Consider the following 104,744-nt stretch of genomic DNA (forward strand, 5'->3'; position numbering starts at 1 on the left):
GAGCGGGGAGATATCTGGCCGTACGTGGGGAAACCCTTGGCCATCAGTGGGGCGGTAAATGGCCGCCTATGGGGAGCTTGTCATGGCCGCCGTCAGACGTGAATGCTGGTCGACCCCATCTCGTCGTCCGTTATGTGCTTGGCCATGTCTCCCGCTTGCCACCTGTGCTGTCGATGCGTTTCACGCTTCCGCGCTTCCTCCCAGCCGCTGAGCGTCCCCACGGCGTTGAGCGGCTGTTTCGCTGACCTGCCATCGCCCTGCCCTGCGGAGCTGTTCAGAGTTTCTTTACTGGATCAAGGCGGCCCGCCTACGGCGGGCCGCGCGCGCTGGCGGCCCGTGGCCGCCGCCGCTCCTTGTCTCCGCCACCGCTCCGGCGGCCCCCGGCCGCTCAGCGCGCACAACCGCCAGGGCGGACAACCAGACCAGGAAGCAACCCCGCCCACTCCGAGCACCAGGACCAGGCCGGGACGCGTCAAGCTCGACCGCGCCACCAGACCGCCCCCAGCTCACATCCGTGCGGCCGGTGGAGTCGCAGGGCATGTCGGCAACGCTCGTGCAAGATCGAGGGCCAGGCCGTGACGTTTGGAAGAAGCGTGGTTGAGGCCGGCGAGTGGTTGCTGGAGACACACGTGGCAGGTGCTCGTTCGGCTCGCCCGCCGTCATGGCTGACTTTCGGTGGCTCAGGTCAAGGCCCTTCCTCGTTGGACAACAGGAAGCCGAGGGCCCGCACCCGCATCCGAGCACGCCAACTGCCCCGGCTACCATCGGCACCGGGGTCCTGATCAGGGATTCCGTGACCGGACCACCCGGAGTGCTGTCCAGGCTGAGGGGTGGTCCGGTCTCTTGTTGTTTGTCTGGCTATGCGAGCGCCGCCCGGCGAATCAGGCTCTAGAGGCAGCTCAGGGCCTTACCCACCTCGTAGATGGTCGGCCGGTCTTCGGGAGCATGGCTGAGCATGGCCTCGATCAACTCGCCCAGCTCACCGGGCGCCTTGACGGGGCGGCGTCTGCCGTTGGCCACGGCCTCTCTCTGGACGGGACGCGGAGCGTCGTCCGGGTACTCGACGGCACGCCAACCGGTGGCCGAGATGAGCAGGGAGGCGCCGAGGGCGTAGATGTCGGCTTCCGGCGTGGGCTCGGCTTCACCCGTGGCGAGCACGCTGCGCGCGATCTCTGGTGCTTCGTAGTGGACGAGGCAGCCGCGGAAAGGGAAGTCGTACCTCTCGGGGACGTGTCCGCCTCGGGCTAGTGCCAGGTCGATCAGATGCGTTTGCTCCGGCCCGATGATGAAGTGGGCGGGCTGTACGTCGCCGTGGGACCAGCCCTTGGCGTGCACTTCGGCCAGGGCCTCGACACAACCCAGCGCCACGCTGGTGTGCGGTGCGACGAACGAGCCTTTGCTGCGGCAGGGCTCCCACACTCGGTACAAGTCCGGCCCTTCATGCCACGGCTGGAAGTTCCACGTTCCGCCCTCCCACTCTCCGTACGCGAAGTCGTCGAAGCCGAGGCGATGCAGTACGACACCCTCGCGTGCGGGCGCGAGGGCGGTCCAGGGCTGGGCGGGCCAGTCGGCCGTAGCCTCGATCGGATAGCCCAGTTTGACGGCGTAGTGACCTCGATGGCTCTGCACCTCCCAGACCATGGAGCCCCGGCGGTTCAGGACCAGGCGCTGAGACGTGGGCATGAGGGCGTCGAGCACCACGATCGGCAGTTCAGAGGGTGAGCCGGACAACGTCTGTTCTCCTTCCGGGCGAACGCGGCCGACCACGAGGCGAGGCCGGCCGCGCCGCTGCTGTCTTGTGCTACGCCTGGCCGTACGGGCGGCCGCAGTCGGAGTCGCACTGGGCCAGGTTCGTGCCGTCCACGGTCCACAGGTCGTCGAAGACCATGAACCCGGCGGTCTTCATGGCGCGTGCCGAAGCGGCGACCTGCTTTGGGTCACGGGCACCACCACCGGGCTTCGGGTTGTGGTGCAGGAAGCGGCCCGCGTGCCGCTCGCACAGCTCGGCGTACTCCTTCGTGTGCAGGATGAGCGCATGCAGGCCCAGGTCCACGTCGTCCGAGGGGACCATGGGGACGATGGCGGTGGCTGCGGTGACCACGAAGGCGACCGCCTGGTCCGCGATCCGCTCGGCACGCTCGGGTGACTGCCCGTTGTGGACGACCACGAAGTGGGCGAGGCTCTGGAACAGCTCCTCGCCCGCCACCGCGCGGCCGGTCCTCTGGTCGTTCGCCGTTGCCGTCATGCGAGTACTCCCTTTTGGGTAGTGGAGCGTGGCACTTGCAGGGTTGGAGGGCCGCCCCGAACGGGCGTGGGGGAATCAGGGGATGAGCACCCGCCCGGGGCGGCCGGTCTACTGGCCGACAGCGAGAGCCATGCCGATCGCCAGGCCGCATGACCCGCTGATCATGATGATGAAGAGGACTCCCGCGTATCGGCCGATGGCGCGCATCACAGACCCTCCCTGCTGTTGCCGTTCTTGACGGCCAGGCGAGCGCTCAATTCCTCCCGAGCGCTCGGCTGCACCACCTTGTCCGGCATGGCATCCCACTCCCGGCCGCCGCCGATGGGCCGTATCTGCACACGGCCGCCGAGCTCACCCATGACGATGCCGATACGTCCCTTGGCGGTGTCCTTCGCCAGTTCACCGATGCCTGGTCTGGTCTGCTGGTTGCTCGCCATGCAAGGGAGCATCGCGATAGGAGGGCCGTCGCTAAAAGGTCAGGCTGATTACCCAACTTGGGTAATATCGCGGGAAGTAGAGAACCAGCGACGTTGCGTAGCCCTCGCAGTGTGGGAGCTTGCCGATGCCCGACCCGGACCGGCCGCAGGAACTGCCGGCCAGACTGCTCACCGATCCCGAGATGATCGATGCATGTCGGGTCCGGGACTTCGCCAGAGTCTTCCGGTTGGTGAAGGTCAGGGCGGGGATCTACCCGTCGATGATCGCCCGGCGTTGTGACCTGACGCCCAGCCGGGTGGGCGAAGTCATCGCAGGCCGCAGGCACTTGCTGCACATGGATGTCATCGAGCGAATCTCAGACGGTTTGCGCATCCCAGGGGACATGCTCGGCTTGGCCCGCCGAGCATGGGAGACGCCCCAGGCCCTGGTGGCCGACGAGCGTGAGGCGCCCCAGATACCGGAAGCCGAGCAGCGTGCCCCCGCGTCTCTGCCAGGTCCCGATGTGGACAGCATCTTGGCACTGGCCACTCGGACGAGCTTGAACGCGGCGACGCTTGAAGCCTTCCGCTCCTCCATCGAGGACTACTGGCGACGAGACGACCAGCACGGTGGTGAAGCACTGCGGCCCGCCATCGTCGGCCAGCTCCGCTATGTCGTCGGACTCTTGAAGGAGAGCCGACCGCCGTCGATCCAGAACGGCCTGTACGGCATCGCGGCCGAGCTGGCACGCCTGACAGGTTGGACCTACTTCGACGCCCGCCAGTACAACCAGGCCCGCGCGTACTTCACCGAGGCCCTGCAACTGGCGAAGGAGATCGACGACCGGCAGTTCATGGCCAACGTCCTCGCCTGCATGAGCTTGCAGGCGACCTACCAGGACAAGCCCGCGGACTCATTGGCGCTCGTGACCGCCGCCCAGGACCAGGCTCGGTCAGCATTCGGCAGCACGCCGCGCGTTATGTCGATGCTGGCCATGCGGGAAGCCTTCGCTCACGCCACGCTCGGCAACCGTGATGACACGCACCGAGCGATCGGGGAAGCACACAGCCAATTCGAGCAGATCGGGGCGAGCGATCCGGACCCCTCGTGGGTGACCTACTTCGATGAGCCGAAGCTCATTGTGGACACGGGCATCGCCCATGGCCGACTGGGCGAAGCGGCGACTGCCGAACCCTTGATCGCCGATGCCCTGCGGCGTGAGCACCACACGAACCAGCGAGGCCGCGCGTTTCACTCGTTCTGGCTGGCTCGTACGCAGCTTGACCAGGGCAAGCTTGACCAGGCGTGCCACACCGCCACGCAAGCCCTTGAGCCAGCGTCGGCGGTAGCCTCGGAGCGCGTGTCAGGGCATCTCAGGGAGTTCTACGACCAGTTGGCCCCACACAGGCAGGAGCCCGTAGCCCTTGCCTTCGAGGCACGGCTACGGGAGCTCCTCCCGCCGGTCAGCGGATCGCTTCATCCATGAGCAGGTAGAGCAGGCCGACGAGCGATCCACTACTCACGACCTCGCGGCGGTCTATCATCCCGCGCACCTCTGAGAGAGGAATCCACTCGATACGGTCGGACTCGTTCTTCTCCGTGGGCGGACCAGCGTAGGTGGCGCCGTCGATGCGGAAGACGTGGTGCTGCGAGTCGGTGATCCCGTTGGCCGGCTCGGCGTAGATCAGGGGTTTGATGGGGCCAGGGCTCCAGCCGGTCTCTTCCAGGACTTCGCGGGCCGCCGCCTCTTCCGGGGTCTCGCCGTCCTCGACCAGGCCCATGGGCAGTTCCCAGGCCCATGAGTCCGTGATGAAGCGGTGCCGCCACATCATCAGAACCTCTTGGCGGTCATTGACTACGGCGGCAACGGCCAAGTGCCGAAGGCGGACGACGTGGTACTCCCACCTACGTCCGTCAGGTTGTTGGACGTCGACCAGACACAGATTCACCCAAGGGTTGGTGTAGACCTGACGCTCACCGTGGGTCTTCCACTCCATACCTGCGGCCCCTCTCACGCGGTACACCCAGCATCGCAGACCATGATGCGGCTAAGGACAAGATTCGCGTCAAGGTGACGAAATGCATCCCGGTCAGGCTTCATTGCGCGGGAGCCTCGCTTGTGGCCAGTCTGCACCGAGGAGCGAGTCGAGCCTGTGGGCGTACTCGAACAGCAGCTGTGCATCATCCTCAAGGTCTTCGAAGGTACAGGCGATGTTGGTGCCGTCCTGCTTCCGGAAGAACCGGGACCTGATCACGCCCACACCATCCCAGTGCCACCAGGATGCATGAACAACATCGTCCCGGCGCCGCTTGAGCTCGTGTTCTTCGCCCCACGCAAGGACCGTTGCCAGAGCAGAGGCTTGCGGGATGCTCCGTCGTGACTGCGTCAACAGCATCTTGTGTAGGTCTGTCCAGGTCTTGTCGACGACCGAGAAGCCGCCTTGATCGCCTTTGAGTAGAAGGATGAGACGCTTCATGCTGGCCTCTACATGGCCACCGGCGACCACGATCGCTCCGATCAGGCGGTAGAGACGCTCCCGGAAGGCGATGTCTGCCTCATCTGGACCTCCGTGGCGATCCAACCGGAACGTCGAGATGTCCACTTCTGATCGAGCACTCGGTAGTGCGACGTCCATGCTGAAAGCAGGAACACCATCGAAGTGGGCATCCAGGCGGTAGTGATAGGTATGCCCAGGCGGGGGCCAGTCATCTGACATAGGTGTAGGTTGCCGGTTCACTCTGCCTTCAGTCATCACCTTTTACTGACAGCTGAGCACAAATCCGTGCTCTGCTGCGTCCAAGAACCGCAAGCACTCGCAGGTACAGCGTGATCAGAAAGCTCTGTGATGACGTTTGCCGCTGCCGTTGGAGAGGCAAGCAGCCTCACTACTGGCGGCCAGCGACCGATGGAACGTGGCGTGGCCACGGTGCCATCTCTCAGGTGTCACCAGTGGGGTGCTGTTTTCTGACATCCGTCCCAATGCTAAGTGTCTGCATCATAGTTGCCACCTCATCGGCGACCTTCCATTCGGCCCGCCGTGCGTGCTCTGGATAATCTTCAAACAAGGAAGGCGCTGGTTCAGGAGGTTGCTCCCGATCATACTCATCGAGGCGGGCAAGTGCCTTTTCGTATTCGTTAGGCGGCGTGTTGCTGGACGAATAGAAGGCGACTATATCTCTAATCTCGGATTCGGGGTAGATTGATTCTTGTCCGTTTTCTCCCCAGTCTTCGAGTGCATCTTCAGCGTATTCACGTCGTGTCGATGAAAGTCGTCCTTGGGCATCCTGAGTCTCAAAGCCAGGGTATACGGCTTCCAGCAGTTCTATCAGCTCGCCAGCGTACTCAATATCGATCCAGTTGTGCAGTTCATCGAATAGACGCTCTAGCTCGAAGCCGACGACTTTGGCGAGGGCTCGTTGGGCTTCCGGCGTCTCGTCATCGCTCAAAAATTGCAGCAGGATCGAGAGGTCATCTCGGTGGGGCGATATGGTTCCAGTAAGATGTTTTTCGATCTCGCCAAACGCAAGGTTGCGCATGATTTTGGAATCGAGAAGTTCGGCCATCTCCAAGAGAAAGAAGGCCCGTCGAGCTGGGCCACTTACTCTACTAACGCTCTCATCTAGCGCCATTGGTACAGCCTGGGTGGCTATTGTGGCGGCCTTCTCTAGCTGACTCAAGTGCTCACGATATCTGGAAAGCAGGGCCCCTCCGGCGCGCACCGGAATGCCAATCCAAAGCGTCTCTAGTTGCTCGAAATAGCGCACGAGCCCAAAGAGAGATTCTAGCTCATCAGCATTGGATGAAAAATAATCCATCAGATAGTCTCGGACGGATGGATTGTGAAACTCTACGTGTACATTCCCTTCCCTGTCGAACAAAGTATCCATCTTTTCAAAGCTGCGCAGCATCGTGCCGTCGAGGACGGCGAGAGATTTACGTAGATCGCGTACCCGGTGGCCGTAATCGCGCCACAATGCTTCAAGAATGTTGAGTGGGGTACTCCCCAGGTGCAGAAATACGACCTTTAGGGTCAGCATGTCGAGATCGTTTAGCTGGTTGTCGACGATGTGGCCCCACAACCTGCTGGGGTTTTCCAAGTTCGCCAGAATTTCGCTTGCAGCTGCCCCTGGCTCGTCTGACAAGTAGTGTGCTTCTGTCAGCGTAGAGGCAATGATGCGTGGATTGAAATTCCTGTGCCTCAGAATCTGGCGATACGTGGCAGGGCTGGCGAAAGTTGCTTTCACGCTCTCGGGCAGCTGCGATGCATAAACGTGGTTGTAAAGAATCTCTGCTCGCGATTTCCAAGAATAGTCACCGAGGTCTACGACGCAAGTCTGCAGACTGAACGGGTGTTGGTCGAGCCGCTCGTATCGCTGCCTTGCTCGGACTAGGATGTACTCTCGCGTGGTGAGAATAAACCGCTTATTGGGGGAATTTGCTGTCCGCCGCATTAGAGAGAGTAGGCGACCATCTTCGTTTTTCCCTAGCTTCTCGTCCAGCGAGGTTAGTCCCAGGAAGTCGTCGTAGTAGAAGACTTGGCGCTTGGCGTCATCCCACAGCTCATTCGCTTCATCGACGTCCTCTGAGATTTCAATCAACTCGTAGTCGCGAGCTAGATAGTGTGCACAAAGGACGTGACTGAGAGTAGTCTTTCCGATCCCTGGAATTCCGGCAATAATGCACACTCTGCGCTGTTCCAGAATAGTTAAGGCGCGCGAGTAGCTAGGGTTGACTGAGTACTTGAGCAGAGTATCGTCAATTTCTCGCGCCAATGCTTGGGATCGAGTAAGGAGACGTTTGGACAGGAGAGCGCTAAGGACGGTTGCGCTGGTTAGCCATAGCCTCAAATGTCTGCGAACGACATGTTCGTGCTTGCGTAGCAGAGCGTCTAGTTCCTGTCTACCGTAGATGTCTCCAGGTGTTCTGGCGTGCGGTTTCAGAGCCTGAAAGAGCTTGTCCTTCGCGTCCCTAGTCAGATCGACCGAGGTAGCCAATATGTATCGGCGCGGCTGCAGGCGCTGCACCTTCTGCGCTTCTGACTTCCGTACGTAATCAATGAGCTTGGCTCTAGGGGACCTATGCCAGTGTTTGCACTGGATGACCACTTCATTTTCACTGCTGCCGAAGTGTCGAAGGTCCACTCCTCCATCTGGCCCTGCTGAGAATATCTCTAGAGAGACACCCAACTCCTCTTCAAATAGGTCCTTACAGACCGCTTCGAAATCGAAGTCCGTCAGCCTGCTTAGGTCGAAGGTCTCCAAGGAGCCCCCTTCTGTCGTCTGTATCACTACCCCTGTGCTTGTCTGATGACTCTCTTGCTTGAACGGCGGAGAGGAGCCGAAGGATGCGAGCGGGACGAGACTCGCAGGGCTGCAGCCGACGGCGTCAATCCCAGCATGACGCAATGCAGGGGCCAGCGGAGGTGGTGAGGACGAGACGTGCGCTCCTGGTGCTGCGGGAGGTCGACAGCCAACGGGAGCGGGCTGACGGCAACCGTGACGGCAACGACGGCACACTGAGGCCGTTGGTCACGACTATCAGCGATCAGCCAGGAGGAAGGCGAAGCCTCTGCACTGCGGCCTGCCCGATCCTACGGATCAGAAGGTTGCAGGTTCGAATCCTGCCGAGTGCACGCAGACAAGCAGCCCCGGAGAGATCCGGGGCTTCTTGCGTTACGGGACGGCTTGGAAGCTGATCGGTGCCGAGTACGGGACGGTGAGGCCGTCGAAGTGGACTACTCGCTCGCCGTGGCCGCGCGGTAGGTCCGAAGGGCGGGGCGTGGGGCTCGCGAAGACGAAGAGGCGCAGGACCAGGAAGCGGCCGATTCCGGCGAGTGCGGCGGCGGTGAGGTAGACCGTCTGCTCCCACAGCAGCGTGGGAGACGGTTCCACCAGGTGCAGGACCAGGATCGCCGCGGACGTCACCGCGTACGCCACCGCCGCGGACCCGGCCGACTGCAGATGCCGGCGCAGGCCCGGCCGGCTGCCCGTGCCGAAGGTGAACAGGGCGTGCAGCTCGGTGCAGAGCAGCGTGGAGGCCACGGTGATCAGCGCGTTGGCCAGCGCCCAGGGCATCGAGTGCGCCAGCAGCGGCACCGTGGCCCCGGAGACCAGGCCGACGCCGCCCCCGCACACCACGAACCGGGCGAAGGACGCGAGCGGTGACGGCGACGTCATGGAACGTCCTTCCGGGAAAGGGTCGTTGAGCCGGAGCGGCTGTCGTACGGCTGTCTTGTTCTGCCGTGTCCAACGATCCCGTGATCCCGCTTCCCGGACGAGGAGGTGAGCTCCCCAGTTGGGGGTGTGGCCAGCCCTACCAAGGCAGTTGGGCCCGCTCCAGGTCCGGCGTCCTGTGCACGTCTCAGCCGTCGCCCTGCCGGAGTTCGTCGATGTACTGCTGGGCGAGTCCCGTGGTCCGGGTGAACCAGTCGGTCAGTACGGTGATCTCGTCGGGTGAGTAGTCGGCGAACAGGGCGTTGAGGCGGCCGTAGTAGGGCCCGTACAGCGACTCCACGCGTGTGACGGCGTCCGGTACCGCGGCCACCCGGACCCGGCGCCGGTCGGCCGATCGGGGACGCGGGTGATGTAGCCGGCGCGCTCGAGTCGGTTGAGGATGCCGGTCATCGCGCCGGTGGTGACGTGGGCGTGCTCGGCGAGGTCGCCCGCGGTGAGCAGGTTCTCGCCCGCCTTCAGGACGCAGCCGAAACAGAGCAGGTCGGTGATGTTCAGGCCCAGCCGCTGGGCCATCTCCTGCTGGCCGAGCAGGTGGGCCGCGATGAGGGAGTCCATCGCCTCCAGCGCCTGGGCGGGGGTGGCGGTGGGGCGCGGCGTGGCGCACATCAGTATGACCACGGACATACGGTCGCGGGCTGGACCGGTTTCGGCGTAGCCGGCGTCGGAGCGGCGGTACTGGGCTTCGGCGTCTGCACGGTGTCCGGCGCCTGGCCGGCCCTCGGCCTCGGGATCGTGACCGTGGCCCTGCCGGTCACCTGGGCGCTGCATCTCGCGGGTTGGGGGAAGCCGTCGGAGCGGCGACCGCGGGAGGAGTGGCCGATGCGGGCGCGCGACTCGCAGGCGCGTCAGGGGCATGCCGGGTGCCTGGGGTGCCGACTGGCCGGGCGGGGGCGCCGGGAGGTGGTGCCCGAGGTGGTGACGGTGGCCGGGAGTGAGCCGGCACTCTTGGCGTCCGCCGAGTGAACTAGCCTGCCCTGTACCGCCCTCCCGGGCCGTTGTCAGTCCCCCCGCCTACTCTCGATGGCGATGGAACAGGCGTCGTGGAGGTGCTCGGGGCTGCGTTGGTCGTCCGCGCAGGGGCCCGTGCTGGAGTGGGACGGTGGGCGGCGCAGTGCGCTGGTCCGGGGGAAGCGCGTCGCCTTCGGGGTGGCGGGGGTGGCGGAAGGGGGTGTGCGGACGTGTATCGGTGCCAGGGGGTATGCGTGTCCCGTGCGGGCCGCCGTGCCGGGGCGCAGTACCGGCGCGCGGTGCGAGGAGTGTGCCCGGCTGGACCGTGCGCACTCCGTGGCCGCGGACACGCTCGCCGACGATCCCCGGCCGTACCGGGTCTATCTGGCCTGGTTCGGGACCAGCATGGTCAAGGTCGGGATCACCGCCGAAGAGCGGGGCTCCGCGCGCCTTCTTGAGCAGGGTGCCGTCTGTTTCAGCTGGCTCGGCACCGGCCCGCTGATGGCCGCCCGGCGGACCGAGGAACTGCTGCGGGCCGCGCTGGGAGTGCCGGACCGGATTCCCTACGGCGACAAGCGGGCCGTACGCTCCACCCTCCCCGGCACCGAGGGCGAGCGGGCCGCGGAGCTGGAGCGACTGCATGCGCGGGCCCTCGCCCTCCCCGCCTGGCCGGACTCCCTCACCCCGGCGCCCTGCGATCCCGTCGATCACGTGGCCGCCTTCGGCCTCACGGGCCTCCCGCCGGCCGCCGGTGAAGTCACCGAACTGGTCGCCGGTGCGGCCCTCCACGGCCGACTCCTCGCCGCGGCGGGCCCCGACCTCCATCTGGACACGCCCGCCGGAGTCGTCATCCTCGACACCCGCCTGCTCCGCGGCTGGCCCCTGATCCCCGCGACGAACAACGCCCCACCGCTCCCCCTGCGAGAACCGAAGCCCACCATCCCGCCCCAGGAGGGCCTGTTCTGACCCGAGCCCGAAAGGGTCCGGCCGGCCACGGTGACCGCCAAGCCGTACAGCCACCCCGCCCCGCGGATCGCGGACCGTGACCCCACCCGCCCCGCGGATCGCGGACCGTGACCCCACCCACCCCGCGGATCGCGGACCGTGACCCCACCCGCCCCCTCCCCAAGAACCCCCTGTGCGCTTCTCAGGAAAATCACAGGTTGCCGCAAGCCCGTTCTCAGAGGGGACCGACAGTGTGGCGAGCATGACCACGACCTCGCCCCAGGGGCGCACCGAACTGCTGAGGCCGGACGGGAGCCCCGTTCGCGTGCTGGTGGTGGACGACGAGTTGTCGATCACCGAGCTGCTGTCCATGGCGCTGCGCTACGAAGGCTGGCAGATCCGCACCGCGGGAGACGGCACCGGTGCCGTCCAGACCGCGCGCGAGTTCCGGCCCGACGCCGTCGTCCTCGACATGATGCTGCCCGACATGGACGGCCTCACGGTCCTGGGGCGCCTGCGGCGCGAGTCGCCCGACGTGCCCGTCCTCTTCCTCACCGCGAAGGACGCCGTCGAGGACCGGATCGCCGGGCTCACCGCCGGCGGCGACGACTACGTCACCAAGCCGTTCAGCCTCGAAGAGGTCGTCGCCCGGCTGCGCGGACTGATCCGCCGCTCCGGCGCCGCCGACCGCCGCTCCGAATCCGTGCTGGTCGTCGGCGACCTCACCCTCGACGAGGACAGCCACGAGGTCAGCCGGGGCGGAGACTCCATCCACCTCACCGCCACCGAGTTCGAACTGCTCCGCTTCCTGATGCGCAACCCCCGGCGCGTGCTGAGCAAGGCGCAGATACTCGACCGGGTCTGGTCCTACGACTTCGGCGGCCAGGCCAACGTCGTCGAGCTCTACATCTCCTACCTGCGGCGGAAGATCGACGCGGGCCGCGAGCCGATGATCCACACCCGGCGCGGAGCCGGATACCTGATCAAGCCCGCCGCCTCGTGAGCGGGCGACGACGGACGCGTCCGCAGAAGACGCGAGCGGGACAGCCGCGCACCCTGCGGACGCGGCTCGTCGTCGCCTCCGTGGTGCTGATCGCCGTGGTCTGCGCGGTGATCGGCACGGTGACCACGCTGGCGCTGCGCTCCCACCTGTACGACCAGCTCGACGGACGGCTGACCGAGGTCGCCGGCCGCGTCGCAGGCTTCGGCGGACCCCCCGGCGACGGCAACCCCGACAACGCCAACACCAACGCGAACGGCAACGACAACGGCAACGGAAACGCCGACGACAGCGCCAACGACAACGCGGTCGAGCCCTCACCATCCCTCAGCCTCGACGAGATCGTCACCCACGGCCCCCAGCCCCAGGGCACGGTCGTCGCCGACGTCACGAACGGCTCCATCACCGCCGCCAAGGTCGGCGTGAAGGACGAGAACAGCACCGACTTCAGCGGGCTGGAGTCCGAGAACCTCACCGAGAGCCAGATCCGGGCGCTCGACTCCGTGCCCCGGGACAGCCGCAAGCACACCGTGGACCTCGGCGACCTCGGTGACTACCGGGTCGAGTACGCGTCCGGCGACAACGGCAGCTACTACGTCGCCGTCCCCACCGAGGAAGCCGACAACACCCTCAACACCCTGATCCTCATCGAGATCAGCGTCACCGCGGCGGGCCTGATCGCCGCATCCCTCGCCGGAACGGTCATCGTCGGCGTCGCCACCCGCCCCCTGCGCAAGGTCGCCGCCACCGCCACCCGCGTCTCCGAACTCCCCCTGCACACCGGCGAGGTGAACCTCGAAGAACGGGTCCCGGAGTCCGAGTGCGACCCGCACACCGAGGTCGGCCGGGTCGGCGCCGCCCTGAACCGCATGCTGGACCACGTCCACGGCGCCCTGCACTCCCGCCAGCAGAGCGAGACCCGGGTACGGCAGTTCGTCGCGGACGCCAGCCATGAGCTGAGAACCCCGCTCGCCTCCATCCGCGGGTACGCCGAGCTGACCCGGCGCGGCAGAGAGGACGTCGGCCCCGACACCCGGCACGCCCTCGGCCGTATCGAGTCCGAGGCGGGCCGGATGACCCTGCTGGTGGAGGATCTGCTGCTGCTGGCCCGGCTGGACGCCGGCCGGCCGCTCCAGTTCGAGCAGACCGACCTCGTCCCCCTCGTCGTCGACACCATCAGCGACGCCCGGGCGGCCGGCCGCGACCACAACTGGCGCCTCGACCTGCCCGACGAACCCGCGCTGATCAGCGCCGACGCGGCCCGGCTGCAGCAGGTCCTGGTCAACCTGCTGGCCAACGCCCGCACCCACACCCCACCCGGCACGACGGTCACCGCGCGCGTGCAGCGGCGCGGTCCCTGGATGTGCGTGGACGTCGAGGACGACGGCCAGGGCATCCCGCCCGAGTTGCTGCCGCACGTCTTCGAACGGTTCGCGCGCGGCGACACCTCGCGCTCCCGCGCCTCCGGCTCGACCGGTCTCGGCCTCGCCATCGTGCAGGCCGTCGCCACCGCGCACGGCGGTGCCGTCACCGTCGACAGCGTGCCCGGCCGGACCGTCTTCACGGTCCATCTGCCCCCGCTCACCGCGCGGCCGACGACCGGGACGTGGGGGCAACCGCACTCACAGGCACAGCACAGCGCCACCACACGGGCGCGACAGGGCGGTTGAGAAGAGTCGGTTCCATGCGAACCGACTCTTCTCCCGGCACCCTGCCGGCGCGGGAGCACCTCCCGGCCGGAGACGCCGGTACGCCTGTCCTGGACGTAGTGATCCCCGTCTACAACGAGGAGAAGGACCTCCAGCCGTGTGTGCTGAGACTGCACGAGCACCTGCGGCGCACCTTCCCGTACGCGTTCCGCGTCACGATCGCGGACAACGCGTCCACGGACACCACTGCCCAGGTGTCCCGGCGGCTGGCGGCGCAGATCCCGGAGGTCCGGGCCGTCCGCCTGGAGCAGAAGGGCCGCGGCCGTGCCCTGCGTACCGTGTGGTCCGCCTCGGACGCCCCGGTCCTCGCCTACATGGACGTGGATCTGTCCACCGACCTCAACGCCCTGCTGCCGCTGGTGGCCCCGCTGATCTCGGGCCACTCGGACCTGGCGATCGGCTCCCGTCTGGCCCGCTCCTCCCGGGTCGTGCGCGGCCCGAAGCGGGAGTTCATCAGCCGCTCGTACAACCTCATCCTGCGCGGTTCGCTCCAGGCCCGCTTCTCGGACGCGCAGTGCGGGTTCAAGGCGATCCGGCGTGAGGTGGCCCAGGCGCTGCTGCCGCTGGTGGAGGACACCGGCTGGTTCTTCGACACCGAGCTGCTGGTGCTCGCCGAGCGCGCGGGCCTGCGTATCCACGAGGTGCCCGTCGACTGGGTCGACGACCCGGACTCGACCGTCCACCTCGTCCGGACGGCCACCGACGACCTGAAGGGCGTGTGGCGGGTCGGCAAGGCCCTGGCCACCGGATCACTGCCGCTGGACCGCCTCGCCCGTCCCTTCGGCGACGATCCGCGCGACCGCGAGATCCAGGACGTACCGAAGGGGCTGGCCCGCCAGCTGGTCGGATTCTGCGTGGTCGGCGCGCTGTCCACGCTGTTCTATCTGCTGCTCTACAGCGGCTTCCGCCAGTTCACCGGTGCGCAGGTGGCCAACGCGCTGGCCCTGCTGGTCTCGGCGGTCGCCAACACGGCCGCCAACCGGCGCCTCACCTTCGGGGTGCGCGGCCCCGGCGGGGCGGTGCGGCACCAGGCGCAGGGCCTGGTGGTCTTCGCCATCGGCCTCACCCTGACCAGCGGCTCGCTGGCCGCCCTGAACGCGGCGACCGGGAACCCCGCGCACTCCACCGAACTGGCGGTCCTGATCGCCGCCAACCTCGCGGCGACCGTGCTGCGGTTCCTGCTCTTCCGGGTGTGGGTCTTCCCGGACCGCCACGAGGAGCCGCCGGCCGTGCGCGAGGACGCGGAGGGCGGCCCGGTGGCCGCCCAGCACATCCCGACGTACGCCCTGTCGCAGCCGCCGCTCCCGCAGCGCCCGCTGCCTCCCGTCCGCGCCGGTGCCGCCGCGGACCCCAGCTGGAGGGACGACACCATGCGGCTGCAGCCCGTGCGGTCCTCCGACCACGAACCGGGGGAGCCCCGATGACCAGCACTTACCGTACGGCCGTGCAGGAGCCGCCGGCTCCTACGGCCCCCGAGCCCGGCCGGCCGTTCCCGCGCGGACTGTGGCGCGGCCGGCCCGAGGACCCGCGCTGGGCGCGCCCGGCCTTCCTCAGCCTGCTGCTCGCCACCGCGGTCCTCTACCTCTGCAACCTCAGCGCCTCCGGCTACGCCAACTCCTTCTACTCCGCGGCCGTCCAGGCCGGCAGCCAGTCCTGGAAGGCGTTCTTCTTCGGCTCGCTGGACGCGGCCAACGCGATCACCGTCGACAAGCCGCCGGCCGCGCTGTGGCCGATGGCCCTGTCGGTCCGGATCTTCGGCCTGAGCTCGTGGACGATCCTCGTCCCCGAGGTGCTGATGGGCGTCGGCACGGTCGCCGTGGTGTACGCGGCCGTCCGCCGCCGGTTCAGCCCGGCCGCCGGTCTGATCGCGGGCGCGGTGCTCGCGCTCACCCCGGTCGCGGCGCTGATGTTCCGGTTCAACAACCCGGACGCGATGCTGGCCCTGCTGATGGCGCTGGCCTGCTACTTCGTCATCCGCGGCCTGGAGGACGGCCGTACGAGGTGGCTGCTGTGGGCCGGGGCCGCGATCGGCTTCGCGTTCCTCGCCAAGACCCTCCAGGCCTTCCTGATCCTGCCCGCACTCGCCTTCGTCTACGGCGTCTGCGCCCCGGTACCGGTGAGGAAGCGGATCGGACAGCTGGCGGCGGGCCTGGCCGCGATCGTCGTCTCGGGCGGCTGGTGGGTGGCGGTCGTCGAGCTGTGGCCGGCGTCCTCCCGCCCCTACATCGGCGGCTCCCAGAACAACTCCTTCCTCGAACTGACCTTCGGCTACAACGGTCTCGGCCGGCTGAACGGCGAGGAGACCGGCAGCGTCGGTGGCGGTGGCGGTGGCGGTGGCGGCGGAGGCGGCACCGGGCAGTGGGGCGAGACCGGCTGGGACCGGCTGTTCGGCGCCGGTATCGGCGGCCAGATCTCCTGGCTGATCCCGGCCGCGCTGATCCTGCTCATCGCGGGCCTGGTGGCCACGCGCAAGGCCGAGCGCACCTCGGTGACCCGTGGTTCGTTCCTCGTCTGGGGCGGCGCGCTGCTGATCACCATGGTGGTCTTCAGCTATATGCAGGGCATCTTCCACGAGTACTACACGGTGGCGCTCGCGCCCTACCTCGCTCCCCTGGTCGGCATGGGCTCGGCGCTGCTGTGGGAGAAGCGGGAGCGGGCGTGGGCGTCGGGAACCCTGGCGGCGGCCATGGCGGCCACCGCGGCCTGGGGGTACGTCCTGCTCAACCGGTCCGCCGACTATCTGCCCTGGCTGAAGTGGCTGGTGCTGGTGGGCGGCCTGGTGGCCGCGCTCGGGCTGATCTTCCTGAGCAGGCTGGGCCGCCGGGCGGCCCTGGCGGTGGCCGGACTCGGGCTGGTGGCGGCGCTGGCCGGGCCCACGGCGTACACCCTCACCACGGTGAGCGAGGGTCACACCGGTTCGATCGTGACCGCGGGCCCGTCGGTGCAGGGCAGCCGAGGCGGCGGCCCGGGCGGCGGCGGTGGCTTCCCGGGCGGCGGGGGCATGCCGGGGCAGCAGAACCAGCAGGGCGGCGGCATGGGCCAACCCCCCACCGGGGGAACCGGCGGCATGCCCGGTCAGCAGAACCAGCAGAACGGCGACGGCGGTATGGCCGGCGGCGACGGCGGCATGGGCGGTCTGCTCAACGGCGCCACGGTCGACGACGAGGCCCAGGAACTCCTGACCGAGAACGCCGGGGACTACACCTGGGCCGCCGCGGCCATCGGCGCCCAGAACGCCGCGAGCTACCAGCTCTCCACCGGCGAACCCGTGATGGCGATCGGCGGCTTCAACGGCACCGACCCGTCCCCGACCCTGGCCCAGTTCAAGGAGTACGTGGCGGACGGCAGGATCCACTACTTCATCTCCAGCGGCTCCGGCGGCGGCATGGGCGGCTCCGACAGCGGTACGTCCGCACAGATCACGGAGTGGGTGGAGGCCAACTTCAAGCAGGTCACGGCCGGTTCGGCCACCTTCTACGACCTGACGCGGAAGGCGAGCGGCTGAGCGCCACAGCTGGCGGAAGAACGTGCTGTACACCGTATGAGAGCTGTTCTACGGTGTACAGCATGTCCGTTCCTGCACCCGTCACCGTCTCCCAGGGCCACCCCCGGCGCTGGCTCATCCTCGGCGTCATCTGCCTGGCCCAGCTCACCGTCGTCCTCGACAACACCGTCCTGAACGTCGCCATCCCCTCGCTGACCAGCGAGCTGGGCGCGGCCACCTCGGACATCCAGTGGATGATCAACGCGTACTCGCTGGTGCAGTCCGGACTGCTGCTCACCGCGGGCAGCGCCGCCGACCGCTACGGCCGCAAGAAGATGCTGATCACCGGGCTGGCCCTGTTCGGCGCGGGCTCGCTGACGGCCGGACTCGCCGACACCACCGGCCAGTTGATCGCCGCGCGGGCCGGGATGGGCGTGGGCGGGGCGCTGCTGCTGACCACCACGCTCGCCGTCGTGATGCAGATCTTCGCCCCCGAGGAGCACGCGAAGGCGATCGGCATCTGGGCCGCGGTCAACGCGCTCGGCTTCGCCTGCGGCCCGCTGCTCGGCGGCTTCATGCTGGACCACTTCTGGTGGGGCGCGATCTTCCTGATCAACCTGCCGGTCGTGGTGCTGGGCCTGGTCGCGGCCGTCACCCTGGTCCCCGAGTCGAAGAACCCCCGGGGCGACCGGCCCGACCTGCTCGGCGCCCTGCTGTCGACGATCGGCATGGCCTCCCTGGTCTTCGCGATCATCTCCGGGCCCGAGCACGGCTGGACGTCGGCCCGGGTCCTGGGGTCGGCGGCCGTTGCCGTCGCCGTGCTGGCGGCCTTCGCCTCCTGGGAGAGCCGCATCCCGTACCCCATGCTCGACCTGCACTTCTTCAAGAACCAGCGGTTCACCGGCGCCATCGCGGGCGCGGTGCTGATCACCTTCGGAATGGGCGGCTCGCTCTTCCTGCTCACCCAGCACATGCAGTTCGTCCTCGGCTACGGCCCGCTGGAGGCCGGGCTGCGCACGGCACCGCTCGCGCTCGCGATCGTGGCGCTGAACTTCACCGGTGTGGCGGCGAAGTGGGCGGCCCGGCTCGGCAACCCGGCCGCCATAGGGGTCGGCATGGCCCTGATGGCGTGCGGCCTGGCGTCGATCGCCCTGCTCGCCTCCAGTGGGTACGCCGGCACCCTGCTGGGCCTGCTCCTCATAGGGGCCGGTGCGGCGGTCGCCAACCCGGCGATGGCGCACGCGATCATGAGCTCGATCCCGCCGGAGAAGGCGGGCATCGGGGCGGGGATCAACGGGACCGTGGCGGAGTTCGGGCAGGGCCTGGGCGTGGCCGTGCTCGGGGCGGTGCTCACCTCCCGGTTCGCGGCACTGGTCCCGGTGGCCGCGTCCTCCTTCCCCGCGGCGATGGCGGCGGCGGACGGCGAGGCCCGTCGGGGTGAGATCAGGGACGCGTTCGCCTCCGGCCTGGAGAGCAGCCAGTTGGTGGGAGCGGTGGCCGTGCTGCTCGGCGGGTTGGTCGCGGCGGCGTTGCTGCGCAGGGCGGAGCGGGCAGACTCGGGGAACACGACCCGCACGCAGCACGTCCAGGAAGGTGCGCCATGGTGAAGGCAGCCGAGCGGGCCAGCGTCTGGCTGGAGGGCAAGGGGCGCCGCGGTGGCCGCGGCGGGGGGCAGCCCTCCGGGCTCGACCGGGACCGGATCACCGAGGTTTCCGTACGGCTGCTCGACGCGGAGGGGCTCACCAAGTTCTCCATGCGCCGGCTGGCCGCCGAGCTGAACGTCACGGCCATGTCCGTCTACTGGTACGTCGACACCAAGGACGACCTCCTCGAACTCGCCCTCGACACGGTCTACGGCGAACTCCGGCTCCCCGACCCGGAGGCCGACGAGGACTGGCGCGACCAACTGCGCACGCTGGCCCGCGAGTACCGGGCCCTGCTGGTGCGCCACCCCTGGATCTCGCCGCTGGCCGGGACCTACCTCAACATCGGGCCGAACTCCCTGGCCTTCTCCCGGGTCGTGCAGCGCGTCATCCGCCGGACGGGGCTGCCGGCCGAGGGCGTGACGGGCGCGATCTCTGCCGTCTTCCAGTTCGTGTACGGCTACGGCACGATCGAGGGCCACTTCTTCGCCCGGGTCCAGGACGCGGGCATGACCCCCGACGCCTATTTCCAGCACGCCATGACGACGGTGAGCGAGACCCCGTCGACCGCGGAGGTCGTCCACGAGGCCAAGGACATCATGGCGGCCCGGGGCGGCGACACGGTCGAGGAGATGCTGGAACGGGACTTCGTCTTCGCCCTGGACCTGCTGGTGGCGGGCATCGAGGCGATGGTGGCGGGAGCGGGCTAGGAATTGTCGGTGAGCCGCGCCGGAAAGCCCCCCGTCGCCACCGGCCCCCACCTCTGCGGCGTCACCCGGATGATCGACTTGCCCTGCTTCACCATCGCCGCCCGGTACTCGTCCCAGTCCGGATGCTCCCCGGCGATGTTCCGGTAGTACTCCACCAGCGGCTCGACGGAGTCGGGGCAGTCGACGACCTCCGCCGTGCCGTCGATCTGCACCCACGGCCCGTCCCAGTCGTCGCTCAGCACGATCAGGCTGACCCGCGGATCCCGCCGGGCGTTGCGGGTCTTGGCCCGCTCCGGGTAGGTGGAGACGACGATCCGCCCGGAGTCGTCCACCCCGCAGGTCAGCGGCGACCCCTGCGGGCTCCCGTCGGCCCGCCGCGTCAGCAGGATCGCGCGATGACGCGGCCGTACGAAGTCCAGCAACTCGGTGCGCGAAACGGCGGTGTTGGTCGCGATGTTCGGTGCCATGCGCCCAGCCTAGGCCTGCGGCAGCGTGTCCCCCTGGACCGCCTGCACGTCGAGTTCCACCCGCAGCGTCGTGCCGATGGCGGCGATCCCCGCCTGGACGACCTGGTTGTAGTGCATGGCGAAGTCCTCGCGCCGCAGCTCGGCGGTGGCCCGGAACGCGGCCCTGGTCCCGCCCCACGGATCCGACCCGGTCCCCAGATACGCCAGGTCCAGGTCCACCGGCCGTACGACACCGTGCAGTTCCAGCACCCCGTGGACCGTCCAGCGGTCCGTACCGGCCGCGGTCAGGCCCGTCGAGCGGTAGGTGATCTCCGGGAACCGCTCCACGTCCAGGAAGTCCGGCGACCGCAGGTGCCCGTCCCGCAGGGCGTTGCCCGTGTCGATGGACGACGCCCGGATCACCGCCTCCACCCGCGACCCGGTGACGTCGCCCGGGGCGATCTCGACGGTCGCGGAGAAGTCGGTGAACCGTCCGTGCACGCTGGAGATGCCCAGGTGCTGGGCGACCGCGCCCACCGACGAGTGCGCCGGGTCCACCGTCCACACCCCCGGCGGCGGCAGTTCCGCCCCGCCCTGCCGGGCCAGCGTCACCGTGCCCACCTCGGCCCGGCCGCTCGCCGTGACGAGCGCGCTCGCCGCGGCGGGCGCGTACCCGACGGCGGTGACGATGACCGTGTACGCCCCGGGGGCCAGGGGGTTCGGGTCCCGTACCGCGCCCTCCGCGTCCGCCTCGGCGCGCAGCACCTGGCTGCCGTTCCCGTCCGTCACCGTGACGACCGCGTGCGACACGGCCCAACCGTCCCGGGTACGGATCCTCGCGGTCAGTCCCATCTCAACTCCTCGCATGAAACCGGCCCGTGGAACGCACCTCCGCTCAGAGCGCGCTCCACGGGCCGGGGCCTGTCCTACTCGCCGGGGTGGGCGAGTTCGATGTCGTGGTCGTCGACGCCGGGACCGTGCACGGTCAGCGCGGACGCCACCGGCGGGTATCCCGTCGCGATGACGGTGTAGTCGCCGCCGTCCAGGTCGGTGAAGGCGTACGCCCCGTCCGCCCCGGTCGTCGCCGTGCCGACGACGTTGCCCGCCGCGTCCACGAGGGTGACCCGCGCGTCGGCCAGTGGACCGTGCGGCGCCCGTACGACGCCCTGGACCTGGGCGCCGGAGTCGAGGTCGACCTCGACCCGGGTGACCCCGGTGCCGCCGATCTCGACGGGCAGGGCACGCGGCCGGAACCCGGCGGCGTTCACCGCGACGGTCACCGTGCCCGGCACCAGCTCGCCGAGGGCGAACTCGCCCTGCTCCCCGGTGGCGGCGGTGGCCAGCAGGTCCCCGCGCACATCGGTGACGATCACCATCGCGTCCGGGACCGGCAGCGCCCCGTCGGCCGCCCGCACCACACCGCTCAGCCCACTGGTGCCGCTGAGCAGGATGTCGTACGCCAACGGCTCCTCGCCGACGACGACGGTGGACGCCTGCGGCTGGAAACCGTCGGCGGAGGCGATCAGGACGTACGAGCCGGCGCCCGGCGCGTCGACGCCGTAGGCACCGTCCGCCTGGGCCACCGAGCGGCCGAGCTGCCGTCCCGAGAGCGAGATCAGCGTGACCGCGGCCCGCGGCACGGGCGCGCTCTCGGCGCCGCGGACGAATCCGCGCACGGGGACGGACCCACCGGTGACCTGCACGGTCTCCTCCTCCACCACGTCCTCCTCCACGGCAGGGGCCGCGGGAGCCGCTTCCGGCCTCGTGGTCTCCGCCGCAGCCTGCGCCAGCGCGCCGGACGTCCGCAGCGGGACCTCCTTGATGAACAGCGTCACCACGAAGGCGAGGAAGGCGATCGGGGCGACGTACAGGAAGATGTCGGCGATGCCGTGTCCGTAGGCGCTCTCCAGCCAGGTGCGGATGTGCGCGGGGAGGGCGTCCATGTCGGGCAGCTCGCCGGAGCCCACGGCGCCGGCCGCGGCGGACTGCTCCTGCGGGCTGAGCGAGCCGATGGTGTCGGTGGCGTAGTGGCTGATCCGGGTCGACATCACCGAGCCGAGCGCCGAGACGCCCATCGCGCCGCCGAGGGACCGGAAGAAGGTGACCACCGAACTGGCGGCGCCCAGCTCGTGCGGGGCGACCTGGTTCTGCGTGGACAGCACCAGGTTCTGCATCATCATGCCGATGCCGAGGCCCATGACCGCCATGTAGACGGCGATGTGCCAGTACGGGGTGTCGTAGCGCATGGTGCCCAGCAGCCCGAGGCCCGCCGCCAGCAGCACACCGCCGATGACCAGCCACGCCTTCCACTTGCCGGTCCGGGTGATGATCGCGCCGGAGACGGTGGAGGAGACGAACAGGCCGGCGATCATCGGGATGGTCATGACGCCCGACATGGTCGGGGACTTGTCCCGCGCCAGCTGGAAGTACTGGCTGAAGAAGACCGTGCCCGCGAACATCGCGACACCGACCAGCAGGGAGGCGAGCGAGGCCAGCGTGATCGTGCGGTTCCGGAACAGGTGCAGCGGGATGATCGGCTCGGCGGCCCTGGTCTCCACGAACAGGAAGACCAGCGTGAGCGCGAGCGCGCCGCCGACCATCGCGTACGTCTGCCAGGACAGCCAGGCGTACTTGTCGTCCGCGAAGGTGACCCAGACCAGCAGCAGACTGACGGCCGCGGTGATGAAGAAGGCACCGGCCCAGTCGACCTTGACCTTGCGCCGGGTCACCGGCAGGTGCAGCGTCTTCTGCAGCACGAACAGGGCGATCAGCGCGAACGGGATCCCGACGTACAGGCACCAGCGCCAGCCCAGCCAGTCGGTGTCGGTGATGACACCGCCCACCAGCGGACCGCCGACGGTCGCGACGGCGAAGGTCGCGCCGAGGTAGCCGGAGTAACGGCCGCGCTCCCGGGGGGAGATCATCGCGGCCATGATGATCTGGGCGAGCGCGGTCAGACCACCGGCGCCGAGCCCCTGGATCACCCGGGCGCCGATCAGCATCCCGGCGTTCTGGGACAGACCGGCGACGACCGATCCGATGATGTAGACGACCAGGGCTATCTGGACCAGGGTCTTCTTGCTGACCAGGTCGGCGAGCTTGCCCCACAGGGGCGTGGACGCCGTCATCGCCAGCAGCGCGGCGGTCACGACCCAGGTGTACGCGCTCTGTCCGCCGCCGAGGTCCTGGATGATCTCGGGCAGCGCGTTGGAGACGATGGTGGAGGACAGGATCGCGGCGAACATGCCGAGCAGCAGCCCGGAGAGCGCCTCCATGATCTGCCGGTGCGTCATGGGGGCCTCGCCGGAGCCTCCTGAGTGCTTGGCATGAGCCCGCACACCGGCTGGTGTGGTCGTTGCCATGGACTTCCTTCTCTTACGTGGTGATCGCGGGTGTACGGGGGGACTGCTCGTCGAAGCAGCGCCGCAGCCGTGCCATGAGCAGCGTGAGCTGGGTGACCTCGTCGTCGCTCCAGTCGCTCAGGCGTTCGGCGAGCAGCCGGGTGGTGCACCGGGCCAGCTCCTCGACCCGGGCCCGGCCCGCGGGCGTGAGGCGCAGGATGCGGCCGCGCTTGTCGGCCGGGTCGGGGGAGCGGTCGATCCAGCCGCGCTCGGCGACATGGGCCACGTGGCGGCTGGTGACCGACATGTCCACGGCGAGCAGGTCCGCGAGCTTGCTCATGCGCATGTCGCCGTGGCGCTCCAGCAGCGTCAGCACGGCGGCGGAACCGCTCGGGCAGTCGGACGGCAGCGCCCGCCCCAGCTCCCGCTTCACGGCACCGAAGGCACTGAACTGACGGACGAGCTCCTCGTACACCGCCTGCTCGGCCATCGCACGCCTCCCGGGAGTATTTGTTGCTTAGGGCAACCATAGAAGCTGTTGGTTGCTACAGGCAAACGAAATGACGGGAGTGCGACCCAAAAGTTGGCAAAGGCAAGTATTGCGATCGTAAATGTGCGGGAAGCTGCCGGCCCACGGTCCCTCCGGCCGGACGCCGGAGCCCAGGGGCCCCTGCGGGCCCCGCACTTGGGCCGGACCCCCGCATTCGCTAGGGTTTCGGCCCATGGCTAACACCGAGGGCCCCCAGGGCAACTACGACCCCGCCGGCAGCACCCAGATGTTCCGCGCGTTCGTCGACGAGGCCCCCCAGGGGCGTCAGCCGGCGGCCGCTTCTTCCGGCCCCCGCATCGGCCTGATCGTCGGTGTCGTCGTCGCCGTCGCGGTCGTCGCGGCGGTGGCCTGGCTCGCGCTGATGTAACCCGGGCGGCTCACCTCCGCCGTACCCCCGCCCCCGGACGCACGACGGCCGCCGAGGCGCCGGTCAGGGCGCCTCCGCGGCCATGCGTCCATGTCGTCGCCCGACGCATCGGGCCGGGCGTCAGTCCGAGATCAGCCCGTCCCGCAGCTGCGCCAGCGTGCGGGTCAGCAGGCGGGAGACGTGCATCTGGGAGATGCCGACCTCCTCGCCGATCTGGGACTGGGTCATGTTGGCGAAGAAGCGGAGCATGATGATGCGGCGCTCCCGGGGCGGCAGCTTGGCCAGCAGCGGCTTCAGCGACTCGCGGTACTCGACGCCCTCCAGCGCGCTGTCCTCGTAGCCGAGGCGGTCCGCGAGGGAGCCCTCGCCGCCGTCGTCCTCGGGGGCCGGTGAGTCCAGCGAGGACGCCGTGTAGGCGTTGCCGACCGCCAGGCCGTCGACCACGTCCTCCTCGGACACGCCCAGCACCGCGGCGAGTTCGGTGACCGTGGGGGAGCGGTCCAGCTTCTGGGAGAGCTCGTCGCTGGCCTTCGTCAGGGCCAGCCGCAGCTCCTGCAGCCGGCGCGGCACCCGGACCGACCACGAGGTGTCCCGGAAGAACCGTTTGATCTCCCCGACCACCGTCGGCATCGCGAACGTCGGGAATTCCACGCCCCGTTCGCAGTCGAACCGGTCGATCGCCTTGATCAGGCCGATGGTGCCGACCTGGACGATGTCCTCCATCGGCTCGTTGCGGGAGCGGAAGCGTGCCGCCGCGTACCGGACGAGCGGGAGATTGAGCTCGATCAGCGTGTCGCGGACGTACGCACGCTCGGGGCTGTTCTCGTCCAGCGCGGCGAGCCGCAGGAACAGGGAGCGGGACAGGGTGCGGGTGTCGATGGCTCCCGACGTCGGGAGGGCCGGGGCCGGCGCGGCCTCGACAAGGGCCGTTACGTCGTCGAGCGCGGGCGCACCCTCGCTCTTCGTGAGCGTGAGCACCTTCGAGCTGCCCTGATCTGCGGACATGCCACCCCCTTTGGGTCGCGGGACGGTCGGGGCGGACGCTCCCACTGAGGAACGCAGCCTTCACCTGAATACCGGAGCCGAAGCCGCGGCAAACGCGCTTCCCGCAGAATGTCACATGTCGGCAACACGCTGTAGTGACATGTCGACATGTCAGACGTGAATCCGCCCTGGAAACAAGGGGTCTGACGGTCTATCGGCGCGAAACCGCCGGGAAGGGCCCTGGTGAGCGATTCGCTCGTCCCGGTGATGGTTCGCTCGCGCTTTCGGTCAGGCGTCGATCCGGTTCGCCGACCGCAGCCGCTGGAAGCTCCGCGCGAGCAGCCGCGACACATGCATCTGGGAGACCCCGAGTTCCGCGCTGATCTGCGACTGGGTGAGGTTGCTGTAGTAGCGCAGCAGCAGAATGCGCTGTTCCCGCTCGGGGAGCTGGACCAGCAGGTGCCGGACCAGGTCGCGGTGCTCCACGCCGTCCAGCGCGGGGTCCTCGTAGCCGAGCCGGTCCAGCAGCCCGGGCATCCCGTCGCCCTCCTGGGCGGCCTCCAGCGAGGTGGCGTGGTACGAGCGTCCCGCCTCGATGCAGGACAGCACCTCCTCCTCGCTGATGCGCAGCCGTTCGGCGATCTCGGCGGTGGTCGGGGAGCGTCCGAAGGCGGTCGTCAGGTCCTCGGTGGCGCTGTTGACCTGCACCCACAGCTCGTGCAGCCGGCGCGGGACGTGGACCGTGCGGACGTTGTCGCGGAAGTACCGCTTGATCTCGCCGACCACCGTCGGCATCGCGAAGGTCGGGAACTGCACGCCCCGGTCCGGGTCGAAGCGGTCGATGGCGTTGATCAGCCCGATGGTGCCGACCTGGATCACGTCCTCCATCGGCTCGTTGCGGGAGCGGAAGCGGGCGGCCGCGTAGCGCACGAGCGGGAGGTTGGCCTCGATCAGCGCCCCGCGCACCCGGTTGTGCTCCGGCGTGCCCGGCTGGAGCTCCTTGAGCTGGGCGAAGAGCACCTGGGTGAGCGCGCGGGTGTCGGCACCGCGGCTGCGCGGGGCGGCCGCCGCCGGTTCTTCGGGGGCCGCTTCTCGGGGAGGCGCAGTACTGGCCGGCACGGTCAACTCCACCTCGTGATCCATCAACTCATCCGTCAAAAGCGGTCATAGCATCACAAGACATGTGCACTGTGTGCAAGCACCGCATAACACCGTGTTGAGGAATAAAGAGCCCATAAGACGCAGAAATGCCCCTCACCGGTACGGCGAGGGGCAGTGCGGCGCGCGGGGTCTAGTACGCGTAGTCCGCGATCACCCAGGTGGCGAACTCCTTCCAGAGGGCCACGCCCGCCTGGTGCTCGGGGTGCTCCACGTACCGGCGCAGGGCGTCGGCGTCGTCGAAGGCGGAGTTGATCGCGAAGTCGTAGGCGATGGGGCGGTCGCTGAGGTTCCAGCCGAGTTCCCAGAAGCGGATCTCGGGGATCGTGCCCTCCAGCGACCGGAAGGCCTTCTCGCCCTCGACGACCCGCGGGTCGTCGCGCCGGACACCCTCGTTGAGCTTGAAGAGGACCAGGTGGCGGATCATTCTTCTCCTCCGTTGGCGATCCACGTCATGAAGTCGCCGATGGCCTTGGCGGCGTCCGATATGCCCTCGAACCCTATCTGCACGTAGTCGGCGGCCTTCTCCGGGTCCGTGATGATCAGGTAGAGCACGAAGACCACGAGCACATAGACGGCGATCTTCTTCGAATTCACCGCCACTGCGGCCTCCCCCTGCGCCTGTCGCCCCCGTCGGGCCCGCTGTTGCCGGCGGTGAGTGTAACCGAACAGATGAAGGGCCCCGTCTTGCGACGAGGCCCTTCCCGGAGCGGTAGCGGAGGGATTTGAACCCTCGGTGACTTGCGCCACACTCGCTTTCGAGGCGAGCTCCTTCGGCCGCTCGGACACGCTACCGAGGGAGACCTTACAGCACGGCGGGCCGTGCTCAGAAATCGATAATCGGGGACCGTCACCGGTGCCGGAAGAAGTCCGTGAGCAGCCGGGCGCACTCCTCGGCGAGCACGCCCTCGACGACCTCGGGGCGGTGGTTGAGCCGCCGGTCGCGCACGACGTCCCAGAGGGAACCCGCCGCGCCGGCCTTCTCGTCCCGGGCGCCGTAGACGACCCGGTCCACCCGCGACTGCACCAGCGCGCCGGCGCACATGGTGCACGGCTCCAGCGTGACGACGAGCGTGCAGCCGGTCAGCCGCCACTCGCCGATCTGTGCGGCGGCCCTGCGGATCGCCAGCACCTCCGCGTGCGCGGTGGGGTCGCCGACGGCCTCGCGTTCGTTGTGCCCGGCACCGAGCACGGTCGTGCCGTCCGCGGACAGCACGACGGCGCCGACGGGAACGTCCCCGCCCCGGACGGCCAGTTCGGCCTGGTCCAGGGCGAGTCGCATCGGACCCCGCCAGCGGTCGCGTACCGGGTCCGGGGGACCCGTGGGGAGGGTGGGGGTCAGCGGACGGTCTCCAGAACCTCCGCGGCGCCCAGAGCCTCGGCGATGGCGCTCAGCGCGTCGACGGCCAGGGTCTTCAGCTCCTTCTCGCTGACACCCAGGTCGTCGAGGATCTCGCTGTCGCCCACCGGGCTGTGCGGGACCGCGTCGGCGGACGGGGCGGCCGGCTCGTCGTCGGAGTCGCCGTCCGGCTCCTCCGTGCCGTCGAGGTCGAGGGTGTCCAGATCGGGGTCGCCCTCGCCGGGCTCCTTTCCGAGCAGTTCGTCGGTGAGCAGGATCTCGCCGTAGCTGCTGCGGGCAGCGGCGGCGGCGTCCGAGACGTAGATACGAGGGTCGTCCTCGCCGTCGATCCGGACGACGCCGAACCAGGCGTCCTCCTGCTCGATGAGCACGAGCACCGTGTCGTCCTCCGGCGAGGACTCACGGGCCAGGTCGGCCAGGTCCGACAAGGTCTCCACATCGTCCAGCTCTGTGTCGCTCGCTTCCCACCCGTCTTCGGTGCGCGCGAGCAGTGCGGCGAAGTACACCGTGACTCTCCCACTGGTCATAGGCGTGCCGGTTGGGGGTCCCCCCGGCGGAGGCTGTGGGCGGGGAGTGCGGTGCGCCGAGCCCCGCCCACTCGGAATCGTGGCAGAAACGGAGCGTTCAGGGGACGTCTTCGGCTCCCTGTGTCCGCCCGTTTTGATCGTCCACGAGCGGGATCGTACGCGGCGCCCGGCGTGGCGCACGCATCAGACGGGCCGTCAGCGGGCCGAGGTCACCAGCGGAAGGTGCGCATGCGCATGTGGTGGCGCAGCCGGGCGGCCTTGGCGCGCCGCGGCTGGACCCGGTCGCGCAGCTCGCGGGCCTCCGCCAGGTCGCGCAGGAACTGGGCCCGGCGCCGGCGGCGCTGCGCGTCGGTCTCCTGCTGGTCGCAGTCCTCCCGGGACTTCCTGTCAGACATGTGCACACCCCTCCGTACGTCCCTTCCGCGTTCCCGCCGGCGGGCGGTTTGATGCCAGCGCGAGGGGCGCGGTGGCCCGGTTACTGTTAGGGACATGCGTCTCCACGTCGTCGACCACCCCCTGGTCGCCCACAAGCTCACCACGCTGCGCGACCAGCGCACCGACTCCGCGACCTTCCGCCGCCTCGCCGACGAGCTGGTCACCCTGCTCGCCTACGAGGCCACCCGGGACGTGCGCACCGAACAGGTCGACATCCGGACGCCGGTCGAGCGGACCACGGGCGTCAAGCTGTCCCATCCCCGCCCCCTGGTGGTGCCGATCCTGCGGGCCGGCCTCGGCATGCTGGAAGGCATGGTGCGGCTGCTGCCGACCGCCGAGGTGGGCTTCATGGGCATGATCCGCAACGAGGAGACGCTCCAGGCGTCCACGTACGCCACTCGGATGCCGGAGGACCTCTCCGGGCGTCAGGTGTACGTCCTCGACCCGATGCTGGCCACCGGCGGCACCCTGGTCGCGGCGATCCATGAGCTGATCAAGCGCGGTGCCGACGATGTGACCGCGGTGGTGCTGCTCGCCGCGCCCGAGGGCGTCGAGGTCATGGAACGCGAGCTGGCGGGGGCGCCGGTGACGGTGGTGACGGCCTCCGTCGACGAGCGGCTCAACGAGCACGGGTACATCGTGCCGGGGCTCGGCGACGCGGGTGACCGGATGTACGGCGCGGCGGAGTAGGACGCGGGGCGCCTTTTCGCCGTAGGGGTGCGGGTTTTTTAGGGCGGCTGCGGCGCCGTCGTAGCTTGTCGCGCAGTTCCCCGCGCCCCTGGGGAGTTGTCGCTGACGCGTTGCGACGCGGGCGGCCGGATCATGGCGCCGGGCGCCTATCGCCGTAGGGGTGCGGGTCGCGGGGCGGCTGCGGCGCCGTCGTGGCTGGTCGCGCAGTTCCCCGCGCCCCTAGGCGCGTTCCCCGCCCCGCCCTAGGCGCGTTCCCCGACCCCCAGGCGCAGTTCCCCGCCCCGCCCGGGGAGTTGTCGCCGGCCGCGTGGTGTCAGCAGGTCTTGTTCGCCGTGGCCGGCTTCGGCTTCGGGTTGGTCAGGGTGGTCAGGGCCTTGTCGGCGTCAGCCTTTGCCGTCAGCTTCTTGAAGCCCGTGCCCAGGATCAGGTCCACCGCCGTGCCCTTGCGGGCCGCGTCCGTGCGGCGCTCCGCGCCGGGGAGCTGGGTGGCGAGGACCGGCAATGACGTGTCGAGGGCGGCGGAGGGGCCGAGCAGCAGCCCGGTGCCCTTGATCTTCTTGTCGTACTGCTTCGTCGCGTTGCCCACCTCGCCGATCCGGAAGCCGCGCTTCTTCAGCTCGTCCGCGGTCTTCTTGGCGAGGCCGCTGACCGGCGTGGCGTTGAGCACGTTGACGGTGATCCGGCCCGGCTCGGGCAGGGCGGCGGCCTTCGTCGAGGAGGCCGCCCGGGTGTCGCACTCCGACCGGGTGCCGGCCGCGGAGGCTTCCTTGCCGCCACCGGTGAAGACGTCGATGAGCTGGAAGGTGCCCCAGCCGAGCACACCGAGGGCGGTGACGGACGCGACGGCCAGGAGAACGAGCCTGCCGCGTCGCCGCGGTCGGCGCATCCGCGGGTACTTGTCCCCCGTGATCCGGTACTGGCCGCCCATGCCAGGGGGAGTCAGCATGCTCATGGGCGCAGCGTAGTGCGCCGGAGCGGCGATTCCTACTAAATGATCATTGGATGCCGGGCAGAGAACCCAAAAGGGTCAACCCTTTACCGGACCGTCACCCGATCCGGCGTCGGACCGGCTCCGTCAGTCCAGCTCCAGCACGCGCGCGTGCAGCACCTGGCGCTGCTGCAGCGCGGCGCGCACGGCCCGGTGCAGACCGTCCTCCAGGTACAGATCGCCCTGCCACTTCACCACGTGCGCGAACAGGTCGCCGTAGAAGGTGGAGTCCTCGGCGAGCAGGGTTTCCAGGTCGAGCTGGCCCTTGGTCGTCACGAGCTGATCGAGGCGGACCGGGCGCGGTGCGACGTCCGCCCACTGCCGGGTGCTCTCCCGGCCGTGGTCGGGGTACGGCCGGCCGTTTCCGATGCGCTTGAAGATCACACGGAAAGCCTACCGGTCCAGACGTTCCGGGCGCAGCCATGGCGACCGAGTGCGACGCTGGAAAAGCCGCTGTAAATCGGGGTGAACCTCAATTTTCGGATAGGTGCCTGAGATGAGTGACCGCGAAACCATGCCGTCGGCCACCGCCCCCGAGAAGTCCGGGAGCGCCCCCGCCCTGCCGAAGGAGGCCCTGGAGATCGCCGCCGGGTACGCCTTCACCGGCCCCGCCCTCGACCTGGGCGCCCTGCTGTGGGAGAGGAGGTGCCTGGCCGACGCGCAGATCCGGATCCCGCTGCCGATGCTCAACCGGCACGGTCTGGTCGCCGGCGCGACCGGCACCGGCAAGACCAAGACGCTCCAGCTGATCGCCGAACAGCTCTCGGCGCAGGGCGTGCCGGTGTTCCTCGCCGACATCAAGGGCGATCTGTCGGGCATCTCGGCGCCGGGGCGGCCCGGCGACCAGGTCACCGCGCGGGCGGCGGACGTCCACCAGACGTGGACGGCGACCGGCTTCCCCGCGCAGTTCTACGCGCTCGGCGGTCTGGGCCACGGCGTTCCGGTGCGGGCCACGATCACCAGCTTCGGCCCCCTCCTGCTCTCGAAGGTCCTGCGGCTGAACCGGACCCAGGAGCAGTCCCTCGGCCTGATCTTCCACTACGCCGACACCAAGGGCCTGGAGCTGGTCGACCTCAAGGACCTCAGGGCCGTCGTCGCCTTCCTGACCTCGGACGAGGGCAGGCCGGAGCTGAGGGACATCGGCGGTCTGTCCAGCGCCACGGCGGGAGTGATCCTCCGGGCGCTGACCGCCTTCGAGGCGCAGGGCATGGCCGGCTTCTTCGGAGAGCCGGAGTTCGACACGGCCGAGTTCCTGCGCACGGCCGAGGACGGGCGCGGCACGGTCTCCGTCCTGGAACTGCCCGCCGTACAGGACAAGCCGGAGCTGTTCTCCACGTTCCTGATGTGGCTGCTCGCCGATCTCTTCCACGATCTGCCCGAGGTCGGTGACACCGACAAGCCGAAGCTGGTCTTCTTCTTCGACGAGGCGCATCTGCTGTTCCACGACGCCTCCCCGGCCTTCCTGGACTCCCTCACGCGGACCGTGCGGCTCATTCGCTCGAAAGGGGTCGGCGTCTTCTTCGTCACGCAGACCCCGAAGGACGTACCCGCGGACGTCCTCGGCCAGCTCGGCAACCGGATCCAGCACGCCCTGCGCGCCTTCACCCCGGACGACGAGAAGGCGCTGCGGGCCACGGTGAAGACCTTCCCGAACTCGGCGTACGACCTGGAGGAGCTGCTCACCGGGCTCGGTACCGGCGAGGCGGTGGTCACCGTGCTCAGCGAGAAGGGCGCCCCGACGCCGGTCGCCGCGACCCGGTTGCGGGCGCCGGAGTCCCTGATGGGGCCGGTCGAGTCCGCGGCCCTGAACGAGGCGGTGACGTCGTCACCGCTGTACGGGCGGTACGCGCAGGCCGTCGACCGTGAGTCGGCGTACGAGCGGCTGCGGCGGCCGCCCGCGGGCAAGGGGCCGGACGAGATGCGGGCACGTGCCCCCCAGGCCGCCCCGCGGACCGAGGGGCAGCCGTCGGTGGTCGAGCAGGTCGTCGGCAGCGGGATGTTCAAGTCGCTGGCGCGGTCCATCGGCACCCAGATCGGGCGCGAGATCACCCGTTCGGTCTTCGGTACGGCCCGGCGGAGGCGGTAGCTCTTCGTACGGCCCGGCGGAGGCGGTAGCTCTTCGTACGGCCCGGCGGAGGCGGTAGCTCTTCGGTACGGCCCGGCGGAGGCGGTAGCCGCCACGGCCCCGCCTCCGCCGGCTGCTCAGCGGTTCTTGTCCTTCGGGGACCGTTCCTCCCGTTTCACCTGCGGCTTCGGCGCGCTGCGCGCGGCTTCCGCCCGCAGCAGGGCGCGCATGACGGCGTACGGGTCCATGGGCATGGGGTGCTCCTTGCGTCGTACTGACGGATGAACCGGGGGCGCCGGTTCTGTCAGCAGCGCAGGACCACCGAGCGGCGGGCGGGCGGGGTGTACGGGTGCGGCGGGGACAGGAGGGGCGCCGGGCGGGGCCGCGGGGCGGGACGCGGGGGGAGGGCGGCGGCGCGGTGCGCGCGGCGGGCGGTTCCCGGCCGGGGGGCGGGGTCCACGAGGTCGTACTCGATGATCTCGGTGGCCGCCGCGACGGGGGCCAGGGGCAGTCCGGCGGGTGCCGCGGGGACGCACAGGGCGAGCAGCAGGACGAAGGTCCGCAGCCAGGTCCGGCCCGGTCGGAGGCTTCGTACGGTGCTCACGGAAGGTCATCTCCCCGGCGCGGCCGCGCCGTTCTGCGCGGCGCGCCCGAGAACCGCCCGCTCGGCGTACCCGTTCACAGCTCGTGGGGGACCTGACGGGCGCGGTGACGGATGCCCAGCGCCGTGACGATCTCGACGACGCCGACGACGACCAGCCAGATCCCGCCGACCACGACGAGGACGGCGACCGACTCGAAGGGCGAGACGATCAGCACGACCCCCGCGGCGAAGGTGACCACGCCGAGGAAGATCTGCCGGCCGCGGGCGGGCATGCCCGGGTCGGAGACGGCGGCCACGGTCTGGGTGATGCCGCGGATCAGCCAGCCGATGCCGATCCACAGGGCGAGCAGCAGCAGCGACTGCATGGGGCCGCGGAAGCAGAACAGGCCCAGCAGGATCGACAGGGCGCCGCTGATGAAGCCCAGCACGCGCAGCGAGGTCGTCTTGTGCGTGCCGAACGCGGCGACGAGCTGGAAGACGCCGCTGATCAGGAGGTAGAGGCCGAACAGGACGCCGGTGGCGCGGAGCGTGGAGCCCGGCCAGATCAGCACCAGCACGCCCAGGATCAGTGAGGCGACGCCGGTGAGCAGGACGATCTGCCAGGCGGCCTGGGACAGGGCGTGCAGGGGCCCTTCGAGGGGCGGTTCGGGTTCGTGCCCGCCCCTGGTGGCGCGCTGCGCGTGGACTTTGCGGTCGTCGTACTCCGGGCCCCACGCGGGGCCGGACGGTGCCTCGGTCATGGTTCAAGCTGAGAACGGACCGGCCCGGGCCGCCACCAAGGGTGAGCCGAACGGCTTACTTCTTGGCCGCCTTGGCCGCCTTGGCCGCCGCCTTCATCTCCTGCTTGTGCGCGCGCACCTTCGCCAGTGACTCCGGCCCCGTGATGTCCGCGACGGACCGGAACGACCTGGCCTCGCCGTACGGCCCGGCCGCCTCCCGCCAGCCTTTGGGGGCCACGCCGAGCTGCTTGCCCAGCAGCGCGAGGAAGATCTGCGCCTTCTGCTTGCCGAAGCCGGGCAGTTCCTCCAGGCGGCGCAGCAGTTCCGTGCCGTCCGTGACGCCCTTCCAGACCAGCTCGGCGTTGCCGTCGTAGTGCTCGACCAGGTACTGGCACAGCTGCTGGACGCGCTTGGCCATGGACCCCGGGTAGCGGTGCACGGCCGGCTTCTCCGACAGCAGCGCCGCGAAGGACTCCGGGTCCTGGGCGGCGATGTCGTGCGCCTCCAGATCGTCCGCGCCGAGCCGGTCCGCGATCGTCCGGGGCCCCTTGAACGCCCACTCCATCGGGACCTGCTGATCGAGCAGCATCCCGACCAGCGCGGCGAGCGGACTGCGGCCGAGCAGTTCGTCGGCGTCGGGATCCTGGGCGAGGTGAAGGGTGACGTCCATGGCTCGATGATCCCGCGGACGGACCCAGGTCGCGCGCCGGTAGCCGGGCGCCTGCCCGGACTCAGGTCGCGCTCAGGTCGCGCGCCAGTACCCCAGCGCGTGCATCCGGTCCTTGGCGACGCCCAGCTCCTTGCGGACGTACGCGGACAGGCCGGGGTCGACCAGCGTGTACGCCCGCTGGTGCGGCTTGCCCCCGTCGGTGAACCAGAGCCGGACCCACATCGTCGGGTGGATGCCGGTCGCCGCGAGCATGCCGCCGTCGGTGAGGCGCAGCCGCCGGTAGTCGGGGGAGAAGCGCCTTCACCCTTCGCGTACTATTCCGCCACGAACAACTTAGGCAAGGCTTACCTAAAGCACGCCATGGACACAGGAGGGTGACAGGTGACCGCCGAGATCTACCGCGACGCCTGGGGCATCCCGCATCTGCGGGCGGACGGCGCGCGCGAACTCGCCCGCGCCCAGGGCCGCGTCACCGCCCTCGACCGGGCCTGGCAGCTGGAGGTGGAGCGCCGTCGCGCAGAGGGCACCTCCGCCGCCCTGCTCGGCCCGGACTCCCTGCCCTGGGACCGCTTCGTGCGGCGGGCGAGGCTGGACGACACCGCCCGCCGCTGCTGGGCCGCACTGGCCGACGGCGACCCGGAGACCGCCGACTGGATCCAGGCGTACGTCGACGGCGTCAACGAAGGTCTCGCCGGGGCCGCCCTCCCGGTCGGCGCCCCCGGCCGCTGGGAGCCCTGGACCCCGCTCGGCGTCTGGCTCGGCATCCACATCCTCTTCGCGGGCTTCCCCGCCAAGCTCTGGCGCGAAGAGGCCGTCCGGCACCTCGGCGAGGAGGCCGTCGGCCTGTTCGCCATCGACGGGCCCGGCACCTCCGGCAGCAACGGCTGGCTGGTCAGCGGCGAGCGCACGGTCTCCGGGCAGCCCATCATCGCGGGCGACCCGCACCGGTTCATCGAGGAAGCCGGCGTCTACCAGCAGATCCACCTGTCCTGCCCCGAGTTCGACGTCGTCGGCCTCGCCGTCCCCGGCGTCCCCGGCATCGCCCACTTCGGGCACACCGGCACGGTCGCCTGGGCCATCACCAACGCCATGGCCGACTACCAGGACCTGTACCGGGAACGGCTGCGGCGGACGGGCGCGGGCATCGAGGCCCTCGGTCCGGACGGCACCTGGGCCCGCGCCGCGCGGCACACCGAGACCATCGAGGTGGCGGGCGAGGACCCGGTCGAGGTCGAGGTCATCGAGACCGACCGCGGCCCGGTCGTCATCGGCGGCCCCGAGGGCCTCGACGACGGCACCGACCGCGCCGTCAGCCTCCGCTACCCGCCCCGCGTCACCGGCGACCTCGGCTTCGGCGCCCTCCTCCCCCTGCTGCGGGCCCGCCGGGTCGCCGACGTCGACCGGGCCTTCGACCGGTGGACCGAGCCGGTCAACGTCGTCCAGGCCGCCGACACCGAGGGCGGCCTGCTCCACCGCGTCGCCGGAAAGGTCCCGCTGCGCGCCCCCGCCAACCGCACCCGGCTGGTCCCCGCCTGGGAGCCCGGCCACGCCTGGCAGGGCTGGCACGAGACGCCGTACGGCGAACTCGCCGACGGAGTCGCGGTGATGGCCAACCAGCGCGGCCCGGCCGCGCCCCTCGGCGTGGAGTTCGCCCCGCCGCACCGCGCCGACCGCATCGCCGCCCTGCTGAGCGAGCGGAAGCGGTGGGCGCCCGGCGACATGCCCGCCATCCACACCGACACCCATCTCGCCTCCGCCGCCGCCCTGCTGGACCGCCTGGCCGCCCTCGACGGCCTCTCCCCCGAGGCGGCCCGCCTCCGCGAGACGCTGCTGGCCTGGGACCGCCGCATGGACGCGGACAGCCGGCCCGCGGCCCTCTACGCGGCGCTGCGCAGTGCGGTCGTACGCCGGATCGCCGCGCACCCCGCCTTCGCCGCCCTGACCACCCCGCCCGCCTACCCCGAGGTCCTGCTCCCCTGGCTCGCCCTCGTCCCGCGCATCGGCTTCGCCCTCGAACACCTGCTGCGCGCCGAGGAGTTGTACGGCATCGACCGGCCGGAAGCCGTGCGCGCGGCCGTGGAGGAGGTGGCCGCCCGGCCGCCCGAGGGAGCCTGGGGCGACACCCACCGCCTCGCCCCCTGGCGGGCACTGCCCGCCGAGTACGACGAGCCCGCCCTCTCCGGCGACCACGACTGCGTGCTGTGCACCTCCGCCGTGCCCGGCATCACCGACCTCGCGGCCCGCGGCCCCGCCGCCCGGTACGTCTGGGACCTGGACCGCCGCGAACACAGCCTGTGGGTGGTGCCGTTCGGCGCCTCCGGGGTGCCCGGCACCCCCCACCACCGCGACCAACTGCCCCTGTGGACACGGGGAGAGCTCGTCCCCGTCGTCACGGACTTCGACCGATTGGAGAAGGAGACCGATGTCTGACCCCCGCGAGACGGTGTACGAGGAGCGGGTCGACGGCTTCGGCACCGTGCGCTTCCAGCGCCTCGACCCGCAGGCCGACGCCGAGGCCGTGCACTCCTGGGTGAGCGAGGAACGCGCCTCCTTCTGGGGCATGAACGGCCTCACCCGCGACCAGGTCGCCGAGGTCTACGCCCACCTGGACACCCTCGACACCCACCACGCCTACCTCGTCCGGCGCGACGGCGTCCCGGCCGCGCTGCTGCAGACCTACGAGCCCGAGGCCGACCGGGTCAGCGAGTGCTACGACGTGGAACCCGGCGACATCGGCCTCCACCTGCTGCTCGCGCCCGCCGCGGCGGAGGGCGGCCGCCGCGGCTGGACGGCCGCGCTGCTCGGGGCCATCACCTCCTACGTCCTCATCGGCCTGGACCGGCGGCGGGTCGTCGTCGACCCCGACGTGGCGAACGAGAAGGCCGTCGCCCGCTTCCTGCGCCAGGGCTTCGAGGCGGGACCGCTCGTCACCCTCCCCGAGATCGACCTCCCGGACGTCTACCTGCCGGAGAAGAAGGCCCAACTCGCCTTCCTGCGCCGGGAGGTAGCCTTCCCCGGGTGACCCCGGAAGACCTCGTCGCCCACTACGGCCTGGAGCCGATCCCCCGCGAGGGCGGACTGTTCCGCCGTACCTGGGAAGGGCCCGCGCTACCGGACGGCAGGCCCGCGGGCACCGCCATAGTCGCCCTGCTCACCGCCGAGCCGGGCGACTACTCCGCGCTGCACCGGCTGACCGGCGACGAGGTCTGGCACTTCTACCTCGGCGACCCCCTGGAGATGCTGCTGCTCGACCCCGACGGCAGCTCCCGCACGGCCGTCCTGGGCCCGGACATCCTGCACGGCCAGCAACCGCAGCTGACCGTCCCCGCGGGCACCTGGATGGGCGCCCGGGTCGTGGCGGGCGGCACCTGGACCTTCTTCGGCTGCACCATGGCCCCCGGCTTCACCTACGAGGACTACGAGCACGGCGACGCGCAGCACCTCCTCGCCCGCTATCCCCACGAGGCCGCCCGGATCATGGAACTGTGCCGCCCATGAAGCTGCTCCAGGGCCAGGTCGCCCTGATCACGGGAGCCGGCGGCGGCATCGGCCGCGGCATCGCCCTGCGCTTCGCCGAGCAGGGCGCGGCGGTGGCCCTGCACTGCCGTACGGCGGTGGACGCGGCGCACGAACTGGCCGCCGAGCTGGGGGACTCCGTCGTGCTGCGCGGGGACCTGACCGTCGAGGAGGAGTGCCACCGCGTGGTGCGCGAGGCCGCCGAGTGGGGTGGCGGCCGGCTGACGGCGCTGGTCAACAACGCGGGCGTGCAGCCGGTCCGGGACCTGCCCGGGATGACCGCGGCCGAGTGGCGGGCGGTGCTGGACACCAACCTGACCAGCGTCTTCGCCTGTACGCAGGCCGCCGCCGAGGTCATGCGGGGGCGGGGCGGCGGCTCGGTGACCCACATCGCCTCGGTGGAGGCCCGGATGCCGGCGCAGGGGCACGCGCACTACGCGGCCGCGAAGGCGGCAGTGGTGATGCACGCCCGCTCCGCGGCGCTGGAGTACGGCCGCGACGGCATCCGCGTGAACACGGTCTCCCCGGGCCTGATCGAACGGGACGGACTGGCCCGGGCCTGGCCGGAGGGCGTACGACGCTGGAGCGAGGCCACGGCGGTGGGCCGTCTCGGCCGCCCGGAGGACGTGGGCGACGCCTGCGTGTTCCTCTCCTCCCCGCTCGCGTCCTGGATCACCGGCCACGACCTGGTCGTGGACGGAGGGGTGTCGGCCCGGCCGACGTGGTGAGGCGGGAGGCGGGGGAGGGGGATGCCGCCGGTGGGACGGGGACGTCGGGGCGTCGGTGCGGTCGCCGTGGTGGGTCTGTGGCGGGCCGCGCGTACTCGTTCCGTCCGACCGGGTGAGCGCGGAGCGCCCGCGGTGCGTACTTGTCCTCGTGGCGGAGACCGGGGAAGACGGAGAGACGACGTGGTCCGACGGCGCGGAGTTCAAGGTCTGGTGCTGCTGGGAGCCGTGCTGGTCCTGCTCCTCCTCGGCGGCACGGCACCGGCTTCGGCGCACGCCGCCCTCAGCGGCACCGACCCCGATGACGGAACCGTCCTCGCCAAGGCCCCCCGTCAGCTCACCCTGACCTTCACCGAGTCCGTAGGGCTCCTCGACGACTCGGTACGCGTCCTGGGCCCGGACGGCAGGCGCCTGCGCGTGGGGGAGGCCGAGCACGCCAAGGGCGACGGCACGGCCCGCGTCACGCTGCCCCGGGGCCTGGACCAGGGCACCTACACCGTGGCCTGGCGCGTGGTGTCGGCGGACAGCCACCCCGTGTCGGGCGCGTTCACGTTCTCGGTCGGCAAGCCGTCGCCCGTCCCGGTGGCCGTGGACACGGGCCCGACCGAGCACCCGGCCACCGCCGCCCTCCACAAGATCGCCCGGTATCTCGCCTACCTGGCGGCGGCCCTGCTCATCGGCACCGCCACCTTCGTCGCCGTATGCCGGCCGGCGGACCCCCAGGTCCTCCGCACGCCGCTGCTGCTCGGCTGGTGGACCCTGGTGGCCACGACCGTTGCCCTGCTGCTGCTCCGGGCCCCGTACGAAACCGGCGAGTCCCCGGCAGCGGCCCTGGACCCCGACGCCCTCACCGACACCCTCACCGGCCGCCCGGGCCTGACCCTGCTGACCAGGCTGGCCCTGCTCCTCCTGACCGCCGCGTATCTCGTACGGCGGTCGGGGCGGGGCGAGCCCAGTGGTGTCACCGGGGCCGTCCTCGCCGTAGGACTCGCCCTGACCTGGGCGGCGTCGGACCACGCCTCGGCCGGAATCCAGGTACCGGTGGCGATGACCTCCGCCGTACTGCACCTCCTGGCCACCGCGGTCTGGCTCGGCGGCCTGACGGCCCTGCTCCTCACCCTGCGCCGCGCCCACCTCACCCCCGACACGGTCACCCGCTTCTCCCGCCTCGCCCTCGCCTCGGTGACCGTCCTGGTCGTCACCGGCGTCTACCAGTCCTGGCGCGGCCTGGGCTCCTGGGACGCGCTCACCGGCACGACGTACGGCAGGCTCCTGACCCTCAAGCTCATCGCGGTCGCCCTGCTCCTCGCGACGGCGGCCGTGTCCCGCCGGTGGACGGCACGCCTGGCGACGACCGGGGCGGAGACGGCCGTACGGGAAAGGGTCCCGGAGCCCGCGGGCGGCCCTCGCCTCCCCGACCCACCGTCCCCACCCCCACCGTCCCCGCCCTCCGATGCCCAGCGCCGCGCCCTGTGCCGCTCGGTACTGGCCGAGGTCACCGTCGGAGTGGTCGTGCTGGTGATCACGACCGTGCTCACCGCCACCCTGCCGGGCCGGGCCGTGGCCGAGGCGGCCGAGGCCGCGCCGCCCACCGGCGGCACCGTCGCCGTCACGGTCCCCTTCGACGTCGGCGTCCCGGGCGGCGCCGGCAAGGTCGAGCTCACCCTCGACCCCGGCCGGGTCGGCGACAACGCCCTCCAGGCCGTGGTCCTCGGCCCGGACGGCGGCCTGTCGGCCGTGCCCGAACTGCGGGTCTCCTTCACCCTCCCCGCCCAGGACATCGGCCCCCTCGACGCCGACCTGACCGACCAGGGCGGCTACTGGGCCAACAGCTTCGTCAACCTGCCCCTCGCCGGGACCTGGACCATGAAGGTCACCGTGCGGGTCTCGGAGTTCGACCAGGTGAGCGTGGAGCGGCGGATCGACGTCCGCTGAGGCGGACGGCGTCAGTGGTAGGCGTGCACCACGGCGTGGCCCTTGCCCCGCCCGATCATCCACTTGTTGACCGGGGTGGTGATCACGAACGCCACCACGAACCCGCCCAACAGGGCCGACCAGAACAGGGCGTCGTCGAGATGGGCGTCCATGGCGCCCGGGGTGAGCGCGATGATCGCGTTGTCCACGAACTCCATCACGGCGATGGAGACGGTGTCGGCGGCGAGCGCGACCTTGATGGCCGCCTTGAGGCCCAGCCCGGCCCGCACGACTGCGAACAGCGTGAACGAGTACCCGAACAGGAACGCCAAGGTGATCGCCAGCACCATGGTCGGCACGTTCGCCCAGCCCAGCGCGGTCCCGATCACCATGCCGAGGATCTCTCCGATGGCACACCCGGTGAGGCAGTGGAGGGTGGCCTTGATCGCCACACCCCAGGAGACCCCACCGCGACCACCGTGCCCGTCATGGCCGTCATGGCCGTCATGGCCGGTGTGCCCCGCGTGCTGATGAGTGCTGTGATCCATGACGACGCCCCATTCCCTGAAAAGGTGACGGTCGGCTCGAGACCGTGCGGCCAGAACTGCAACCACAGCAGCCCAGCCACTGCCTACGCTCCGCGCCAGGCGCTGAGCAGCCCCTCGGGGCCGTACGCCGCCTGGAGCCCTGAGCAACTGACTCCGTTGCGAGACTGCCACGAGCGGCACGGGCTCGTCGGTGATCGCCGCCCGGTGCTTCTGCAAGACGGCCAGGTCGTGGCTGTCGAACGCGGAGTTCATCAGGCAGGACCTCAGCAAGCAGCCTGAACGCCGCATTCCAGTTCCGTCAGTTCATCCTCCGCGGTGCCGCCCGCGGCGGGGAAGAAGAGGTGCGGGGCCCCGGTGCGCCGGAGGAACTCCTCGACGAGGCTGGACTTGCCGACCCGTCGCCGCCCGCGCATGAGGATGCACTGCCCCGGTTTCGCTGATCCGACGGCATCTCGAACCTCCTGGAAGGCGTTCCGAAGCACCCCCAGCTCCCGGTCCGCCACCGGAACCGTCGAAGGGCCCCACCGCGAACGGTGGGGCCCTTCGACATCGTGCCCGGTGAGGCACTGGCGGAGGATACGAGATTCGAACTCGTGAGGGGTTGCCCCCAACACGCTTTCCAAGCGTGCGCCCTAGGCCTCTAGGCGAATCCTCCGCCAGGAACATTACATGACCGAGAAGGGTGCTCGCGAACTCGATCCGAGCTGCTGACGTCGGGTACTCTGTGCGCAGCCCCTCACGCGGCGCTATCTGACTGAACTCCCCCAGGGCCGGAAGGCAGCAAGGGTAGGTCGGCTCTGGCGGGTGCGTGGGGGGCGCTTGCGTTCCCGTGGGCCGGGTTGTCAGTGGGCGCCTATAACCTCGTATGCGTGTCGTCTCTCGCGCTGTACCGCCGCTATCGCCCGGAGTCGTTCGCCGAGGTCATCGGGCAGGAGCATGTCACCGACCCGTTGCAGCAGGCGCTGCGGAACAACCGGGTCAATCACGCGTACCTGTTCAGCGGCCCGCGCGGATGCGGAAAGACGACCAGCGCCCGGATCCTCGCCCGCTGTCTGAACTGCGCGCAGGGTCCCACCCCCACCCCGTGCGGGGAGTGCCAGTCCTGCCAGGACCTGGCGAGGAACGGCCCGGGCTCCATCGACGTCATCGAGATCGACGCCGCCTCGCACGGTGGTGTGGACGACGCCCGTGAGCTGCGGGAAAAGGCCTTCTTCGGCCCCGCCTCCAGCCGGTACAAGATCTACATCATCGACGAGGCCCACATGGTCACGTCGGCCGGCTTCAACGCCCTGCTCAAGGTCGTCGAGGAGCCCCCGGAGCATCTGAAGTTCATCTTCGCCACCACCGAGCCCGAGAAGGTCATCGGGACGATCCGGTCGCGGACCCACCACTACCCCTTCCGCCTCGTGCCGCCGGGGACGCTGAGGGAGTACCTGGCCGAGGTCTGCGGGCGGGAGAACATCCCCATCGAGGAGGGCGTCCTCCCGCTGGTCGTGCGCGCCGGCGGCGGATCCGTGCGTGACTCCATGTCCGTCATGGACCAGCTGCTCGCCGGGGCGCGGGAGGAGGGTGTGACGTATGCCATGGCCACCTCCCTCCTCGGCTACACCGACGGCTCGCTCCTCGACTCCGTCGTCGAGGCCTTCGCCACCGGCGACGGCGCCGCCGCCTTCGAGGTCGTCGACCGCGTCATCGAGGGCGGCAACGACCCCCGGCGCTTCGTCGCCGACCTGCTGGAGCGGCTGCGGGACCTCGTGATCCTCGCCGCCGTCCCGGACGCCGTGGACAAGGGGCTCATCGACGCCCCCGCGGATGTGCTGGAGCGCATGCAGGCCCAGGCCGGCACCTTCGGCGCCGCCGAGCTCAGCCGCGCCGCCGACCTCGTCAACGACGGCCTCACCGAGATGCGCGGCGCCACCTCGCCGCGACTCCAGCTCGAACTGATCTGCGCCCGCGTGATGCTCCCCGCCGCGTACGGGGACGAGCGTTCGGTCATGGCCCGGCTGGACCGGCTCGAGCGCGGCGTGCACTTCTCCGCGGGCGCCGCCGCTCCCGCGATGGGGTACGTCCCCGGACCCGAGGCCCACGCCCAGCAGCCCCCCGCGCCGGTGCAGGCCCAGGCCCCCGCGCAGGCCCAGGGGCCCGGTCACTCGGCGGCGGTTCCGCCCACCGGCGGCCCGGCAGCGGCCCGCGCGGCGGTACGGGGAGGGGGAGCCCCGGCCCCACAGGCTCCGTCCGCCCCGCAGGCCCCGTCCGCCCCGCCCGAGCCGTCCACCGAGGCCGCTCCGGCCCACCAGCCTCCCACGGCCGCCGAGACCACCCCGACCCCCGCTGCCACGGCACCCGCCCCCACCCCCGGCGCCTGGCCCACCGCCACCACCCTCGGCAGCGGCCGCCGCCCGGGCGGCTGGCCCACCACCACGCCCACCGCAACCCCGGCCACCACGCCCACCGCGGCCCCATCGCCCCCTCCCGCGCCCTCCGCTCCGAGCACCCCCGCACAGGCCCCTGCTCCGCAGCACACCCCCGCCGCTCCCAGCACCGGCGGTGGCGGCCTCGACCCCCGCACGCTCTGGCCGAACATCCTGGAGGCCGTCAAGAACCGCCGCCGCTTCACCTGGATCCTGCTCAGCCAGAACGCCCAGGTGACCGGCTTCGACGGCACCACCCTCCAGCTCGGCTTCGTCAACGCCGGCGCCCGCGACAACTTCACGACCAGCGGCAGCGAGGACGTCCTGCGCCAGGCGCTCATGGAGCAGTTCGGCGTCCAGTGGAAGATCGAGGCCATCGTCGACCCGTCCGGAGGCGGCGGCTCCGCCCCTCCGCAGGGCGGTTCCTCGGGCTACGGCGGGGGCGGCTACGGCGGCGGTGGCGCCACGGCGTCCCCCAGCCGCCCGGCACCTCCCCAGCCCACCCCCGCGCCCGCCTCCTCGGCCTCGCACTCGGCACAGCCGGCCCCGTCGAGAGCGACCCCCGCCCCCGCTCCCGTACCGCAGCCCTCCGCCCCGGAGCCCCCACCCCGGCCCCCCGTGTCCATCGAGGACGACATCCCCGAGGACGACGACCCGGACCTCAACGAATCGGCCCTCTCCGGCTACGACCTGCTCGTCCGCGAGCTGGGCGCGACGGTGGTCGAGGAGTTCACGAACGAGTAGGCCGAGCACTCACGAGCCGCTCCTCTTCGTAGGAATCCGGTAGGTGGAATCCGTAGGATCCGTAGGGATCCGTAGGAATTCGTAGGAACCCACAACCCCCGCTCCCGCCCTCCTTCAGCAGCCCGCACAATCCGGCCACCCCGGCTGCGGCTAGGCTGACCCCGTGAAGGTCCTCGTCATCGGCAGCGGCGCCCGCGAACACGCCCTGTGCCGCTCCCTGTCCCTCGACCCCGACGTCACCGCGCTGCACTGCGCCCCCGGCAACGCCGGCATCGCCGAGGTCGCCGAGCTGCACCGGGTCGATGCCCTGGACGGCGCCGCCGTCACGGCGCTGGCCACCCGGCTCGGTGCCGACCTGGTCGTGGTCGGCCCGGAGGCACCCCTGGTCGCCGGTGTCGCCGACGCCGTGCGCGAGGCGGGCATCCCGGTCTTCGGCCCCTCCGGGGAGGCCGCCCAGATCGAGGGTTCCAAGGCCTTCGCCAAGGACGTGATGGCGGCGGCCGGCGTCCCGACGGCCCGCTCCTACGTCTGCACGACGCCCGAGGAGGTCGACGAGGCCCTCGACGCCTTCGGCGCCCCTTATGTCGTCAAGGACGACGGTCTCGCCGCCGGCAAGGGCGTCGTCGTGACCGCCGACCTGGAGGCCGCGCGGGCGCACGCCAACTCCTGCGAGCGCGTGGTCATCGAGGAGTTCCTCGACGGCCCCGAGGTCTCCCTCTTCGCCATCACCGACGGCCAGACGGTCCTCCCCCTCCAGCCCGCCCAGGACTTCAAGCGGGCCCTCGACGGTGACGAGGGGCCGAACACCGGCGGCATGGGGGCGTACTCCCCGCTGCCGTGGGCCGACCCGAAGCTGGTCGAGGAGGTCCTGGAGACCGTTCTCCAGCCCACCGTCGACGAGATGCAGCGCCGCGGCACGCCGTTCTCGGGGCTGCTGTACGCCGGTCTCGCGATCACCTCGCGCGGAGTGCGGGTGATCGAGTTCAACGCCCGCTTCGGCGACCCGGAGACCCAGGTCGTGCTGGCCCGTCTCAAGACACCGCTCGCCGGGGTCCTGCTGGCCGCCGCCAAGGGCGAACTCGCCGACCTGCCGTCGCTGCGCTGGAGCGCCGATGCCGCGGTCACGGTGGTCATCGCCTCGCACAACTACCCCGGCACCCCGCGCACCGGCGACCCGATCACCGGCCTCGACGAGGTCGCGGCGCAGGACGCCCCGCACGCCTACGTCCTGCACGCCGGTACCCGTACCGACGGCGACGCCGTGGTCAGCGCGGGCGGTCGCGTCCTGTCGGTCACGGCGACCGGGGAGGACCTGGCCGCGGCCCGGGAGCGCGCGTACCGGGCGGTCGCCCGCATCGGCCTGGACGGCTCCCAGCACCGCACGGACATCGCGGCGAAGGCGGCCGCCGAGTAACAGGCCCTCCCGATGAACCCCGCAGGCCCCGGATCCGTCTCAGGAACCGGGGCCTGATCCTTGCTGTCCGTCATCCAGCTTTCCCCAGAGCCATTCCATCGAGTGACCGATGCCCCATCCGGCTGACGGAGGCCGGACCCCCAACTATGGTGCGGCGCAAGCGTTCCGGCACTTGGCCCACCGGCATTGCGATGTCAGTGACGGGTGCCACAGTGGGGGAATGACCAAAGCCAGGACAGGTGGGACAGGCAGCGCAGCCTTGACGGCCCGCGCATGGGGGAGGGGGTGAGGTCCGGTCGTGACCGGTATGGGTGTGGAGGCAGGCGCACAGGCCGCGCGTTCCCGGGCGCTGGCCGTGCTGCGGATCCGTAGCCGGGCAGTGGCGGTCGCGCTGCTGCCCGCGGCGGCCGCCGTGGTGCTGCTGGCCGGTGGCTCCACCGGCCACCTCGTGGGCTCCGGCTGGGATACCGCCCGCTGGGCCGTGACCTGGGTCGCCGTGCTCGTGCTGCTGGCGGCCGGCGGGATAGCGCTGGTCGTGGCCCGCTCCCGGCCGGCCGTCAGTCCGACGGTCGCGATCGCGGAGGAGTCGGCCCCCGATCTGTACCGGATGGTGCGCGACCTGGCCGACCGCCTGGACGTGCCCGCGCCCTCCGCGATAGCGCTGACCCCGGACTGCGACAGCTGGCTGGAGGACCGCACCCACCCGGCCCACGGCCCGCCCCCGCGCGAGCACCGCGACGAGCTCACCAGCGGCCTGCGCGGCCCGCACCGCCGAACCTCGGCGGCCCCGGTGCTGGTCATCGGATCGCCGTTCCTGTGGTGGATGCGGGTGGGCGAGCTGCGAGCCGTCCTCGCCCCGGTGGTGGCCGGTACGGGCCCCTCGGCGCACCCCGACATAGCCGCGGCCCGCCGTTTCGTACGGGGGCTGGACGCGGCGGTGGCAGTGGCGTCGGCCCCGAACCGCGGCCCGCTCTCGCGCGCTGTGCTGGCCGGCGTCGGCAAGGTGGCCCGCCTGCTGCTCAGCAGTTGCCGGGTGCACGCGGCGGAGATGGAGCGAGGGGTGGCCGCGGCGGCGGCGGAGCGTGCACAGGCTGTGGATTACGGACTGCGCATCGTCGCCCAGGAACAGGTGGGCCTGGCCTACGCGGGCTGGGACCGACTGCTGACCCGGGTGGCCCTCCCGGCCTGGCGGATGGGCCGCTGGCCGTCCCGCCTGGACGCGGGAGTGGTGGCCGCCCTCACCGAACTCTCCCGCCGGGACCGGCTGGCCGAGGGCTTCGCCTCCCGCCTGGGCGAACGCCCCGCATGCGACCTCCTGGAGGAACCGGGCGCGGTGGACGAGGCGGCATCGTTGCTGGCCGCGCGGCTCTTCCACGGCGGCCCGGCGGAATCGGGCCCGGACTGGTCCCCGGTCGGCTGGCAGGAGTACCCGGAAGAGGTGGTCGACCGCAAATGGCGTACGGACGCGGCCCGCCTCCACCGAGTCCTCGACGCCCTCGGCGTCCGCCGCCCCAACCCCCGGACGGACGGCCCGACCCTGTCCCGCGTACTCGACCACTTGTCGACGCCGGAGGACCCCGCCGGCCCGGCGGATGAGCGAACCATGCGGATGGACCGTTCTCCAGCGACGGATGAGCGGACCACGCCGAAGGACCTTGCGCCCGCGCCGGATGAGCGAACCGCGCCGGAGGAGCCGACACCTGTGTCTGCCCCCGCGCCCGCCCCGCAGCCGGACCCCGCGCAGCCGGACCCCGCGCAGCCGGACCCGGCCCCCGCCCCGCAGACGCCCCCCGCACCCGAGGACGAGCCCGAGGCCGACCCGGAAGACCCCACCGACCCGGAAGACCCCACCGACACCGAGCGCTCCGCCGCCCTCGCCGCAGGCCTCACCGCCGAACTCGCCCGCGAGGAATCCGCGGTCCCGCCGAGCCCGGCCGCCCCCGCCCCCGACACCGCACTCTGGGACGACGGCACCCTGCCCCTCTTCCCGCTCCAGCCCCCGCGCTCCCCGCGCGAGTTGCTCGCGGACCACGTCACCGCGATGGTCTGCTGCGCCGCCATGGACACCGCGGGCGCCACCCCCGGCCTGGACTGGCTCGACGGCCCCACCCTCCTGGTCAACGGAGAACGCGCCGCCGACCTCACCCCCCGCGTCCTCAGCCTCATCGAGGAGGGCGACCCGGCCCCCTTGCAGGAATGGCTGATCGAATCCGGCATACGCCCGGAAAAGCCGGTACGCCTCGTCTGACGGCCCCCGAGCCCTCCAGCCCCCGAGCCACAGCGCGCCCCGCACACAGCGCGCCCCGCACACAGCGCGCCCCGCACACAGCGCACCCCGCAAACGGAACCTCGCATTCCACTTTCGGCCAATTCGCGACGAATAGTGACAGCGTGCGTGCGCAATGTGATGTGCTGGGACCGATCGCGCCCATGGCAAGGGCTTGCGACATACGACCGTCACGAAGACGCCACAGACCACGCACATCACACAACCCACACAAACCACTCAGACCACGGGGGCAAGAGGGAGGGGAGCGACCATGGGGTCGGAGCAGATCCGCCGCTGGGAGTCGGGAGCACTCGCGCACGCCGTCACGGACCCCTTCGGCCAGGGCCCCGTCCCCTGGCTCCGTGGCACGGAGACGTACTTCGACGACACGGGCCAGGTGGTCCCCTGGTACGTGGACGCGCCCCAGGCCGCCCCGGGCATCCCGGGCACCCCGGCCCCCCCGGGCGCCCCCCGCGTCCCCACCCCCCGTACCACCTCCGGCACCCGCTCGCCCCGCCCCACCGAGGGCCCCCGCTCGGCGGACGACGTCCACCGCCAGATCAAGGGCTTCACCTCCACCGGCGCGGTCGCCCCGGGCGAGGCCGTCGACTTCCACATCACCGTCGACCCGCCCCAGCAGTTCAGCGTCGACGTCTACCGCATCGGCCACTACGGCGGAGACGGCGCCGCCAAGATCACCACCAGCCCCCGGCTGTCCGGCATCGTCCAGCCCCCGCCGCTGGCCGCCGACCGCACGGTCTCCTGCCACCACTGGTGGCTGTCCTGGCGGCTGCAGATCCCGTCGTACTGGAGCATCGGCGCCTATGTCGCGGTGCTCACCACCGCCGACGGCTACCGCTCCCACATCCCGTTCACCGTCCGGGACAACCACCCGGCCGATCTGCTCCTGCTGCTGCCGGACGTCACCTGGCAGGCGTACAACCTCTACCCGGAGGACGGCCGCACCGGCGCCAGCCTCTACCACGCCTGGGACGAGCACGGCCGGCTGCTCGGCGAGTCGGACGCCGCGACGACCGTCTCCTTCGACCGCCCCTACGCCGGCGCCGGCCTCCCCCTGCACGTGGGCCACGCCTACGACTTCATCCGCTTCGCCGAGCGCTACGGCTACGACCTCGCCTACGCCGACGCCCGCGATCTGCACGCCGGACACATCGACCCCACCCGCTACCGCGGCCTGGTCTTCCCGGGCCACGACGAGTACTGGTCGACGCCCATGCGCCGCACGGTCGAGCGGGCCCGCGACCACGGCACCTCGCTGGTGTTCCTCTCCGCCAACACCATGTACTGGCAGGTGGAGCTGGGCCCGTCCCCGTCCGGCGTCCCCGACCGCCTGCTGACCTGCCGCAAGCGCAAAGGCCCCGGCAAGCCGGTCCTGTGGCGCGAGATCGACCGCCCCGAGCAGCAGCTGATCGGCATCCAGTACGCGGGCCGGGTCCCCGAGCCCCACCCCCTGATCGTCCGGAACGCCGACCACTGGCTGTGGGACGCCACCGGCGCCCACGAGGGCGACGCGCTCGCCGGCCTGGTCGCGGGCGAGGCGGACCGCTACTTCCCGCGCACCGCGCTGCCCGAGCACGAGGAGCGCATCCTGCTGGCGCACTCCCCGTACACCGACGGCGAGGGAGCCCTCCGCCACCAGGAGACGTCCCTCTACCGCGCCCCCTCCGGCGCCCTGGTGTTCGCCTCCGGCACCTTCGCCTGGTCGCCCGCCCTGGACCGCCCGGGCCATGTGGACCCGCGCGTCCAGCGCGCCACGGCCAACCTCCTGGACCGCATCTGCAAGCACGACTGACCCGGCCCGCAGGCCCTCGCCGACCCCCGGTCCAAGGTCAGACCCCTCATACGGGACAATCGAACCCTTGGCCCGCCCGTCTCCCACCGCCACCCTGTTCGAGCCCTGCGGGCGCCCCTTTGTTTTCGACCACGGGGAGGAACCGTGTCCGGATTCGTAGAAAAGCCCGAACCGATCGAGGTTCCGGGCTTGGTGCATCTGCACACCGGCAAGGTGCGCGACCTGTACCGGAACGAGGCGGGCGACCTCGTGATGGTCGCCAGCGACCGCTTGTCGGCGTACGACTGGGTGCTTCCGACCGAGATCCCCGACAAGGGCCGCGTCCTCACCCAGCTCTCCCTGTGGTGGTTCGACCAGCTCGCCGACCTGGTGCCCAACCACGTGCTGAGCACCGAGCTCCCGCCGGGCGCCCCCGCCGACTGGGCGGGCCGCACCCTGGTCTGCAAGTCGCTGACGATGGTCCCCGTGGAGTGCGTGGCCCGCGGCTACCTCACCGGCTCCGGCCTGACCGAGTACAACGACACCCGCACGGTCTGCGGCCTCGCCCTCCCCGAGGGCCTGGTCGACGGCAGTGAGCTGCCCGCCCCGATCTTCACCCCGGCCACCAAGGCCGAGGTCGGCGAGCACGACGAGAACGTCTCGTACGAGGAGGTGGCCCGCCAGGTCGGCGCCGACACCGCGGCCCGGCTGCGCCAGGCGACCCTCGCCGTCTACTCCCGCGGCCGGGACATCGCCCGCGAGCGCGGCATCATCCTCGCGGACACCAAGTTCGAGTTCGGCTTCGACGGGGACACCCTGGTCATCGCCGACGAGGTCCTCACCCCGGACTCCTCCCGCTTCTGGCCGGCGGACCGGTGGGAGCCGGGCCGCGCGCAGCCGTCGTACGACAAGCAGTACGTCCGTGACTGGCTTACCTCCGCGGAGTCCGGCTGGGACCGCGGGAGCGAGCAGCCGCCGCCGGCGCTGCCGCAGCAGGTGGTGGACGCCACCCGCGCCAAGTACGTGGAGGCGTACGAGCGTCTGACCGGCACGAGCTGGACGTAGGCGAGGCAAACGAAGAAGCCCCCCGGTGGACCGGGGGGCTTCTTCCGAAGAGATACAAAGAGATACAAACTGATTCGAAGTGATTCGAAGAGAGCGGACGACGAGGCTCGAACTCGCGACCTCAACCTTGGCAAGGTTGCGCTCTACCAACTGAGCTACGTCCGCAGTGCGCCGTGGCGCGAGAGCAACTATACCCAACCCCGCTCGCGGGCGAGACGCACCGCCGTATGACGGTTCTCCGCCCCGAGCTTGGAGACGGCCGAGGACAGATAGTTCCGCACGGTCCCCTGGGACAGCGCGGCCCGCTCCGCGATCTCCGCCACGGGCGCGCCGTCGGCGGCCAGTTCCAGCACCTCGGCCTCCCGCGCGGTCAGTGGTGAGTCCCCGGCGGAGATCGCGTCGGCGGCCAACTCGGGGTCCACATAGCGGTTTCCGGCACGGACCGTGCGGATGATCTCGGCGAGCCGCTGGGCGCTGACGGTCTTGGGGACGAACCCGCGCACACCCGCCGCAAGTGCCCGCTTGAGGTGCCCGGGGCGGCCATGACTGGTCACGATCATGACCTGGCAGGACGGCAGTTCCGCCCGCAGGGATGTGGCGACCTTCACACCGTCGGCGCCGGGCATCTGCAGGTCGAGCACGGCCACGTCGGGCGCGTGGGCGCGGGCCATCGCGAGCGCCTCGGGACCGGACGCCGCCTCGGCGACGACCACCAGGTCGTCCTCCAGCGAGAGCAGCGCGGCCAGCGCGCCCCGGATCAGATGCTCGTCGTCGGCGAGCAGCACCCGTACCTTCTCGCTCACGCCGCCACCTCCTTCAACGGCACCTCGGCCACCACCCGGAACACGCCTCCCTCGGCTCCCGCCTCCAAGGTCCCCGCCACGGCGGCGAGCCGCTCGCGCAGCCCGGCCAGCCCCGAGCCGCCGCCCTGCGAGGCGGGTCCGGCGACCCCGTCGTTCTCCACCGTCAGCACCACACATCCCTCGCGCACCCGCACGGACACCCCGCAGCGCTCCGCGTTACCGTGCCGCAGCACATTCGTGGTGGCCTCCCGGACCACCCACCCGAGCGCCGACTGCACCTCGGCCGGCAGCCCCGCCACCGGCCCGCTCACCTCGCAGGAGATCCCGGCCGCCGTCAACACCCCGTGCGCCCCGGCGAGTTCGGCCCCGAGGTCGGCCTCGCGATAGCCCCGTACGACATCGCGCACCTCGCGCTGCGACTCCCGCGCGATGCGCTGCACCTCGATCATCTGGTCCACGGCCTCCGGGCGTTCGCGCCGGGCGAGCTGGACGGCCAGCTCGCTCTTGAGGGCGATGACGGCCAGATTGCGGCCCATGACGTCGTGCAGGTCCCGTCCGAACCGCAGGCGTTCTTCGGCGACGGCCAGCCGGGCGCGGGTCTCGCGGGCCTCGTCGAGTTCGTAGACGGCATCCAGCAGCCAGACGGAGAAGGCGGAGGTGAAGGCGACGAACCCGCCGCCGAGCAGCACCACCAGCGCGGTGACCAGGCTTTCCGCGGTGGGCAGCCCCAGCGGCCAGCTGACGGCCCAGGCCCCCGCAGCGAAGCCGCCGACCACGGCGAGCACCCGGCGGCGCTCCCGGACGCCGAGCGCGATGGAGCCCGCCCCGAAGGCGGTGACGCCGGCGAAGACGGCACCCGCCGCGGCATCGACGTCCTTGCCTTCGGGCCCGTGCTGGACGAGCGCGAGCGCGCCCACGGCGATCACCGCGGTGGCGGCGGCGAGCGCCCACATCAGCCGCACCGGCTGGTCCCGCCGCCCGCGCGTCCAGTCCAGGGCCCGCGAGGCGGTCAGCATGGTGAGCGCCGCGTGTCCGCACACCACGAGCAGCAGCCAGCCGCCGACCGCCGGACCTGCCTGGCCGAAGGCGGCGAGACCGACGGAGAAGATCTCCGCCAGCCCGAAGAAGTGGAACGACCAGCGCGTGTACGTCTCGACCTTCGCGGGCGTGCTCTTGCCCCGCCACCATCCCCCCGACACGCGCCACTCCCCGCTCTTCCCGTACGTCAGCGCCGCGGCTCCCAGCGGAACCACCGCCCTACAGCAAACACCGCGAGCGCGGTCCAGGCCAGCGCGGTGAGCAGGGCGCCCAGCGCCTCGTACGCCGACAGGGAGCCGGTCCAGCCGCCGCGCACCAGGGTGATCACGGGGCTGAGCGGCAGCAGGGCGCACACCGAGGCCATCGAGTCGGGCAGCAGCTCCAGCGGGACGGCGATCCCGGAGGCCACCATGGAGACCATCACCAGCGGCAGCGAGGTGACCTGCGCGCTCTCCACGGTCCGGGTGAAGGCGGCCGTCAGGGCGGCCAGCGCCGCACACATCACCAGGCCGAGCAGCAGGCCGGCGACGGCGAGGTGCAGCGCCTTGGGGGCGGTCACGTCCAGCAGGGCCGTGCAGCCGGCCACCAGGACCAGGGCCTGCACCAGGCCGACGGCCAGGAGCGGCAGCGCGGCCCCGGTGAGGATCTCGTGGTCGCGCAGCTCGCCGGTGCGCAGCCGCTTCAGGACGAGTTCCTCGCGCCGGCCGACGAAGACGCCGATGAGCGCCGAGTACACCGCGAACAGCAGCGAGAAGCCGATCGCCCCCGGCAGCAGCACCTGCCCCACGTCGAGCCCGTGCTCGGCGAGATCCATGTCCTCCACCGCCGCCCGCACGGTGAACGGCAGCACCAGTGGCACGAACACGGCCGCCACGATCATGCCCTTGCTGCGCCCGAACAGGGTCAGCTCCGCCCGCGCCAGCGCCGCCACCCGCCGTGCCGGGGTCGATATCACCATCGGCTCGCTCATGCCGCGTACTCCTTCGCCTCGGACGCCTCCCGGGCGATGCCCAGGAACGCCTCCTCCAGTGACGCCGACCGCACATCCAGCCGCCGCAGCTCCACCCCGGCCCGGTCGGCCCAGGTCAGCAGCCCGGTGGCGGCCCGCTGGAGCTGGTGGGTGCGCAGCCGTACGACCCGGCCGTCCACCTCGTGCCCGGTCACGCCCAGCTCGTCCAGGGGCGGCAGGTCGCCAAGGAACCAGTTGTCGGGCAGCTCGAAGGAGATCCGGGCGGGCCGGCTCGCGGTCACCTCTGCCGGGGTTCCGGCCGCCGCGATGCGCCCCTCGTGCAGGATCGCCAGCCGGTCGGCGAGGCCCTCCGCCTCCTCCAGGTAGTGCGTGGTGAGCAGCACGGTCGTGCCCCGCTCGCGCAGGGTGCGCACCAGTTCCCAGGTGTCCCGGCGGCCCTCGGCGTCGAGTCCGGTGGTCGGCTCGTCGAGGAACAGCACCTCGGGGTCCCCGATCAGCGCGAGCGCCAGGTCCAGGCGCCGCCGCTCGCCCCCGGAGAGCTGCTTGACCCGCACCCCGGCCCGCCGCCCGAGCCCGACCAGCGCCAGCACCTCGCCCTCCGGCCCTGCGCCGCTGACACACCCGGCCCACATCCGGGCGGTCTCGGCGACGGTCAGCTCGGACGGAAAGCCGCCCTCCTGGAGCATGACCCCGGTGCGCGGCCGGACGACGGCCCGCTCGGCGTAGGGATCGTGCCCGAGCACCCGGACGCGTCCCTCGGCGGGCTTGGCGAGCCCTTCCAGCAGTTCGACGGTGGAGGTCTTGCCCGCGCCATTGGTACCGAGCAGCGCGAAGATCTCGCCGCGGGCCACCGAGAAGGTGATGCCGCGCACCGCCTCGAACCCGCCCCCGTACACACGCCGCAGGTCGGTGACCTCAATCACGTGTTCGCGTTCGTTCCTGTCCATGACTTCAGCGTCCCGGCGCCCCGGGCGGCCCGGCAGTGCGCGCTGTCATCACCCGGCATGACAAATGTCAGAAGCGGGGGAAACACGAAAAGACCCCGGTCCGATGGACCGGGGTCTGATTCCCGAGCGGACGACGAGGCTCGAACTCGCGACCTCAACCTTGGCAAGGTTGCGCTCTACCAACTGAGCTACGTCCGCATTGCCTCCGACCGGCTCTCACCGATCGGCGCGAGCACCAGCCTACCTGATCCCGAAGGATGCCCGGTACGGCGATGCAGAGCGGGTGACAGGAATTGCACACTGCGCCTTCCCCCTGGAAGGGGGATGTTCTACTACTGAACTACACCCGCATGTACTCCGTGAGCTGGGCTTTTCCGGCCCCGCCCGGCGGCGTGCTCCAGACTCTAGCTGATCGGGAGGGGTGCTGCGCAAGTCGGTTGTCCTCAGGGCCCGCTGACGCACCCTGAGGACGGCGCCCGGGGACGTCACTGCGCGGCGGCGAACGCCTCGTAGACCTTCTTGGGGATCCGGCCGCGCGCCGGTACGTCCATCTTGTTGGCCTGGGCCCAGGCCCGGACGGCGGCCGGGTCCGGGGCGACCTCGGTCTGCCGGTAGGCCTTGCCGGAGCGCGACCGCTTGCGGCCGGCCTCCACGTACGGCTCGAGCGCCTTACGCAGTTTCTCGGCATTCGCTTGGTTCAGGTCGATCTCGTACGACTTGCCGTCGAGTCCGAAGGCGATCGTTTCCGCCGCTTCCGAGCCGTCGATGTCGTCAAAGAGGGTGACCACGACCTTCTGCGCCACGAAATTGTTCCCTTCGTACGGCACGGCTGACAATTCATTTGTACAGTGCCCGACAATGCATTGGGAAGCCCGACTAAATCCTCCCGCGTGTCCGAGCGCAATAGGTATCGGGTGACGATCTCGGATCTTTCGCTGAACTTTTCCCGGTACCGCGCTCTTCCGCCGGTTCGTGATGGCCATCACGTAGTTTCCTACAAGTCGACGCGCGTAGAAATTTTGTGCGGGTAGTCTGAAACCACTGCAGGAACCTGCTCAGCACCACACCACCGGGAGTGCACGTGGCACGCGTCGTAGTCGACGTCATGCTCAAGCCGGAGATCCTCGACCCCCAGGGCCAGGCGGTGCAGCGCGCACTGCCGCGGCTGGGATTCGAAGGCATCTCGGACGTCCGTCAGGGAAAGCGATTCGAACTCGAGGTTGACGGGCCGGTCGACGAGGCCGCGCTCGCCCGCATCCACGACCTTGCGGAATCCTTCCTCGCCAACACGGTGATCGAGGACTTCACCGTCAAGGTGGAGGAAGTCGCGGAGGCGGCGAAGTGACCGCTCGTATTGGCGTCGTCACTTTCCCGGGAAGTCTCGACGACCGGGACACCCAGCGCGCGATCCGCCTCGCGGGTGCCGAACCGGTCGCCCTGTGGCACAAGGACAAGGACCTCAAGCAGGTCGACGCCGTGGTGCTGCCCGGCGGTTTCTCCTACGGCGACTATCTGCGGGCCGGCGCCATCTCCCGCTTCTCGCCCGTGATGGAGACGGTCATCGAGCAGGCGAAGGCCGGCCTTCCGGTCCTCGGCATCTGCAACGGCTTCCAGATCCTCACCGAGGCCCACCTGCTCCCCGGCGGCATGCTCGGCAACGACCACCTGCACTTCATCTGCCGCGACCAGAAGCTGCGGGTGGAGAACGCGGACACGGCCTGGACCGCCGACTACACGGCCGGCCAGGAGATCCACATCCCGCTGAAGAACATGGACGGGCGGTACGTCGCCGACGAGTACACGCTCGACAAGCTGGAGGCCGAGGGCCGGGTCGTCTTCCGCTACCTGGACGTCAACCCCAACGGCTCGCTCCGCGACATCGCCGGCATCACCAACGAGGCCGGCAACATCGTCGGCCTGATGCCGCACCCGGAGCACGCCACGGAGCCGCTCATCGGCACCGGCCGCACCGACGGCCTCCCCTTCTTCACCTCGATCCTCAAGAAGCTGGTCAACGCATGAGCCGGACGCCTCTGGACACGGTCGAGCACGCGACCGCGACCCCCGACGTCGAGCTGCCCTGGGCCGAACTGGGCCTGAAGAAGGACGAGTACGAGCGCGTGGTCGAGATCCTCGGCCGCCGGCCCACCGGTGCCGAACTCGCCATGTACTCGGTCATGTGGTCCGAGCACTGCTCGTACAAGTCCTCCAAGGTCCACCTCCGCCAGTTCGGCGAGAAGGCCCCCGAGTCCGACGCGATGCTCGTCGGCATCGGCGAGAATGCCGGCGTCGTCGACGTCGGCCAGGGCTACGCGGTCACCTTCAAGGTCGAGTCGCACAACCACCCCTCCTACGTGGAGCCCTACCAGGGCGCGGCCACCGGCGTCGGCGGCATCGTGCGCGACATCATCGCGATGGGCGCGCGGCCGGTGGCGGTCGTGGACCCGCTGCGCTTCGGCGCGGCCGACCACCCCGACACCAAGCGCGTCCTGCCGGGCGTCGTCGCCGGCATCGGCGGCTACGGCAACTGCCTGGGCCTGCCCAACATCGGCGGCGAGGTCGTCTTCGACTCCTGCTACCAGGGCAACCCGCTGGTCAACGCCGGTGCCATCGGTGTGATGCGGCACGAGGACATCCACCTCGCGAAGGCGTCCGGCGCGGGCAACAAGGTCATCCTGTACGGCGCCCGCACCGGCGGCGACGGCATCGGCGGCGCGTCGATCCTGGCGAGTGAGACCTTCGACGACGCCAAGCCGAGCAAGCGCCCCGCGGTCCAGGTCGGCGACCCCTTCCAGGAGAAGCTCCTCATCGAGTGCACCCTGGAGGCGTTCAAGGAGAAGCTGGTCGTCGGCATCCAGGACCTCGGCGCCGCGGGCCTGTCCTGCGCGACGTCGGAACTGGCGTCGAACGGCTCCGGCGGCATGCGCGTGACGCTGGACGACGTACCGCTGCGCGACTCCACGCTCTCGCCCGAGGAGATCCTCATGAGCGAGTCGCAGGAGCGCATGTGCGCGGTCGTGGAGCCGGAGAAGGTCGACCGGTTCCTGGAGATCTGCGACAAGTGGGACGTCATCGCCACGGTGATCGGTGAGGTCACCGACGGCGACCGGCTGGAGATCTTCTGGCACGGCGGCAAGATCGTCGACGTCGACCCGCGCACGGTCGCCCACGACGGCCCGGTCTACGAGCGTCCCTACGCCCGCCCGTCCTGGCAGGACGCGCTCCAGGCCGACGACGCCAACAAGCTGCCCCGGCCGGGGACTCCGCAGGAGCTGCGGGCGCAGGTCCTGAAGCTGGTCGGTTCCCCGAACCAGGCGTCGAAGAAGTGGATCACCTCGCAGTACGACCACTTCGTGCAGGGCAACACCGTCCTCGCCCAGCCCGAGGACTCGGGCATGATCCGCATCGACGAGGAGACCGGCCTCGGCGTCGCCATCGCCACCGACGGCAACGGCCGCTACGCCAAGCTGGACCCGTACGCGGGCGCCCAGCTGGCGCTGGCGGAGGCCTACCGCAACGTGGCGACCACGGGCGCCAAGCCGCTCGCGGTGTCGGACTGCCTGAACTTCGGCTCGCCCGAGGACCCGGCGGTGATGTGGCAGTTCGCGGAGGCCGTCCGCGGTCTGGCGGACGCCTGCCGGCAGCTCGGCACCCCGGTCACCGGCGGCAACGTCTCCCTCTACAACCAGACCGGCGAGGTGGCCATCCACCCCACCCCGGTCGTGGCGGTGCTCGGCGTCATCGACGACGTGGCCCGCCGTACGCCGGTCGCCTTCCAGGAGGAGGGGCAGCTGCTCTACCTCCTCGGCGACACACGTGAGGAGTTCGGCGGCTCGGCCTGGTCCCAGGTGATCCACGACCACCTCGGCGGCCTGCCCCCGAAGGTCGACCTGGAGCGCGAGCGGCTGCTCGCCGACATCCTGATCTCCGCCTCCCGCGACGGCATGATCGACTCCGCGCACGACCTGTCCGACGGCGGTCTGGTCCAGGCGGTCGTCGAGTCGGCGCTGCTCGGCGGCAAGGGCGCCCGGCTGATCGTCCCGGACGGCCTGGACGCCTTCACCTTCCTCTTCTCGGAGTCGGCGGGCCGCGCGGTCGTCGCCGTGCCCCGCTCGGAGGAGCTCCGCTTCACCGACATGTGCGGTGCCCGGGGCCTGCCGGCCACCCGGATCGGTGTCGTCGACGGCGACGCGGTCGACGTCCAGGGCGAGTTCACCCTCCCCCTGACGGAATTCCGCGAGATCCACGAGGCGACGATCCCGGCCCTGCTGGCGTAGTCGGCCGTACCACCCGAAGGTCCCGTCCGCTCGCCGGACGGGACCTTCACGGCTCACCGCGCCCTGCCTACGCTTGATCGCATGCCCCCGGCCAAGAAGCGCGCCCGCAGTTACGACCCCGCCAAGATCCGCACCGCGGTCTTCGCCCAGCTCGCCCACGTCCAGGACGCCGTGCGCGGCCTCACGCCCGAACAGCTCGCGCTGCCGACCCGGCTCGGCGCGTGGACCGTCCGGGAACTCATCGCGCACATCGGGATGGCGCTCACGGGCATCGGGCGCTCCCTGGCGCTGCCGGAGCCGCCGAAGCAGGACGCCGTACTGCTGGACTGGGCGTTCGCGACCTCCGCCAGCTCCTCGGACATCGACGCCTTCACGCGGCGGCTGGTCCAGGAGCACCCGGACCTCGGCGCCTACCTCGCCGACAGCGCGCGCGCCCTCCACGAGCAGCTCGACACCCACCCCGGCACCCGGCTGCTCGACACCAACGCCGGTGCCCTGCCGCTCGCCGACTACCTCGTCACCCGCGCCGTCGAACTCGTCGTCCACACCGACGACCTGAACGCCGCGGTGCCCGGTCTCGACGTGCCGTACGACCGCCAGGCGCTCGCCGCCTGCACCCGGCTGCTCGCCGACGCGCTCGCCGCCAAGGCGCCCGGCGGCTCCACCGAGGTGCGGATCCCGCCGTACGCCGTCGTGCAGTGCGTCGAGGGCCTCCGGCACACCCGGGGCACCCCGCCGAACGTCGTGGAGACCGACCCGCTGACCTGGATCCGGCTCGCGACCGGGCGGCTGCGGTGGCCGGACGCCCTGCGCGAGGCGAAGGTCAGCGCCAGTGGTGAGCGCGCCGATCTCGGCGCTCTGCTGCCCCTGATGAGCTGACGACACAACGGACCGGTAACGACAGCGAACCCAACAGGCGCCTCGTACGTCGAAGAGACATGAAGCGGACGACACGTATGAAGTACGCCGCCGCAGGCCTCGCCGGCACCGCCGTGCTGGCCGCCTGCGGCACGGAGTCCGGATCCGGCAGCGGCGCGGTCGGAGACGGCGAGAAGACCACCACGACCGCCGACGTCCTCGCGGACACCCGCTGGGTCCCGCGGACGGCGACCGTCGACGGCAAGGAGTACGAGCTGCCGACGGGGGAGAAGGACTTCCGGGTGGACGAGGCGCACATCCTGTTCCGGCCCGGCACCGCCGAGCCCGACGTCGGCGGCGGGAAGTCGGGCGGCACGGTGGGCTGCAACGACTTCGGCGCCGATGCCGAGGTCGACGGCGACAGCGTGCGGATCACCGACCTCGCCTCCACCGCGATGGCCTGCCCCGGCCCTGTGCAGGAGTTCGAGGAGAAGTTCCAGAGCGTCTTCACCGGCACCCTGAAGGCGAAGATCGAGGAGCGGGACGGTGCCAAGATCCTCACCCTGACCCGCGCCGACGGTGACAGCCTCACCCTGCGCGAGGGAGCCGCGAAGGAGACGCCGGCGCCGCCCCTGAAGGGCACGAAGTGGACCGTCGACACCCTGGTCTCCGGCAAGGGCGACGACGCCACGGCCCAGTCCCTGCCCAAGGGCACCAAGGCCCACCTCACCCTGGCCGAGGACGGCAGCGCCAGCGGCAGCCTCGGCTGCAACACCTTCCGCGGCAAGGCGACCGTCAAGGACGGCACCATCGCCTTCGGGCCGCTGTCCACCACCCGCAAACTGTGCGAGGGGCCCGTGATGAAGGCGGAGCGGGAGCTGATCGACATCCTCGCCGGCAAGGTGTCCTACCAGCAGAAAGACGGAGAACTGACCCTTACGGCGGGCTCCGGGGACGGACTCGTCGCCCGTGCGAAGTAAGAAAGCCCACTCCCAGCGAATTCGGACCAGTGGTCGATCTCGCCTACACTCGGAGGCGTGCCACGTGGTGACGGTCGACTCAATCATGATCTGCTCCCCGGTGAGAAAGGCCCCCAGGACGCTTGCGGCGTCTTCGGCGTCTGGGCTCCGGGCGAAGAGGTCGCCAAGCTCACTTACTTCGGGCTCTACGCCCTCCAGCATCGAGGCCAGGAATCCGCGGGGATCGCGGTCAGCAACGGCTCCCAGATCCTCGTCTTCAAGGACATGGGCCTGGTCTCCCAGGTCTTCGACGAGACCTCCCTCGGATCGCTCCAGGGTCATATCGCGGTCGGTCACGCCCGCTACTCGACCACCGGCGCCTCCGTGTGGGAGAACGCCCAGCCGACGTTCCGCGCCACCGCGCACGGCTCCATCGCGCTCGGCCACAACGGCAACCTGGTCAACACGGCGCAGCTCGCCGAGATGGTCGCCGACCTGCCCAAGCAGGAGGGCCGCACCCCTCGGGTGGCGGCGACCAACGACACCGACCTGCTGACCGCGCTGCTCGCGGCCCAGGTGGACGAGGACGGCAAGCCGCTGACCATCGAGGCGGCCGCCCACCAGATCCTCCCGCAGGTCCAGGGCGCCTTCTCGCTGGTCTTCATGGACGAGCACACCCTCTACGCCGCCCGGGACCCGCAGGGCATCCGCCCGCTGGTCCTCGGCCGGCTGGAGCGCGGCTGGGTCGTCGCCTCCGAGTCCGCCGCCCTCGACATCTGCGGCGCCTCCTACGTCCGCGAGATCGAGCCCGGCGAGTTCGTCGCCATCGACGAGAACGGCCTGCGCACCTCGCGATTCGCGGAAGCGAAGCCCAAGGGCTGCGTCTTCGAGTACGTGTACCTGGCCCGCCCGGACACCGACATCGCCGGCCGGAACGTCTACCTCTCCCGGGTGGAGATGGGCCGCAAGCTGGCGAAGGAAGCCCCGGTCGACGCCGACCTGGTCATAGCGACGCCGGAATCCGGCACCCCGGCCGCCATCGGCTACGCGGAGGCCTCCGGCATCCCCTTCGGCGCGGGCCTGGTGAAGAACGCCTACGTCGGCCGGACCTTCATCCAGCCCTCGCAGACCATCCGCCAGCTCGGCATCCGCCTGAAGCTGAACCCGCTGAAGGAAGTCATCAAGGGCAAGCGGCTGGTCGTCGTCGACGACTCCATCGTGCGCGGCAACACCCAGCGCGCCCTGGTCCGCATGCTCCGCGAGGCCGGCGCCGCCGAGGTCCACATCCGGATCTCCTCGCCGCCCGTGAAGTGGCCCTGCTTCTTCGGCATCGACTTCGCCACCCGCGCCGAACTCATCGCCAACGGCATGACCATCGACGAGATCGGCACCTCCCTCGGCGCCGACTCCCTGGCGTACATCTCCCTCGACGGCATGATCGAGGCGACCACCATCGCCAAGCCGAACCTGTGCCGCGCCTGCTTCGACGGCGAGTACCCGATGGATCTCCCGGACCCCGAGCTGCTCGGCAAGCAGCTGCTGGAGACCGAGCTGGCCGCAGGGCCCGCCGCCACGGCCGCCGCGGACGCGATCCGCCGCCCCTAAGTTCTGCCGTACGACACGAAAGTTCTCACCACATGTCTGCTGTGTCTCATTTGGGAACTCCGTCCCCCGGCACGGGTGCCAGCTACGCGGCCGCGGGCGTCGACATCGAAGCGGGCGACCGCGCCGTCGAGCTCATGAAGGAGTGGGTGAAGAAGACGCAGCGCCCCGAGGTCCTCGGCGGCCTCGGCGGTTTCGCCGGCCTCTTCGACGCCTCCGCCCTCAAGCGCTACGAGCGTCCCCTCCTCGCCTCCGCCACGGACGGCGTCGGCACCAAGGTCGACATCGCGCGGCAGATGGGCGTCTACGACACCATCGGCCACGACCTGGTCGCCATGGTCATGGACGACATCGTGGTGTGCGGCGCCGAGCCGCTGTTCATGACCGACTACATCTGCGTCGGCAAGGTCCACCCCGAGCGGGTCGCCGCCATCGTGAAGGGCATCGCCGAGGGCTGTGTCCTCGCCGGCTGCGCCCTGGTCGGCGGCGAGACCGCCGAGCACCCCGGTCTGCTCGGCCCGGACGACTTCGACGTCGCCGGCGCCGGTACGGGCGTCGTGGAGGCCGACCGGCTGCTCGGCCCCGATCGCATCCGTAAGGGTGACGCCGTGATCGCCATGGCGGCCTCCGGTCTTCACTCGAACGGGTACTCGCTGGTCCGGCACGTCCTGCTGAACCAGGCCGGGCTCGCCCTGGACGCGCGGATCGAGGAGTTCGGCCGCACCCTCGGCGAGGAGCTGCTGGAGCCGACCAAGATCTACTCGCTGGACTGTCTGGCGCTGACCCGGACCACCGATGTGCACGCCTTCTCGCACATCACCGGCGGGGGTCTCGCCGCCAACCTGGCCCGGGTGATCCCGGACGAGCTGCACGCGATCGTGGACCGCGCCACCTGGACCCCCGCCCCGGTGTTCGACCTGGTCGGCAGGACCGGCGAGGTGGAGCGCCTGGAGCTGGAGAAGACCCTGAACATGGGCGTCGGCATGATCGCGATCGTGCCGGAGGAGTCGACGGACGCCGCCCTGACGACGCTGGCCGACCGTGGGGTCGAGGCCTGGGTCGCGGGTGAGATCACGGACCGCGGCGAGCACACCACCGGCGCCGAGCTGGTGGGGGACTACGCCTGATCGGCAGCACGAAACCCGGTCCGGCGCCAAGGCCCCGGACCGGGTGAAGTGCAGCTGTGACTAAGACTGCGAAGCGTGCTGCGTCAAGCGCCGCGACGCTGGGACGTGGGACCGGACTCGCCGTCCTCGTCCTCGTCGTCGTCGTTGTAGAGATCCGCGTACTGGGCGTACGGGTCGTCTTCGTCCTCGTCGTCCTCGAACGGCTCGCCGTTCGGCGGCTGGCTCGAAGTCGAAGCGCCCAGCTCGCTGGCCAGACGCGACAGGTCAGTCCCGCCGCTGTTGTACTTCAGCTGGCGGGCGACCTTCGTCTGCTTGGCCTTGGCCCGGCCGCGCCCCATGGCTCGACCCCCTCGGTGACGGGGCTCGACGGCCCCAGAGTCTCGACACGCGTTCATGATCTGGAACGGCCTCTCCGCAGAGAGACCGGTCCGTAGGGCTTCCACGGTACCTGAGCCCGCGCCCATACGGTACGTCGCCCACAGGACGCGCGTGTGCGCAGGACCTTCGAGGAGCCCCGTCCTCGCTGGTCAACCGCGATTTTAACCACTTATCGCCGGTCGACCCGCCGGTAGAAGTGAGAGTTCTCTCTAAGTGCCCACCGGCGGGTACCGGTCAGACGGGTGCGCCCTCGGCGGATCAGCGTGCCCGGCGCGCCGCGGCGGCCTCGTGCATCCGCTGCTCGGCGATCCGGTCGGCCGCCGCGGCCGGCGGGATCCCGTCTGCCTTCGCACGTGCGAATATGGCCAGCGTGGTGTCGTAGATCCCGGCCGCCTTGGCCTTGCACCGCTCGAAGTCGAAGCCGTGCAGCTCGTCGGCGACCTGGATGACGCCGCCCGCGTTCACCACGTAGTCCGGCGCGTAGAGGATCCCGCGGTCGGCGAGGTCCTTCTCCACGCCCGGGTGGGCGAGCTGGTTGTTGGCGGCGCCGCAGACGACCCTGGCGGTGAGCACCGGCACGGAGTCGTCGTCGAGCGCCCCGCCGAGCGCGCAGGGCGCGTACACGTCGAGGCCCTCGACGCGGATCAGCGCCTCGGTGTCGGCCACGGCCGTCACGGTCGCGTGCCGCTCGGTGATCCGGCGCACCGCGTCCGCGCGGACGTCGGTCACGAAGATCTCGGCGCCCTCCGCGACCAGGTGCTCCACCAGGTGGTGGCCGACCTTCCCGACGCCCGCGATGCCGATCCGCCGGCCGCGCAGCGACGGGTCGCCCCACAGGTGCTGGGCCGAGGCCCGCATGCCCTGGTAGACGCCGAACGCGGTGAGCACGGAGGAGTCACCGGCGCCGCCGTTCTCCGGCGAGCGGCCGGTGGTCCACCGGCACTCCCGGGCGACGACGTCCATGTCGGCGACATAGGTGCCGACGTCGCAGGCGGTGACGTAGCGCCCGCCGAGGGAGGCCACGAACCGGCCGTAGGCCAGCAGCAGCTCCTCGGTCTTGTCCCGGTCGGGGTCCCCGATGATCACGGCCTTGCCGCCGCCGTGGTCCAGACCGGCCATGGCGTTCTTGTACGACATCCCGCGCGCGAGGTTCAGGGCGTCGGCGACGGCCTCCGCCTCGGTCGCGTACGGGTAGAAGCGGGTACCGCCGAGGGCGGGGCCCAGCGCGGTGTTGTGGAGGGCGATCACGGCCTTCAGGCCGCTGGCACGGTCCTGGCAGAGCACGACTTGCTCATGACCCCCCTGCTCCGAGTGGAACAGGGTGTGCAGTACATCAGCAGGTGCGCCGGTTACGTCGGTCACTGTGGTGACTCCTGGGTAAGTAGCGGCGGTTCGGAGCAGCTCCCGTGCGGGTGGCGGGAGCTGTGAGCACGAGATTAGAGCCTGGGGAGCCCCGCCACCTCGACGTGCTCAGGATCACCTACTCCCGGAGTACCCCCGTGCGACGATTTGCATAGTTTTCCCGCCACTTTGTGAGCGGGTTTCGCAGGTTTTCCTGGCAGACGGAGGGGGAGGGAGCAGGCGTGCCCAAGGTGTCCTCGGTGACCGTCCCGTACGCGACCTATCTGCGCGTGTACGAGCCGCTGGCCGCCTTCCCCGAACCCGAGCGCGAGCACTGGGCGCGCTACGCCCGCCGCGCCGACCGTCCGTCGTACCAGGACGAACTGCGCCGCGCCCTCGCGGACTTGCTGCCCACCCCGCCGGTCCCGGTGCCGGTGCACGAGAGCACGGACGCCTTCGTCCTGGAGGCGGACGGGGTGGTGTGCGTGTGCCCCTGGCGCACCCGGCTGCGCGGCTGGCAGACGCTCGGCGAGCTGGGCGGGGAACTGCCCGGGCCGGTGCTCGAGGCGGTGCTCCCGGAGGTCGTACGGCGCCAGGCGGCCCAGGACTACGAGCGCTGGCTGGCCCGCAACCCGGACGCCCGGCCGTGGATCCGCACCTCGACCTGGCAGGTGCCGTTGCACTGGTTCGTGCTGGTCTCGGACGAGGAGCGGCGCTACGACAAGGGCACCGGCGAGATCCCGCCGATGCTGCGCTACCGCACCCCGATGGTGCAGGCGCGGCGCCGGGTGGCGCGGGCCCTGCGGACGCTCAAGGACACCGTCGACGAAGGGCCGCTCATGGAGGGCCTGACGGACGTGGGGCGCTGGCTGGAGGAGTTCCATCCGCGGTCCCTGGTCGAACTCGACTACGGCGGCCTGGTGCATGTGCTGCCGGCCGGAGAGCTGGAGGACGACCACTCCGCCGCGGACGTGGCCGAGGGCATCGCGGCGCTCCGGGAGGGCGACGGGGCGGCGGCGGGGGCGGCCTACGGGCGGCTGGTGGAGCGGTGGCGGTCGGTACGGGACCGGCGGTCCGCCAACTGACTGTGGGCCAAGTCACGAACTGGCGTTTGACCTGACGCCCGTTTTGGGGTTTCCTCCTGCCTCTGATGCGCCTGGCACTCCTGAAGTTTCGTCAACATCGGACGTAGGTCCCGATCCGGGCGTTCCCCTCAAGGTGTGTCAAGCGTGATGGACCGCACTTACGCGGCCCTTGCGTCTCTTGCCCTCCCTCATGCCAAAATAGGACAAGGAGTCCGGGGAGGACTCCGCTCGCATTGCATGCTTTATGGGGGGTCTGATGACTCCTGATCGCCCTGTGACTGATCGTCACAGCGGCGTGACTGTCCGCTATGGCATGGTCCATCGGCTTCCGTCGCTGATGAACACCTGGAGGGGCAATTCCATCGGTTTGGCCGACGCGGCTGGACAGATGGTGTAGTTGTAGTGCCGAGGACAAGCCGTTCGTCCTATAACCGACTCGACTCGCGTCCGCCATTTCGGGCAACGCGGGTCAAGGTGCAGAATTTAGAGGAAAGAACCGAGAAGGTTCGGTTCTCCCGAGGAGGCCGCTCATGACCGCTCGCACCCCTGATGCCGAGCCGCTGCTGACCCCGGCTGAGGTCGCCACGATGTTCCGCGTCGACCCCAAGACGGTCACGCGGTGGGCGAAGGCCGGAAAGCTTACGTCGATCCGCACGCTCGGCGGGCACCGCCGTTACCGCGAGGCTGAGGTCCGCGCTCTGCTCGCGGGCATCCCGCAGCAGCGCAGCGAGGCCTGAACAACTTCATAACCGGACAAATCGGCAAGTCCCCCAACATGTCGAGGCGTCCGGAACCCACAGCTCCAAGCGACGCGGGTACTGCCCCAACAGGGCCCACGCCCAAGGCTTCAGGCAACTGACAGGGTGCGTCGTAGATCGCGCTGGACTCCGCCGGGTCCAGCGCGATCTTTTTTGTGCGCCGAACCGGGGGGTGCGGGTGCCCCTGTGTGTGGCCTTGTCGGAGCCTGGGGAGGGGTGTCGGATCTCCTGTGGGCACACCCTCCCGGGGAGTGCAATTGCACATATTAAATTGACCAGTTGTAGGTGGGGGGTAAGTACCGCGGTTTCGGAAACCCATGCGGTGACACCCGTCACATGCCAGGGACCTTGTTGCCCGTGGCGTATGTGCGCTAAAGAAGCCAGACGCTCCAGCACCCCACCAGCGCACGGGTGTTGAGACCGGCGAGGGTCACTCGACGGGCTCGGGCTCGGACTCGTCGGACGTCCGCTCGGCCTCCGTCGGCGGGGAGGCCATCGCCAGCCGCAGCAGCTGATGGCAGATCGGACAGTGCCGCGTCAGATGCCGGTAGGAGGAAGCGGCCGCCAGATGCGCACGGAGCAACGCCCGCGTCTCGTGCCTAGCCGAAGCCGCCATACGCCACCTCCAGGGCCGTACGGGGAAGGAGCCCTGGTTTCCTGGGTACCGAGCGAATGTGACGCCGTCAAGAAGGCGTGGAGCGCCCCAGGGCCGGAAGGGGCCGCACGGGGACGCATGGGGTCGGCGCATGCAGAAGAGCCCGGGTCTCGGAGACCCGGGCTCTACATCATGCGGTCCTGACGGGATTTGCTGTACCCGATTGCGGCTGCGCCGCGGGCGCGGCCTCCACCTCGACAGGGTGGCGGGGGTTGTTGACATGCGTAGGGCCCGAGTCTTTGCGACCCGGGCCCCACAACTCGATGCGGTCCTGACGGGATTTGAACCCGCGGCCTCCACCTTGACAGGGTGGCGAGCACTCCAAACTGCTCCACAGGACCAGGTTTCGCGGCGCTTCTTCCTGCGTTGCGCTGCGAGAAGAGACTGTACAGGAGGGTGGGTGTCCTGGTCGAACTCACCCTGCGTACGGGAGCCGTTACGGCGCCAGCGCGTCGATCGTCTTCACGATCCGCTTGTCCGACACCGGGTACGCCGTACCGAGCGCATGGGCGAAATAACTGACCCGCAGCTCCTCGATCATCCAGCGGACGTCGAGCACCTGCTCCGGAACCGGACGCCCCTGCGGCATCTGCTCCAGCAGCCAGGCGTACTCGTCCTGCATCTCATGAACCTTCTCCATACGCGTCGTGTCCCGCTGCGCGTTCGCCGGCATCTGCTGCAGACGCCGGTCCACGGCCACCAGATACCGCATCAGGTCCGGCAGCCGCCGGATCCCCGCGGCCGTGACGAACCCCGGCTTCACCAGCGCGTCGAGCTGCTTGCGGACGTCGGTGAGGTTCGCGAGCAGCGCCGGGCTCCGCACCGCCTTCAGACGGCGCTCACAGGCCTGCCAGGCCGCCAGCACCTGCTCCACCTGCCCCACCGTACGCACCGTCGTGTCCACGATCTCGGCACGGACCTTCTCGTACAGCTTCCGGTACGACTCCTCGTCCCACGCCGGCCCCCCGAAGTCCCCGATCAGCTTGTCCGCCGCGGCCATCGCGCAGTCGTCGAACAGAGCCTGCACCGAACCGTGCGGATTCGCCGACAACGCCAACTTCTGCGCGTTCGACAACCGGTCGCTCGCGAACTTCGCCGCGTTGACCGGGATGTTGCGCACGATCAGCCGCCGCGTGCCCCGCCACATCGCCTGCGCCTGCTCCGCCTCCGTGTCGAAGAGACGCACGGAAACCGTGTCGCCGTCGTCCACCAGCGCCGGATACGCCTTGACCGGCTGACCCGCGCGCCGCGTCTCGAAGACCCGGGACAGCGTCCCGATCGTCCAGTCCGTGAGGCCCGAGCGCTCCAGCGACTCGCCCCCCTCCCGGGACGCCGTCGCCGCGGCCGCCTGGGACAGCGCCTGGCGCGCCTTCGGCTTCAGCCGGAGCTTCAACGCCTCCAGATCCTTGTCCTCCGCCAGCTTGCGACGCCGCTCGTCGACGATCCGGAACGTGATGCGCAGATGGTCCGGCACCTTCGCCCAGTCGAAGTCCTCGGCCTCGAAAGGCACCCCGACCATCCGCTTCAGCTCACGGGCCATCGTGACCGTCAGCGGCTCCTGCAAGGGCACCGCCGTCTCCAGGAAACGCCGCGCGAAGTTCGGCGCCGGCACGTAGTTACGGCGGATCGGCTTGGGCAGCGAGCGGATCAGCTCCGTGACGACCTCCTCCCGCAACCCCGGGATCTGCCAGTCGAAACCCTCACCCGTCACCTGGTTGAGCACCTGCAGCGGAATGTGAACCGTCACACCGTCCGCGTCCGCACCCGGCTCGAACTGATACGTCACCCGGAACTTCAGCTGCCCCTGCCGCCAGGAGTCCGGATAGTCGGCCTTCGTGACCGCCTCCGCCGACTCCCGGATGAGCATCTCCCGCTCGAAGTCCAGGAACTCCGGCTGCTCCTGCCGCTTGCGCTTCCACCACGAGTCGAAGTGCGCCCCCGACACGACATGTTCGGGCACCCGCTGGTCGTAGAAGTCGAAGAGCGTGTCGTCGTCGACGACGATGTCCCGCCGCCGGGCCCGGTGTTCGAGCTCCTCCACCTCGCTCAGCAACTTGCGGTTGTCGGCGAAGAACTTGTGATGCGTACGCCAGTCACCCTCGACGAGCGCGTTGCGGATGAACAGCTCACGGCTCGTCTCCGGATCGATCCGGCCGTAGTTCACCTTCCGCTGTGCCGCGATCGGCACGCCGTACAGCGTGACCTTCTCGTACGCCATCACCGCCGCCTGGTCCTTCTCCCAGTGCGGTTCGCTGTACGTCCGCTTCAGCAGATGCCCGGCAAGCGGCTCGACCCACTCCGGCTCGATCTTCGCGTTGACCCGGGCCCACAGCCGCGAGGTCTCCACCAGCTCGGCGGACATCACGAAACGCGGCTGCTTCTTGAACAGGGCCGAACCCGGGAAGATCGCGAACTTGGCGTTCCGCGCGCCCAGGTACTCGTTCTTGTTGCCGTCCTTCACGTCCTTCATACCGACGTGCGAGAGCAGACCGGCCAGGAGGGACACGTGCACGCTCTGGTCGGCCGCGTCCTCCTCGTTCAGATGGATGCCCATCTGCTTGGCGACCGTACGGAGCTGGCTGTAGATGTCCTGCCACTCACGGATCCGCAGGAAATTCAGGTACTCCTGCTTGCACATCCGCCGGAAGGAACTCGAACCGCGCTCCTTCTGCTGCTCACGGACATACCGCCACAGGTTCAGATACGCGAGGAAGTCGCTCGTCTCGTCCCTGAAACGGGCATGCTGCTGATCGGCCTGGGCCTGCTTGTCCGCCGGGCGTTCGCGCGGGTCCTGGATGGACAGCGCGGCGGCTATCACCATCACCTCACGGACACAGCCGTTGCGGTCCGCCTCCAGCACCATCCGGGCCAGCCGGGGGTCCACCGGCAGCTGAGCCAGCTTGCGGCCCGTGTCGGTGAGCCGCTGGCGCACGTCCTTCTGCGCCGGGTCCAGCGCGCCCAGCTCCTGCAGAAGCTGGACACCGTCCCGGATGTTGCGGTGGTCCGGCGGATCGATGAACGGGAACTTCTCGATGTCACCGAGACCGGCCGCGGTCATCTGCAGGATGACGGAAGCCAGGTTCGTACGAAGGATCTCCGCGTCCGTGAACTCCGGGCGGGCCTCGAAATCCTCCTCGGCGTACAGACGGATGCAGATGCCGTCACTGGTCCGCCCGCAGCGCCCCTTGCGCTGATTGGCGCTGGCCTGCGAGATCGGCTCGATGGGCAGCCGCTGCACCTTGGTGCGGTGGCTGTAGCGGGAGATCCGGGCGAAACCCGGGTCGATGACGTACTTGATCCCCGGAACCGTCAGCGACGTCTCGGCGACATTGGTCGCCAGAACGATCCTGCGGCCGGTGTGCGGCTGGAAGACGCGATGCTGCTCGGCATGCGACAGCCGGGCATACAACGGCAGGACCTCGGTGAACCGGTACTTCTTCTTCTCCAGCGCGTCGGCGGTGTCCCGGATCTCCCGCTCACCCGAGAGAAAGACGAGGATGTCGCCCTTCCCCTCGCCCATGAGCTCCTCGACGGCATCGGTGATGGCCGTGATCTGATCCCGGTCCGCGTCCTCGGAGTCCTCCTCCAGGAGCGGCCGGTACCGCACCTCCACGGGATACGTCCGCCCGCTGACCTCCACGATCGGAGCGTCCCCGAAATGCCGGGAGAACCGCTCCGGGTCGATGGTGGCGGAGGTGATGACCACCTTGAGGTCGGGCCGCTTGGGCAGCAGCTGCGCGAGATAGCCGAGCAGGAAGTCGATGTTCAGCGACCGCTCATGGGCCTCGTCGATGATGATCGTGTCGTAGGCGCGCAGCTCACGGTCGGTCTGGATCTCGGCGAGCAGGATGCCGTCGGTCATCAGCTTGATGAAGGTGGCGTCCGGATTCACCTGGTCGGTGAACCGCACCTTCCACCCCACGGCCTCACCGAGAGGGGTCTTCATCTCCTCGGCCACACGCTCGGCGACCGTACGGGCGGCGATACGGCGGGGCTGGGTGTGCCCGATCATGCCGCGGACACCGCGACCGAGCTCCAGACAGATCTTGGGGATCTGAGTGGTCTTACCGGACCCGGTCTCACCGGCCACGATGACCACCTGATGATCACGGATGGCGGCCGCGATCTCATCCTTCTTCTGGCTGACCGGCAACTGCTCGGGATACGAGACGGCCGGCACCCGGGCCCGCCGCGCCCCCATCCGCTCCTCGGCCTTCCCGACCTCGGCCTCGATCTCGGCGATCACGGCGGCCCGGGCCTCCGGCTTACGGATCTTGCGCGCACCTTCGAGCCGCCGACCGATCCGGTGCGCATCACGCAGCGACAACTCGGTCAGACGGGAGGCGAGGGCGCCGAGGGCGGGAGCAGGGTGCGTAGACATACGCGATCCAGGATCTCATCCCGGCCAATTCCCTGGCGAACCCTTTTGCACCCCCCGCCCACAACATCAACCACAGGATCAGCAAGCACATCGTGGCGGAGGCACAACGCACCGGCCGCGGAATCGCCCTCGAAGACCTGAGCGGCATCCGCGAACGGGCACGGCTGAAGAAGCCCCAACGCGTCACGACTGGCTGGTGGGTGTGGGTCCGCGGGGCCGAGTCACAGGTCCCGGCCCTCAAGCGGCCCCGGTAGCGGACGCGGACGCTCGTACAGCGCGAGGTCACAAGTCATACAACAAGGCCCCGATCCGAAGATCGGGGCCTCGATTGTGGCTGGGGCCGGGATCGAACCGGCGACCTACCGCTTTTCAGGCGGTCGCTCGTACCAACTGAGCTACCCAGCCGTCAAGAGGTTTTGCAAGAAAACCTCAAGCGGTCCTGACGGGATTTGAACCCGCGGCCTCCACCTTGACAGGGTGGCGAGCACTCCAAACTGCTCCACAGGACCAAGCTGTTGCGTACGACAGTGTCGCACACGGTACTGCGTGCCCCCAACGGGATTCGAACCCGTGCTACCGCCTTGAAAGGGCGGCGTCCTAGGCCGCTAGACGATGAGGGCTATCGGCCCGCCTGGGCGCTTCTCAGCGCGTCGGGGACGTGAGAAGCATATGGGATGGCGGGAGGGATCGCCAAAACGGTTTACGAGGGGGGCGGGGAGGAGGGGGTCACGCCTGGGTGGTTCTCCTCCGGGAGGTGGCGGCTGACCTCCGCCGTTGTGAGGCCCAGACCGCCCAGTTCGATCTCGTCCCACGCCTGCAGACGCTTGGTGTCGCGGTCGAAGTAGAGGATCGAGGTCTCGATCGGGTCGGGGTACTTGCCCTCGATCGCGCGCAGCCCGCTGCCTCCCGTCGAGCCTTCGATCCGCAGGCGCGTGCCCCGGTCCAGGACCTCCATCTCGTCGTGGTGGAGGTGGCCCGCCAGGACCAGCGGTACCTCGCCGTCCACCTCGCGGGCGGCCGACGGTTCGTGGGCGATCGCCACGTCCACCGGGGTGCCTGCCGCCTGCTGGTCGCGCAGGGCGGAGGCGAGGCGGGCGCCGGCCAGTTCCTGGGAGGCCTCGGCGCCCGTCTTGTTCGTGCGGTCGGGCGTGAACTGGGGGTCTCCGATCCCGGCGAAGCGCAGGCCCGCGACGGTCTTGGCGCGTCCCTCGTCCAGCACGTGCACGTTCTTCAGGTCCTGGAGGTACTGCTGGGTGAGCATCGAGTCGTGGTTGCCGCGGACCCAGACGTAGGGCGCGCCGAGGTCTTCGATGGGGTCGAGGAAGCCGTTCTCGGCCGCTGAGCCGTGGTCCATGGTGTCGCCGGAGTCGACGATCACGTTGACCTGGTACTGCTCGACCAGGGAGGCGATGATCTTCCAGCTGGCCGGGTTGAGGTGGATGTCCGATACGTGCAGGACGCGGATGGTGGTGGGGTCGGGCTGGTAGGTGGGGAGGGTGGAGGTGGCGTCGTAGAGCTTGGTCACGTTGGTGACCAGGCGGGCCAACTCCTGCTGGTAGATGTCGAATTCGGTGACGATGCTGCGGGCGTCGCCGACCAGGGAGGGGGCGGAGGAGAGCAGTCCGGAGAATCTGGGTTCCAGGACGGAGTTGGGGTTCCAGGTGGCGGCGGCGGTGCCGCCGGAGGCGGCGAGCAGGGTGAGGGCGAGGCCGCCGGCGGCTAGGGCGCGGCGGGGGCGCCGGTAGACGGCGAGGCCGAGTGCGGTGGCGCCGGCGACTACGGCGACGCAGGAGCGTATGGCCAGGTCACGGGTGCCGTGGGCGACGTCGCGGGCGACTTCGTCCTGGAGTCCGGAGAGTCGTTCGGGGTGGTCGACCAGGGCTTGCGCGCGTTCGGGGTCGAGTTGGTCGACGTTGACGTCGAGCCGGACGGGGGCGATGTGGCTGTCGAGCTGGAGGGCGCCGAGCGGGGAGACGTTGATCTTCGTGCCGCCGCTGATCGAGGGGCGCAGGGTCATCGTGGTGTTCATGGGGCCGACGGGGACGCGGACGTTGCCCACGATCAGCAGGCCGAGCCAGGCGCCGAGCAGGACGACGGTCACGAGGCCGAGGGCCCGGCCCCAGGGGTGTGGCTGGGGGACGAGCTGGATCGTGCTGGGTGCTTGGCGGGTGCGGTAGTGGCGGGCCAGGGCGCGCGGTGCCCTTCGGATCCGGTGGGTGGTGGTGAGGATTGCGGAGGGGACGCGAGCCATTGGTCCCGTATGCCCAAGTGCGCGGGCGGATATGCGGGGCGCCTGCGGCTCTCGTACGGGCGTGCCGTGCCTGACAATGGGCCTGTGCTGGAGATGACGCGCGAGGAGTTCGAGGAACTGGTCGCCGAGGCGCTGGACCGGATTCCGCCGGAGCTGACGCGGCTGATGGACAACGTCGCGGTGTTCGTCGAGGACGAACCGCCGGCGGACGATCCGGAGCTGCTCGGGTTGTACGAGGGGACGCCGCTGACGGACCGGGGTGAGTGGTACGCGGGGGTGTTGCCGGACCGGATCACGATCTACCGGGGGCCGACGCTGAGGATGTGTGAGACGCGGGAGGACGTGGTCGCGGAGACCGAGGTGACGGTGGTGCATGAGATCGCGCATCACTTCGGGATCGACGACGCCCGGTTGCATGCACTCGGGTACGGGTGAGCGCTCGCTGATACGGGTCGCGTGTCCTCTTGTGGGCGGGGGGAGTTGGGGAGGTTGACTCCTTCATCCTCCACCGGAGGTGGCTGCCCGTGCGCCCCTTGTACGTTCCCGTCCGTCTGGCCGCCACGGTGATGGCGGTCGCCGCTGCCGCCGGTTGTATGAGTGTGGGTGACGACGGTGCCGGTGGGGGTGCGAAGCCGTCGCGGTCCGCGGGGCAGCGTGGTGGTGAGGCGCCGGACGGGGGTTCGGCGGTCTCGGGTGGTGGTGCGGGGTTCGGGGCCGCGGCGGCGGACGGCGGGCGGGGCAGGGGCGAGAAGGCGAAGAAGGGCGGGGCCGAGGAGTCGGCGTCTCCGTCGGCTTCGGCGTCGGCGGAGCCGAGCGGGAAGGCGGCGGCGCCGGGCAAGCCGGGGAAGACGGAGAAGCCGGGCGGGCCGGGGCAGCAGCCCGAGCCGACGGATGCGCCGCCGACGCCGACGCGGCCCGCGGAGCCGACGCCGGATCCCACGCCGCCGGAGCCGACGGTCACGCCGGAGCCGACGGTCGCGGAGCCGTCGTCGTCGGCGCACGGGGAGGCGGGACCGCAGATGGTGCAGCGGGAGCCGGCGCCGGAGGCGGGCGCGCCGGTGTGACGTACGTCCAGCGGACCCGGTTTGCCTTCGGGGGGGCAGGGTGCGTATGGTGGTAGATCGTTTGATCCCATTTGCCCGGCGCCAACGCAGAGCGCGCCGTGTGGCGCGTACTCTCCCTTGCCGTGGCTGATCGCATAGAGGCGGTCGTATTGCGAAAACACGGAGTTGACGGGCGCGTGCCGACGAGACTCCGGAAGGTTTCGCATACGCATGTCCATTTCCAGTTCTGATCACATCGTCATGCCCGAGAACGACGAGAACGAGATCGTCGACAACGAGATCGTCGAGCTCGAGGCCCTCGAGAGCGAGATCGTCGAGACCGCCGAGGAGACCCCCGAGGTCACCTTCGCCACGCTCGGTCTCCCCGAGGCTGTCGTGCGCAAGCTCGCGCAGAACGGCGTGACCACCCCCTTCCCGATCCAGGCCGCGACCATCCCGGACGCCCTGGCCGGCAAGGACATCCTCGGCCGTGGCCGTACCGGCTCCGGCAAGACCCTCTCCTTCGGTCTGCCGACCCTGGCCCGTCTGTCCGGCGGCCGCACCGAGAAGCACCGCCCGCGCGCGGTGATCCTCACCCCGACCCGTGAGCTCGCGATGCAGGTCGCGGACGCGCTCCAGCCGTACGGCGACCAGCTCGGCCTGAAGATGAAGGTCGTCTGCGGCGGTACGTCGATGGGCAACCAGATCTACGCCCTCGAGCGGGGTGTCGACGTGCTGGTGGCCACCCCGGGCCGGCTGCGCGACATCATCAGCCGCGGCGCCTGCTCGCTGCAGGACGTCGAGGTCGCCGTGCTCGACGAGGCCGACCAGATGTCCGACCTGGGCTTCCTGCCCGAGGTCACCGAGCTGCTCGACCAGATTCCCGTGGGCGGTCAGCGGATGCTGTTCTCCGCCACGATGGAGAACGAGATCTCCACGCTGGTCAAGCGCTACCTGAACAACCCGGTCACGCACGAGGTCGACAGCGCCCAGGGCAACGTCACGACGATGTCGCACCACATCCTCATCGTGAAGCCCAAGGACAAGGCGCCGGTCACCGCCGCGATCGCCTCCCGCAAGGGCCGCACGATCATCTTCGTCCGCACCCAGCTGGGCGCCGACCGCATCGCCGAGCAGCTGTGCGACGCCGGGGTGAAGGCGGACGCGCTGCACGGCGGGATGACGCAGGGCGCGCGGACCCGCGTCCTGGAGGACTTCAAGAAGGGCTACGTCAACACGCTCGTCGCCACCGATGTCGCCGCGCGCGGTATCCACGTCGACGGCATCGACCTCGTCCTGAACGTCGACCCGGCCGGTGACCACAAGGACTACCTGCACCGTGCGGGCCGTACGGCGCGTGCGGGGCGGACCGGCACGGTGGTGTCGCTGTCGCTGCCGCATCAGCGTCGGCAGATCTTCCGGCTGATGGAGGACGCGGGCGTGGACGCCGGCCGTCACATCATCCAGGGCGGTGCCGCCTTCGACCCGGAGGTCGCCGAGATCACCGGTGCCCGGTCGATGACCGAGGTGCAGGCCGAGTCGGCGGGCAACGCCGCGCAGCAGGCCGAGCGCGAGGTCGCCCACCTGGCCAAGCAGCTGGAGCGTGCGCAGCGCCGTGCGACGGAGCTGCGCGAGGAGGCCGACCGGCTGGTGGCCCGGGTCGCCCGTGAGCGTGGTGAGGACCCGGAGGCCGCGGTGGCCGAGGCGCAGGCGGCGGTGGCCGCGGCGGAGATCGCCGTGCCGGAGCAGCCGGTGGCCAAGGACGTGGAGCGGGTCGAGCGCACGGAGTCCTCGTCGTCGTACGAGCGTCGTGACCGTCGGGACGACCGGGGTGGCGAGCGTTCCTTCGAGCGCCGTGACGACCGGGGTGGCCGTTCCTTCGAGCGCCGCGACGACCGTGGCGGGTTCCGTCGTGACGAGCGCCGTGATGACCGGGGCGGCGACCGTGGTGGCCGTTCCTTCGAGCGCCGTGACGACCGGGGCGGGTTCCGCCGGGACGACCGCCGGGACAACGACCGTGGTGGCTTCCGTCGCGATGACCGGGGTGGCGAGCGTTCCTTCGAGCGTCGTGACGACCGGGGTGGCGAGCGTTCCTTCGAGCGTCGTGACGACCGGGGTGGCGACCGTGGTGGCCGTTCGTTCGAGCGTCGGGACAACGACCGTGGCGGGTTCCGACGTGACGACCGGGGTGGCGAGCGTTCCTTCGAGCGCCGTGACGACCGGGGTGGCGACCGTGGTGGCCGTTCCTTCGAGCGCCGTGACGAGCGTGGCGGTGGCCGTTCCTTCGAGCGTCGGGACGACCGTGGTGGCCGGCCCTTCGAGCGTCGTGACGAGCGTGGCGGTCACCGTGGCAGCGACCGTCCGTTCAACCGCGACCGCCAGGGCGACCGTCCGGGCTTCCGCGCCGGCGGCCACGACCGTCCGAGCCACGACCGCCCGTACGGCCGTCGTGACGACCACCGCGGTGGCGGTTCCTTCCAGCGCCGCGAGGACAAGCCGCGCTGGAAGCGCAACGGCTGATCCTGAGCGCCGATAGAGAGGGCCCGTACGACTTCGGTCGTGCGGGCCTTTTTGGCCATCTGTGACGCATGTCACGCCCCCCGCGAGGGAATCGCTGGGGACATGACAGATAACGCCAAAGCCGGCGGGCCGTCGGACGGAACGCTCTCCGACGAAGAGCGGCTGGCCCAGCTCGGCTACACGCAGGTTCTCGCCCGCCGCATGTCGGCGTTCTCCAACTACGCGGTCTCCTTCACGATCATCTCGGTGCTGTCGGGCTGTCTGACGCTGTATCTGTTCGGCATGAACACCGGCGGCCCCGCCGTGATCACCTGGGGCTGGGTGGCCGTAGGTCTGATGACGCTGTTCGTCGGGCTGGCGATGGCCGAGATCTGCTCGGCGTACCCGACCTCCGCGGGCCTGTACTTCTGGGCCCATCGCCTGGCCCCGCCCCGGAACGCGGCCGCCTGGGCGTGGTTCACGGGCTGGTTCAACGTGCTGGGCCAGGTCGCGGTGACCGCCGGCATCGACTTCGGTGCCGCGTCCTTCCTCGGCGCGTACCTCAATCTCCAGTTCGGCTTCGAGGTGACCCCCGGCCGCACGATCCTGCTGTTCGCCGGGATCCTGATCCTGCACGGCCTGCTGAACACCTTCGGCGTGCGGATCGTCGCCCTGCTGAACAGCGTGAGCGTGTGGTGGCACGTCATCGGCGTCGCGGTCATCGTCGGCGCCCTGACCTTCGCGCCGGACGAGCACCAGTCGGCGTCCTTCGTCTTCGGCGAGTTCGTCAACAACACGGGCTGGGGCAGCAGCTTCTACGTCGTCCTGCTCGGCCTGCTGATGGCCCAGTACACCTTCACCGGCTACGACGCCTCCGCCCATATGACCGAGGAGACCCACAACGCGTCCACGGCCGGCCCGAAGGGCATCGTGCGGTCCATCTGGACGTCGTGGATCGCGGGCTTCGTCCTCCTCCTCGGCTTCACCTTCGCGATCCAGTCCTACGAGGGGGCCCGCACGTCCCCGACCGGCGCGCCGCCCGCCCAGATCCTCCTGGACGCGGTGGGCGCGACCGCGGGCAAGCTGCTGCTCCTGGTCGTGATCGGGGCGCAGCTGTTCTGCGGGATGGCGTCGGTGACCGCCAACAGCCGCATGATCTACGCCTTTTCGCGCGACGGCGCGCTGCCCTTCTCGCGCCTGTGGCACTCGGTGAACCCGCGCACCCGCACCCCGGTCGCGGCGGTGTGGCTGGCGGCGCTCGGGGCGCTGGTGCTGGGGCTGCCGTACCTGATCAATGTGACGGCGTACGCGGCGGTGACGTCCATCGCCGTGATCGGCCTGTACATCGCCTACGTCATCCCGACCCTGCTGCGGCTGCGCAAGGGTGAGGCGTTCGAGCGGGGGCCCTGGCACCTCGGGCGCTGGTCGCGGGCGATCGGAGTGGTGGCGGTGGGGTGGGTCGGCGTGATCACGGTGCTGTTCATGCTGCCGCAGGTCTCCCCGGTGACCGCGGAGACCTTCAACTACGCCCCGGTCGCCGTCCTGGTCGTCCTCGGCTTCGCCGCCGCCTGGTGGCTGGCCTCGGCCCGGCACTGGTTCCTCAACCCGGAGCACGAGCGCACGATCGCCCGCGAGGCGGCCCGCACGGGCACACCCGAACCGGTCGATCCGTAACCCTTCGCCCGCCGGACGCGGCCGTGTCACCGATACCCGATCGGAGACCCGGCCCCGTCCGGCTATGCTCGGGGAGGCAACATCGCCGGGGCCCTTAGCTCAATTGGCAGAGCAGTGGACTTTTAATCCATTGGTTGTGGGTTCGAGTCCCACAGGGCCTACCGACAGTGCGGCGCCCGGATCGGCTTCGGTCGGTTCGGGCGCCGTCGTGCTGTCCGGGATCGTCGGCGCGCGCTCAGAGGGACGGGAGTGCCTGGGCCAGGGCCGCCACCGCCGCCGCCAGGGGGGCCACCGGCTCGGCGAAGGCCGTCAGGCGGTCCAGGGCCCGGCGTACCACGCCCGGCTCGGGGGTGGGCTCGTCCAGTTCCTCGCGGAGCCTGCGCAGCTCCGCGCGGGGGGAGTCCTGGTCGGGGAGGCCGGCCCGGTGTTCGTCCAGGAGGCGTTCGATCAGTTCCAGCCGGTCGTAAAGCTGGGTGCGCTGGTCGGCCGTGAGGGACTGGAAGGAGACCTGGCCGGCGACGGCCCGGGCGCCGGGGCCCACGGCCTGGTTGGCGACCTGGCTCTGGCCGCCGTACTGCTGGACGCCGAAGTTGGTGTTGTCGGCGGGCTGCTGGGGCATCTGGTTCTCCTTACTTCGGGGCCGCGGCCGGGGCGGTGGCCGTGGCCGTTCCGGCGTCGGCCCGGGCGCCCTGTCCGACGGCCTGGTTGCCCACGACGCTGACCCCGCCGGTCTGCAGGACGCCGTGGTTGAGGATCGTCTGCGTCTGGGTGCGGAAGTCGGTGGTGTCCACCCCGTGCTCGTCCAGGAAGTCCCGTACGGCGGCCAGGGCGTGCCGGTCGAGGGCGGCGAACGCCCGCTCGGCGTCGACGCGTTGGAAGTGGTCGAGGTACTCGGCGCTCATCGCGTGCTCGCGGATGCTCAGCCGGGCGCCCCGGTCGAAGGCGGGGTCGGTCTTGGCGGCCGAGCGTTCCCGGCGCTGCCGGCGGGGTGCGCCCCACTCGCGGAAGGCGTCGCCCAGCACCGCCCGGGGCGCCCCGAACAGGGCGCCGCCGCTGCGCCGCAGGGCCGACAGCAGCAGGCCCGCCCGGTGCGCGGAGGTGAGGGCGTCCGGCAGCAGGTCCACTCCGCGCAGGTCCGGCCGCAGCGGGGTGAGGACGTGGCGGTCGCAGTGCAGGTGCAGGGTCTTGCCGACCACCGCGACGTGCAGCAGCTGACTGGGCACCACCGCCCCGCCCCACAGCGGCAGATGCGCGGCCAGGCAGTGCCGCGGGCCGCCCTGCGGGTCCCGCGCGATGTCCCGTACGGCCGCCTCCGGGAGCCGGGCGGCGGGCGCCTTGATCAGGGCGGGCAGGAAGCGGGGGTCGCCGGTGATCCGGGTGCCGCTGACGAACACCCGGTCCTCCACCTCCAGCGCCGCGAGGCTCGGGCCGCCGTCGACGGGCGGGGCGGCGGTGGCGTGCCGTACGGCGGTCTCGCGCAGCCGGGCGCGCAGCCGCTCCACCACGTCCCAGGTGTCGAAGCCGGTGAGCGGGGTGCCGGGCCGTTCGGGCAGCAGCGGCAGCGACAGGGACCACTGCGACTGCCGTACGCCCTGGCCGATGAAGGGGGAGAAGCCGCTGTAGACGGTGACATTGCCCGCCTGGGCCTTGGCGACCGCCCCGACCGCGGTGATCGCCCACGACTCAGCGGGCTCGGGGCCGGACCCCGCCACGAAGTTCTCGCGCCGCAGGGAGCCGCGCAGCCGTTGGTCGACGTCCAGCTCCTCCCGGGCCATCACCCAGTACGCCCACACCCCGCCCCCGATCACCGCCAGCAGCGGCGGGATGCCCCGCGCGTAGGACCCGGCCAGCCAGCTCCACGGGCCCGACAGCGGCAACGCGGAGAGGAACCGGCCGAACAGGATCCCGGCGAGCAGCAGCCCGGCGATCGTGCAGAGGAGCCACCGCAGGGCCGCCCCCGTGTCCACCGGTTCCCGGCCGCGGACGACGCGCCGCGGCGCCCGGGAGGCGTTGGCCAGCGCCTTGAAGGCGAGGTGGCCGAAGACCAGCCAGAGCGGGCCGAAGGCGGCGATCAGCAGGTAGATCGCGGCCAGCCGCCGGTCGCGGGCCCGGTGCAGCCGGCGGGCGGCCAGGCTGTGCCGGGCGACGGGCACCAGGTCGACCCCGGGGGAGGGCGCGACCGCGCCCAGCTCGTCGCGCAGGACGTCGTCGACGACCCGGCGGGTGAACTCGGGGTCGGTGTAGGCGGCCGCGCACAGGTGGCGGGTGGTGTCGCCGGGGGCGGTGGCGCCCAGGCCACCGCCGGGGACGTCGGGCGCAAAGGGCGCGGAGGGTGCCATGGTGCTGCTCCGTTCACGGATACGGGACATGGCTGCGCGGGCACCGGTCCCGCCGAACACGGCTGCCAGGGCCACACCCAGCAGCACCCCGAAGACGAGGCCGTCCACCAGGAAGTGGACGATCACCGCCTCCGAGGGGCCGCCGAAGAACATCAGGGACTCGTAGCCGTCGGCCTTCACGACCGCCCAGGACGCCACCGCCGCGACGAGCGAGAGGAGCATGCCCGCGCCGAAGGCGGCGAGCCACCGCATGCCCCGGGAGGCGGGGCTCCGGGCCAGCAGCCGCGGTGCCAGGACGGCACCGGTGAGCAGCAGGGCGAGGGCGGTGTTGCCGGCCAGGTAGAGGGGCTCGCTCGCCCCCTCCGAGCTGGGGGACAGATCCCAGGTCGGGACGTACAGCGCGCGGTGGACCACGCTCCCCAGCGGGGACTCCGGCCGGGCCTCGCGCAGCGGCTCCCGCAGCCAGGGGCTGCCCAGCAGCACAAGTCCCCCGCACAGCAGGGCGGTTCTTCGTCCTGAACGCACTAATCGCCCCACGGCAACCCCCTGTCACGCCCCCGAGCGCAGCACTGTACGTAGTCGAGCGGCTGCGCACCAGCGGTCAGGGAGACATTCCGGGGGCAGGCCCGGTCCGCCGTGCGGTCGGCCAACTCCCCGCGCTCCAGTGTGTGTTGATGCTCGGCGAGGTCCGCCACCCGTGGCCGCCGCTCCGGGGACCCGCGGAGGTGGGCGAGGATGGAGCAGTACATGTGCGGCACCCCCACGAAACCGACCCGGCCCCGCTGGAGCGTCGATGCCTCTCCCTTACGTCCTGCTGTCGGCCGCGGTCTCCCTCGACGGCTACCTGGACGACACCGGCCCCGAGCGGCTGCTGCTCTCCGGCCCGGCCGACTTCGACCGGGTCGACGAGGTGCGGGCGTCGGTCGACGCGATCCTCGTCGGCGCCGGGACGATCCGCGCCGACAACCCGCGCCTGCTGGTCAACTCCCCGGCGCGGCGCGCGGCACGGGTCTCCGCGGGGCGGCCGGAGTACCCGCTGAAGGTCACCGTCAGCGGCAGCGGGGAGCTGGATCCGGGGGCGAACTTCTGGCACACCGGTGGCGAGAAGATCGTCTATACGACGGAGAAGGGCGCTCAGCGGGCCCGCGCGGCCGGTCTGGCGGCCGACGTGGTCTCCCTGGGCGCCGAACTGGACTGGCGGCGGCTGCTGGCGGACCTGCACGGCCGGGGGATCGGACGCCTGATGGTCGAGGGCGGCGGCCGGGTCCACACCCAGCTCCTCCAGGAAGGGCTGGCGGACGAACTCCAGCTCGTGGTGGCCCCCCTGTTCGTCGGCGACCCGTCCGCGCCGCGCCTGTTCGGGCCCGGCGGGTACCAGCGGGGCCGGCTGCGGCTGGTGGAGTCCCGCCGGATCGAGGACGTGGTCCTGATGCGCTACCTCCCCACGGCCCCCGGAGCGGGCCCGCTGGTCACGGCCGCCGACCGGCACTGGTTGAAGCTGGCCTGCGAACTGGCGCAGCTGTGCCCGCCGTCGCGGACGGCGTTCAGCGTCGGCGCGGTGGTGGTGGCCGCCGACGGCACGGAACTCGCCCGGGGACACTCCCGGGAGGGCGACGACCCGGTGGTCCACGCCGAGGAGGCGGCGCTGGCGAAGACCGACCCGAGCGACCCCCGGCTGGCCTCCGCGACGGTGTACAGCAGCCTGGAACCCTGCGCCCGCCGGGCTTCCCGCCCGGCTCCCTGCGCGCGGCTGATCCTCCGGGCGGGGATGCGCCGGGTCGTCACGGCCTGGCGCGAGCCGGACACCTTCGTGGCGGACGCGGACGGCAGCGGGCTGATGGCGTCGGCGGGCGCGGACGTGGTGGTGCTCCCCGAGTTCGAGGACCGCGCGAAGGCCCCGAACGCCCACCTGCTGCCGTAACCGCCCGCCCCGTAACCGCCCGCCTGCTGCCGTAACCGCCCACCTGTTGCCGTAAGCCCGGTGAACGCCCACCTACCGCCGCCGTAGCCCCCCGCCTGCCGCCGTACCGTCCCGCCCCGCGGTCCGATCGGCCCAACCCGAACTGCGCCCCGCCCCGCACCGCGCCAGGCTGCCAGCATGAGGTCTGTCCGAAGTGCCGCCCTGCTGCTGCTCGTCGCCCTCCTCGGCACCGCCTGCGGAGTGACCGGTGCCGACTCCCGCACCATGGCGCGTGCCCTGCCGCCCGACGCCGAGTTCACCCACCCCGGCGTCCTCGTCAGCGCGTCGCAGCTGGCCGCCGTACGCAAGAACGTCACCGCCGGGAAGCAGCCGTGGCTGAAGGCGTACCTCGCGATGCGGGACAGCAAGTACGGCGCCTACAAGTACCGGGCCGAGCCGCGGGAGGACGTGCACTGTCCCGCCGGGAGCAAGGCCGGGCGCGGGTGCGTGCAGGAGCGCGAGGACGCCATCGCCGCCTACACGCAGGCGCTGCTGTTCACGGTGACCGGCAAGCGGCAGCACGTCGTGAAGGCCAGGGAGATCATGGACGCCTGGTCGGCGCGGCTGAAGCGGCACAGCGGGCAGAACGCCGGGCTGCAGGCCGGCTGGGCGGGGTCCACCTGGGCGCGGGCCGCCGAGATCGTCCGGCACAGCGACGGCGCGGGCTGGCCCGAGGACCGGGTACGCCGCTTCGAGGCGATGCTCCGCACCGCCCACCTGCCGCACGTCACCCGGAAGGCCCCGGACACCAACGGCAACTGGGACCTCATCACCACTGACGCCGCCATCGGCATCGCCGTCTTCCTCGACGACCACCAGACCTTCGACCACGCCCTCGCCCGCTTCCGCGACCGCGTGCCCGCCTACTTCTACCTGGAGAAGGACGGCCCCCTGCCGCTCACCCCGGCGGGGTCGAGCATGAACACCCCGCAGCGGCTGGCGGCGTACTGGTTCCGGCAGACGGAGTACAAGGACGGCGTCACCCAGGAGAGCTGCCGCAACTTCCAGCACGTCGGCTACTCCGTCGCCGCCACCGCGCACATCGCCGAGACCGCCCGGCACCAGGGCGTCGACCTGTACGGCGAGGCCGAGGACCGGCTCACGGCCGCGCTCGAACTGCACGCCCGCCACCAGCTGGGCGAGCCCGCGCCGGCCTGGCTGTGCGGCGGCAGGGTCGAGCGGAACATGGGGCCCGACCTGGAGGTCGCGGTCAACCGGGGCCTCGGCGGCTCCGCGGCCCGCGCGCTCGCCGAGAAGACCCGCCCGGCCGGCACCGACGATCTCTTCGTGGCCTGGGAGACGCTCACCCACGCGGGCAATCCCGGGGCGTGAACAAACGCGTGCGCAAGGGGCCCGCGGATGGCGTACACTGATGTCAACGACGCGGGGTGGAGCAGCTCGGTAGCTCGCTGGGCTCATAACCCAGAGGTCGCAGGTTCAAATCCTGTCCCCGCTACTGAAGGCCCAGGGCCGGAACCAATGGTTCCGGCCCTGGGTGTTTTCCGGCAGGTGCGTTCTCCCCGCCTCATCCACTCGGCCCACACCGTTCGCCGCCCGCCCCCGCTCCGGGAAACCTGGAGGGACGGCGGACGTGGCGGGAGGCGGGCAGTGCGGGCTTCAGGCGTGGACGGGACCCGGCACCCGTCGTCCGCAGGCACCTTCGTACGGCTGCTCCCGCTGCTGCTGATCGCGGGCGGTGTCCTCTACGACTTCGTCACCCCCCGGGGCTTCACCGCGATCCCCTTCTTCACCGCCGCCCCGCTGGTGGCCGCCCCGTTCTACGCGCTCAGCGGCACGGTCGCCGTCGGGGCCGCGTCCCTGATCGCCGCCTACGCCGTCCACATCCGGCTGGGCTTCGACATGGACCCGGACACGGTCACCGAGGTGGTCACCGTGGTCACCGTCGCCGTCCTGGCCGTCGTCCTCAACCGTGTCGTGCGCCGCGGCGACGTGCGGCTCGCCAACCAGCGCGAGATCGCCGTGGCCACCCAGCGCGCCGTACTGCCCGAACCCCTGGACCGGATCGGCGGCTACGACATCGCCGCCCGCTACGAGGCCGCGCAGGCCGACGCCTACATCGGCGGCGATCTGTACGCGGTGCAGGACAGCGCGTACGGCGTACGGGTCGTCGTCGGCGATGTGCGCGGCAAGGGGATGGGGGCCGTCGCCGCCGTCGCCGTCGTCATCGGGGCGTTCCGGGAGGCCGCCGAGCAGGAACCGAGCCTGGAGGCGGTCGCACGGCGGCTGGAGTGGGCGCTGGCCCGGGAGGGCGCGCGGCGCGACGGGATCGACGCCGTCGAGGGGTTCACGACCGCCGTGCTCGCCGAACTCCCGCACGGCGAGGGGCCCGTGCGCGTCGTCAACCGCGGCCACCCACCCCCGCTGCTGCTCCACCCCGACGGCACCGTGCGCCCGCTGCGCGCCCGTGAGCCCGCCCTCCCGCTGGGCATGAGCGACCTCGGCGACTGGCCCGACCGCGCCGACGAGACGCCCTTCCCGCCCGGCACCACCCTGCTCCTGCACACCGACGGCCTCTCCGAGGCCCGCGACGCGCAGGGCGTCTTCTTCGACCCCGAACGACGGCTGACCGGGCGCGTCTTCCGCGATCCCGGTGCTCTGATCCACACCCTCGCCGAGGAGGTGCGGGTGCACTGCGGAGGGGGGATGGCGGACGACATGGCGCTGCTCGCGGTGCGCAGACCCTGATCGTCACCGGGGGTGATCGGATGACAGCCCTCCGCATAACAACTGACACACCGTCAATACGTGTGTGACGCATGAGGCTTGGGCAACTCGCCCGATTTGGCGCCGTAGTGACCTGAAAGTCCAGGCCGGAGCCGTTAACGATCAAGAGGAACAGCTTGGAATCCGCGCCCCGTGTCTATTAACGTTCGATAACGCAGCGCGGTCGTCCCAGCCGTCACAAGAGGCGGCTCCGTGCGCACGCGCCGAATCCCGTAAGGGAACCGGGGAACCACTCATTGGGGTGAATCGGGCGTAATCAGCCGCGCAGAAACGGCAGATATACGCGCGTAGGAGACCTTCCTGCTCCGAACCCGTCAGCTAACCCGGTAGGCGAGAAGGAAGGAAAGGAGCACGCCCACGTGGCGTCAAACCGGCCTGCCCCCGAGGCCCCGTTCGTGCCGAGCCAGCGCAGTGACGAGGCCTTCTCCTACGGCAGCCACCGCACCGACGAGGGCCCCTGGGAGGAATGGAACCCCACCGCGGAAACCATTCGCCCGGTACGCGGCCGGCACCGCGTCGCCAAGCAGCGCGGCGGCGGACTCGCCCGTAGCTCCACGGTGCTCGGCGTCGGTGTCATAGCCGCCGTCGGCGCGGGCGGCATGGCCAGCGCCCAGTCCGGCAAGCCGCCGGTCGCGATCACCATGCCCGACCTGCCGCTGATCTCCGACGACTCGGCGGAGCCGGCCCCCGAGACCTCGGCCACCCCGCTCAGCACCGTCGGCATGACCACCACGGACACCGAGCAGGGTGCCGCGGACGCCGGTGAGGCGCTGCGCGCCCGGATCATGGCCCAGGCCGAGCAGCAGCAGGAGCAGGTCGACACCAAGGCCGCCGAGGCCGCCGCCGCTGCCGCCGAGAAGGCCGCCGCGGAAGCCCTGGCCGAGGCCGAGAAGGAAGCGAAGGCCAAGGCCGCCGCCGCCAAGGCCAAGGCCGAGGAGGAGGCCCGCGAGAAGGCCGAGGCCGAGCGCCTGGCCGCCCTCGCCAAGCAGTTCGCGCTGCCGACCTCCTCGTACACCATCACCTCGACCTACGGTCAGGCCGGCGCGCTGTGGTCCTCCGGGTACCACACCGGCGCCGACTTCGCCGCTCCCACGGGCACGCTGATCAAGGCGGTGCACACCGGCACGATCACCTACGCCGGGTACGACGGCTCCTACGGCTACAAGACCGTGCTCACCCTGGAGGACGGCACCGAGATCTGGTACGCCCACCAGTCCTCGATCAGCGTCAGCGTCGGGCAGAAGGTCACCACGGGCGACGTCATCGGCCGCGTGGGCGCGACCGGCAACGTCACCGGTGCCCACCTCCACATGGAGGTCCACCCCGAGGGTTCCTCCTCCGGCATCGACCCGCTCGCCTGGCTGCGCAGCAAGGGCCTCAACCCCTGACCCAGCCCTCGCCAGAACCCCGGCGGTCCTGACGACGTCCCCCCGACGTCAGGGCTGCCGGTTTTTGGTGTCCGCGGTTCCTACGACAGCGGCCCCTTACGACCGGTACGGGTTGTAGGCGGGGTACGGGCCCGTCGGGTACGCCGGATAGGGCTGGTACGTCGGCTGCGCCGGGTAGCCGTAGACGCCGTACATCGGCCAGGGCGCCGCCACCACCGGCACCGGCGGGGCGATGGCGCGGGCCGCGTGGTCCAGGGCCGGGCGGGCGACCTTCCGGCGGCGCCACAGCTCCCGCAGCAGCTCCTGCTCCCGTAGGACGAAGTCGGCACCCGCGCGGCCCCGGCGCCCCCGGTGGCGCAGGAACGCCAGCGAGGTCGCGTACGCCTCGTAGCGCGCCACCTCCCGTGCCGCCTGCCTCCCGGCGCGGCGGCGGGCGTACTGCCGGGCCAGGCGCCGGGCCCGCATGGAGGCGAGCGCGAAGGGCTCGCCCGGGGTGAGCCAGCCGGCGACGGCGTAGGCGGGCAGTTCCTCCCGCACGGTGCGCAGCTCGCGCTGCCGGGTCCAGATCACCAGCCAGGTCAGCAGCCCGAACGCCGGGACCATGATCGCCCCGTACACGGCGAAGAAGCCGTACGGGCCGAAGACCGAGGAGCCGTTCCACATCGCGTGCAGGCCCATCGCGAGCAGCAGCCCCGTCAGCGGCAGCAGGGCCCGCAGCCGGCGCCGGCGCTCGCCCGAGAGCGCGGCGATGCCGAAGCCGATGCCGGTGAGGACGGTGAAGAGGGGGTGCGCGAAGGGCGACATCACGATGCGCACGAAGAAGGTCGCCGCCGTCACGGAGGCGATGCCGCTGCCGCCGGTGATCTGGTCGGTGCCGAAGGCGGTGCCGAGATAGAGGATGTTCTCGGTGAACGCGAAGCCGGTGGCGGTGACTCCCGATATCACCACCCCGTCGACCAGCCCGGTGAAGTCACGGCGCCGGAAGAGGAAGACGAGCAGGACGGCGGCCGCTTTCGCCGACTCCTCCACGACCGGCGCTATCACGGTCGCCCCGAGGGTGTCGGCGCTGGACGGGTCCGCGGTGGCCGTCGCTATCCATCTCGTCGCGAAGCTGTTGGCGACGATGGCTATCAGCGCCGCCGCGCAGGCGCCCCAGGCGAAGGCGAACAGCAGATTGCGCCAGGGGCCCGGCTCGACCCGGTCCAGCCACCGGAAGGCGGCTATGAGCAGCGGCACGGGCAGCACCGCCAGGCCGAGCCCGACCAGGAAACCCTCGGTGCCGGTCTGTTCGCGGACCAGGGCGAGGATCACCAGGCCGGAGAGGGTGAGAAGGGTGATCAGCGCGCCGTAGCGCACCCCCGTCCGCTGCCACCAGTGCGCGTGCCGCAGTGTGCCCCCGGGAGGACCGGGGGGTTGCGTCGGGTACGGGGGACTGGTGGCCACGGCATTGACCCTAACGAGGGAAGGGCGCTGCCCGCACAGGAGTGCGGTGGGCTCAGGCGCCGGCGGGGGATTCGTCTCCGTGCGGTACGCGCCGGAAGAGCAGGTCGTTCACGACATGACCCTTGTCCAGTCCCTGGCCCTCGAAACGGGTCAGCGGCCGGAACCCGGGACGCGGCGCGAAACCGCCGTCGGCCTGCGTGTTCTCGAAGCCCGGGTGGGCCGTCAGCACCTCGAGCATCTGTGCGGCGTACGGCTCCCAGTCGGTCGCGCAGTGCAGGATCGCACCGGGCCTGAGCCGGGTCGCGGCGAGGCTGAGGAACTCCGGCTGGATCAGCCGCCGCTTGTGGTGCCGCTTCTTCGGCCAGGGGTCCGGGAAGAAGACCCGGAGCCCGTCGAGCGAGTCCGGGGCGAGCATCTCGCGGAGCAGGATGATGGCGTCGCCGTTGCCGACCCGGATGTTGGTCAGTCCCTGGTGCTCGGCGAGGTTGAGCAGATTGCCCTGGCCCGGGGTGTGCACGTCGACGGCGAGCACATTGGTCGCCGGGTCCGCGGCGGCCATCTGGGCGGTGGCCTCGCCCATCCCGAACCCGATCTCCAGGACGACCGGATGGTCGTTCCCGAAGAGCCGGCCGAGGTCGAGGACCTGTTGGCCGTCGATGTCCAGGCCCCACGCGGGCCACAGCCGCTGCAGCGCGTCCGCCTGTCCCGTGGTCACCCGGCTGCGGCGGGGCTGGAAACTCCGGATCCGCCGCTCGAAGTGCGACCCGGCGGGATCGGGCTGGGGCCCGTCGGGGAACCGCGGCTCCCCCTTGGCCCGCGCTCGCCGAAGGGGCGCACCGGGCTCGTGACCGGGGGCGGAGTGGAGGGCTTCGGGGGTGTGGAGGGAGTCAGACACAGTGGGGTCGATTTTACGGGAGACGGAGTGCGCGGCAGCGGAGGAGCCCCTCACACCGACCCCAGCACCGCCAGCGCCCGCCGGGCCACTTCCCGCCCGATCGGCAAGGACGCCGTGGCCGCCGGGGAAGGCGCGTTCAGCACATGCACCGCCCGCGCCCCCTCCTTGATCAGGAAGTCGTCCACCAGCGTCCCGTCCCGGAGCACCGCCTGCGCCCGCACCCCCGCCGCCGCGGGCAGCAGATCCTCCTCGGTCACCGCCGGAAGCATCCGCCGTACCGCCTGCGCGAACGCCGCCTTCGACACCGACCGCCGCAGCTCCCCCGCGCCGTACCGCCAATGCCGCCGGGCTATCGACCACGACCCCGGCCACCCCAGCGTCGAGGCGAGCTCCCGGGGCCGTACGACCCCCCAGCCGTACCCCTCCCGGGCCAGCGCCGGCACCGCGTTGGGCCCGACGTGGACCCCTCCGTCGATCCCGCGGGTCAGATGCACCCCGAGAAACGGAAACGCCGGATCCGGCACCGGATACACCAGCCCCCGCACCAGCTCGGGCCGCGCCAGCGTGTAGTACTCCCCCCGGAACGGCACGATCCGCATCCCCGGCTCGTCCCCGGTGAGCCGGGCGACCTCGTCGCAGTACAGCCCGGCACAGTTCACGAGCACCCGCCCGCGCACCACGTCCCCGTCCGCCGTGCGCACGGCGACCCCTAGCTCCGGCCGCCGGTCCACTCGTACGACCTCGGCGCCGTACCGGATCTCCGCCCCCGACGCCTCGGCCAGCCGCCGGGCGACCCCCACGAAGTCGCAGATCCCGGTGGTGCCGACCTGTATGGCCGCCAGTCCGCGCACCTCCGGCTCGTAGTCGGCGATCTGCGCGGCGCCCAGCTCCCGCACCGGAATGCCGTTCTCCCGTCCGCGCTGGACCAGCGCGTGCAGCCGGGGCAGCTCCGAGCGCTCGGTGGCGACGATCAGCTTCCCGGTGACGGCATGGGCGATGTCGTACTCGGCGCAGAACTTGACCATCTCGGCGGCACCGCGCACGGCGTACCGCGCCTTCAGCGATCCGGGCCGGTAGTAGATCCCGCTGTGGATCACCCCGCTGTTCCGCCCGGTCTGGTGCCGGGCGGGCCCGGTCTCCTTCTCCAGCACGGTGACGCGGGTGCCGGGCGCGGCCCGCGTGATCGCGTACGCCGTGGACAGCCCGACGATCCCCCCGCCGACCACGAGCACATCACCGTCGTATGCGACCGACCGCACCAGCACCACCTCCCGCCTCCGATAGTGCACTGCGCCACTGACAATGCCTTCAAACCCGGGGGAGAGGCGAAGGAACCTACGCCGGAGTCATCAGCAGCGGACGGGCCCGCTCCCGCAGCTCCACCACCCGCGGCTCGTCCCCGTAGGGCTCGAGGCGGTGCAGCAGATCCTTCACGTACTCGGTGGTGCGCGCCGAGGAGATCCGCCCCGCGACCTCCACCGCCCGCACGCCCTGCTCGCATGCCGCGTCGAGGTTGCCGGACTCCAGTTCGGCGACCGCGGAGACGACCAGCCGCAGCCCGTGCGAGCGCACGAACTCCTCCGTCGGCTTCGACAGTGCCTGCTCCGTGAACCGGCGCACCTGACGCGGCGCCTTCAGATCGCGGTAGCACTCGGCGGCGTCCGCGCAGAAGCGGTCGTAGGAGTAGAAGCCGAGCCAGGACGGGTCCTGGTCGCCGTCCCGGGAGCGCTCCAGCCAGCCCTCGGCCGCCTTGAGCGCGGTGCCCGCCGCCTGCGCGTCCCCCGCGCGTGCGTGCGCGCGTGCCTCGACGAGCCGGAAGAAGCTCATGGTGCGCGCGGTGGCCAGACCGCGGTTGCGCTCCAGCGCGGCCTGGGCGAGGTCGACGCCCTCGTCACCGAAGCCGCGGTACGTCGCCTGCAAGGACATGGAGGCCAGCACATACCCGCCGAGCGGCACGTCCGCCGCCGCCCGGGCCAGCCGCAGCGCCTGGATGTAGTACCGCTGCGCGGCCTCCTGCTGTCCGGTGTCGAAGGCCATCCACCCCGCGAGCCGGGTCAGTTCGGCGCTCGCCCCGAACAGTGCCCGGCCCACCTCGTCGGAGTAGGAGCCGAGCAGCAGTGGCGCCGCCTCCACCCGTAAGCACTCGGGCACCATGGACGAACGCCAGTCGCCGCCTCCGTACTTGGAGTCCCAGCGCCTGGCGTCCTCGGCGGCCTCCCGCAGTTTCTGCACATCGCTGTGGCCGACTTTGACCGGTGCGCCGGACCCCTCGGCGGGGTTCACCTCGCGCGCCACCGAACTGTCGGCCGGGGTTATCAGCCACCGTGAGGCGGGCGTCGCGTAGGCGCTGACCGCGAACGAGCCGGCCAGCGACTGCCAGATGCCGCCGGAGCCGGCGCGCCGTCCGGCGAGGTCGAGACGGTAGAGCTCCGTCGCCGACCGGACCGCCTGGCCGACGTCCCGGGGGAAGGCGAGGCCCACTTCGGGGGCGGGATCCGCGTCCGCCAGGCCGATCTCGTGGAGCGGCACCGGGCGGCCGAGCTTCTGGGCGATGGCGGCGGCGATGAGGTGCGGCGCCGCACCTTGCGGCACCATTCCCTTCGACACCCAGCGCGCCACCGAGGTCTTGTCGTAGCGAAGTGTCAACCCGCGTTGTGCGCCAAGGTCGTTGACGCGGCGCGCGAGGCCGGCGTTGCTGATTCCCGCGAGGGCGAGAACGGCGCCGAGTTTTTCGTTCGGCCCGCGTTGCTCCCTGGACATGCGCCACCCCTCGACACAGACGGCTGCCGCGTTGGCATAACCACGCGGCATTCGTAAACCCAGCGTAGTTCGCCGCATCCCAAGCGTTAAGGGGCGTTCTTCCGGATGGCGGGATTGTGGTCCGTACTGAAGTGCGGTTCAGGTACGGACGGTTGCGACGTGCTCCCGCTGTGTGGCCGTGCGCCCGGGTGTGCGCTCTTCTCCGGCCATCCGGGGAGCGCTTCCATGGATCGTGCGTGGGTCGGCCCGCTGTACTGGATCCAGTGGGCTGGGGGACACCGCCGCCTTCATCCCCGCGGGCGGCGGAACGGTCCGGGGGGCGAGTCCCGCCTCCCGGACTGCGCACACGCCAAGTAGTGCGCAGGGCCTGTACGGAGAGTGGCCAAACCTGTCGTCGTCACGCCGATTTGGCCGAAAACCGACCCTGCCTCTTGCGGGTGATTACCGCTCCCACCATGGAAATTGAGGGCGCGAAGGGCGTTCTCGGGGAGTGAATCGGGGGCGCATTCGCGTCGCCCCGGCCGGGTGGTCTCCTTGCTCTGCGCGGGTATGGATGCCCTGTGGGGGCGCCCGCGGGGGCGCACTTCACGGATCTCAAGCGGTGTCGCCGCGACTCGGGCACGCGTCCTTCATGGCAGCATGGTGAACCGGTTCGTGCGGTGCACTGGTGGTCCACAGCCTGTGGAGGCGTCGATGCGGTGGTTGGTGGGATGGAGCAGCACCGCCGCGGGGGCCGCCGTGATCGGTTCCGCGGGGGCTACCGGGCCCGACGGCGAGAGCGTGCACCCGGTCGGCTCCCAACTCCTGTGGGGCGACCCGGATCCGCTGTGGGCGGTCGGCGACTGGCGCCCCGACGAGGTGCGCGTGGTGCAGGCCGACCCCCAGAACCGGATCGCCGTCCTCGGCATCTGCGGGGCCAGCGACGAGCAGCTGCGGGTGGGCCTGTTCGCCGCGCGGGGCGGGGCACTTCGGCATCTGACGGCCTGGCCCGGCAGCTACACGGCCGTCGTCCAGGTCGGCCGCAGGGTCATGGTGTGCGGCGATCTGGCGGGCGCCCGGCCGGTGTTCTACACCCCCTGGTCCGGCGGCACCGCCTACGCGACCGCCGCGCTGCCGCTGGCCGACCTCATCGAGGCGAACCTCGACTTCGGTCACCTGGCCGCCCTGCTCGCCGCCCCGGACGTCCCCGCGGCCCTGGACGACTCCACCCCCTACGACGGCGTACGGCGCATCCCGCCGGGGCACGCGCTGATCCTGCGTGCCGGGGCCCGGGAGATCGCCGGGTACGAGCCGGTCGCCTCCCTCGCGGTGGCGGCACCCCCGGCCGACCCGGACAGCGCGGTGGACGCCGTACGCGACGCGCTGGTGGACGCCGTACGGGCCCGGCTGTCCGCACCCCGGCACGTGCCCGGCGCCGACATCGACCCCGGCCCCGTCCCGGGCATGGGCCCCGCCGAACGCCGCGCCGCGCGCGGGATGCCCGTTCCCGGAATCGGGGCGGACCTCTCCGGCGGCCCGGCCTCCGGCACCCTCGCCCTGCTCGCCGCGGGCCTGCCCGGCATGCCGGGCACGGTGCTGGGCCACGGCACGGGCGCGGGGGAGCGGCTGCTGGCGGTCACCTTCAACGACCTCGCCGTGGGCGGCCGGGAGGCCGAGCTGGAACGGGCGGGCACCCTCGCGGCCAACCCGCGCCTGCACCACGTGGTGGTGACGGGCGGCGAGGAGACACTGCCGTACGCCGACCTGGACGGGCCCCTGACCGACGAACCGGGGCCGTCCCTGGTGACGGCGGCCCGGCACCGGGCGCGGCTGGCCGCGGGCAGCGCGGACCACTTCACCGGCTACGGCGCCCGCCAGGTGCTGGACGCCCACCCGGCCCGGCTGACCGACCTGCTGATGGACCGCCGGCGCAGGCACCTGGTCCGTCCCGTCGCCGCGCTCGCGAGGGCGGACGGCTCGGTGATGGTCCCCGCGCGCGTGTACGGCGCGGCCCGCAAGCTGGCGCGCACGCCGTACCGCACGGGTCTGGAGGCACTGGCCGAGCGGCTCCTGCACCGCCGGTTCGACGACCCCGGAGGTGCCGTAGGGGCGTCGCTCGCGGCCCTCACCTGGGCCAGACCGGGCCCGGCGGCGCGCTGGCTGACGGGCGAGGCGCTGGCTGAAGTATCGGTTCGCCTGCAAGGGGCGACGCACCGCTCCGGGGTCGGCCCGGGACAGCGCCCCGGCGACTACCGCGCGCGTGCCGCGCTCGCCCGGCACGCGGCGGACCTGCGCGTCCTGGAGCAGGCCGCCGAGATCCGCTTCCAGCGCCTGCACGCGCCGTTCCTCGACAACCAGGTCGTCCGCGCCTGCCGCGCCCTCCCCGAGGCCCTGCGCGTACGGCCCGGCGCACGCGCCGCGATCCTCCGTACGGTCCTGGAGGGCGCCGGCGTGGCCGACCTCCCGCCGGGCTGGGGCGCGACCTCCCCCACCCCGGCGGCGGTGGCGGCCCGCGCGGGGCTGAGGGTGGCGGCGAACGACCTGATGGCGCTCTTCGGCACCCCGCTGCTGGCCCAGGCCGGCCTGGTGGAGGCCCGCGTGGTCCGCAAGGCGCTGCGCTCGGCGGCCGAGGGCGAGCCCCTCCCCCTGGACGGCCTGGCCGACCTGGTCTCCCTGGAGCTCTGGCTCACCCGCCTGCTGGCCCGCCGAGGCACCTGCTGGACGGGAACCCCGGCACGCGCGCGTGCGGTCCCCGCCGGAATCACGCCGCAGCGGGGGGCGCTGGGCGCGGGTGCGGGGGCGCGGCGGGCCTAGGGCCCCATCCGGCCTACTGGCAGCGGAACTTCGACTCGGCCCAGTCCGCGAGGAGCACGCTGTCGAGGTGGCCGTGCGGCTCCACCACCAGCCGTACCGTGTCGCGTCCCGCGAGGCCGACCGAGACGGGGACCGCCGGGTCACCGGCCCTGATCATTCCGGACCGCCACAGCCGTACCCCGTCGGCGTACACGGAGAAGGCGAACTCGCCCAGCGTCAGGTTCATGTCGTCGACGCCGACCATGGCCCGGTACGCGGTGCACTCCCGGTTGAGATCGATGGTGACGGAGGACGCGCCGTGCACCGTCACCCCGTGCGTGTACCGCTTCCCGGCGATCGACACCCCGTAGCGCTGCCATACCCAGCTGCTCTCGCCGATGCGCATCTCGGGCCCGGTGCCGTCGCCGTTGACGTCGTACGACAGCTCGCTCCACTGGTACTCGGCCGGAGCGGGCGGAGGCGTCGGCGTCGGTGTGGGGGTGGGCGTCGGCCTGGGCGTGGGGGTCGGCGTCGGAGGGGGCGACGGCGTGGGCTTCGGCTTCGGGGCGGGGGCGGGCGTCGGGGTCGGCGTGGGAGTGGGGGTCGGCTCGGGCGTGGGCCTGGGGGCGGGCTCGGCGGCGAAGACGGGCGGAGCCGGCTGCTCGACCGGCGGCTTGGAGGGCGCGGCCTCCTCGACGACGGGCGCCTGGGAGGTGACCGGCGGCTTGGCGTCCGGCTTCGGCACCGGATCGTCGTCGGCCACCAGCGCGAGGGCCACCGCGGCGACGGCCACGGCGACCACACCGGCGGCGATGCCGGCCTTCACCGGCGCGCCCAGACCTTCGGAGGCCGCGGCCCCGCCACCGGCGCCCGCCGCACCGGAGGAGGAACCGCCCGCCGCGGCGGCCGCGCCCGCGGCACCCGCGGCGCCCGCTCCGCTGCCGCCCGCGATGAACGCGGCGGCCTTGGCGTACCCGGCCGCGCCGAACCACCCGATGACCGCGACCGGCACGACCGCCGGGATACCCCCGGCGACCTCCTTGATCTGGCCCGCGGCCAAGCGGCACTTGGCGCACTCCTCCAGGTGCTTGCGCAGCCCCCGCTCGGCCCGGGTGCGCAGGCCCCCGCGGGCGTAGGCGCCGAGCCGGTCGGCGTAGCGGGCGCACTCCTCGTCGCCGACGAGGCTGGCGCTGACATGGGCCTGGAGATAGGCCTGCTTCAGGCCCTCGCGGGCCCGGCTGGCGAGCACGCGCGTGCCGTTGGCGTCGAGCCCGAAGAGCGGGGCGACCTCGCTCGGCGACTCGTCCTCGACCTCGGTGTGCCACAGCACGGCCTGCCAGCGCTCCGGCAGCGACCGGAAGGCCTGCATGGCCATCGACCGCTCGGCCTCGTGCATCGCGCGCACCTCCGCGCCCAGCTCGAGGGTGTCGTCGTCGGACACCTCGGAGGAGCGCGCCGCCTGGGAGGCGAACACCGCGAAGTCGTCGACCAGTTGCTCCCGCTTCGCGGTCTTCGTCCAGGTGGCCGCGACGCGCCGGACCGAGGTCAGCAGATACGCGCGTACGGCGTGCTCGGGGCCGGTACCGCCCCGGACCGCCTGGAGCATCCTGGCGAAGACCTCGGCGGTGAGGTCGTCCGCGGTGTGGCCGTCGCGGCAGCAGGTGCGGGCGTACCGGCGGACCGCGTCGGCGTGCCGGCGGTAGAGCTCCTCGTAGGCCGAGTCGTCGCCCGAGCGCATCCGCCCGATCAGATCGGCGTCCGACAGCGGCAGGTCCCTGGGCGGGGGCAGAACGCTGTCCTCGCGCCAGTCCCGCTGCGCGGGGACGCTGCCCTCCACGGGCTCGCCCCCCTGAGCGGGGATCGGGGCCACCAACGGCTCGCCGCCCAGCGGAAGATCAGCCCGCCCGCCCTGACTCGGCACATGAGGCGAGGCCGGGCCGCCGTCCTCCGCGTCACCGTCACCGAGTGACCCGTCCCGCCCGTCAACGCCCATCGCGGAAAGCCCCCGCCGCAGCCCAACCAGTCCCGAACACCGGGTCAGAGTGCCATACCGGATTTTGGTCGGCGGCCGACAGCGGGGGCCATCCACTCGTCCGTGGGGACTTCACGCGAACCAGTACTAGCGGTCACCCGAACGGGGAAGGTGCAAATGACGTGCCCCGGGCGGGAGTTGGGCCGCTTTCCGGCCTTCCCGACCGGCTTGTCCAGGGTGCCCGAGGCGGGAGCGCACACGGCGTCCCCGCCTCCTCGTCACCTATTCGAGTCACCCCGTCGGGCGCCGGGTCAGGACGGCCGTGAGCGCAGCCCCTCCAGCAGGATGTCCAGCAGCCGTGCCGAGGCCGCCGCCTGCTGGGCCGGGTCCGGCAGCGAGGGCGCCGCCGTCGCGATCACCAGCAGGACGTCCGCCACCGACACATCGGCCCGCAGCTCACCGGACGCACGCGCCCGGTCGACGAGCTGCCCCACGACCTCCAGCAGCGCCGAAGCACCGGCGTCGTCGTCGGCCGGCCCGGCCGGACCCGGAGTCTCCCCCGGCACCAGCCGCAGCTCGCCCGCGCCCGGCTGGGTCCGCTGCTGCGGCACCCGCGCCTCGTCGAACCCCGGGTCGTCCGGGTGGTCCTCCGCGACCCCGACGCGCAGCACCTGCGGCGGCAGCAGCCGCCCGGCACCGGACGCCACCGAGGTCCGCAGGAAGCGCGAGAGCGCCGACCACGGCTCGTCCTCCTGCCCGAGCGCCGCCCGGGCCTGGTCGGTCAGCCGGGAGGTCTCCTCCTCAGCTATCCGGCGCACCAGTACGTCCTTGCTCGGGAAGCGGCGGTACACCGTCCCGACGCCGACCCGTGCGCGCCGGGCCACGTCCTCCATGGGCGCGCCGTATCCCAGCTCGCCGAAGACCTCGCGTGCCGCACGGAGCACGTGCTCCAGATTGCGCTGTGCGTCCACCCGCAGCGGTGCCGTCCGCGCACTCTCGCGTCCGTTCCCCGCTGCATTCATGGCTCCACCCATCGTCGCGCCCATCGCTCCGCCGCCGGAGGTGATGGCGGACGTGGACGACCAATGAGAGTCCTGAACATGCATAAGCGTTCCCCCGGTAATGACGTCTCCCCCCGGAGACACCCCCGTCATTCGACAGCCGGAGCGTTGTGGAACATGCCCGGACCCGAGCCCGCCCGTCGCGAAGCCGTTGAGCCCGACGAGCGCATCCCCCTACACCCCGTCGACACACGAACATAGTTGAGAGGGAGTCAATTCAGAAGGGGCACGTTCCGCACAGAGCGCCCCCCGATCGGCGTACGGGTCGCAAACGTCCCGGTTGCGCCCCCTGCGACCCCCCGGCGTACACCGGTTGACCTGCGGATCTTCCTCGTACTCCGGCAATTCGGCCAACCCGGCCCCGCGATGGCTCGCGGTCACACAAATTGCTGAGGCTGTGGACAAACTCAAGCGCTGGGTGCGTCATGGGATGGTGAAGGAACGTGCGCGCATTCTCGTTGTCGGCGGTGGCTACGTCGGGATGTACACGGCCCTGCGACTCCAGCGAAAGTTGAAACCGGAACTCAATCGCGGAGAAGTCGAGGTCACAGTCGTCTCACCCGACCCGTACATGACCTATCAGCCCTTCCTTCCCGAGGCGGCGGCCGGTTCGATCTCCCCCCGCCATGTCGTCGTACCGCTGCGCCGCGTCCTCGGCCGCTGCCGGGTCGTCGTCGGCGAGGTCCGCTCCATCGACCACGCCGCGCGCACCGCGACCCTCGCCACCCTCGCCACCGAGGAGGGGGGCGCCGGCCCCGAACAGATCGCCTACGACGAACTCGTCCTCGCCCCCGGCTCGGTCTCCCGCACCCTTCCCGTCCCCGGACTCGCCGACCACGGCATCGGGTTCAAGACGGTCGAAGAGGCCATCGGACTGCGCAACCACGTCATCGAGCAGATGGACATCGCCTCCTCCACGCGCGACCCCGCGATCCGCGACGCGGCCCTCACCTTCGTCTTCGTCGGCGGCGGCTACGCGGGCGTGGAGGCGCTCGCCGAGCTGGAGAACATGGCCCGCTACGCCGCGCGCTACTACCACAACGTGCGCCCCGAGGACATGAAGTGGATCCTCGTCGAGGCCTCGGACCGCATCCTCCCCGAGGTCGGCGAGAAGATGGGCCGCTACACGGTCACCGAACTGCGCCGCCGCAACATCGACGTACGCCTGAAGACCCGGCTGGAATCCTGCGTCGACCGGACCGCGGTGCTCAGCGACGGCGCCCGCTTCCCGACCCGTACGGTCGTGTGGACGGCCGGCGTCAAACCGCACCCCCTGGTCGCCGCCACCGGCCTCCCGCGCACCGAACGCGGACGGCTCAAGTGCACCGCCGAGCTGACGATCGAGGGCGCCACGCACGCGTGGGCCGCGGGAGACGCCGCCGCCGTCCCCGACGTCACCGCCGAGCGGCCCGGCACGGAGACCGCCCCCAACGCCCAGCACGCGCTGCGCCAGGCCAAGGTCCTCGGCGACAACATCGCGCACGCCCTGCGCGGCGAGCCGCTGGAGACGTACTCCCACAAGTACGTCGGCTCGGTGGCCTCCCTGGGACTGCACAAAGGCGTCGCACACGTCTACGGGCGCAAGGTGAAGGGCTACCCTGCCTGGTTCATGCACCGCGTGTACCACCTGAGCAGGGTGCCCACCTTCAACCGAAAGGCCCGGGTCCTGGCCGAATGGACGCTGTCCGGGCTCTTCAAGAGGGAAATCGTCTCCCTCGGTTCACTCGAACACCCCCGAGCGGAGTTCGAACTCGCGGCCGGTGGAAAGCATTCTGTCGACACCGACAACGACCCGAAGGGGTCGTCCTGACCGGACCCAGGAACTCCACCGGCCGGGCAGGCGTCTGACGGTTGTCGGCCCGATCCGCCACACTGCCAGACTGACCCCCGACGCCGGACGGGCAGCCGCCCGCCCCCCGACTCCCACGACACCGTCCCCGCAGCGCTGCATCCCCGGGGAGCCACCACCCAGACCCCCGCCCGGGTCCGGAGCTGGCCGAAGACGACGACACGAGGCAAGGATTCGTGAACTTCACGCGCTGGAGCGCCCGGCTCCCCGGAACGCAGCGCCGCGCCGCTGCGCGGACCGACCACGCGGTCCCGGCGGAGCGGCGCGGCGAGAGCGCGGGCTCCGTCCCCGCGGCCAGAGCCGAGCAGCTCACCGACGACGCCCCGCCCGTCCCCGCCCTCGACGAACTCCCGGCACGCGAAGTGCTCGACCGGGTGCCGGCCCTGGTCGCCCTGGTCCACGGCACCGACCACCGCCTCGCCTACGTCAACGGCGCCTACGCCGCCGCCTTCGGCGTCCGCCCGCTCGGCGCACCGGCCCGCGAGGCCCTGCCGGAGCTGGACGAACTGGGCCTGCTCCCGCTCCTGGACCAGGTCCTGCGCAGCGCCAAGCCCCGCACGGTCAAGTCCCGCAGGGCCCCCGACGGCCGCTCCTACACCTTCACCTGCACCCCGGTCGCCGAGGGCGACGGAGGAGTGCTGGTCTTCGCCACCGACGTCACCGACCACGCCGAGGCCGCCGAGCGCCTGCGCGCCAGTGAACGCCGCCAGCGCGAGACCGCGGTGACGCTCCAGCGCTCCCTGCTCCCCCAGGAACTCGAACAGCCGGACGACCTGCGCATCGCGGCGACCTACCAGCCCGGCGGCACGGAGGCCGCGGTCGGCGGCGACTGGTACGACGTCATCACCCTCGGCGGCGGCCGTACGGCGCTGGTGATCGGCGACGTGATGGGCAGAGGCGTGCGGGCGGCGGCCGTCATGGGCCAACTCCGCACGGCGGTCCGCGCCTACGCCCGCCTGGACCTGCCCCCGCACGAGGTGCTGCAGCTGCTGGACGGCCTCGCCACCGAGATCGACGCCAACCAGATCGCCACCTGCGTCTACGCCATCCACGACCCGAACGAGGGCCGGCTGGTGTACGCCTCCGCCGGGCACCTGCCGATCCTGGTCCGCGACGAGAGCGGCACCGTGCTGCGCGCCGACGAGCCGACCGGCCCGCCGCTCGGCACCGGCGGCTGGATGCACGCCTCGGGCTCGATCCCGCTGAGCCCCGGCTCCACGGGGGTCCTCTACACGGACGGCCTGGTGGAGCGCCGGAACGAAGACCTGGACGAGGGCATCGCGTCCCTGGAGCGCGCCCTGGCCGGCGCCACCGGCACGCCCCAGGTCGTCTGCGACCGCCTGGTCCGCTCCGCGGGCGTCACCGCGGACCACGACGACGACGTGGCGGTCCTGGTGTTCCAGCACCCGGCCCGCACGGGCCCGGACGGCGACCTGTTCCGCAACGCCGCCCTGGAACTGCTCGGCGGCGTGGAAGCGGCCCCCCGCGCGCGTGCGTTCGCCTCCGGCGTCCTGACCAGCTGGCGGTTCCCGACGGACCTGCACGACCTGGGCGTCCTGGCGGCCAGCGAACTGGTCGCCAACAGCCTCCAGCACGGCACCCCGCCCATGCGCCTGCGGCTGCGCCGCACCGACCGCCGGCTGATCGTCGAGGTCACCGACGGAGACGACCACCTCCCGCGGCGCCGCCGCGCGGACCCGGCCGACGAGTCGGGCCGGGGCATCGCGATCGTCGCGACGATCGCCTCCGCGTGGGGATCCAGACGGACCCCCGGCGGCGGCAAGGCGGTGTGGTGCGAGTTCGCCCTGCCCAAGGGAGGCGCCTGACTCAGAGGTGCGCCGGAGCCTGCCCCTCGGCCGGAGCACCCCGCTGCGCCACCACCCGGCTCCTCGCCGACGCCGGCTGATCCTGTACGGCGGTCAGCTGCCGCCCCAGCCGCAGCGCGAGCCAGGTGATGCCGAGGGAGAACAGCAGGAACGTCACGATGTACGGCGCGTGCAGCGCGGCGCCCATCGGACCGCCCACCGCCGGACCCACCGCCAGGGCGAGCTGCTTCACCAGGGCGAACGCCGAGTTGTACTGGCCCGCCATCCCCTCGGGCGCGAGATCCGCCACCAGCGGCGCGACCGTCGGCGACAGCATCGCCTCACCCAGCCCGAACAGCGCGTACGTCGCCACGAACGCCGCCGTCGCCATCTCCTGGCTGCCGTGCCCGAGCCCGGCGTACCCCGCCGAGACCCACGCCACCGCCCAGATCAGCCCCACCGCGGCGATCACCCGGGACCGACGCCGCCGCTCGACGAACCTCAGTACCGCGAACTGCGCCACGACGATCACCGCCGTGTTGGCGGCCAGAGCCGTCCCGAGCGCCGAGGTGGAGATCCCGGCGGCCTCCACGCCGTACGCGCTCAGCCCCGACTCGAACTGGCCGTAGCAGGCGAAGAACAGCACGAAGCCCAGCACGCACAGCTGCACCATCGCCCGGTTCCCGAGCAGCTGCTTCCAGCTGCCCTTCACCGACTGCGCCGGAGCCGCCCCGATCCGCGGCGCGCGCGGCATCCGCACGGTCGCCATCACCACGACGAGCAGCAGGAACATCGCCGCCTCGATCGCGAAGAGCAGGGTGAAGGAGGACACCCGGGTCGTGTCCACCAGGTGACCGCCGATGAGACCACCGACACCGAGACCCAGGTTCTGCAGGAAGAACTGTGTCGCGAAGGCCCGCGACCGGGTCTCCGCCGTCGACACGTCCACGATCATCGTCGCCAGCGCCGGCTGCATCACGGCCTGACCGGCCCCGAGCGCCGCCGCCGACAGCAGTACGGCCGTGGCGTTCCCCGCCAGGCCGAGGCTCAGCGCGCCGATCGCGGCGGTGACCAGGGCGGCGAGCAGCACCGGAAGCGGGCCGCGCCGCACGATCGCCCGCCCGGCGAACGGCAGCACGACCAACGCGGCCACGGCGAACACGGCGAGCACCAGACCCGCCGTGACAGCACCAAGACCCCGCACCTGCGCCACATAGACGTACAGATAAGGGACCGTGAAGCCCAGCCCGAACGCGCTGAGTGCGTTGCCCACGTGGATCCGGCGCATCGCGGCGCCCCTCGCCCTGGTCACGTTCACCCTCTCAAGTAGTTAGACCTGAAGTGGTTAGACCTCAAGACTTCAAAGCTAAAGTTCGAACCTAAAGAGTACACATCCAAGGACTTCAATGCCCTAAGGGCCATGCGATACTGCGACGCATGGGCGACACCTCCGGCCTCAGCAACGAGCCGACACTCGAAGAGCAGATCGCCGCCTACCAGCGCGAGTTCCAGGACCTCGACCCACAGGTCGAGAAGATCGTCTCGGCGCTGTCCCGGCTGAACCGCCGCATGAACGTCGCCTACGGCCGCCAGACCGCCACGCTTGGCATCAGCAACACCGAGTGGGAGGTCCTCAAGGCCCTCGTCCTGTCCGGCGCTCCGTACCGCCTGGGCCCGAGCGAGCTCGCCAAGCGCCTCGGCCTCACGCCAGCCGCGATGACCCACCGGATCGACCGCATGGTCGCCGAGGGCCTGGTCACCCGGGCGCGGGACGAGTCCAACCGGGTCCGCGTCATCGTGGAGCTCACGACAGAGGGCCGGGAGAAGTGGACAGAGGCCATGCGCCTCGCCTCGGGCTTCGAGGAGGACCTGCTCCAGGACCTCTCCGCGGAGGAGCGCACGGCCCTCGGTGAGGTGCTCACCCGGCTGCTGCGCAGGGTGGAGCACGCCCAGCCGGACGCCGGCGGGCGGCTGACCGACCTCGATTAAAGATCTTGACAGGGGTCGCTTGACACCCCCCTGCCCGATCCGTAGAGTTCTTCGGGTTGCCGCCGAGCCGTAACGGTTCTCCGGTAGCGCCTCAGCCGCATCAGCGGCATCTCAAATCACCAGCACGAACTCCAGCCGGGGTGAATTCGGCGTGCCCGAATTCAATTCGAATGGGGCTCGGCAGTCCGATTAGGAACTGCCGGGGGAATCCGCTAAGGTTTGAGACGTCGGAACGGCCCGCAACGGCCGCGAGGACAAGCCCGGTTGACAGGGCGTCAGACACCGAAAGGATCTGATAAAGTCGACACCGCCGGAAGGCCGAGAGGCCGGAAAGCGAATCCCGCCGACAGGGAATCGGATCGGAAAAGGGTCTGATAGAGTCGGAAAAGCAAGACCGAAGGGAAGCCCGGAGGAAAGCCCGAGAGGGTGAGTACAAAGGAAGCGACCGTTCCTTGAGAACTCAACAGCGTGCCAAAAGTCAAC

87 protein-coding genes, 11 tRNA genes, 1 other RNA gene, 3 pseudogenes and 1 riboswitch are annotated in these 104,744 nt (G+C 71.0%); of the genes and pseudogenes, 46 read left to right on the plus strand and 56 right to left on the minus strand.

Annotated features, from left to right (window positions below; all coding sequences use genetic code 11):
* Positions 1-888: 888 nt before the first annotated feature.
* The 3 genes from ACWD1Z_RS29850 to ACWD1Z_RS29860 all read right to left on the minus strand — a co-directional run bounded on the left by ACWD1Z_RS29850 (position 889) and on the right by ACWD1Z_RS29860 (position 2,694).
* A complete protein-coding gene (locus ACWD1Z_RS29850) occupies positions 889-1,731 on the minus strand; it encodes a protein kinase (RefSeq protein WP_451122753.1) in 843 nt (280 codons plus the stop codon).
* A gap of 70 nt (positions 1,732-1,801) precedes the next feature.
* Complete coding sequence (locus ACWD1Z_RS29855; protein WP_451122754.1) at positions 1,802-2,245, minus strand: glycine-rich domain-containing protein; 444 nt, start codon at positions 2,243-2,245, stop codon at positions 1,802-1,804.
* 206 nt (positions 2,246-2,451) lie between these two features.
* Positions 2,452-2,694 (minus strand): hypothetical protein, encoded by a 243-nt coding sequence (locus ACWD1Z_RS29860; protein ID WP_451122755.1) that lies wholly within the window; start codon positions 2,692-2,694, stop codon positions 2,452-2,454.
* A 113-nt stretch (positions 2,695-2,807) separates the two neighbouring features.
* Between ACWD1Z_RS29860 and ACWD1Z_RS29865 the strand changes: the two genes are divergently transcribed.
* Complete coding sequence (locus ACWD1Z_RS29865; protein WP_451122756.1) at positions 2,808-4,148, plus strand: hypothetical protein; 1,341 nt, start codon at positions 2,808-2,810, stop codon at positions 4,146-4,148.
* On the opposite strand, the gene ACWD1Z_RS29870 is transcribed toward ACWD1Z_RS29865, so the two are convergent.
* From ACWD1Z_RS29870 to ACWD1Z_RS29890, 5 genes and pseudogenes are all read right to left on the minus strand, one after another.
* A complete protein-coding gene (locus ACWD1Z_RS29870; RefSeq protein ID WP_451122757.1) occupies positions 4,126-4,659 on the minus strand; it encodes an NUDIX hydrolase in 534 nt (177 codons plus the stop codon). The two genes, ACWD1Z_RS29865 and ACWD1Z_RS29870, sit on opposite strands and share 23 nt — an antisense overlap.
* A gap of 93 nt (positions 4,660-4,752) precedes the next feature.
* Entirely contained in the window at positions 4,753-5,379 is a 627-nt protein-coding gene (locus ACWD1Z_RS29875; RefSeq protein WP_451122758.1) for a hypothetical protein, read from the minus strand.
* 220 nt (positions 5,380-5,599) lie between these two features.
* Positions 5,600-7,924 (minus strand): nSTAND3 domain-containing NTPase, encoded by a 2,325-nt coding sequence (locus ACWD1Z_RS29880; protein WP_451122759.1) that lies wholly within the window; start codon positions 7,922-7,924, stop codon positions 5,600-5,602.
* A 411-nt stretch (positions 7,925-8,335) separates the two neighbouring features.
* Entirely contained in the window at positions 8,336-8,839 is a 504-nt protein-coding gene (locus tag ACWD1Z_RS29885) for a GtrA family protein (RefSeq protein ID WP_451122761.1), read from the minus strand.
* A gap of 184 nt (positions 8,840-9,023) precedes the next feature.
* Positions 9,024-9,502 (minus strand): annotated as a pseudogene (locus tag ACWD1Z_RS29890) (MarR family winged helix-turn-helix transcriptional regulator).
* Between ACWD1Z_RS29890 and ACWD1Z_RS29895 the strand changes: the two are divergent.
* From ACWD1Z_RS29895 to ACWD1Z_RS29930, 8 genes are all read left to right on the plus strand, one after another.
* Positions 9,464-9,859, plus strand: coding sequence for an HGxxPAAW family protein (locus ACWD1Z_RS29895; RefSeq protein ID WP_451122890.1), 396 nt, complete (start codon positions 9,464-9,466; stop codon positions 9,857-9,859). The pseudogene ACWD1Z_RS29890 and the gene ACWD1Z_RS29895 sit on opposite strands and share 39 nt — an antisense overlap.
* A gap of 63 nt (positions 9,860-9,922) precedes the next feature.
* Entirely contained in the window at positions 9,923-10,810 is an 888-nt protein-coding gene (locus ACWD1Z_RS29900; RefSeq protein ID WP_451122763.1) for a DUF2797 domain-containing protein, read from the plus strand.
* 241 nt (positions 10,811-11,051) lie between these two features.
* A complete protein-coding gene (locus ACWD1Z_RS29905; RefSeq protein ID WP_451122765.1) occupies positions 11,052-11,792 on the plus strand; it encodes a response regulator transcription factor in 741 nt (246 codons plus the stop codon).
* Positions 11,789-13,459: a sensor histidine kinase gene (locus ACWD1Z_RS29910; RefSeq protein ID WP_451122767.1), complete on the plus strand. Its 1,671-nt coding sequence runs from the start codon at positions 11,789-11,791 to the stop codon at positions 13,457-13,459. Before ACWD1Z_RS29905 ends, ACWD1Z_RS29910 begins: the two co-directional genes overlap by 4 nt.
* 14 nt (positions 13,460-13,473) lie before the next feature.
* Positions 13,474-14,922, plus strand: coding sequence for a glycosyltransferase (locus tag ACWD1Z_RS29915; protein WP_451122769.1), 1,449 nt, complete (start codon positions 13,474-13,476; stop codon positions 14,920-14,922).
* Positions 14,919-17,003 (plus strand): ArnT family glycosyltransferase, encoded by a 2,085-nt coding sequence (locus ACWD1Z_RS29920; RefSeq protein WP_451122771.1) that lies wholly within the window; start codon positions 14,919-14,921, stop codon positions 17,001-17,003. The genes ACWD1Z_RS29915 and ACWD1Z_RS29920 overlap by 4 nt, the downstream gene beginning before the upstream one ends.
* A gap of 62 nt (positions 17,004-17,065) precedes the next feature.
* Positions 17,066-18,589: an MFS transporter gene (locus tag ACWD1Z_RS29925; protein ID WP_451122773.1), complete on the plus strand. Its 1,524-nt coding sequence runs from the start codon at positions 17,066-17,068 to the stop codon at positions 18,587-18,589.
* The gene (locus tag ACWD1Z_RS29930) at positions 18,583-19,335 is read left to right on the plus strand and encodes a TetR/AcrR family transcriptional regulator (protein WP_451122775.1); all 753 of its coding nucleotides are present in this window, start codon (positions 18,583-18,585) and stop codon (positions 19,333-19,335) included. Before ACWD1Z_RS29925 ends, ACWD1Z_RS29930 begins: the two co-directional genes overlap by 7 nt.
* Here ACWD1Z_RS29930 and ACWD1Z_RS29935 read toward each other — a convergent pair.
* From ACWD1Z_RS29935 to ACWD1Z_RS29950, 4 genes are all read right to left on the minus strand, one after another.
* A complete protein-coding gene (locus tag ACWD1Z_RS29935; protein ID WP_451122777.1) occupies positions 19,332-19,802 on the minus strand; it encodes a PPOX class F420-dependent oxidoreductase in 471 nt (156 codons plus the stop codon). The two genes, ACWD1Z_RS29930 and ACWD1Z_RS29935, sit on opposite strands and share 4 nt — an antisense overlap.
* 9 nt (positions 19,803-19,811) lie before the next feature.
* Positions 19,812-20,633 carry a YceI family protein gene (locus ACWD1Z_RS29940; protein WP_389416516.1) on the minus strand — a complete coding sequence of 274 codons (822 nt, stop codon included), beginning with the start codon at positions 20,631-20,633 and terminating at the stop codon, positions 19,812-19,814.
* 74 nt (positions 20,634-20,707) lie between these two features.
* Positions 20,708-23,143, minus strand: a complete 2,436-nt coding sequence (locus ACWD1Z_RS29945; protein ID WP_451122779.1) for an MFS transporter — start codon at positions 23,141-23,143, stop codon at positions 20,708-20,710.
* Between the two features lie 13 nt (positions 23,144-23,156).
* Positions 23,157-23,612: a MarR family winged helix-turn-helix transcriptional regulator gene (locus ACWD1Z_RS29950; RefSeq protein WP_451122781.1), complete on the minus strand. Its 456-nt coding sequence runs from the start codon at positions 23,610-23,612 to the stop codon at positions 23,157-23,159.
* Between the two features lie 232 nt (positions 23,613-23,844).
* Here ACWD1Z_RS29950 and ACWD1Z_RS29955 point away from each other — a divergent pair, with 232 nt between their 5' ends.
* Positions 23,845-24,039 (plus strand): hypothetical protein, encoded by a 195-nt coding sequence (locus ACWD1Z_RS29955; RefSeq protein ID WP_451122783.1) that lies wholly within the window; start codon positions 23,845-23,847, stop codon positions 24,037-24,039.
* A 120-nt stretch (positions 24,040-24,159) separates the two neighbouring features.
* On the opposite strand, the gene ACWD1Z_RS29960 is transcribed toward ACWD1Z_RS29955, so the two are convergent.
* The 8 genes from ACWD1Z_RS29960 to ACWD1Z_RS29995 form a co-directional block, all read right to left on the minus strand.
* Positions 24,160-25,044, minus strand: a complete 885-nt coding sequence (locus tag ACWD1Z_RS29960) for an RNA polymerase sigma factor SigF (RefSeq protein ID WP_451122785.1) — start codon at positions 25,042-25,044, stop codon at positions 24,160-24,162.
* Positions 25,045-25,311: 267 nt separating this feature from the next.
* Positions 25,312-26,166, minus strand: a complete 855-nt coding sequence (locus tag ACWD1Z_RS29965) for an RNA polymerase sigma factor SigF (RefSeq protein WP_451122787.1) — start codon at positions 26,164-26,166, stop codon at positions 25,312-25,314.
* Positions 26,167-26,314: 148 nt separating this feature from the next.
* Entirely contained in the window at positions 26,315-26,608 is a 294-nt protein-coding gene (locus ACWD1Z_RS29970; RefSeq protein ID WP_451122789.1) for a Dabb family protein, read from the minus strand.
* Positions 26,605-26,784 (minus strand): hypothetical protein, encoded by a 180-nt coding sequence (locus ACWD1Z_RS29975; RefSeq protein ID WP_451122791.1) that lies wholly within the window; start codon positions 26,782-26,784, stop codon positions 26,605-26,607. Before ACWD1Z_RS29975 ends, ACWD1Z_RS29970 begins: the two co-directional genes overlap by 4 nt.
* Before the next feature lie 107 nt (positions 26,785-26,891).
* A tRNA-Ser gene (locus ACWD1Z_RS29980) sits at positions 26,892-26,976 on the minus strand.
* 55 nt (positions 26,977-27,031) lie between these two features.
* Positions 27,032-27,463 (minus strand): tRNA adenosine(34) deaminase TadA, encoded by a 432-nt coding sequence (tadA, locus tag ACWD1Z_RS29985; RefSeq protein WP_451122793.1) that lies wholly within the window; start codon positions 27,461-27,463, stop codon positions 27,032-27,034.
* Positions 27,464-27,519: 56 nt separating this feature from the next.
* Positions 27,520-28,047, minus strand: a complete 528-nt coding sequence (locus tag ACWD1Z_RS29990) for a tRNA adenosine deaminase-associated protein (RefSeq protein ID WP_451122892.1) — start codon at positions 28,045-28,047, stop codon at positions 27,520-27,522.
* 230 nt (positions 28,048-28,277) lie between these two features.
* Positions 28,278-28,463 carry a hypothetical protein gene (locus ACWD1Z_RS29995; protein WP_451122795.1) on the minus strand — a complete coding sequence of 62 codons (186 nt, stop codon included), beginning with the start codon at positions 28,461-28,463 and terminating at the stop codon, positions 28,278-28,280.
* Positions 28,464-28,557: 94 nt separating this feature from the next.
* Here ACWD1Z_RS29995 and upp point away from each other — a divergent pair, with 94 nt between their 5' ends.
* A complete protein-coding gene (gene upp / locus ACWD1Z_RS30000) occupies positions 28,558-29,193 on the plus strand; it encodes a uracil phosphoribosyltransferase (protein ID WP_451122797.1) in 636 nt (211 codons plus the stop codon).
* A gap of 313 nt (positions 29,194-29,506) precedes the next feature.
* Here upp and ACWD1Z_RS30005 read toward each other — a convergent pair whose 3' ends face one another.
* Together ACWD1Z_RS30005 and ACWD1Z_RS30010 are read right to left on the minus strand one after the other, a co-directional pair.
* Positions 29,507-30,145, minus strand: a complete 639-nt coding sequence (locus ACWD1Z_RS30005; protein ID WP_451122799.1) for a LytR C-terminal domain-containing protein — start codon at positions 30,143-30,145, stop codon at positions 29,507-29,509.
* A 123-nt stretch (positions 30,146-30,268) separates the two neighbouring features.
* A complete protein-coding gene (locus ACWD1Z_RS30010) occupies positions 30,269-30,565 on the minus strand; it encodes a type II toxin-antitoxin system VapB family antitoxin (protein WP_003999914.1) in 297 nt (98 codons plus the stop codon).
* A gap of 112 nt (positions 30,566-30,677) precedes the next feature.
* On the opposite strand from ACWD1Z_RS30010, the gene ACWD1Z_RS30015 reads away from it, so the two are divergent.
* On the plus strand, positions 30,678-32,267 hold the full coding sequence (locus ACWD1Z_RS30015; protein WP_451122801.1) for a helicase HerA-like domain-containing protein: 1,590 nt from the start codon (positions 30,678-30,680) through the stop codon (positions 32,265-32,267).
* Between the two features lie 283 nt (positions 32,268-32,550).
* Here ACWD1Z_RS30015 and ACWD1Z_RS30020 read toward each other — a convergent pair whose 3' ends face one another.
* The 4 genes and pseudogenes from ACWD1Z_RS30020 to ACWD1Z_RS30035 all read right to left on the minus strand — a co-directional run.
* Positions 32,551-32,850, minus strand: a complete 300-nt coding sequence (locus ACWD1Z_RS30020; RefSeq protein WP_451122803.1) for a hypothetical protein — start codon at positions 32,848-32,850, stop codon at positions 32,551-32,553.
* A gap of 74 nt (positions 32,851-32,924) precedes the next feature.
* Complete coding sequence (locus tag ACWD1Z_RS30025) at positions 32,925-33,590, minus strand: HdeD family acid-resistance protein (RefSeq protein ID WP_451122805.1); 666 nt, start codon at positions 33,588-33,590, stop codon at positions 32,925-32,927.
* A gap of 55 nt (positions 33,591-33,645) precedes the next feature.
* On the minus strand, positions 33,646-34,239 hold the full coding sequence (locus ACWD1Z_RS30030) for an HhH-GPD-type base excision DNA repair protein (RefSeq protein WP_451122807.1): 594 nt from the start codon (positions 34,237-34,239) through the stop codon (positions 33,646-33,648).
* 141 nt (positions 34,240-34,380) lie between these two features.
* A pseudogene (locus ACWD1Z_RS30035) lies at positions 34,381-34,530 on the minus strand (siderophore-interacting protein); the annotation flags it as partial.
* A gap of 90 nt (positions 34,531-34,620) precedes the next feature.
* Between ACWD1Z_RS30035 and ACWD1Z_RS30040 the strand changes: the two are divergent.
* The 5 genes from ACWD1Z_RS30040 (at position 34,621) to ACWD1Z_RS30060 (ending at position 40,415) form a co-directional block, all read left to right on the plus strand.
* Positions 34,621-36,669, plus strand: coding sequence for a penicillin acylase family protein (locus ACWD1Z_RS30040; RefSeq protein ID WP_451122809.1), 2,049 nt, complete (start codon positions 34,621-34,623; stop codon positions 36,667-36,669).
* Complete coding sequence (locus tag ACWD1Z_RS30045; RefSeq protein WP_451122811.1) at positions 36,662-37,261, plus strand: GNAT family N-acetyltransferase; 600 nt, start codon at positions 36,662-36,664, stop codon at positions 37,259-37,261. Before ACWD1Z_RS30040 ends, ACWD1Z_RS30045 begins: the two co-directional genes overlap by 8 nt.
* Positions 37,258-37,737, plus strand: coding sequence for a cupin domain-containing protein (locus tag ACWD1Z_RS30050; RefSeq protein WP_389416483.1), 480 nt, complete (start codon positions 37,258-37,260; stop codon positions 37,735-37,737). The genes ACWD1Z_RS30045 and ACWD1Z_RS30050 overlap by 4 nt, the downstream gene beginning before the upstream one ends.
* Entirely contained in the window at positions 37,734-38,483 is a 750-nt protein-coding gene (locus tag ACWD1Z_RS30055) for an SDR family NAD(P)-dependent oxidoreductase (protein WP_451122813.1), read from the plus strand. The genes ACWD1Z_RS30050 and ACWD1Z_RS30055 overlap by 4 nt, the downstream gene beginning before the upstream one ends.
* A 210-nt stretch (positions 38,484-38,693) precedes the next feature.
* A complete protein-coding gene (locus ACWD1Z_RS30060) occupies positions 38,694-40,415 on the plus strand; it encodes a copper resistance CopC/CopD family protein (RefSeq protein WP_451122894.1) in 1,722 nt (573 codons plus the stop codon).
* A gap of 11 nt (positions 40,416-40,426) precedes the next feature.
* Here ACWD1Z_RS30060 and ACWD1Z_RS30065 read toward each other — a convergent pair whose 3' ends face one another.
* The 3 genes and pseudogenes from ACWD1Z_RS30065 to ACWD1Z_RS30075 form a co-directional block, all read right to left on the minus strand.
* A complete protein-coding gene (locus ACWD1Z_RS30065) occupies positions 40,427-40,942 on the minus strand; it encodes a DUF4396 domain-containing protein (protein ID WP_451122815.1) in 516 nt (171 codons plus the stop codon).
* A 247-nt stretch (positions 40,943-41,189) separates the two neighbouring features.
* Positions 41,190-41,445, minus strand: a pseudogene (locus ACWD1Z_RS30070) (ATP-binding protein); the annotation flags it as partial.
* A gap of 64 nt (positions 41,446-41,509) precedes the next feature.
* Positions 41,510-41,597 (minus strand) — tRNA-Ser (locus ACWD1Z_RS30075).
* A gap of 72 nt (positions 41,598-41,669) precedes the next feature.
* On the opposite strand from ACWD1Z_RS30075, the gene ffs reads away from it, so the two are divergent.
* From ffs to ACWD1Z_RS30105, 6 genes are all read left to right on the plus strand, one after another.
* Positions 41,670-41,768: signal recognition particle sRNA small type (ffs, locus tag ACWD1Z_RS30080), an RNA gene on the plus strand.
* A 43-nt stretch (positions 41,769-41,811) separates the two neighbouring features.
* Complete coding sequence (locus ACWD1Z_RS30085; RefSeq protein WP_451122817.1) at positions 41,812-44,097, plus strand: DNA polymerase III subunit gamma and tau; 2,286 nt, start codon at positions 41,812-41,814, stop codon at positions 44,095-44,097.
* A gap of 163 nt (positions 44,098-44,260) precedes the next feature.
* Positions 44,261-45,511 carry a phosphoribosylamine--glycine ligase gene (gene purD, locus ACWD1Z_RS30090; RefSeq protein ID WP_451122819.1) on the plus strand — a complete coding sequence of 417 codons (1,251 nt, stop codon included), beginning with the start codon at positions 44,261-44,263 and terminating at the stop codon, positions 45,509-45,511.
* Between the two features lie 307 nt (positions 45,512-45,818).
* On the plus strand, positions 45,819-47,759 hold the full coding sequence (locus ACWD1Z_RS30095) for a hypothetical protein (protein WP_451122896.1): 1,941 nt from the start codon (positions 45,819-45,821) through the stop codon (positions 47,757-47,759).
* A gap of 292 nt (positions 47,760-48,051) precedes the next feature.
* Positions 48,052-49,593: a N,N-dimethylformamidase beta subunit family domain-containing protein gene (locus ACWD1Z_RS30100; RefSeq protein WP_451122821.1), complete on the plus strand. Its 1,542-nt coding sequence runs from the start codon at positions 48,052-48,054 to the stop codon at positions 49,591-49,593.
* Between the two features lie 144 nt (positions 49,594-49,737).
* Positions 49,738-50,637 carry a phosphoribosylaminoimidazolesuccinocarboxamide synthase gene (locus tag ACWD1Z_RS30105; protein WP_451122823.1) on the plus strand — a complete coding sequence of 300 codons (900 nt, stop codon included), beginning with the start codon at positions 49,738-49,740 and terminating at the stop codon, positions 50,635-50,637.
* A gap of 92 nt (positions 50,638-50,729) precedes the next feature.
* On the opposite strand, the gene ACWD1Z_RS30110 is transcribed toward ACWD1Z_RS30105, so the two are convergent.
* The 8 genes from ACWD1Z_RS30110 to ACWD1Z_RS30145 all read right to left on the minus strand — a co-directional run bounded on the left by ACWD1Z_RS30110 (position 50,730) and on the right by ACWD1Z_RS30145 (position 55,198).
* Positions 50,730-50,802, minus strand: a tRNA-Gly gene (locus ACWD1Z_RS30110).
* A 23-nt stretch (positions 50,803-50,825) separates the two neighbouring features.
* Positions 50,826-51,440: a response regulator gene (locus tag ACWD1Z_RS30115; protein ID WP_451122825.1), complete on the minus strand. Its 615-nt coding sequence runs from the start codon at positions 51,438-51,440 to the stop codon at positions 50,826-50,828.
* Entirely contained in the window at positions 51,437-52,684 is a 1,248-nt protein-coding gene (locus ACWD1Z_RS30120) for a sensor histidine kinase (protein WP_451122898.1), read from the minus strand. The genes ACWD1Z_RS30115 and ACWD1Z_RS30120 overlap by 4 nt, the downstream gene beginning before the upstream one ends.
* The gene (locus ACWD1Z_RS30125; protein ID WP_451122827.1) at positions 52,666-53,448 is read right to left on the minus strand and encodes an ABC transporter permease; all 783 of its coding nucleotides are present in this window, start codon (positions 53,446-53,448) and stop codon (positions 52,666-52,668) included. The genes ACWD1Z_RS30120 and ACWD1Z_RS30125 overlap by 19 nt, the downstream gene beginning before the upstream one ends.
* Positions 53,445-54,395, minus strand: coding sequence for an ABC transporter ATP-binding protein (locus tag ACWD1Z_RS30130; protein WP_451122829.1), 951 nt, complete (start codon positions 54,393-54,395; stop codon positions 53,445-53,447). The genes ACWD1Z_RS30125 and ACWD1Z_RS30130 overlap by 4 nt, the downstream gene beginning before the upstream one ends.
* A gap of 125 nt (positions 54,396-54,520) precedes the next feature.
* Positions 54,521-54,593: transfer RNA gene (locus ACWD1Z_RS30135), tRNA-Gly, on the minus strand.
* A gap of 80 nt (positions 54,594-54,673) precedes the next feature.
* A tRNA-Gly gene (locus ACWD1Z_RS30140) sits at positions 54,674-54,745 on the minus strand.
* Positions 54,746-54,880: 135 nt separating this feature from the next.
* Positions 54,881-55,198 carry an Lsr2 dimerization domain-containing protein gene (locus ACWD1Z_RS30145; RefSeq protein WP_186286515.1) on the minus strand — a complete coding sequence of 106 codons (318 nt, stop codon included), beginning with the start codon at positions 55,196-55,198 and terminating at the stop codon, positions 54,881-54,883.
* Between the two features lie 278 nt (positions 55,199-55,476).
* On the opposite strand from ACWD1Z_RS30145, the gene purS reads away from it, so the two are divergent.
* The 7 genes from purS to purM all read left to right on the plus strand — a co-directional run bounded on the left by purS (position 55,477) and on the right by purM (position 63,218).
* The gene (gene purS / locus ACWD1Z_RS30150) at positions 55,477-55,740 is read left to right on the plus strand and encodes a phosphoribosylformylglycinamidine synthase subunit PurS (RefSeq protein WP_015659417.1); all 264 of its coding nucleotides are present in this window, start codon (positions 55,477-55,479) and stop codon (positions 55,738-55,740) included.
* The gene (gene purQ, locus ACWD1Z_RS30155; protein ID WP_389416472.1) at positions 55,737-56,417 is read left to right on the plus strand and encodes a phosphoribosylformylglycinamidine synthase subunit PurQ; all 681 of its coding nucleotides are present in this window, start codon (positions 55,737-55,739) and stop codon (positions 56,415-56,417) included. Before purS ends, purQ begins: the two co-directional genes overlap by 4 nt.
* Positions 56,414-58,672 (plus strand): phosphoribosylformylglycinamidine synthase subunit PurL, encoded by a 2,259-nt coding sequence (gene purL / locus ACWD1Z_RS30160; protein ID WP_451122832.1) that lies wholly within the window; start codon positions 56,414-56,416, stop codon positions 58,670-58,672. Before purQ ends, purL begins: the two co-directional genes overlap by 4 nt.
* Positions 58,673-58,753: 81 nt before the next feature.
* Positions 58,754-59,551 (plus strand): sterol carrier family protein, encoded by a 798-nt coding sequence (locus tag ACWD1Z_RS30165; protein WP_451122834.1) that lies wholly within the window; start codon positions 58,754-58,756, stop codon positions 59,549-59,551.
* A gap of 59 nt (positions 59,552-59,610) precedes the next feature.
* Positions 59,611-60,510, plus strand: coding sequence for an META domain-containing protein (locus ACWD1Z_RS30170; RefSeq protein ID WP_451122836.1), 900 nt, complete (start codon positions 59,611-59,613; stop codon positions 60,508-60,510).
* A gap of 57 nt (positions 60,511-60,567) precedes the next feature.
* On the plus strand, positions 60,568-62,094 hold the full coding sequence (purF, locus tag ACWD1Z_RS30175) for an amidophosphoribosyltransferase (protein WP_451122838.1): 1,527 nt from the start codon (positions 60,568-60,570) through the stop codon (positions 62,092-62,094).
* A gap of 32 nt (positions 62,095-62,126) precedes the next feature.
* A complete protein-coding gene (gene purM, locus ACWD1Z_RS30180; protein ID WP_451122840.1) occupies positions 62,127-63,218 on the plus strand; it encodes a phosphoribosylformylglycinamidine cyclo-ligase in 1,092 nt (363 codons plus the stop codon).
* Positions 63,219-63,301: 83 nt separating this feature from the next.
* On the opposite strand, the gene ACWD1Z_RS30185 is transcribed toward purM, so the two are convergent.
* Together ACWD1Z_RS30185 and ACWD1Z_RS30190 are read right to left on the minus strand one after the other, a co-directional pair.
* Positions 63,302-63,556 carry a DUF3073 domain-containing protein gene (locus ACWD1Z_RS30185; protein WP_186286507.1) on the minus strand — a complete coding sequence of 85 codons (255 nt, stop codon included), beginning with the start codon at positions 63,554-63,556 and terminating at the stop codon, positions 63,302-63,304.
* Positions 63,557-63,854: 298 nt separating this feature from the next.
* Positions 63,855-64,958: a Leu/Phe/Val dehydrogenase gene (locus ACWD1Z_RS30190; protein WP_451122843.1), complete on the minus strand. Its 1,104-nt coding sequence runs from the start codon at positions 64,956-64,958 to the stop codon at positions 63,855-63,857.
* A 221-nt stretch (positions 64,959-65,179) separates the two neighbouring features.
* Between ACWD1Z_RS30190 and ACWD1Z_RS30195 the strand changes: the two genes are divergently transcribed.
* Together ACWD1Z_RS30195 and bldC are read left to right on the plus strand one after the other, a co-directional pair.
* The gene (locus ACWD1Z_RS30195; protein ID WP_451122845.1) at positions 65,180-66,022 is read left to right on the plus strand and encodes a hypothetical protein; all 843 of its coding nucleotides are present in this window, start codon (positions 65,180-65,182) and stop codon (positions 66,020-66,022) included.
* Between the two features lie 530 nt (positions 66,023-66,552).
* Positions 66,553-66,759, plus strand: a complete 207-nt coding sequence (bldC, locus tag ACWD1Z_RS30200) for a developmental transcriptional regulator BldC (protein ID WP_003949541.1) — start codon at positions 66,553-66,555, stop codon at positions 66,757-66,759.
* Positions 66,760-67,210: 451 nt separating this feature from the next.
* On the opposite strand, the gene ACWD1Z_RS30205 is transcribed toward bldC, so the two are convergent.
* From ACWD1Z_RS30205 to ACWD1Z_RS30235, 7 genes are all read right to left on the minus strand, one after another.
* Complete coding sequence (locus tag ACWD1Z_RS30205; RefSeq protein ID WP_451122847.1) at positions 67,211-67,396, minus strand: DUF6274 family protein; 186 nt, start codon at positions 67,394-67,396, stop codon at positions 67,211-67,213.
* Between the two features lie 305 nt (positions 67,397-67,701).
* Positions 67,702-67,776: transfer RNA gene (locus tag ACWD1Z_RS30210), tRNA-Asp, on the minus strand.
* Between the two features lie 95 nt (positions 67,777-67,871).
* The gene (gene hrpA, locus ACWD1Z_RS30215) at positions 67,872-71,816 is read right to left on the minus strand and encodes an ATP-dependent RNA helicase HrpA (RefSeq protein ID WP_451122849.1); all 3,945 of its coding nucleotides are present in this window, start codon (positions 71,814-71,816) and stop codon (positions 67,872-67,874) included.
* Positions 71,817-72,147: 331 nt separating this feature from the next.
* Positions 72,148-72,221: transfer RNA gene (locus tag ACWD1Z_RS30220), tRNA-Phe, on the minus strand.
* A gap of 29 nt (positions 72,222-72,250) precedes the next feature.
* Positions 72,251-72,325: transfer RNA gene (locus ACWD1Z_RS30225), tRNA-Asp, on the minus strand.
* Between the two features lie 38 nt (positions 72,326-72,363).
* A tRNA-Glu gene (locus ACWD1Z_RS30230) sits at positions 72,364-72,436 on the minus strand.
* Positions 72,437-72,516: 80 nt separating this feature from the next.
* Positions 72,517-74,067 (minus strand): metallophosphoesterase family protein, encoded by a 1,551-nt coding sequence (locus ACWD1Z_RS30235; RefSeq protein WP_451122851.1) that lies wholly within the window; start codon positions 74,065-74,067, stop codon positions 72,517-72,519.
* Positions 74,068-74,151: 84 nt separating this feature from the next.
* Between ACWD1Z_RS30235 and ACWD1Z_RS30240 the strand changes: the two genes are divergently transcribed.
* The 5 genes from ACWD1Z_RS30240 to ACWD1Z_RS30260 all read left to right on the plus strand — a co-directional run bounded on the left by ACWD1Z_RS30240 (position 74,152) and on the right by ACWD1Z_RS30260 (position 79,444).
* Positions 74,152-74,502 carry a metallopeptidase family protein gene (locus tag ACWD1Z_RS30240; RefSeq protein ID WP_059249887.1) on the plus strand — a complete coding sequence of 117 codons (351 nt, stop codon included), beginning with the start codon at positions 74,152-74,154 and terminating at the stop codon, positions 74,500-74,502.
* Between the two features lie 89 nt (positions 74,503-74,591).
* The gene (locus ACWD1Z_RS30245) at positions 74,592-75,131 is read left to right on the plus strand and encodes a hypothetical protein (protein ID WP_451122853.1); all 540 of its coding nucleotides are present in this window, start codon (positions 74,592-74,594) and stop codon (positions 75,129-75,131) included.
* A 240-nt stretch (positions 75,132-75,371) separates the two neighbouring features.
* Entirely contained in the window at positions 75,372-77,630 is a 2,259-nt protein-coding gene (locus ACWD1Z_RS30250) for a DEAD/DEAH box helicase (RefSeq protein ID WP_451122855.1), read from the plus strand.
* 102 nt (positions 77,631-77,732) lie between these two features.
* A complete protein-coding gene (locus ACWD1Z_RS30255; RefSeq protein ID WP_451122857.1) occupies positions 77,733-79,283 on the plus strand; it encodes an amino acid permease in 1,551 nt (516 codons plus the stop codon).
* 88 nt (positions 79,284-79,371) lie between these two features.
* Positions 79,372-79,444 (plus strand) — tRNA-Lys (locus ACWD1Z_RS30260).
* Between the two features lie 74 nt (positions 79,445-79,518).
* Here the strand turns inward: ACWD1Z_RS30260 and ACWD1Z_RS30265 are convergent.
* Together ACWD1Z_RS30265 and ACWD1Z_RS30270 are read right to left on the minus strand one after the other, a co-directional pair.
* Positions 79,519-79,902: a DUF5955 family protein gene (locus ACWD1Z_RS30265; RefSeq protein ID WP_451122859.1), complete on the minus strand. Its 384-nt coding sequence runs from the start codon at positions 79,900-79,902 to the stop codon at positions 79,519-79,521.
* A gap of 10 nt (positions 79,903-79,912) precedes the next feature.
* Positions 79,913-82,147, minus strand: a complete 2,235-nt coding sequence (locus ACWD1Z_RS30270) for a hypothetical protein (RefSeq protein WP_451122861.1) — start codon at positions 82,145-82,147, stop codon at positions 79,913-79,915.
* A gap of 268 nt (positions 82,148-82,415) precedes the next feature.
* On the opposite strand from ACWD1Z_RS30270, the gene ACWD1Z_RS30275 reads away from it, so the two are divergent.
* From ACWD1Z_RS30275 to ACWD1Z_RS30295, 5 genes are all read left to right on the plus strand, one after another.
* Positions 82,416-83,543: a dihydrofolate reductase family protein gene (locus tag ACWD1Z_RS30275; RefSeq protein WP_451122863.1), complete on the plus strand. Its 1,128-nt coding sequence runs from the start codon at positions 82,416-82,418 to the stop codon at positions 83,541-83,543.
* 177 nt (positions 83,544-83,720) lie between these two features.
* Positions 83,721-84,914 carry an alginate lyase family protein gene (locus tag ACWD1Z_RS30280; protein ID WP_451122865.1) on the plus strand — a complete coding sequence of 398 codons (1,194 nt, stop codon included), beginning with the start codon at positions 83,721-83,723 and terminating at the stop codon, positions 84,912-84,914.
* A gap of 50 nt (positions 84,915-84,964) precedes the next feature.
* Positions 84,965-85,038, plus strand: a tRNA-Met gene (locus ACWD1Z_RS30285).
* Positions 85,039-85,205: 167 nt separating this feature from the next.
* On the plus strand, positions 85,206-86,288 hold the full coding sequence (locus ACWD1Z_RS30290) for a PP2C family protein-serine/threonine phosphatase (protein ID WP_451122867.1): 1,083 nt from the start codon (positions 85,206-85,208) through the stop codon (positions 86,286-86,288).
* A gap of 230 nt (positions 86,289-86,518) precedes the next feature.
* Positions 86,519-86,675, plus strand: a riboswitch (cyclic di-AMP (ydaO/yuaA leader).
* Positions 86,676-86,686: 11 nt separating this feature from the next.
* Entirely contained in the window at positions 86,687-87,715 is a 1,029-nt protein-coding gene (locus tag ACWD1Z_RS30295; protein ID WP_451122869.1) for a M23 family metallopeptidase, read from the plus strand.
* A 96-nt stretch (positions 87,716-87,811) separates the two neighbouring features.
* On the opposite strand, the gene ACWD1Z_RS30300 is transcribed toward ACWD1Z_RS30295, so the two are convergent.
* The 4 genes from ACWD1Z_RS30300 to ACWD1Z_RS30315 all read right to left on the minus strand — a co-directional run bounded on the left by ACWD1Z_RS30300 (position 87,812) and on the right by ACWD1Z_RS30315 (position 92,813).
* The gene (locus ACWD1Z_RS30300; RefSeq protein ID WP_451122871.1) at positions 87,812-89,158 is read right to left on the minus strand and encodes a PrsW family glutamic-type intramembrane protease; all 1,347 of its coding nucleotides are present in this window, start codon (positions 89,156-89,158) and stop codon (positions 87,812-87,814) included.
* 52 nt (positions 89,159-89,210) lie between these two features.
* The gene (gene trmB / locus ACWD1Z_RS30305; RefSeq protein ID WP_451122873.1) at positions 89,211-90,053 is read right to left on the minus strand and encodes a tRNA (guanosine(46)-N7)-methyltransferase TrmB; all 843 of its coding nucleotides are present in this window, start codon (positions 90,051-90,053) and stop codon (positions 89,211-89,213) included.
* A 50-nt stretch (positions 90,054-90,103) separates the two neighbouring features.
* Complete coding sequence (gene lhgO, locus ACWD1Z_RS30310) at positions 90,104-91,312, minus strand: L-2-hydroxyglutarate oxidase (RefSeq protein WP_451122875.1); 1,209 nt, start codon at positions 91,310-91,312, stop codon at positions 90,104-90,106.
* Between the two features lie 76 nt (positions 91,313-91,388).
* Entirely contained in the window at positions 91,389-92,813 is a 1,425-nt protein-coding gene (locus tag ACWD1Z_RS30315; RefSeq protein WP_451122877.1) for an MFS transporter, read from the minus strand.
* A gap of 693 nt (positions 92,814-93,506) precedes the next feature.
* On the opposite strand from ACWD1Z_RS30315, the gene ACWD1Z_RS30320 reads away from it, so the two are divergent.
* Positions 93,507-95,606 carry an asparagine synthase-related protein gene (locus tag ACWD1Z_RS30320; RefSeq protein ID WP_451122879.1) on the plus strand — a complete coding sequence of 700 codons (2,100 nt, stop codon included), beginning with the start codon at positions 93,507-93,509 and terminating at the stop codon, positions 95,604-95,606.
* Between the two features lie 13 nt (positions 95,607-95,619).
* On the opposite strand, the gene ACWD1Z_RS30325 is transcribed toward ACWD1Z_RS30320, so the two are convergent.
* Together ACWD1Z_RS30325 and ACWD1Z_RS30330 are read right to left on the minus strand one after the other, a co-directional pair.
* Positions 95,620-97,578, minus strand: a complete 1,959-nt coding sequence (locus ACWD1Z_RS30325) for a sigma-70 family RNA polymerase sigma factor (protein WP_451122880.1) — start codon at positions 97,576-97,578, stop codon at positions 95,620-95,622.
* Between the two features lie 290 nt (positions 97,579-97,868).
* A complete protein-coding gene (locus tag ACWD1Z_RS30330) occupies positions 97,869-98,663 on the minus strand; it encodes a TetR/AcrR family transcriptional regulator (protein ID WP_451122882.1) in 795 nt (264 codons plus the stop codon).
* A gap of 385 nt (positions 98,664-99,048) precedes the next feature.
* Between ACWD1Z_RS30330 and ACWD1Z_RS30335 the strand changes: the two genes are divergently transcribed.
* Together ACWD1Z_RS30335 and ACWD1Z_RS30340 are read left to right on the plus strand one after the other, a co-directional pair.
* A complete protein-coding gene (locus tag ACWD1Z_RS30335) occupies positions 99,049-100,428 on the plus strand; it encodes an NAD(P)/FAD-dependent oxidoreductase (protein WP_451122884.1) in 1,380 nt (459 codons plus the stop codon).
* Positions 100,429-100,643: 215 nt separating this feature from the next.
* On the plus strand, positions 100,644-102,293 hold the full coding sequence (locus ACWD1Z_RS30340; RefSeq protein ID WP_451122886.1) for an ATP-binding SpoIIE family protein phosphatase: 1,650 nt from the start codon (positions 100,644-100,646) through the stop codon (positions 102,291-102,293).
* Between the two features lies 1 nt (position 102,294).
* On the opposite strand, the gene ACWD1Z_RS30345 is transcribed toward ACWD1Z_RS30340, so the two are convergent.
* Positions 102,295-103,560, minus strand: a complete 1,266-nt coding sequence (locus ACWD1Z_RS30345) for an MFS transporter (protein WP_451122900.1) — start codon at positions 103,558-103,560, stop codon at positions 102,295-102,297.
* A 149-nt stretch (positions 103,561-103,709) separates the two neighbouring features.
* Between ACWD1Z_RS30345 and ACWD1Z_RS30350 the strand changes: the two genes are divergently transcribed.
* Entirely contained in the window at positions 103,710-104,261 is a 552-nt protein-coding gene (locus ACWD1Z_RS30350) for a MarR family winged helix-turn-helix transcriptional regulator (RefSeq protein ID WP_389416443.1), read from the plus strand.
* 275 nt (positions 104,262-104,536) lie between these two features.
* Here the strand turns inward: ACWD1Z_RS30350 and ACWD1Z_RS30355 are convergent.
* A partial coding sequence (locus tag ACWD1Z_RS30355) for a hypothetical protein (RefSeq protein ID WP_451122888.1) occupies positions 104,537-104,744 on the minus strand: 208 nt, incomplete at its 5' end.

This window comes from Streptomyces sp. NPDC002784 (genome assembly GCF_053592135.1).

Bases quoted from the DNA above. Each gene is read 5' to 3' on its own strand.
- ACWD1Z_RS29855 (WP_451122754.1), bottom strand. From the start codon at position 2,245: ATGACGGCAACGGCGAACGACCAGAGGACCGGCCGCGCGGTGGCGGGC.
- ACWD1Z_RS29860 (WP_451122755.1), bottom strand. From the start codon at position 2,694: ATGCTCCCTTGCATGGCGAGCAACCAGCAGACCAGACCAGGCATCGGT.
- ACWD1Z_RS29865 (WP_451122756.1), top strand. From the start codon at position 2,808: ATGCCCGACCCGGACCGGCCGCAGGAACTGCCGGCCAGACTGCTCACC.
- ACWD1Z_RS29870 (WP_451122757.1), bottom strand. From the start codon at position 4,659: ATGGAGTGGAAGACCCACGGTGAGCGTCAGGTCTACACCAACCCTTGG.
- ACWD1Z_RS29875 (WP_451122758.1), bottom strand. From the start codon at position 5,379: ATGTCAGATGACTGGCCCCCGCCTGGGCATACCTATCACTACCGCCTG.
- ACWD1Z_RS29885 (WP_451122761.1), bottom strand. From the start codon at position 8,839: ATGACGTCGCCGTCACCGCTCGCGTCCTTCGCCCGGTTCGTGGTGTGC.
- ACWD1Z_RS29900 (WP_451122763.1), top strand. From the start codon at position 9,923: ATGGAACAGGCGTCGTGGAGGTGCTCGGGGCTGCGTTGGTCGTCCGCG.
- ACWD1Z_RS29905 (WP_451122765.1), top strand. From the start codon at position 11,052: ATGACCACGACCTCGCCCCAGGGGCGCACCGAACTGCTGAGGCCGGAC.
- ACWD1Z_RS29915 (WP_451122769.1), top strand. From the start codon at position 13,474: ATGCGAACCGACTCTTCTCCCGGCACCCTGCCGGCGCGGGAGCACCTC.
- ACWD1Z_RS29920 (WP_451122771.1), top strand. From the start codon at position 14,919: ATGACCAGCACTTACCGTACGGCCGTGCAGGAGCCGCCGGCTCCTACG.
- ACWD1Z_RS29925 (WP_451122773.1), top strand. From the start codon at position 17,066: ATGTCCGTTCCTGCACCCGTCACCGTCTCCCAGGGCCACCCCCGGCGC.
- ACWD1Z_RS29930 (WP_451122775.1), top strand. From the start codon at position 18,583: ATGGTGAAGGCAGCCGAGCGGGCCAGCGTCTGGCTGGAGGGCAAGGGG.
- ACWD1Z_RS29935 (WP_451122777.1), bottom strand. From the start codon at position 19,802: ATGGCACCGAACATCGCGACCAACACCGCCGTTTCGCGCACCGAGTTG.
- ACWD1Z_RS29940 (WP_389416516.1), bottom strand. From the start codon at position 20,633: ATGGGACTGACCGCGAGGATCCGTACCCGGGACGGTTGGGCCGTGTCG.
- ACWD1Z_RS29945 (WP_451122779.1), bottom strand. From the start codon at position 23,143: ATGGCAACGACCACACCAGCCGGTGTGCGGGCTCATGCCAAGCACTCA.
- ACWD1Z_RS29950 (WP_451122781.1), bottom strand. From the start codon at position 23,612: ATGGCCGAGCAGGCGGTGTACGAGGAGCTCGTCCGTCAGTTCAGTGCC.
- ACWD1Z_RS29955 (WP_451122783.1), top strand. From the start codon at position 23,845: ATGGCTAACACCGAGGGCCCCCAGGGCAACTACGACCCCGCCGGCAGC.
- ACWD1Z_RS29960 (WP_451122785.1), bottom strand. From the start codon at position 25,044: ATGTCCGCAGATCAGGGCAGCTCGAAGGTGCTCACGCTCACGAAGAGC.
- ACWD1Z_RS29965 (WP_451122787.1), bottom strand. From the start codon at position 26,166: ATGGATCACGAGGTGGAGTTGACCGTGCCGGCCAGTACTGCGCCTCCC.
- ACWD1Z_RS29970 (WP_451122789.1), bottom strand. From the start codon at position 26,608: ATGATCCGCCACCTGGTCCTCTTCAAGCTCAACGAGGGTGTCCGGCGC.
- tadA (WP_451122793.1), bottom strand. From the start codon at position 27,463: ATGCGACTCGCCCTGGACCAGGCCGAACTGGCCGTCCGGGGCGGGGAC.
- ACWD1Z_RS29995 (WP_451122795.1), bottom strand. From the start codon at position 28,463: ATGTCTGACAGGAAGTCCCGGGAGGACTGCGACCAGCAGGAGACCGAC.
- upp (WP_451122797.1), top strand. From the start codon at position 28,558: ATGCGTCTCCACGTCGTCGACCACCCCCTGGTCGCCCACAAGCTCACC.
- ACWD1Z_RS30005 (WP_451122799.1), bottom strand. From the start codon at position 30,145: ATGAGCATGCTGACTCCCCCTGGCATGGGCGGCCAGTACCGGATCACG.
- ACWD1Z_RS30015 (WP_451122801.1), top strand. From the start codon at position 30,678: ATGAGTGACCGCGAAACCATGCCGTCGGCCACCGCCCCCGAGAAGTCC.
- ACWD1Z_RS30025 (WP_451122805.1), bottom strand. From the start codon at position 33,590: ATGACCGAGGCACCGTCCGGCCCCGCGTGGGGCCCGGAGTACGACGAC.
- ACWD1Z_RS30030 (WP_451122807.1), bottom strand. From the start codon at position 34,239: ATGGACGTCACCCTTCACCTCGCCCAGGATCCCGACGCCGACGAACTG.
- ACWD1Z_RS30045 (WP_451122811.1), top strand. From the start codon at position 36,662: ATGTCTGACCCCCGCGAGACGGTGTACGAGGAGCGGGTCGACGGCTTC.
- ACWD1Z_RS30055 (WP_451122813.1), top strand. From the start codon at position 37,734: ATGAAGCTGCTCCAGGGCCAGGTCGCCCTGATCACGGGAGCCGGCGGC.
- ACWD1Z_RS30065 (WP_451122815.1), bottom strand. From the start codon at position 40,942: ATGGATCACAGCACTCATCAGCACGCGGGGCACACCGGCCATGACGGC.
- ACWD1Z_RS30095 (WP_451122896.1), top strand. From the start codon at position 45,819: ATGGGTGTGGAGGCAGGCGCACAGGCCGCGCGTTCCCGGGCGCTGGCC.
- ACWD1Z_RS30100 (WP_451122821.1), top strand. From the start codon at position 48,052: ATGGGGTCGGAGCAGATCCGCCGCTGGGAGTCGGGAGCACTCGCGCAC.
- ACWD1Z_RS30125 (WP_451122827.1), bottom strand. From the start codon at position 53,448: ATGAGCGAGCCGATGGTGATATCGACCCCGGCACGGCGGGTGGCGGCG.
- ACWD1Z_RS30130 (WP_451122829.1), bottom strand. From the start codon at position 54,395: ATGGACAGGAACGAACGCGAACACGTGATTGAGGTCACCGACCTGCGG.
- purL (WP_451122832.1), top strand. From the start codon at position 56,414: ATGAGCCGGACGCCTCTGGACACGGTCGAGCACGCGACCGCGACCCCC.
- ACWD1Z_RS30165 (WP_451122834.1), top strand. From the start codon at position 58,754: ATGCCCCCGGCCAAGAAGCGCGCCCGCAGTTACGACCCCGCCAAGATC.
- ACWD1Z_RS30170 (WP_451122836.1), top strand. From the start codon at position 59,611: ATGAAGCGGACGACACGTATGAAGTACGCCGCCGCAGGCCTCGCCGGC.
- purM (WP_451122840.1), top strand. From the start codon at position 62,127: ATGTCTGCTGTGTCTCATTTGGGAACTCCGTCCCCCGGCACGGGTGCC.
- ACWD1Z_RS30185 (WP_186286507.1), bottom strand. From the start codon at position 63,556: ATGGGGCGCGGCCGGGCCAAGGCCAAGCAGACGAAGGTCGCCCGCCAG.
- bldC (WP_003949541.1), top strand. From the start codon at position 66,553: ATGACCGCTCGCACCCCTGATGCCGAGCCGCTGCTGACCCCGGCTGAG.
- ACWD1Z_RS30205 (WP_451122847.1), bottom strand. From the start codon at position 67,396: ATGGCGGCTTCGGCTAGGCACGAGACGCGGGCGTTGCTCCGTGCGCAT.
- hrpA (WP_451122849.1), bottom strand. From the start codon at position 71,816: ATGTCTACGCACCCTGCTCCCGCCCTCGGCGCCCTCGCCTCCCGTCTG.
- ACWD1Z_RS30235 (WP_451122851.1), bottom strand. From the start codon at position 74,067: ATGGCTCGCGTCCCCTCCGCAATCCTCACCACCACCCACCGGATCCGA.
- ACWD1Z_RS30250 (WP_451122855.1), top strand. From the start codon at position 75,372: ATGCCCGAGAACGACGAGAACGAGATCGTCGACAACGAGATCGTCGAG.
- ACWD1Z_RS30255 (WP_451122857.1), top strand. From the start codon at position 77,733: ATGACAGATAACGCCAAAGCCGGCGGGCCGTCGGACGGAACGCTCTCC.
- ACWD1Z_RS30265 (WP_451122859.1), bottom strand. From the start codon at position 79,902: ATGCCCCAGCAGCCCGCCGACAACACCAACTTCGGCGTCCAGCAGTAC.
- ACWD1Z_RS30275 (WP_451122863.1), top strand. From the start codon at position 82,416: ATGCCTCTCCCTTACGTCCTGCTGTCGGCCGCGGTCTCCCTCGACGGC.
- ACWD1Z_RS30280 (WP_451122865.1), top strand. From the start codon at position 83,721: ATGAGGTCTGTCCGAAGTGCCGCCCTGCTGCTGCTCGTCGCCCTCCTC.
- ACWD1Z_RS30315 (WP_451122877.1), bottom strand. From the start codon at position 92,813: ATGTCCAGGGAGCAACGCGGGCCGAACGAAAAACTCGGCGCCGTTCTC.
- ACWD1Z_RS30320 (WP_451122879.1), top strand. From the start codon at position 93,507: ATGCGGTGGTTGGTGGGATGGAGCAGCACCGCCGCGGGGGCCGCCGTG.
- ACWD1Z_RS30325 (WP_451122880.1), bottom strand. From the start codon at position 97,578: ATGGGCGTTGACGGGCGGGACGGGTCACTCGGTGACGGTGACGCGGAG.
- ACWD1Z_RS30330 (WP_451122882.1), bottom strand. From the start codon at position 98,663: ATGCATGTTCAGGACTCTCATTGGTCGTCCACGTCCGCCATCACCTCC.
- ACWD1Z_RS30335 (WP_451122884.1), top strand. From the start codon at position 99,049: ATGGTGAAGGAACGTGCGCGCATTCTCGTTGTCGGCGGTGGCTACGTC.
- ACWD1Z_RS30345 (WP_451122900.1), bottom strand. From the start codon at position 103,560: ATGCGCCGGATCCACGTGGGCAACGCACTCAGCGCGTTCGGGCTGGGC.
- ACWD1Z_RS30350 (WP_389416443.1), top strand. From the start codon at position 103,710: ATGGGCGACACCTCCGGCCTCAGCAACGAGCCGACACTCGAAGAGCAG.